The sequence below is a fragment of the Clostridium moniliforme genome (assembly GCF_017873235.1).
GTDB lineage: Bacteria > Bacillota > Clostridia > Clostridiales > Clostridiaceae > Clostridium > Clostridium moniliforme.
Genome location: NZ_JAGGJZ010000006.1, coordinates 1 through 115343, shown reverse-complemented (window position 1 = coordinate 115343; position 115343 = coordinate 1). Strand labels below are relative to the sequence as shown.

Here is a 115343-nt window from a genome sequence, read left to right as displayed (position 1 = left end):
AATAAAGGTATTACTTTTAATAACACCTATTAAAGTTTATAATTTTAATTGGTATCGTTACCAAAAATACTTAAAAAGCGATAATAGTTATTAAGAGGAGGTAACAAAATGAATATAAAAGATATTGCCAAAATGGCAGGTGTAGGTGTTAGTACAGTATCCAGAGTTATAAATGATCATCCAGATGTAAAGGATGAAACAAGAGAAAAGGTTAAGAAGATAATAAAAGAAAGTAATTATATTCCAAATAATAGTGCAAGAATACTTAAGAAAAATAATACTAAAAATATTGGAGTTTTAGTAAAAGGGGTATTTAATCCATTTTTTGCTGAAATGATAAATGTTATAGGAAGTAAAATTACAGAAAAAGGCTATACTATGATATTGCAACAAAATGATTATAAAACTGAGGAAGATATTGATGGTTTAATAGCATTTGCAAAAGAAAAGAGACTTCAAGGGGTTATATGTCTTGGGGGAAACTTTTTAAATGTAAATGATGAGAGTATTAGTCCGCTAGATATTCCAGTTGTTTTAACATCAGTAAATACAATATATAAAAGTGAAGAAAATAAACATAAATTTTCGTCAATAGGAATAGATAATGTATTTGCAGCTAAGGAGTTAACAAATTATTTAATAAAAAAGGGTCATAAAAATATAGCAATTATTCTTGGTGATAAAAATGATGTTGGCATAAGCTGGCTTAGATTAGAAGGATATAAAAAGGCTATTTTTGAAAATAATCTAAAGTATTTAGAGGAAAATATATTTATTGGAAATTATGAATATGAAGGTGCATACAACGTAGCTAAAAAAATTATTAATGAAAGAAAAGATATAACAGCCATATTTGCTATTTCAGACATAATGGCTGTTGGTGCTGCAAAGGCAATAATAGATTCAGGACTTAAGGTTGGAGATGACATTTCTGTTGCAGGGTTTGACGGAATGGATATAACTAAATATTACAATCCAGAAATAACAACAGTAAAGCAACCTAATAAAAAAATGGCTATTAGCAGTGTTGATTTAATTTTTGATTTATTACTTAAAAAGAAACAGAACAAGCATATTATTTTTGAAACTAAAATAATAGAGAGAAAATCATGTAAAGACATTAAGAACATATAATTAGATAGATAAAAGTAGGAGATTATTATGAAAATTTTTAATGTTAATAACTATATAACTAAATATGTTTTTGGAAATCCTTTTAATACCGAATCTACGGTACTAAAAGGAGAAAAAGAGATTTTAAATAAAGATTTAAAGTATTTTGATATTAATGATGGAGAAAATTCATTTGTTTATAAATTAGAAGAAAATGATATTGTATATGGACTTGGAGAAAATGTAAGGGGAATAAATAAGAGAGGAAATATTTATGAAAGTTTTTGTAGTGATATATTTTCCCATACTCCGGACAAAAGAAGTCTTTATGGAGCACATAATTTTATTTTAATTTATGGAAAGGAAACCTTTGGAGTTTTTATAGATTATCCTGGGAAGGTTACCTTTGACATAGGGTATACTGATAGCAATTTATTAAATATAAATTTAGAAGACAATAATTTTAATTTATATATTATAGAAGGTAAAAACTTAAATAGTATAGTTAAAAACTTTAGAAAACTTATAGGGAAAAGTTATGTTGCACCTAAGTGGGCATTAGGATATGGACAAAGTAGATGGGGGTATAGAGACAAGGAAGATTATGAAGAACTTTTAGAAAAATTCAAAAAAGCTGAAATTCCAATAGATTGTTTATATTTAGATATTGACTATATGGATGAATTTAAAAATTTTACTGTAAATGAGGAATTATTTAAAGATTTTGATAGTTTTGCAAGTAAGGTCAAAAAAGAAGGAATTAGATTAGTTCCAATAATTGATGCAGGCTGCAAAATAGAAAAGGGCTATGATGTTTACGAAGAGGGAATAAAAAATAATTATTATTGTGTAGATAAGGACAACAAACCTTTTGTTGGAGCTGTATGGCCAGGAAAGGTACATTTTCCAGACTTTTTAAATAAGGATGCTAGGTTATGGTTTGGAAGTAAATATAAATTTTTAACTGATAAAGGTATAGAAGGTTTTTGGAATGATATGAATGAACCAGCTATTTTTTATTCAGAAAATGGACTAAAAAAAGCCTTTGAAAAAGTTACAGAAAGCAAAGATAAAAACTTAGGAATACATGATTATTTCGATTTAAGATCTGTATTTGATAATTTGCAAAATAGTATGGAAGATTACAAAAGCTTTTATCACAATGTAAATGGTAAACTAGTAAGACATGATAAAATACACAATTTATACGGTTTCAATATGACAAGAGCAGCTAGTGAAGGGCTTAATGAAATAGATAGTAATAAAAGATTTTTACTTTTTTCAAGAGCTTCCACTATAGGCATGCATAGATATGGTGGCATATGGACTGGTGATAATGCATCTTGGTGGGAACATATAAAACTTGCAATGCAAATGATGCCAAATATAAATATGTGTGGATTTATTTATACAGGTTCAGACACAGGAGGATTTGGTTCTAATGCAACAAAGGAACTTATTATAAGGTGGTCACAATTTAGTTTATTTACACCACTTTTTAGAAATCATTCTGCAACTGGAACAAGATGTCAAGAACCATATGCTTTTGGAAAAGAAGCAGAGGATATATTAAAAAATATTATAGAACTTAGATATGTTTTAATACCATATCTTTATAGTGAATATATGAAGGCTGTACTTAATGATGAATTATATTTTAAACCATTAACCTTTGATTATAATGATGAATTCTCAAAGAGAGTTGAGGATCAGTTACTTTTAGGTGATAGCATAATGATTGCTCCTATATATGAGCAAAATTCTAAAGGCAGATATGTGTATTTACCAGAAGATATGCTTTTATGGAAATGTAAAAAGTACAATGAAGGTTTAATGGAAGTTATTAAGAAAGGCAACAATTATATAGATGTAGACCTTAATGAAGTACCAATATTTATAAGAAAAAATAAGATAGTAGTAATGGCAAAGAAAGAAGCTAAAAGAGTTTTAGATATTGATGATAGTGAATTAAATTTAGTGGCATTTGTTGAGAGTAAAGCAAGTTATAGTTATTACAATGATGATGGAAAAACAAATGATTATAAATGTGGTAAAAGTGAAAATATTAATATAGTAATAGAAAAGGATAATGATGATTATAAAATATCATTAAATAGAACAGGATTAGAAAAAGTAAAGAAATTAAATATAAAAATATTTGATGTATATGGAAATTTAAAAGAAAAAGAAATAATTATATAAATTAATTAGGGGGAAGACATATGAATAGAGCAAGTGGAATAATAATGCATATTGCTTCTCTACCAGGAGAATATGGAATAGGAACCTTTGGAGAGAGTGCATATAAATTTGCAGATTTTTTAAGTAAAGCAGGACAAAAATATTGGCAGATATTACCCCTTGGACCAACTAGTTATGGAGATTCACCTTATCAATCATTTTCAGCTTTTGCAGGGAATCCATATTTTATAGATTTTGATTTATTAAATAAGGAAGGTCTTCTTAAAAAGTCTGATTATGAAAATATTGATTTTGGAAATAATAGAGAGTCAATAGATTATGGAATTTTATTTAAAGAAAAGATGAGAGTGCTAAGAATAGCTTATGAAAATTCTATAGGAAAAGATAAAGAAGAAATTGAAAAGTTTAGGGAAGAAAATAAATTATGGCTAGAAGATTATGCATTATTTATGGCAATTAAAGAAGAATTCAATTTGGTAAGCTGGCAAAAATGGGATGAAGATATAAAAACAAGAGAAAAGAATACATTAGAAAAATATAAAAAGAAGTTAGTTAAAGAAGTAGATTATTGGATATTCTTACAATACCATTTCTTTAAAGAGTGGAACAATTTAAAGAAATATGTAAAGGATTTAGGGATTGAGTTTATAGGAGATATGCCAATATATGTAGCAGAAGATAGTTCAGATGTTTGGGCTAATCCTGAGTTATTTTTATTAGATGAGAATAAAACACCTAAAAAGGTAGCGGGTTGTCCACCAGATGCTTTTTCAGCCACTGGACAATTGTGGGGAAATCCAATATATAATTGGGACTATTTAGAGAAAACAGGCTATGAGTGGTGGATAGATAGAGTTAGGGAAAGTCTTAAATTATATGATGTTGTAAGAATAGATCACTTTAGAGGCTTTGAATCTTATTGGGAGATACCTTATGGAGAAGATACTGCTGTAAATGGTAAATGGGTTAAGGGACCAGGTATAAAATTATTTGATGCTATAAAAGAAAAATTAGGTGATGTAAAAGTTATAGCGGAGGATTTAGGATACTTAACAAAGGAAGTATTAGATTTTAGAGATGAAACAGGTTTTCCAGGAATGAAGGTACTACAATTTGCCTTTGATTCAAGGGAAGAAAGTGATTATTTACCTCATAATTATACAAGAAATTGTGTAGCATATACAGGCACTCATGATAATGATACTTGCAGAGGCTGGTTTGAAACAACTGGAAGTAAAAGTGATGTTGAATATGCAAAGAAATATTTAAAGTTAACAAAAGAAGAAGGATATAATTGGGGCTTTATAAGAGGGGTTTGGAGTAGTGTAGCAGATACTGCCATTGCATTAATGCAGGACTTCTTAAATCTAGGTAATGAAGCCAGAATAAATTACCCATCTACATTAGGTGGAAATTGGATGTGGAGAGTAAAAGAAGAGGATCTAACAGAGAGATTAGCAGAAAAAATAAGAGATATAACTAAGCTATATGGAAGGATGAACAATAATGGATAAATTAGAAATAAAAGATGGAATAAAAAGATATTTAAAAGTTAAGTATGGGAAAAGTGATATTAAGGAAGCTAAGGATTTTGAAATATTTAATGCTTTATCATTAACTTTACTAGAAAGTATAGTTTGTGATTGGAATGAAACAAGTAGATTATATTCAAAAGAAAAAAATGCGTATTACTTTTCAGCTGAATATTTAATGGGAAGAGCATTAGGAAACAATCTAATAAGTCTTGGAATTTATAATGAAGTAAAGGAAGTTTTAGATGAATTAGGTTTAAGTTTAAATAAAATAGAAGAAGTAGAAGAAGATGCAGGTCTTGGTAATGGTGGACTTGGAAGACTTGCAGCATGCTTTATGGATTCAGCAGCTTCATTAGAAATGCCTTTAATGGGATATGGAATTAGATATAGTAATGGATTATTTAATCAATCTTTTGAAGATGGTTTCCAAAAGGAAACTGTTGATAGTTGGTTAAAGTATGGAGAGCCTTGGAGCATAAGAAAAGAGGATGAGGCTGTTAAAGTTAACTTTAAAGATATGATAGTTAGGGCAATTCCATATGATACTCCAATAATAGGCTATAAAAGCAAAAATATAAATACATTAAGACTTTGGAAATGTGAGCCATTAGAAGAATTTGATTATGAACTTTTTAATGAGCAAAAATATGATGAAGCATTAGAATTAAAAAATAGAGCAGAAGATATATCAAGGGTTTTATATCCAAATGATTCAAAAAAGGAAGGAAAGTTATTAAGATTAAAACAGCAATATTTCTTAGTAAGTGCTTCCCTTCAAGATATAATTAGAAAACATAAAGAAACCTTTGGGGAAATTAATGAAAACTTTGCAAAACTTCACGCTGTTCAACTAAACGATACTCATCCAGTATTAGCAATACCAGAGCTTATAAGACTTTTAATGGATAATGAAGGTTTTACCTTTAAGGAAGCTTTAAAAGTAGCTAATAAAACTTTTGCATATACAAATCATACAATTCTTGCAGAAGCATTAGAAAAATGGGATGCTAATTTAATTAAGGAACTATTCCCTAAAATATTAGAAATAATTCAAGTTATAGATGAAGAGTTTATTAAAGAGCTTAAAGAAAAGGGCTATAGTGAAAAAGATATAGAAGAATTTAGAATAATAAATAATGGTCAAGTAAGAATGGCTAATTTAGCAATACATGTAGGTTTTGCTGTAAATGGTGTTGCAAAACTTCATACAGATATATTAAAAAATACTGAACTTCATAATTGGTATGAATTATATCCTGAAAAGTTCCAAAATAAAACAAATGGAATAACTCCAAGAAGATGGCTTAGATTATGCAACAAAGAATTATCTTCACTAATAACTGAACTTTTAGGAAGTGAAGATTGGGTTAAAAATCTTGAAGAACTAAAAAAATTAGAGAACTTTATTGATGATGAAAAAGTTTTAGAAAGATTTATGGAAATTAAGCATATTAAAAAGGAACAACTAGCAAAGTATATAGAAGAAACTCAAGGAATAAAATTAGACCCAGACTCATTATTTGATATTCAAATAAAAAGACTTCATGAGTATAAGAGACAACTTCTAAATACATTTTATATTTTAGATCTTTATTATAGATTAAAAGAAAATCCTAATATGGATATACCTAAAGTAACATTTATATATGGTGCAAAGGCATTCCCAAGTTATAGAAGGGCAAAAGCTATTATTAAATTTACAAATGAAGTAGCAAATCTTATAAATAATGATGAAAGCATAAAGGGAAAAATAAAAGTTGTCTTTGTAGAGAATTATAGAGTTTCTTATGGAGAAAAACTATTCCCAGCAGCAGATATATCAAAGCAAATATCAACAGCTGGAAAAGAAGCATCAGGAACAGGTAATATGAAGTTTATGTTAAATGGAGCACCTACTTTTGGAACTAATGATGGAGCTAATGTTGAAATTGTTAAAGAAAGTGGAAAAGATAATAACTTTATATTTGGATTAGAAGTAGAAGAAATTGAAGATTTAAGAAATAAATATGCTTCAAAAGATTATTATGAAGACAACAAAAGTTTAAAGAAAGTAGTAGATACATTAATAGATGGAACTTTTAATGATGGAGCTACAGGAGATTTTAAGGATTTATATGAATCTTTAATTAAAGAAGGAGATCAATATTTCATACTTGCAGATTTTGAAAGTTTTAAAGAAAGAGAAGATGATGTATTTAAGGCATACAAAAATAAAAAAGAATGGGCTAAAAAAGCCTTTGAAAATGTATGTAATGCAGGAGTATTCTCAAGTGATAGAACAATAAAAGAATACTGCAAAGATATATGGAATATAAAGCCATGTCACAATAAATAAGGATATAAATAAAAATTCGGATATGTCTATCTAAAATAACCACTAGTTAAAAATATAATTACAAATTTAAATTAAAGATAACCTAAAAATTTAGTAACTAATATTATTAAATTTTTTAGGTTATCTTTTGTTTTGTGATTATTTGTAAGTTAAGGTTAAATTTATATATCTTTTCTATATTTATAAGTTTTTTCATCCATTGTAACGCCATTTGGTTTATAGTCTATTTTAACTACAGAAATAACTCTTTTAGCCCCTTCATTTACACAAATGTTTTGAGCTTCTTTAACTATACTTAAAAGAGTATCCATATCTCCTTCCATTGTAGTTTCCATAGGACCAACTTCATACTTAACACCTTTAGATTGTATGTATTCTATTACCTTATCCACTACTGGATAAATATCCTCTTCCTTAACAACAGGTAATATTTGAAGACTTAAATTTATATTTTCCATTAATAACTCCTCCTAAATCTATTAAAATTTTTTTAAATATATATAATTTCTTATGTAATTTAATTATATACTATTAAATTAAAATTTTATTTAAAATAAGAATATATTTACTTAAATTCAAGGAATAATATCGTTAGAAAATTAAAGGTTTTATGATATAATTAACTATTGTATATAGTTAGATATATATTTAATTAGTATATATAGAAGGAGAGCAATAAATGTCGTTTTCATCAAAAGTTAAAGGAGAAATTTGTAGATATAGTGATATAAGCAAAGAGGAGACTTTAGCAGAGATTTCAGCAATTATGAAAGTAAGTGGAACTATTGCGTTTTCTGGAGGGGGATTAGCCTTTAGAATAACTACTGAAAATCCTGCAAGTGCAAGACTTATATTTACTTTATTAAAAGAACATTTTAATATTCATTCTAAATTAATGGTTAAGAAAAGTAATTCTCTTAAAAAGAATAATATATATATGGTTGTTATAGATGAAGAAATGGGAGTTCGTGGACTTCTAGAGGAAACAGGTATATTAAAAGAGATTGATGGGGTTATGAGTTTAGATTACACTATAGATCCTAAAATGGTAGATAATGATGATACAAAAAGAGCTTATATAAGAGGAGCCTTTTTAGGTGGTGGAAGTATAAGTAATCCAGAAAAAACTTATCATTTAGAATTTGTTACTCATAGTGAAGAATATGCTAGAGATTTATGCGAACTTATAAATAGTTGTGGACTTAATTCTAAAGTTATTCAAAGAAAAAATAGTTTCATTATTTATATTAAAGAAGGGGAGCAAATAGTAGATTTATTAAATATATTAGGTGCTCATACATGTCTTCTTGAATTAGAAAATATAAGAATAAAAAAAGAAATGAGAAATAATGTAAATAGACTTGTAAATTGTGAAACTGCAAATCTTTCAAAAACAGTTAATGCTGCAGTTAGACAGGTTGAAAGTATTAAGCTTATTCAAGAAAATATTGGTCTTCAAAGATTACCAAAAAATCTTCAAGAAATAGCTGAACTTAGACTTGAATACCCAGAAGAGTCATTAAAAGAATTAGGGGAAATGTTAGAGCCACCAGTTGGAAAATCTGGAGTGAATCATAGATTAAGAAAAATTGAAAAGATTGCAGAAGAGATAAGGTCAGGTACATACTAATGGCCTTTCTCTTATATAGAGAGGAGTGTGACTATTTTGGAAAAGAAAAGATTTTGTCACTTACATCTTCATACGGAATATAGTCTTTTAGATGGTTCTGGTAAAATAAAAAAACTTGTAAAAAAGGCTAAAGAACTTGGAATGGATAGTATGGCTATTACAGACCATGGAGTTATGTATGGTTGTGTAGATTTTTATAAAGCTGCAAAAGAAGAAGGAATTAAACCTATACTTGGATGTGAAGTTTATGTAGCAAGTAAATCTATGAAAATTAAGAATATAGATAAAGATAATAGTACAAATCATTTAGTTTTATTAGTTAAAAATCAAACTGGTTATGAAAATTTAATGAAAATAGTATCAGCTGCATCTATAGATGGTTTTTATTATAAACCAAGAGTTGATCATGATTATTTAAGGGAACATAGTGAAGGTATAATTGCTTTAAGTGCTTGTCTTGGTGGAGAAGTACAAAAAGCACAACTTAATGGTGATTATGATAAAGCAAAAGAAGTTGCTCTGCTTTATAAAGATATATTTAAAGATGGATTTTATTTAGAACTCCAAAATCATGGAATGGAAGAACAAAGAAAGGTAAATGAATTAAATATAAAGTTATCAAAGGAAACAGGAATACCATTAGTTGCTACAAATGATGTTCATTACATAGAACAAAAAGATTCTAAATCACATGATATATTAATGTGCATTCAAACAGGAAAAACTGTTGATGATCCAAATAGAAGAAGATATCCTTCAGATCAATTTTATTTAAAATCTCCTGAAGAAATGTATGAAATGTTTTCTTATGTTAAGGAGGCTTTAGAAAATACAGTTAAAATTGCAGATGAATGTAACTTTGATTATGAATTTCACGTATCTAAATTACCTAAGTTTCCACTTCCAGAAGGAGAAGAAGATCCTTATATTTACTTAAGAGATACTTGTTATAAGGGACTTATTGAGAGATATTCTGTTTTTGATGATATAAAAAATGAAGAATATAATTATGACAAGATATATAGCATGAGGGAAGAAAATGAAGAAGCTAAAGTTTTAATAGATAGATTAGACTATGAACTTGGAGTAATTAATCAAATGGGCTATGTTGATTATTTCCTTATAGTTTGGGATTTTATAAGATTTTCTTATGAAAATGGAATACCAACAGGTCCAGGAAGAGGATCAGCTGCAGGTTCAATAGTTGCCTTTACATTAGGAATAACAAAAATAGATCCAATTAAGTATAGTTTACTTTTTGAAAGATTCTTAAATCCTGAAAGAGTAAGTATGCCTGATATAGATTCAGATTTTTGTTATGAAAGAAGACAGGAAGTTATTGACTATGTTGTTGAAAAGTATGGAGCGGATAATGTATCTCAAATTATAACCTTTGGAACAATGGCAGCTAGAGCCTGTATAAGAGACGTTGGTAGGGCAATGGATTATTCCTATGCAGAAGTGGATAGAATAGCAAAGATGATCCCAACAATGCTTGGAATAACTATAGAAAAGGCACTAGACTTAAATCCAGAACTTAAGACAGCTTACGACACTGAGGAAAGAGTTAAAAATCTTATAGATGTCAGTAAAGATTTAGAGGGGCTACCAAGACACTCATCAACTCATGCAGCTGGTGTTGTTATTGCATCAAAGCCATTAGTTGAATATGTTCCACTTCAAAAAAATGAAGAAATGATAGTAACTCAATTTGGAATGACAACTTTAGAGGAACTTGGACTTTTAAAAATGGACTTTTTAGGACTTCGTACATTAACAGTTATGAATGATGCCTTAAAAATGATTAAATACAATAGAAATGTTACCATAGACCTAGATAAAATAGACTTTTCTGATAAAGAAGTTTATAAAATGATTGGAGAAGGTAAAACAACTGGTGTATTTCAGTTGGAATCAGCTGGAATGGTTTCCTTTATGAAGGAGCTTAAACCTGATTCATTAGAAGACATTATTGCCGGTATTTCATTATATAGACCAGGTCCAATGGCTGAAATACCAAGGTATATAGAAAGAAAAAACAATCCCAATAAAGTTGAATATTTAACTCCAGAACTTGAAGATATATTAAATGTTACTTATGGTGTTATGGTATATCAAGAACAGGTTATGGAAATTGTTAGAAAGTTAGCTGGATATTCCATGGGAAGAAGTGACCTTGTTAGAAGAGCTATGTCTAAGAAAAAACATAAAGTTATGGAAGAAGAGCGAAAAAACTTTATTTATGGAATTGTAGATGATAATGGAAATATTGAAGTTCCTGGATGTTTAAGAAACGGAATATCTGAAGAAGTAGCAAATAAAATATATGATATGATGATGGACTTTGCATCCTATGCATTTAATAAGTCTCATGCTGCAGCTTATGGAGTTGTTGGATATCAAACAGCATATTTAATGAGATATTATCCAGTAGAGATGATTGCAGCTATGCTTAATTCTGTTATGGGAATAAATGAAAAAGTATCAGCTTACATAAAATTTGCAGAAACATTAGGAATTCAAGTTATTCCACCTGATATAAATAGAAGTTTTTCAAAGTTTACAGTTGAAGGAGATAAAATAATTTTTGGTCTTGCAGCTATTAGAAATGTTGGTCTTAATGTAGTTGATAACATTGTAAAATCAAGAGAAGAAAAGGGCGAGTTTACTTCAATAATGGATTTTTTAAGTAAGTTAGATCTTACAACAATAAATAAAAGAGCTGTTGAAAGTTTAATAAAGGCAGGTGCGCTAGATTCATTTGGAATTTTTAGATCAAAACTTTTAGCAGTTTATGAAAAGATTATGGATGGAGTATCAGGAGAAAGAAAAAGAAATATTGATGGTCAAATAAGTCTTTTTGCAATTGAAGAGGACATTAGTATGCCAGAGATTACTTATCCAGATATAAAGGAATTTAATAAGAAATATCTTTTATCTATGGAAAAAGAAATGACAGGTATGTATTTATCAGGACATCCATTAGATGAATATGAAAAAAGCTTAAAAATGCAAACTACAACAACTATAAATACTATATTTGATGTTCATAAAGCTTTAGAAGAAAATATATCAAAGGGAATAAATATAAATGATATATCAACTGAAATGCCAATTAAAGATAATGATAGAGTTGTACTTGGTGGAATACTTACAGAAGTAAATCAAAAAGTTACAAGAAATAATACTATTATGGCATTTTTAAAACTTGAAGATTTAAGTGGGGAAATAGAAGTAATAGTTTTTCCAAGAACATTAGATAAAGTTCGTGAAAGTATATCAGAAGATGGACTTGTAACTATAACAGGAAGAATTAGTTTAAAGGAAGATGAGCCACCAAAACTTATTTGTGAAAAAGTTGAAGGCTTAGAAAAAGTTGATTCAAATAAAGTTTATATAAGAGTAGAAAATGATGAGTCTATGAAAAAAATAAATTTTGAACTTAAACATGGATTTTCTGAGTATAAGGGAGATTCAGCTGTATATTTATTCAATTCAGAAAGAAAAAGAAGTTATAGATTATCTAAGGATGCTTGGGTAAATTTAAATACTGAAATAATAAAAGAACTTAAAGATAAATATGGAGAAGAGAATATAAAGGTAGTTTCTTCCTAAAAGTTTTAAAGATATGATGTTATTTTTATGCATCATATCTTTTTTTGTTAAAATAGTTCAAAAATACTGAAAATTTAGTATTTAGTCTTGAAATTTTATATAAATAAGTAGATAATTGTACTATAAGAAATAAAAAAATATTTAATAAAAATCTATAAATATTCAATTTATAGATTGTTTAAATGATAAAAAAATAAAACAAACTATTTAAAAATGAGAAATAGTTAAAATAAGTTTGAAATATTAAAAGAAACATAAATGAAAATTTTTACAATAATGAATTCCTAAAAAATTAAAATTTATATATAAAATTTAATTACATAGGGTATAATAATTATGTAGAATTGTTTAGAATATTGTGGTTATTTTATAAATTAAAAAATATATTTAAATAAATAAAAGTATATAAAAAGTGAAGAATTTACATTGATAAAATTCAACAATTTATGTACAATTATAAACGGTCATATAAAAGTGGGAAGGCTTATTGCCAATGGGACAAATTGTGCCCTACAGGTAAAAAGGAGGAGTAATCATGAAAAAGATAGCTATTTTAACTAGTGGTGGAGATGCACCAGGAATGAACGCTGCAATTAGAGCGGTAACTAGAACTGCATTAGCAGCAGGATTAGAGGTAATGGGAGTTCAAAGAGGATATAGCGGATTAATAAATGGAGAATTATTCACTATGGATAGATCATCTGTTGCAGATATAATCCAAAGAGGTGGAACAATACTAAGAACAGCTAGATGTCCAGAGTTTAAGCAAGAAGAAGTAAGAAAAAAAGCAGTTAAGATATTAAAAGCTTATGGTGTAGATGCTTTAGTTGTAATTGGAGGAGATGGATCATTTACAGGAGCTAAACTTCTTTCAAAATTAGGAGTTAAGACTGTAGGATTACCAGGAACTATAGATAATGACTTAGCATATACAGATTACACTATAGGATTTGATACAGCATTAAACACAGTACTAGATGCAATTAACAAAATAAGAGATACTTCAACATCTCATGAAAGAGTTTCAATAGTTGAAGTTATGGGAAGAAATTGTGGAGATATAGCTTTATATGCAGGATTAGCAGGTGGAGCAGAAGCAATAATAACTCCAGAAAAAGGATTTGACAAAAACAACTTATGCAAAACTATCCTAGAAGGAAAACAAAATGGAAAAATGCACAATCTTATTCTTTTAGCTGAGGGTGTAGGTGGAGCATTTGAACTTGCAGAAGAAGTTGAAGAAGTTACAGGAATTGAAACTAGAGCAACTGTTTTAGGACATATCCAAAGAGGTGGAAGTCCAAGTGCTTTTGATAGAGTATTATCTTCAAAGATGGGTGCAAAGGCTGTAGAAGTATTATTAGAAGGTAAAACTTCAAGAGTTATAGGTACTGTTGGAAATAAGATAGTAGACATGGATATAGATGAAGCATTAGCTATGGAAAGCAAATTTGATGAAGAAACTTACAAGATAGCAGAAACATTATCAAAATAATTATTAGCTATAAATAAATTTTTATATATAGATTTTGGGTTAATTAAAAAACGAGGGAGTGTTATTTGAATGAAAAAGACTAAGATGATTTGTACAATTGGTCCAGCAAGTGAAAGTGAAGAAGTATTATCAAAGATAATTTTATCAGGAATGAATGCTTCAAGACATAATTTCTCACATGGAGATCATGAAGAACATGCTGGAAGAATAAACTTAGTTAAGAAATTAGCTAAGAAATACAACAAGGAAATTGCAATTGTTTTAGATACAAAGGGACCAGAAATAAGAACTGGTAAATTTGAACCAAGTAAAGTTGAACTTCAAAAGGGATCAGACTTTACTATATACGTTAAAGAAGAAGTAATTGGAGATACAACTAAGTGTTCAGTTACTTATGATGGACTTGCTAATGATGTTAAACCAGGAAACACTATATTAATAGATGATGGTTTAGTTGGATTAGAAGTTAAGTCAGTAGAAGGAAATAAAATTCACTGTGAAGTTAAAAACACTGGATTAGTTGGAACTCATAAGGGAGTTAATGTTCCAGGAGTATCAATTAAATTACCAGCTTTAACTGAAAAAGACGAAGCAGACTTAATATTCGGATGTAAAATGGGAGTAACTATGATTGCTGCATCATTCGTAAGAAAAGCTGAAGACGTAAAAGCTATAAGAAAAGTTTTAGATGAAAATGGTGGAGAAGAAATACTTATCTGTCCTAAGATAGAAAACCAAGAAGGTGTTGATAACATCGATTCAATAATCGAAGTATCAGATGCTATAATGGTAGCTAGAGGAGACCTTGGAGTTGAAATTCCAATAGAAAACGTACCAGCTGTTCAAAAGATGATAATACAAAAGTGTAACAAAGCTGGAAAACCAGTTGTTACTGCAACTCAAATGTTAGATTCAATGATCAGAAATCCAAGACCAACAAGAGCTGAAGTATCAGACGTAGCTAATGCTATCTTAGATGGAACAGATGCAATAATGTTATCAGGAGAAAGTGCTAACGGAAGTTATCCAGTTGAAGCTGTTAGAACAATGGCTAAAATCGCTGAAGAAGCTGAAAAGCAATTAAAATATGAAGTTGCTGTATCAAAGGCAACTAAACATGTTCCTGCAATTTCAGGAGTAATTAGTAGAGCTGCATGTAATGCTGCAAATGAATTATTAGCATCAGCAATTGTTGCATCAACACAAAGTGGAGCAACTGCTAAGAGAATATCACAATGCAGACCAGAATGCCCAATCATAGCTATAACTCCAGAAGAAAAGGTTGCTAAGAAATTAGCATTCTCATGGGGTGTATATCCAATAGTTTCTGATAGATTAGAATCAACTGATGAAATGATGGAAAAATCAATTGAAATAGCTGAAAAGAATGAATTAATCAAGAAGGGTGATACAGTAGTTATAGCTGCTGGAGTACCTGTAGAAAAGGTTGGAACAACTAACTTAATGAAGATAACTGTTGTAGAATAGTTTAAAATAAAATAACCTTTAGAATTTATTTCTAAGGGTTATTTTTTATTTTAAAAAATATTGATAAAAATAAAAAAGTATTGTATATTAGTAAATATATATGTTAATATTATAAGATATACGTTTAAAATTAATGATTATATTGGCAACTGATTCTATTGCACCCTTAGTGGTGCTATTTTTTTATCCTATTTTAAACTAATATTTGATTTTTAGGTAAATTTTATAAGAAATAAAGAAAAATATATTTTTTATTTTAATTAAAAAATATATTTTTGTAATATAATTTCTAATTATATTTATTAGGACTATAATAATATATAGAAGGACAAAAAAATAAACACTCTAAATAATAAAGTGTTTATGATAAATATATAAATAATTTGGCGGGAGTATGTGGGAATCGAACCCACCTATGATAGTATTAGTACCACAACTAGGTGTTGAAGACCTGTAAAGACACCAGTCCTTATCTACCCCCATGAAACATAATAATTATAATTCAAAATTTTCAAAAAATCAATCTAATTTATGGTAAAATAATAAAAAAATACAAAATAAGCCAAGGGAAATTAGTGGAATAATATATTTTATTAAGATTTACCTATAAAAATTAACTAAAGGGTATAAAAAATAAATTTAAATAGAGGGTGGTTATATGAATAGAGAAATATTAAGAGCATTACCAAAAATGGATTTACTTTTAGAAAGTGAAGAAATATTAAGTATATATGATAAATTCTCAAGGAAAGAGATAGTGGAATCTCTAAGAAATTCTTTAGATTTTTATAGAGATGCGATAATAAATGGCAATAGGGAAGATGTAGTAGTTAAGGAAGAAATAATAAAAAAGGCAAAAGAAATTTTAAATAATAAAAGGGACTCATCATTAAAATCAGTTGTAAATGGTACTGGTATAGTTATACATACTAACTTAGGACGTTCTCTTTTAAGTGATAATGCTATAAAAAATATTATAAAAGTAGCAAAGACTTATAATAATTTAGAATATGATATTGAACTTGGAAGACGTGGTTCAAGATATGATCATGTTGAAAGCATTCTAAAGGAACTTACTGGAGCAGAGGGTGCTGTTATAGTTAATAATAATGCAGCAGCTGTTATGATTGTATTAAATGAGCTAGTAAAGGATAAAGAAGCAATAGTATCTAGGGGAGAACTTATTGAAATTGGAGGTTCTTTTAGAATACCAGAGGTAATGAAAATGTCAGGAGCTACTCTTATAGAAGTTGGAACAACAAATAGAACTCATATATCTGATTATGAAAGTGCTATAAACGAAAATACTGGAGCATTATTAAAGGTACATAGTTCTAATTTTAAAATAGTTGGATTTACTAAAGAAGTAGAGTCAGAAGAACTTAGTAAATTAGGTAAAAAATTAAATATTCCTGTAATTGAAGACTTAGGTAGTGGAGCTCTTATAGATTTAAGTAAATATGGTATAGATGAAGAAAAAACAGTAAAAGCAACAGTTGAAGCTGGTGTTGATCTAGTTACTTTTTCAGGGGACAAGCTTCTAGGAGGTCCACAGGCTGGAATTATAGTTGGAAAGAAAAAATATATAGATCGAATTAAGAAAAATCAACTTTTAAGAGCTTTAAGAGTTGACAAGTTTACATTAAGTGCTTTAGAAGGAACTTTACTTTATTATTTAGATGAAGAAAAAGCACTTAAAGAAGTACCAACTTTAAATATGATATCCTTAAGTAAAGAGGATATTAAAGAAAAGGGAAAGGAATTATTAGCTTGTTTAGAAGGAGTTAATAATTCATTAGAAATAAATTTAGAAGAAGAAAAGGATTTTATAGGTGGAGGAACATTACCAACTTATAAATTAGATGGGTACGCCATTTCTATTAAGAGTAGTTTAATTAGTGATGATGAGTTAGAAAAATATTTAAGAAGTTATAAAACTCCAATTATAACAAGAATAAATAAAGGAAAGGTTTTAATTCATGTAAGAACATTAGTAAATGATGATTTTAACATAATTAAAAATGCATTAGCTGATTTAAAGGATATAAAACATCAATAGGAAAAGGAGAATTTGTATGAAGCATATAGTTATAGGGACATCAGGACATATAGATCATGGGAAAACAGCTTTAGTAAAGGCACTTACTGGATTTGATATGGATACTTTAGAAGAAGAAAAAAGAAGAGGAATAACTATAAATAATGGTTATACATACTTTTCTCTTTCAGATGGAAGAAAAGCTGGAATAATAGATGTTCCAGGACATGAAAAGTTTATAAAAAATATGGTAGCTGGTGTTACTTCTGTTGATTTAGTATTATTTGTTATTGCGGCAGATGATGGAATAATGCCACAAACAGTAGAACATTTTAATATATTAAACACTCTTGATGTAAAAAATGGAGTTATAGTATTAACTAAAATAGATTTAGTAGATGATGAATGGTTAGAATTTATTAAAGATGAAGTGAAAAATTTTGTTAAAGGATCATTTTTGGAAAATGTACCTATAGTTCCTGTATCTTCTAAAACTTTAGTTGGAATAGATACACTTAAAAAAACTATTGAAGAGTGCGTTAATAATACTGAAGAGAAGGATAAGGAAGCACTTTTTAGAATGCCTATAGATAGAGTATTTACTGTAAAAGGTTTTGGAAGTGTAGTTACAGGAAGTATAATAGGCGGAAGAGTAAAGTTAGGTGATGAGGTAGAACTTTATCCAGGAAATAAAGTAGGTAGAATAAGAGGAATACAAGTTCATGGAGAAGAAAGGAAGTTTGCAGAAGCTGGGGAAAGGTGTGCTATAAATTTAAGTGGAGTTGATAAAGAATTTTTAGAAAGAGGATTAATTATTGGTGAAGTTTCAAAAGAAATTAGCACATATATTATAGATTGCAAAATAAAAATTCCTAAATATTGTGAAAAGGTAGTTAGAAATAGAGATAGAATAAGAGTTCACCATGGAACTAGAGAAGTTATTGGTAGAATTATAATACTACAAAAGGATGAACTAAAAGGTGGAGATTGTGAGTATTGTCAAATAAGATTAGAAAAAGAAATATGTTGTAAAGACAAAGATAGAATAGTTTTAAGAACATATTCTCCAATGATAACTTTAGGGGGAGGATTTATACTAAACTCATTAGCTCAAAAAGCAAAAAGATATGATTCAAATTATATAAAAGATTTAAAAGCTAGGGAAAGTGATTCATTAGAAGATAAAATAGAGCTTTCAATAAGTAAGGAAGATGGATTAAAATCTTTAAAAGATTTATTAAATGAATTTAATGAAGATGAGAATGAGATAAAGGCTTCCTTAAATAAGTTAATAGATAATAAAAAAATAATATCCCTTAATGAAGGATTTATTCATAATAAAGTATTTACCAAAAAGGCAGAAGAATTAAATAAAATATTAGAAAATTATCATAAAGAAGAACCTTTAAAAGTTGGAATGAAAAAAGAAGAATGCAAAAACAAATTATTTAGTAAAAAACTAAAGAAAGAGGTTTTTGATGAATTTATAAATTCAATGCTTGAAAAAGGATTAATAGATAGCAATGAAAATTACGTATTTAAGAGAGGATTTAAACCTAAATTAAATAAAAGAGAAGAACAAATAAAAGAAATATTATTAAATACTTATTTAGAAAATGGATTTACAACACCTAAGCTTAAAGATGTAATTAAAGATGATAAAGAAAAAGTTATTTACAATAAAATATTTAAATATTTAAAGGATAATGGAGATTTAGTATCTATAGATGAAAATATTATATTTCACAAAGATTATGTATTAAAAGGAAAAAACTTAGTTAAAGAGTATTTAAGTAAAAAAGGTGTTGCTACTATAGGGGAAATAAAAGATAGCTTAAATATACAAAGAAAATATTTAGTTCCATTTTTAGAATACTTAGATAAAGAAAAAGTAACTAAAAGAGTTAAAGAAGGAAGAGTACTCTTTTAATTTATGAATAATCACACTAAGCCTTTGGAAATAATATAAAAAGGGAGTGTGATTTAATGAATAAATTAGGATGTACAGCTTATAATTGTGTTAATAATGAAGGTGGATTATGTGGTGCTGAATATATATTAATAGACGGAGAGGGAGCGTATACATCAGATCAAACTTATTGTACTAACTTTAAAGTAGATACATTAGTAAATGAAATAAAAGCTGTAGGAAATACAGATTTTATTGGAGAGATAATGCAAATAATGAGTGGAAATGATGAAATAAAGATGAGTCCGAATGTAGCTTGTAATGCAAGAAGCTGTTTCTATAATGGAAATGGAAAATGTGAAGCATTAAATTTAATGATAGTTTCAAATAATTCAAAGGAAAACTTTAAAACACAATGTGAAACTTTCGTAGAATCATATTAAAATAACCTTAAAAATCTTTTAATACTATAGATTATTATAGCTAAAAAAGGATAAAATCATAATATATAGTAAAACATAACTATAAGATAATAATTTATAAAATGAGGTGGAGCAATATGAAATGTTTAGTATGCTGTAACAAGAAAAAAGCTACCAAATTACTAGGATTAAGCGCTGCTGTACTTATAGGAATTGGTGGAGTTATATTAATTTCATCAAAAATAAAAAATTGTTAAATACATTAGTTAATATTTAAATTTATAGACTGCTGACTATATCAGTAGTCTTTTTTTTAATATATGATATAATTAATCGATATTACATCATAAGAAAAGGTGAGATAAATGGTTGTAAAGAATAATGAATATATTTTAGATATAATAGATCAAGGTTACGAAGGAGAAGGTATTGCAAAAATAGAAGGATACCCAATTTTTATAGAAGGTGCCTTAAAGAATGAAAAAGTAAAAGTAAAAATAGTAAAGGTTAAGAAAAACTTTGCTTATGGAAAACTTATAGAAGTACTAGAAAAATCAGAAGGAAGAGTGGAACCTAAGTGTAAATATTTTAAAAGATGTGGAGGATGTACTCTTCAACACATGGATTATAAAACACAACTTAACTTTAAATGGGAAAGAGTTAAAGATTGTATAAAAAAGATAGGTGGGCTTTCAGAAGACTTAGTTAAATATCCTTTAGGAAAGGAGTATAATCCATATAATTATAGAAATAAGGTTCAACTACCTGTTGGAATGGTTAATGGAAAAATATCCATTGGATTTTATGCTTCAAGAAGTCATAATATTATAGATATTGAAAAATGTATAATACAAACAAAAGAAGCTGATGAAATAATAAAGATATTTAAAGATTGGATAGAAGAATATAAAATAAAGCCAGCCTTTGTAGATGGAAAGTTTGATAAACAAGGATTTTTAAGACATATAATGGTAAGAAAGGGCTTTAAAACTGGAGAAGTTATGGTTGTATTAGTTGCAACTAGAAAAGAATTAAAAAATTTAAGCCCATTAATAGAAAAATTAGAATTAAAAATAAAAGGATTAAAGAGTATAGTACTTAATGTAAATTCTAAAGATACAAATGTAATACTTACTCCAGAGTGCTATACATTATGGGGAGATGACTATATACAAGATTATATAGGAGACTTTAAGTTTAATATATCACCTCTTTCATTTTTCCAAGTTAATCCTACACAAACAGAGGTTTTATATGGAAAGGCTTTAGAATATGCAGGACTTACTGGAGATGAAACAGTTTTTGATGCCTATTGTGGTACAGGAACAATAACACTTTTCTTATCACAAAAGGCTAAGAAGGTTTATGGAGTTGAAATAATAGAACCTGCAATAGTTAACGCAAGGGAAAATGCAAAGATGAATAATGTTAAAAATGCTGAGTTCTTTGTAGGAAAATCTGAAGAGGTTATTCCAAAGCTTATTGATGATGGAGTAAAGGCTGATGTTATTGTAGTAGATCCACCAAGAAAGGGATGTGATATTAAACTTCTTAAGGCTATTTCTAGAGTTAAACCTAAGAGGGTGGTTTATGTTTCTTGTGATCCAAGTACTTTGGCTAGGGACCTTAAAATATTAGAGAATGAGGGTTTTGAAACTGTAATGGTACAGCCAGTTGATATGTTCCCAGAGACTAGTCATGTGGAGAATGTAGCTTTACTTAACTTAAAATAAATTTTATGAAAAATATTAGTGCAGTAGATCGATTTTTTAAAGGAATGCTTTCTAGGCATTGTAAATTAACAGATTAGAAGTGATAAGGATTATATTTCCAATGCATTACTTAAGGTTTACTGCAAAAGAATATTAAATATGGTAGAATATTAATATAAAGGATGGCTTAAATAAGCTATTCTTTAATATAAGATTTTTGGGGTTTTATCTTAACTATAAGGAATGTAAATTTTTTAAAGTGCATAAAAACTAAATCCCCCGCCTTAGGTTTTATCTTAACTATAAGGAATGTAAATAAAAAAGAAGAACCAAAAAAACCATTATTTTTATAGGTTTTATCTTAACTATAAGGAATGTAAATTTTACTTAAAGATAATGCAAATTTACTTACACTTTTGTTTTATCTTAACTATAAGGAATGTAAATATTATTTTAAAAATAAATGAAAGAGAATTAATACAATGTTTTATCTTAACTATAAGGAATGTAAATTCAAATGCTATTATTTCATTTGTACTTCCATCATCTAGTTTTATCTTAACTATAAGGAATGTAAATTTAACAGGAACAGCAGTAGCAACAACAGCTACAGGTTTTATCTTAACTATAAGGAATGTAAATTTAGAAATTTTCTGCTTTTTAGGTTTTCTTTTATAGTGTTTTATCTTAACTATAAGGAATGTAAATAACAAACCTTTTGAAAGTATATCCTCATTAATAGGGGTTTTATCTTAACTATAAGGAATGTAAATAATATAGAATTTAACAATGGTTTATTTACATCATCAACGTTTTATCTTAACTATAAGGAATGTAAATGAAACTTTAACTATCGTAGTGGCAATACTTTATGCAAGTTTTATCTTAACTATAAGGAATGTAAATTCGCCTAAAGTTTTTTCCATTTCTTCATCTGCTCTACGTTTTATCTTAACTATAAGGAATGTAAATATGATGTTCATAACACAGCTTTATAAGATTTAATTTACGTTTTATCTTAACTATAAGGAATGTAAATATGGTTAGAGAAGGAGCTAAAGGAAATATTACTAGAGTTTTATCTTAACTATAAGGAATGTAAATTCAACTAAATAAGAGCTATATTCTCCTTCCACTTTTGTTTTATCTTAACTATAAGGAATGTAAATACTACTTTAATCTGTAAGTAAATATCATCACGATAAAGTTTTATCTTAACTATAAGGAATGTAAATTCATCTTAACATGGTAATTATGTTTATCTTTGTCCTCGTTTTATCTTAACTATAAGGAATGTAAATTAGGTTGAATATCACAATCAAAAGAATCTGATTTAAGTTTTATCTTAACTATAAGGAATGTAAATTGTGTGGCAATATTATTAATTATAATAGGAATAATAGTTTTATCTTAACTATAAGGAATGTAAATCCTATTATAGGCTTGGAAACTATCTAACATAAGCCTGTTTTATCTTAACTATAAGGAATGTAAATGGAGCAGACATAGACAAGGATGAAATCTACAATGAGGTTTTATCTTAACTATAAGGAATGTAAATTTGGCTTGTTGACATCTATATGCTAAATCCATATAATGTTTTATCTTAACTATAAGGAATGTAAATCAGGATCACAATAAAGATACAGTTGAACTTGCTAATAGTTTTATCTTAACTATAAGGAATGTAAATTTTAACACTAAGGGAATGTATTACAACGAATTATTAGTTTTATCTTAACTATAAGGAATGTAAATTTAATGCACTTTGAGCTATTCCAGTTTCTTTCGATTTGTTTTATCTTAACTATAAGGAATGTAAATTTATCTCTATCTTTAATATGTTCTCTTTTCTTTCTCCGTTTTATCTTAACTATAAGGAATGTAAATGGAACTGTAGACTTTTCTATCGCTACTAATTATGGGTTTTATCTTAACTATAATGAATATAAATTTTAGAGATATATTAAATACTATAATTTCTCTTAAACATAAGTGATATAAATGTGATAAAATTATTATAGACATAATTTTATTATGTTAGTTTTATCTTAACTGTGAGGAATGTAAATGTGATTTTTTAAATTTATAAAATAAAACATATTTATCTTAACTATAAGGAAATTTAAAGTGCTGATTTAAATATTTCAGCACTTTATTTTTTAAAAGTGGTATTATTTTAAATGAAATATGAGGAAATATAAGATATATTATTATAAAACTAATAATAAACAATAATAAACAAATTTAAACAGAAATTAGAATTTTTAAATTATAATAATTTGAAATATAATAAAAATACACCGGTGATATTTTATATTGAAAGGAAGTGGTTATATGATCTCTATTGAAAAGAAAAAGAAAATAATAGAAAAATTTAAAAATAATGATAATAAAAATATATCTAAAGTTGCTAGGCATTTTAATGTTTCTAGATCTTTTGCATGGAAATTATTAAAAGAAAATAAATTGATATAATATAATTAATAGATTTAACTATTAATTTAGTTGCATAATAAAAGCTCATTATTATGCAACTAACTAAATTTATCATAATTAACATTTGTATAATATTATATTTTGAGTAAAAATTTAAAAAATAATTATAAAAAAAATAATTATGGACCAAATATGTCACTAATTAAGATTAAAATTTAATTATAAAGTAAATTGACAAAATTTCAAAAAAGTAAAAAAATTTAATTATATAGTATAGGAGGTGCGTGATGAAAATTTCTATTACAGGAAGAATGAAAGGAAATAAGATTCAAATTGGTTATAGGATGTTTATATTAAGTATGATAAAAAAAATCCTATCAGATTTTGATGAGAAATATTTTAATAGTATTTTTTTTCATGATGGTAAAAAGTCTAAAAAGATAAAGCCATTTACTTTTAGTACATTTTTTAGAGATTATAAAATAAAAGAAAAATATATAGAGGTGAATGGAGAAGTAAAGATAATAATATCTTCAGCTGATATGAAACTTATGATGATTCTTTTTAATGGTTTTATGAATATGAAGAATTATGGAGACTTTATAAAACTTTCCGTTAATGTTGAAAAGGAAAGGAAAATAAATAAAGATGAAGCAATATTTAAAACGTTATCACCAATTTATATTAAAGATAAAGATGGAAAAGATTTAGATATTGAAGATGAAAATTATAATAAAGTATTTAACTATTATGCAGATATAATATTAAGATCATATAGAGGATATGGATTAAATAAAACTTTAGAATTTATACCTTTAAATATGAAAAAAATAGTAGCCAAAGAACAAATTAAAGGATTTAAAGAAAAAACAGGAAAAGAATATATTTATATAAAAGCTTATTCTGGAATTTTTAAGCTTATTGGAAACACTGAAGATTTAAATCTTTTAAAGGAATTAGGTGTTGGTGCAAGAAGAAGTGGATTTGGGAATATTGACTTATTTTAAGAGGAGGTGTATTACTATATGAAAAATATTACAAATGAAGATAAATTTGATTATTCTATAGAAGCCTATGATTGGAGATATAGTGCTGCTATTGTTGGACTTATAAAATATTTTAATTATCTTCATGGAAAAGGAATTGAAGATAATCAAAATTTATATGAAATAGATGATGATGTTTTAAAATATAATAGTAAAGCAATAACAGAAGAAAATTATTTATTATTTGTAGAAAAATTTTTTTCAAAAGAAATGCATCATGTAAATGTAGAATCAATATTATCTAAAGATGAAATTACTGAAGAAGAAGAAAAAACAGTAAATGAAAAATTAAAAGCAAATAGTGCAATGAAAAGTATATTCAAGGGAATTAAGTATTCAGAGGGAAATAAAGGGGTTATTCTAGATTTAATAAATAAAAATAGATTGGAACTTATAAAAAAGACATATGAAAAAGGACTTAAATTGTATAAAAAATTTAACAATGAAAATTCTTTATTTTCAAAAGAAGGTAAGTCTTGCAGAATTCTTAATTATTATGTTGATATGGCGAAGAAAGGAAAGAGTCTAGGATATTTTTGGGATATCAATACATTCAGTTATCAAGATGATGAAGTATTCGATTTCATACCTTTTGCATTTTCTAAATCATATGAGGCATTTTTTATAAATAATAATTACTCAATAAAAGAATTATTAAAAAGTAATTCATTAATAGAAAATAGTGATAATCCAAGGAATACATTATTTGGTGAACTTAAAAATTCTAGTGAATACATTGATTTTGATGTAGAAGTTATTATTAAAAATCAAGAAGAAACATATTATAAAACTCTTTTTCTTAGAAAAGAAACAATAGAAATATTAAGTAAAATAAAAGATTATAATGGAATAAAAGTAGTTTATAAAGATAAAAACCCAAAAAGTCCTGATTATTTAGAAAATGATATCATTGATTGTATATTAAATAAGATAAAGTTAGATTCAATAATAGAAATGTTATTAAAGTCAACTAAATACAATTATTCATACAATATAAAGATACTTATAGATATAAATAAGTTAATATATGGAGGGGATATAATGAATCAAAAAATGATAGGAGCTTTTGCTGCTGCTAAATCTGTAAATAAAGCGTTAGAAGCAAATAAAATAAATAGCTACAAGCAAAAGTTAATAAGTTCTATAACTTTTAAAAATTATGATAGATTTTGTGAAATACTACTTCAACTATCATCTTATTCTGGAATAGTATTTAATTTTGCTTATGATTTATTTGATGATTTTGAGGAAAATAAAAACTTAGCATATACATTTATAAATTCACTTGGAAATAATGAAAGCAATAAAGAAGGAGGAGAAAATAATGAGTAAAAAGTCTTTAACACTTACAGTTATAGCAAATATGACTTCAAACTATGGGGAAGGGCTTGGAAATATATCTTCAGTACAAAAAGTTTTTAGAAATGGGAAAATATATGCAACTAGAAGTAGAGAAAGTCTTAAAAATGGAATAATGGTTCAAAGTGGGCTTTATGATGATTTAGAAACTATTATAGATAAAAAGGTAAATCAAAAAGCTGTATCAAAGGATTTAAATGTTACAAATTGTAGAGCATTAGAAGGCGGATATATGAATACAGTCAATAATACTTATGTTAGAAATAGTTCATTTTATTTAACAGATGCAGTAGCTTGTAATGAATTTGTTAATGAATATAGATTTCACAACAACTTATATATGGCAACAAACTATGCTAAAAAGAATGGTATAAATCTACAAGCAAAGGCAGGAGAAGCTGGACTTATGCCTTATCAATATGAATATGATAAATCATTAAAACAATATAGTATGACTATTGATTTAGAAATGATAGGGAGAGATGAAAATTTCGATTCAGAAGAAGCAAGTAATGAAGAAAAGGCAACAAGAGTGAAAATGCTTTTAAATGCTGTAGAAAATTTATCATTAGTTGTAAAAGGAAATCTTGATAATTCAGAACCAATATTTATAGTTGGTGGACTTGTAAATAGAAAGACTCATTATTTTGAAAATGTAGTTAGTGTAAAAAATAATAAGTTAGAAGTAACAGAAGATTTAAAAGATAGAATAAATAATGGATGTTATGTTGGATTATTAGAAGGAGAAAATTTAGCAAATGAAGGTGAAATTAAAGAAAAATTAAGTCCTTTAAGTATAAGAAAATTTTTTGCTACGTTAGAAGAAGAAGTAAATAATTATTACGGTATTTAATTATGGAAGCTTTAAGAATAGTTTTAAAACAAAATAGTGCTAACTATAAAAAAGAAGAAACTTCTTTAAATAAGATGACATATCCATTACCACCATTTTCAACAGTTATTGGAGCTATTCATAATGCATGTAATTATAAAAGATACAAGCCTATGGATATAAGTATTCAAGGAAATTACGAATCATTAACTTTAGAGCCATATACAGATTATTGTTTTTTAAATACGGTTATGGATGATAGAGGAATACTTGTAAAATTCAAAAATTCAAACAGTTTATCAATGTCTTATGAAAAAGTTGCAAAAGCATTAAAGGCTCAAGGAAATAGCTTTAGAAAAGGAACAACAATACAAGTATATAATGAACATCTCTTACAAGAATTTAGAGATTTAAAAGATTTATCTGAAAAGATAGGTGGAGCATTAAAAAAAGAAAAAGATAATAAATTAAAATTAATAAAAGATGAAAAGAAAAATTTATCTGAAAAGAAAAAAGAACTTAAAGGGGATAAGACTGCATTAGAAGAGATTAAGAAAATGGAAGTAGAGCTTAAACTTAAAGAAAAATATATAAAAGATGAATTTGAAAATTTTAAAGAAGAAAATTATACAAAACCATATTCAAGATTTGCTAGTTTAACAACTTCATTAAAATATTATGAAACTTTAAATAATGTAAATCTAATTATTCATATAAGAAGTGACAAAGAAACGTTACTTGATATAGAAAAAAATATTTATAACTTAAAATCAATTGGTAGAAGTGAAGATTTTGTTGATATACAAGAGGTCAAAATGGTTGAACTTCTTAAAGAGGTTGAAGATCAAGATGAAATAATAAATTACAATACAGCCTATGTTGATTTTAATTTAGTAAAAGAAGAAGTAATTGAATCTATAAAAGTTAGTGATAGTAAATGCTGTTCTGGAACTAAGTATTATTTGAATAAAGACTATAAAATAATTGATAATAAGAGGGTTTTTAATAAAAAAAAGGTATTATTTATTTCAAAATATATGGTAGGAAAGGCAGCAGAAAATGTTTATTTTGATATAGATGATAATAATAAATATATAGTGAATTTCATATAAATTGGAGGTTTTAAAATGGATTTAAGTATTTATAGTGCTAAACCAGATAAATCAATAAGAGAACATACAGATGATTTATTAAACAATATTGAGTATTTAAAGGAGCTTGGGTATATAAAAGATGAAAAAATACTAAATCTTACGAAAATAGCTTGCGAGTATCATGATTTTGGAAAAGTAAATAGAGAATTTCAGTATAGGATAAAACATGGAACAGATTTTAATACTGAAAAGGAGATAGCTCATAATCTGCTATCTCTTTATTTTATAAATCCAAAAGATTTTGATAGTAAGGAAGACTATTATAAGGTATGTTTTGCAGTATTATTTCATCACTATTATTATGATGATAATTTAAAAACATTAATAGATGAAAAAGAGTTAATAGAAGATTTATTAAGTGATTTTGAAACATATAAATTAAAACCAATTACACCAAAAAGAATTGGTAAAATAAGAGGAGATAATGAAGCTATATTAGTTAAAGGTTTTGTCAATAAGTGTGATTTTAGTGCAAGTGGAGGAACAAAAATAGAATATAAGAATGATTTCTTAAATATGAGCTTAGAGAATCTTTTATCTATTTGGAAAGCTAAGAATAAAAATGCAAGTTGGAATGAACTTCAAGAGTTTTGTAAAAATAATTCAAATGAAAATATTATTGTTGTAGCACAAACTGGAATGGGAAAAACTGAAGCTGGTTTACATTGGATTGGAGATAACAAAGGATTTTTTATTTTACCATTAAAAACTGCAATAAATGCTATTTATAAAAGAATTTCAGAGAATATTGTTACTGATGAAATAGAACATAAAGTGGCATTAATTCATTCAGATACACTTTCTTATTACAATGAGCATAGTGATAAAAATATAGATATATTAACTTATAAAAAAGAAGGAAAGCAATTAGCGATTCCACTTAATATAGCAACTTTAGATCAAATATTTGACTTTGTTTTAAAATATAAAGGATATGAAATGAAAGCTGCAACATTGTCATATTCAAAGGTTGTTATAGATGAAATACAAATGTATAGTGCAGATTTATTAGCTTATTTAATTTATGGAGTGAAAAGTATAATTAACTTAGGTGGAAAAGTTGCAATTTTAACAGCAACATTAGCTCCTTTTATAAAAGATTTATTAATTGGAGAAGGTAATGAATTTAATTTTAAGGAAGAAACTTTTGTTAATGATTTAAAAAGACACAATATAAAAACTTACGAATCAAAAATAAATAGTGAAATAATTTATAATAAATATAAAGAAAATAAGGAAAGTGGAGTAAGTAATAAAATATTAGTAGTCTGTAATACAATAAAAAAGGCACAAGAGTTATATAAAGAATTAAGTGAAAAAGGTATAGAGAATTTAGAGATTTTTCATAGTAAATTTATAAAAAAAGATAGAGCTAGTAAAGAAAATGAAATTTTAAAATTTGGAAAAACAGATTTTAAAGGAGATGGAATATGGATTTCAACACAAATTGTAGAGGCAAGTTTGGATATTGATTTTGATTATTTATTTACAGAGTTATCTGATATTAATGGATTATTTCAAAGGTTAGGAAGATGTAACAGAAAAGGAGAAAAATCAGTAGAAAAGCATAACTGTTTTGTATTTTTAGAAGTTGATGATAATATACTAACAAAAGGAAATACAGGCTTTATAGATAGAAAAATATATGAATTATCAAAAGAAGCTTTAAAAAATAAAGATGGAATATTATCAGAAAAGGAAAAGGTTAAAATTATAAATAGAACCTTAACAACTAAAAATATAAAAGGCAGTAAATATTATGAAGAATATAATGAATTTGCAGATTGGATAAAAGATATTAAACCATATGAAATAGATAAAAAAGATGCAAAGCTTAGAAATATAGTATCTTTTGATATAATGCCAAAATCAATTTATGAAGAAAATATTGAAGTAATAAATAACAACTTAAAAAGATTAAAAGACATTCAGATAATATTACAGGAAATGAAGTCTGAAACAATAAATAAAGGTGTAGAAAAATTAGAATACGAAAATAAATTAAGATTAGAGAAAATTAAAATTAGAGATATGCTTAAAAGTTATACTGTATCAGTGGGAAAATATGATTTGGAGACTTTAGGAAGATCAGCATTATATAAAGAAATAGAAATAAGTAAATATGAAAAAATTCCAGTTGTAAGTTGTGAATACGGTAAATTAGGTTTTATGAGAAGTAAAGAAAATAATATATATGATAATTTTTTATAATAAAGAATTATTTTATAAGTGTTTTAGGTGGATTAAAATAGCTTAAATTAAATGTATTAGAAAATACGCTAAATCTAAAGGTAGTAAATTTATATAACCAAGATATTACAGCTAAAAAATATTTTGTTAAAGGAGTAGTTTATGAGTAATTTAGAAAATATTCTAAAAATGCTTTTTGAATTAAAAAAAGGAAATATAGTTAAGAAAAAGGATTTAGCAAATAAATTAGCTGTTACAGAAAAACAAGTATTAAGATATAAAAATGCAATAAGTGAATTATTTACAATAGAGTCTATTCCAGGACCAAATGGGGGTTATAAAATGATAGATTTATATTTCCCTTTTAAGGAATTGCTTACAAAAGAAGAAATAATTCTTTTAAAAATGCATATAAATTCATGTCAATATAATGATATAGAAAGTGAAAAACTAAAAAGAGCATTAGAAAAAATAAATTACACAATTTTAAAAGATACAGATAATATTTCAGCACAAATGATACCTTATTCAAAGATTAATGTAAGTAATAAGGATATTTTAACTATTAAAAAAATTTTTTATGAAGCTATATTAAATCATCAGCAAATAATAATAGAATATACTGGAAATTATGGAGCAAATACAAAAAGAACAATAGAACCTTATAAATTAATTATATTTAAAGGAGAATGGTATATAGCTTCAAAATGTTTATTAAGAAATGATATAAGATTTTTTAAATTAATAAGAATAAAAAATTATATAGTAACAAGTAAAAGATTTAAAATTGATAATGATGTAGATAAATTAATAACTGAATATAGGAAAAATAGTATAGGTATTTTTGGCGGGAAAGAATATGATATAGAACTAGAAATTACCCCTCCAATTGCTAATACTATAAAAGAGAGAATATGGGTTGATAATCAGATAATAGAAGAATTAAATAATGGAAAAATATTATTTAAAGCAAGGATGAATATTGATCCAGAAATAATTTCATGGATTTTTTCTATGAAAAGCTCAGTTAAAATTATAAAACCTGAAATACTTAAAAAAGAAGTTAAATGTGAACTTAAAAAAATGATTGAAAACTTATAAAACTAATATTATATAAAAATTCATTACCAATTATGTCCTTGATTGATGATAACATTCAATCAAGGATTATTTTATGGGAGTGATTAGTATGGAATTTAAATTTGATGAACTAAAAGTTCAAGGAACAAAGTTTAATTATTATTTCATATGCAAAAGAAAACTATGGTTATTTTCAAAAGGAATATCTATGGAAAATCAAAATGGTAGAGTATTACAAGGTAATGTTGTTCATGAGAGTTCTTATAGAAATAAAGAAAATAAAAAAGAAAAGCTTATTGATAATATGATAAAAATTGATATTATGGATAAGAAAAAAATAAGTGAGGTAAAAATAACTAGCAAAATGAAAGAATCAGATAAAATGCAACTATTATATTATCTATATTATTTAAAAAATATGGGAATAGAAAGAAAAGGAACTTTAAATTACGTAAAAGAAAGAAAAGTTGAAGAAATAGAACTTACAGATGAAGATATAAAACATATAGAAAGTGCCTTAATTGATATAAACCATATATTAAATCTTGAATATCCACCTAAAGTTAAAAAATATCCTTATTGTAAAAAATGTGCTTATTATGAATATTGTTATGTGAAGGAGGTTTAAAATATGGGAAGAGATTATTATGTTTTTAGTAGTGGAAATCTTAAGAGAAAAGAAAATACTGTATATTTTATAGATTCAGAAGACAATAAGAAAGCTATACCAATTGAAGAAATAGAGAGAATGCATTTATTTGGAGAAATAGATTTAAATACAAAATTTTTAAATTATATATCAAGATATGGAGTAATTATAAATATATATAATTATTATGGATTTTATAGTGGTACATATTACTCAAGAAAAAAGAATGTTTCTGGATTGCTTTTAGTTAAACAAGGACTTGCATACTCTAATAAAAAGAAGAGATTAAAAATAGCAAAATCTTTTATAGATGCAGCTTTTCATCATATTTTAAGAAATTTAAGAAGACATAGTGAAGTTCCAAAAGAACTAATAGAAAATATAGAAATAGAAAGGGAAAATGTAAATAATTCAAATGATATAACAGAACTTATGGGTGCTGAGGGAAGAGGAAGAAAAATTTATTATGAGGCTTTAAATTATTTTTTAAAAGAAGAATTTAAATTTAATAAAAGAGAAAAAAGACCTCCTAAAGATCCTATAAATGCATTAATATCTTTTGGAAATAGTCTTATGTATACAACTGTTCTTGGAGAAATTTATAAAACACAATTAGATCCAACAATTAGTTATCTCCATGAGCCTTCAACAAAAAGATTTTCATTAAGTTTAGATATAGCAGAAATATTTAAACCTCTAATTATTGATCCAATTATATTTAAATTAATTAATAAAAATATGATAACTTTAAAAGACTTTATTATTGAAGATGAACTTTGTTATTTAAATGATATGGGAAAGAAAAAGTTTATAAGAGAATATGAAAATAAATTAATGACAACTATAAAACATAGAACTTTAAATAGAAAGGTTTCATATAGAACATTAATAAAACTTGAGTGTTATAAATTAATAAAATATTTTATTGAAAATGAAGAGTATAAAGGATTAAAGGCATGGTGGTAATATGTTTGTTGTAATTACTTATGACGTTGGAGAAAAGAGAGTAAATAAAGTAAGAAAGAAATTAAAAATGTATCTTACATGGACACAAAATTCAGTTTTTGAAGGCAGTATAACTGGAGCAAAACTTAGAAAATGTTTATCAGAAATTGATTTAATATTAGATGTAAAATACGATTCTATATATATTTATAAGGTGAAGAATAATAAAAATATAAATAAGTATGTTATAGGTAGTGAAAAAAATTATGATGAATTATTTCTATAAATTTTGCAGTAGATTAAATAATAATAAAAATATATTATAAGCTAGATGTACCAATAGGTTAGATATAAAATAAAAAGATATTAAAATAAATTACTAACGATTTACTGCAAAAGCATTATAAATATAGTAAAATATTAATATAAGGATGGCTTAGTTAAGCCATTTTAGCATTAATATTTTATGGGGTTTTATCTTAACTATATGGAATGTAAATTTTAGATTAAATTTAACTTCATCTAAATAGTATAAAGTTTTATCTTAACTATATGGAATGTAAATTATTGATGAATCAAAAGAACAGGGTTTAAATGATCTTGTTTTATCTTAACTATATGGAATGTAAATTTTACTAATCTTTATGATTATGAAAGTTTTATCTTAACTATATGGAATGTAAATTTCATTCTACTATCACTTAAACTTTTTTCCATATATGTTTTATCTTAACTATATGGAATGTAAATAAATTATTAGCATTAGTATTTATATATATATTATTAGTTTTATCTTAACTATATGGAATGTAAATTTATAATATTATCTTTTTCTGTTTCGTCTGCGTTTTGTTTTATCTTAACTATATGGAATGTAAATGTACTGCTTATTACCAACTAATGACATTACATGATGGTTTTATCTTAACTATATGGAATTTAAATGATTTAAAGGTCGGAGATATATGGATACAACAATTAAGTTTTATCTTAACTATATGGAATGTAAATTTTTATTTGTGTTCTTCAGTAAAATTTGTATACTAATTAGTAAAATAAAGAGAAATAAAAACTTAATAAAAGAGATTAGATTATTTAAAGCTGATTTATATATTTAATAAATTCAGCTTTTATATTAATAAAATAATGTGAAAATTTTAGTTAATGAAATAAATAATATGTATCTAATACAATTAAATAAATTTTATAAAAATATTCGATTAAAACAACTAATTTCGTTATAATCGAATATTTTTTTTACTTAATCAATATATTTGATATTTAGGAAATATATTCAATTATAGTGGAATGATGTAGAAATTTGTCATGCGAAATGTATTGTATTCCCAATTTTAACGTAGTAAACTTATTACTGTAATAATTGGCAATTATTTTAATACATAATTTTACTTATAGGGGGAGAAAGATGACTTATTTTGTTGATTTTATAAAGAATCTCACTAAAAAAAGTAATATAGGTGTACTTATATATTTAATATTAAATACATTAATAGTTGTTGCTTTATTTAGTGAAGGATTTAATAACATTAAAGGAATATTTGTCGGCATAATAGTATATGCAATTTCATTAGTAGTTGCATTATCACCAGTAGGTGAGTGGGTATTACGTTTACAAACAGGTTGTAAGAAAATTAAAAGGAAAGAATTTGTAAATAGATTAGAGCCATTATTTAATGAAGTTTATGCTAAAGCTAAAGAGTTAAGTCCTTCAATTCCAGATGATGTTCAATTGTTTATGAGTAATGATGAATCACCAAATGCTTTTGCTACTGGAAGAAAAACAATATGTTTAACAAAAGGTTTTTTGAGATATTCAGATGAAGAAATTAAAGCTACTTTTGCACATGAGTTAGGACATTTAGCACATAAAGATACTGATTTAATACTTATGATAACTATTGGTAACTTTATTGTTACAGCAATGTTTATCATATATAGAGTAATTATTAATATAGTAGGAATCGTTTTAGGTGCTGCAAGTGAAGGTATTGGAAGTATAATATATAACATATTTATTGATTTAATTCTAGTTGCAATAATGTGGATTTGGACAAAGATAGGCACAATGTTAGTTATGCATTCAAGTAGACAAAATGAATATTTAGCAGATGAGTTTGCATTTAATTGTGGATATGGAGATAGTTTAGCAGCTGTCCTTGATACATTTAATGGGTCTAGTCAAAAAGGATTATGGGCAAATCTTGCTTCAAGTCATCCAGATTCAGATGATAGAATTGCAAGACTTCAAGAATTAGGATCATCATATGTAAGAGAATAATTTAGCTTGTAAAGTAGACCAGTTTTCAAATGAGAACTGGTCTATTGTTTTAGTTATATTTTTATATGAATTTAAATTATTTAAGAATAGAGGAAATATATGAGTGAAAACAATAAATTAAATTACACAATTGACTTATCCCAAAATACTGATTTAGTTTTAGAAGAAGGGCTTTTACTTGCTGATAAATTTATAAATAAAAATTACCTTATTAATTTAAATAATAATGATGTATTACAAATTGATGAAGAGATGAAAAGAACAAATTTCTTAAGGTTATATAAAATAACTAAGTTAGTTTATGATCCAAAAGAAAATGTTAATGATAAATTAATAAGCGTATATAGTGCACTTCAAAATTTAGAAAGTACAGCAATCTTAATTATTCAAAGTAATAAAGAAAAAGTTGAATTCTTCCTTGGAATACGTTCAATTGATAACGCTGCAACTTGTGGAAAAATATTAGAAAAAAGTATTAAGGGTAATTATCCAGGAAGTAAAATAGAGGGAATGAAAAATTCTCAAATAGAATTTTTATTAAATGATGTAGTTACATCAAATTTTGAAAATACTGAGAAAAGTATAGCAACTGTATCTATTGTGCCTTCAGGAAGAGATGAAGATAAAGATAGATTTGTTCAAGGTATTGAAAAGTTTATAGATACAATGAATGGGGAAGAATATACAGCTATATTTATAGCATCACCATTAAACAAAGAAGTTCTAGAGAAAAGAAAAAGAGGATTTGAAGAACTTTATTCAACATTATCTTCTTTTAGTAAAGTTACGCTAGCTTATGGAGAGAATTATAGCAAGGCCGTTACTCAGGGGATGTTTGAAAATTTTTCTTCATCAATAAGTAACAGTATATCAAATACTAATAGCTATTCTACTAGTGAATCAAGCTCTTTTTCAACATCTACTTCACGGGGAAGTTCCTTTAGTTTTGGTGGAGTTGGAACAAATAAAAGTAAATCTGAAAGTACTACAAAAGGATATAGTTCAAGTAATTCATGGTCAAAATCTGTTACAGAAGGATCAGCAGAAACTAAAGGAAGTGGTACAAATAGTTCAGATACATTAACACAGGGGGATTCAAGAAACTTAACTGTAAATTTTGATAATAAATCTATACAAAATCTTATGAAAAAAATTGATGAGCACTTGGAAAGAATAAAGCTTTGTGAGTCCTTTGGTTTGTGGGAGTGTTCATGTTATTTTGTATCACAAGACATACAAACAGCTGTTGTTGCAGCAAATACATATAAGGCTTTAATGGCAGGTAATCAATCTGGAGTTGAAAATTCTTTTGTTAACCTTTGGAGTATAAAAGATGGAGAGAATACAAAAAAAGTTTTGGGATATTTAAAATATTGTATGCATCCTAAAATTAAGATACCTAGTGTATTAGATTTACCTGAACAATATGTTACACCTACAAGTTTAATAAGTGGAAATGAATTACCTATAATTATGGGATTACCACAAAAATCAATAACAGGAGTAACTGTTATTGAAATGGCTGAGTTTGGAAGAAATGTTTTTTACAATAATAATCTTTGTAGTGATAGAAAAATTAAACTTGGAAAAGTAATGCATATGGGATTAGTTGAAAATAATGATGTACTTTTAGATCTAAATAGTTTTTCATCACATTGCTTTATTACAGGATCAACAGGATCAGGTAAGTCAAATACATCATATAAATTATTGGAAGAGTTTTTAAAGAAAAATATAAAATTTCTTGTTATTGAGCCAGCAAAAGGAGAATATAAGAAAGCTTTTGCATCCGTAGATGGGATTAACATTTTTTGTACAAATCCAAGATATCATAAAATGTTAAAACTAAATCCATTTAAATTTAATGAAAAAATTCATATTCTTGAACACTTGGATAGACTTATAGAAATATTTAATGCTTGTTGGCCAATGTATGCTGCTATGCCAGCAATACTAAAGGAAGCAATTGAGAAAACATATATAAGTTGTGGATGGGATTTGATAAATTCAATTCATATAGATAATGGAAAACATAAATATCCTACTTTTAATGATGTACTTACAATTTTACCTAATATAATAAATGAATCTAGTTATTCTTCAGATACAAAAGGAGATTATACTGGTGCATTAGCTACAAGAATAAGTTCACTTACTAATGGGATAACAGGTCAAATTTTTTGTGATAGTTATGATATAGAAGATTCTATTTTATTTGATGAGAATACAATTGTTGATTTAAGTAGAGTTGGTTCTTCGGAAACTAAATCATTAATTATGGGTATTTTAATAATGAAATTAAATGAGTATAGAGTTTCTACTTCTGAAGGGGAAAATCTTCAATTAAAGCACATAACAGTAATTGAGGAAGCACATAATCTTTTAAAGAGAACATCAACAGAACAAAGTCAAGAAGGTTCTAACTTACAAGGAAAATCTGTTGAAATGATAAGTAATTCTATTGCAGAGATGAGAACATATGGGGAAGGATTTATAATTATTGATCAATCACCAACAGCAGTAGATGTATCTGCAATAAAAAATACAAATACAAAAATTATTATGAGATTGCCAGATCAAAATGATTGTATAGCCGTTGGTAAAGCTGCCGCATTAAATGAAAGTCAGACAAATGAAATAGCTAAATTAAGTACTGGATCTGCTGTTGTAATTCAAAATAATTGGCTAGAACCTGTATTAACTCAAATTGATAAATGTAGTAATGAATATAATGGAAAAGAATTATATGTAACTCAAAATCAAATTATTAAGTTAAGGGGTGCAATAGTTAAAGAACTATATAGTCAGTTTATTAATAGTAAATACAATTTAGATAAAATCATAAAGATAATAGATAGATGTGATATAACTAATGATAAAAAGAATGAATACATACTATTTATAAAAAATATATACTCTATATTACCATTTAATATAAGTGTTAAGTATTTTTCAGAAGTGATTACAAATCTAATTGGATGTAAGAATTTATTTGATATCATACCTATAAGTTTAAAAAAGGTTGATTTAATTGATAAAGATCAATTATCTAGTGATGAAATAAATATTATAAATAACTGGTATGATAAATTCTTCAAGTATTTAGAAAATTATGCAGAGTTTAATGATGATAATATTAAGCGAGAGTTATCAAAGTATTTAATATACTATAGGGCTTCTGAATTAAATGACAATAAATTTTTATTAGTATATGAAGTAGTTTTTAATTAAAAAGAATAGGTGGGAATATAATCGTGAATGAAATAGAAATTTCAATAAATCCTTATGATAGTATTACAAGGATAAATATAAATAATAGACCAATTTCACCTTATAGTGAATTAGCAAAGTACTTAAAGGAACCATTTTATACTTGGTGTGATAAAATTCTTGGAGCTATTTCAAGAGAATTAAATGATGAATTTAACATTACTGTTATATCAAGGTGGGCAGAAGCTTATTTGTTAAAGGGTTTAGCTAAAGATTATAAAGAGTGTATAAAGTTTAAACATAAAAATTTAATTATTGATATGCCTATAACTGATAGATTTAAAAAGTTATCAAATATATATAAATCAAATAAAATAGATTTAAATGGTAAGGTTTTTCCTATAAATATATTTGTATCTAATAATTTTATAGACGATGTTATAAATAATCATTTTAGAAAAAGTAATATTTTTAAGGAAGAACAATCTAATGTTTTTAAAGTTTTAGATTATCCTGTATGTGATATTAATTTTAATGTAAAAGAATATAAAAAAGAATCATTTAAGGATGTAACAGATGATATTAACTTTATAATTGCCAAAAGTAATGAAGATGCAAAGTTAATATATGAAGATATAAAAAATGATAATGTTTTTACTTTTATATTAGTTGTTAATGATGATTTTGGAGTGTATAAATTTAACAATGTATTTATTTGTGAATATGAGAATAATGGACTGATAAATACATTATTAGAATTGGTAGAATTAAGATGGATTACTCCTTTTTATAATAATTTACTTAGTAATATTAAAGAGAAAATACATAGTGATAATATTGATTCTTTAATAGAATTAAAAATATTAAGTAGCTCAGACTATTTTTTATCTGTTAGTTTTAATAAACAAATGGAAGTTAATACATTTGCTCCATTAATAATAAAAAGTTATCCAGAAAATGTTGAGTTACCTAAATTAAATTTTAAATTTAGTAAAGAAAACATAGTATCTTGTGATGGCAAAAATATTTTAGCATTAGCGGTTGGTGAGGTTGATGTTGAGGTATATATACAAGGTAGCTTGGAGCCAATTTCAAAATTTCATATAAGTGTTATACAAACAAATAAAATTAAAAAAATAGAACTTGATAAAGAAAGCTATGTAATGGGAATTAAAGATATATTAAAGTTATCTTATAAGTTTTGGCCTGAAAATGCAGATAATCAATCAGAATTAAAATGGACAAGTACAGATACTACTGTAGCTAGTGTTGATGAAAATGGAAATGTTGTAGCTCTTAATCCTGGTACATGTTATATCAAAATTTCTACAGAGGATATTTCAGAATCTTGCTTAATAAGTGTAAAAGAAAAGATATCAAATATTAATATATCTAAGCAAGATATAAATCTTTATATTGGAGAAACTACAGAGTTAAATGTTGAATTTTCTCCAAAAGATGTTATAAATAATGAAATATTATGGGAAACAAGTGATAAAAATGTAGCTATTTTTGAAAATGGAATAATTAAAGCAACTGGTATTGGAAAATCAATTATAACTTTTTATACACCTGATAGAAGTGTAAGTAGTTCATGCAATGTTTCTGTTAAGAGTACTTTTGAAAAGAAAAAATATAGAAATGTTTCATTAACAGCATCAGTTATTGTATTTATTCTTTCAATAGCATTATCAGGAATAAATACAATTAATATAGTTACACCATTAATAGGAATAATATTAGGTCTTATAGCTATTAAGCATAATAAAAAGGATAAAGGTACTGCTATACTATTTATTTTACTTAACTTAGGTATGTTTGCAGCTATATTTTTTGATTTATTTAAGTTATATTAGAGAATAATATTTTGAGGGGGAAATATGAATGGAAATAGAAAACCATAATAATATTGAGAGAAATGAAGAACAAAACATTGAGAAAAATGAAATGAATTTAAGAAATCAAGAACAGTTTGATAGAAAAATAAATGATATAGAAAATGATTTAATGCCTTCAAGTTCTTCTGAAAATAAAGAAAAAGACGATTTACATAAAGAACAAGAGGGTCTAAAAAAAAATGAGAGTAAAGACAGCAGAGAAAAAGAGATTAAAGAAATTAAAACTAAAGAGGAAAATAAGCAAACGACTGAAGAAAAACTTAATAATATAGAAAAGTCACTTAATCCAAAAGAAAATGATAAGTCAAACGAAGATTTAGAGATGAGATTAAAGCAAATACAGGATAGAAAATCATCAGAAGATTATGATAGATTGTTGCCTAGCGAAAAAGAAGCAAATGATAAAGAAGAAAATGAATTAAAAGAAAAATTAAAATCTTACAAAGAAATGGAAGAAGAAAAAGATACAAAAAATGGTTCTAAGGATTTAAAAGAGGTTAAAGTAGATTTAGAAAAAAAATTACAAGAAAGATTAGGGAAAAGATTAGAGCAAATACAAGATAGAAAATCATCAGAAGATTATAATAGATTACTACCAAGTGAAAGAGAAGCAAATGATAAATATGAAGACGAAGTAAAAGAAAAATTAGAATCTTATGAAGAACCAGAAAAAAATATTAGTGATAAATTAGGATTAATTAAAGATGATATTTACAACAAACGTGATAGTGAAGGAAAAGTTTCTAAAGAGGATATAAATGAATTTGTAAATAAAATGCAGGAAACATATGATTCAGCATCTAAAGAGGAAAGAGGAAACAATTTAGTTCCAAAGAAATCAGAATATCTAAATAATCCTCCAATGTCTGGAAATGATGAAACAGGACAAAGGTATGATGATCCTAATTATAAATGGCCAGAAAATAATGGATTTGAAGGAAAACCAAATGAGATAACACCAAAAGAAGGAGATCAATTTGACAGATTAGGTAATGAAAAAGGTAGGTTTGTAGCTTCTATAGAAAATGGTGAAGTTCAACCTAAAGAAGATAGAGGGTTGCCATATTATTTTAAAGAAGATAATATATCAGATGAACCATCTTATCATAAATATGAAGTAACTAGAGATTTTGATAAATTAAAGGATGCAATTGACAATTATAATAATCCAAATTTAACACAAGATGAAAATAGAGAAATGATAGAAATTTTTAATTATGAATATGATGGGAATACAAGAAAAAGTGATACATATACTCATGAGCCAGGTAAAACATATGATGGTAAAATTGCTGATGCATTTGAAAATAATGATGGTGGCGGAAGACAATGGGAGTTACCTATGTCGGTTGAATCTTTAAAAGAATTAGAAATGATTAAAAAAATAAAGGAGAATTAAGATTATGAATAGGACAGAATTTTATGAAATTGTAAAAAAAGAGAAACTTGATAAATATCCTGTGGGAGATTCTAAAAATGTAGCTATTACACCTTATGTTGTAGGTTGTGTATGTATTGATGGTGATTGGTGTGTATACGAAAATGATGAAAGAGGTTCAACAAATATTATTTCTAAATATGAAAGTGAAGAAGAGGGACTTAAAGAACTACTTAGGATACTTAGAATGAAAAAAAGAAAAGATGAATTAATGAGAAAAATAAGAAGATAAATTTTATACAATAAAATATTAGAAATCTGAAAGAAATTAAAATATACAAAAAGTTCATATTAAATACAGATTACATTGGTATAATAAGTTATGTTAGAAAACAAATGGACTATTTAAATTAGTCTATTAAATTAACAAATAAAAAGAAAGGGTGATAAACAATGAAAAATAAAATGAAAAAAACAGGAGCTGCAAGTATTGTTTTATATGTAATTGCAGTAATAATAATATTTTATATGATTTGGACTTTTATTAATTGTCATCAATATATTCAAACAATGATAGCACAAGGCGGATTAACACTTAGTGGTAATGGATTTAATATAGTAAGTTATTATATGACAAACTGTGCACAATATGGAGTATTTGCAATTGTTTTAATTGTATTAGGAGTTATCCTACAAAAATTAAATACTATACAAGCAATAGTATCTTCTGAAACTAATAAATCAAAAGAAGATTCAAATGATAAATAATTCATTAAGAATACAACTAAAGAAATAGATATATTTTATGGTTATAGGAAATTTTGTGTAAAAACAAATTTTCCTATAACCATTTTTATAAGCAATTATATATCTTTTAAGCTAGTGCATCCCATAATGTTAATTCAACTGGTTTTGTATTTAAAATTTCAAGTTGTTCTTTAGTTAAGAATTTTTTGTTTATAACTACATCATAAACATGTTCATCAAACCATTTATCATCCATAACAAAATATCCTTTTTCTCCAACCTTTTCTCCCCAGCTATTTTGAACTTTCCATCTAGTTGGTTTTTCATCAACTAAATCTACACCAACCATTGTCATAGCATGAGATACTGTAGCTTCAGCACAAGATAAACGTTCAGCTTTTGACATATGAAGGTCTATATCGAACAAATCTTCATATTTAAATAAATCTGCACCCAATAAACCTTCATCACGACTCATTTGTTTTAATACATCACAAGCAAACCATGTTGGTTCTTCTTCTTTTAATTGATTTATAAGTAAATTCTTAAAAGTATCTAAATCTAAATTTAAAAATAATACATCTCGGCCACCAATAATATTATTTTCCATAGGAATTGAGTAAAGTTTATTAAATTCTCTATCAGGAGCATTTAGAATAACAACATAATCATCTAAATTCTTTCTTATATATTTTTTAGCAAATTCTTTTGGAGTTAAATTTAAATCTTGGTGATAAACTTTATCATCATCTTTGTATTCAAAATCAAATTTTTCAGGTGGTTCTCCAAAGGAATATACACATATACGATATACTTCATTTAACATTTTTTCTATAGTATTTGATATTTCTTCTTCTTTTGCTCCTTTATGTATAAGATCACGTAATACTAGAGCATCTTTACGTAATTTGCAATTTAATACTTCATTGAAGTTAGTTGTATCGTTACTTACTTCTGTTTCTGGCATTGCATATTTTGGAATTAATCCATATTTTTCAATTAAAGCTGGTGCATTATCCCATTGTCCACCATCACCATTACAAATTTTTAGTAGAGTATTAACTGTTCTACTATCTAAAGGTTCATTTGCAGTTTGAACTATAAAGTTATAAAAAGAATTAGATTTTTCAAGCCTGTCCCAAAATGATAAATAATTTTGAGAAAATTCAAAGTCTTTAACTTTATGATCTTTTGAAAATTCATACCTTAATGTATTTAATGTTGAGAAAAGCCAGCATCTTCCACTATGTTTTTGATTACAGACTTCTCCAGTATCTATATCTATTGAAAAGTTTCTATTTAAATTTTTAGCTATTACTTCTGAATCTTCACTTGCCTTATTAATTCCATTATTCATAACGGCTCTTTTTAAGACTTCAGAGTTTGGAAGATCTTTTAAATTTTTTTGGTAGTTTGTAATATTTTCTTTAGTAATTTCTTTAATCATAACATGCACCTCTTTAATAAAATTTATTTACAATATATTTCAATAAATATAAAAAATAGTTAGCTATACTTTAATAATATACCTTAAAAAAAATTTGTAAATGAATATATTATAAATGTTAACGTTATAAAATGAGTATTTTATAACATATAATATAATTATTAAGCAATATTCTTAAAAAAACTTAATAAATTATGTTTAATATTGAAAATCTAGTAATTAATTTAAAAAAGTTTTCTGGAATTAAATTCATATTAGGTTTACAATTAAAAGAAAAGAGCGAAATAAACTTTTAAATATTTAAATAATATAATATTTTGGTACATACTTTATGATAACGTTTAAGTATAGGCAGAAATTAATTCTATAAATAATACTAATTAGTTAAGCTATAATTTTTAGCTAAGCTTTTGTTTGAAAATTAACGAAAATAAATTAAAAAAATTTTTATTATATTTATTTTTAATAAAATTTTAAAAAATAAAAGGAGGATTATTTATGAATTTACTTTCTAAGGTAACTAGCTTTAATACTTTTTTCTGGGGGTATATACTTGTATTTTTACTTTGTGGTACAGGAATTTTTTTTAGTTTTAGATTAAAGTTTGTCCAGATTAGAAAATTTAAAAAATGTTTTTCTGATACTTTCGGTAAAATTACATTACATGGTGAAAAAGCTGGTAATGAAGGAATGAGTTCCTTCCAGTCATTGGCTACGGCTATTGCAGCACAAGTTGGAACAGGAAATCTAGCTGGTGCAGCAACTGCAATTACTATGGGAGGTCCTGGAGCAATTTTTTGGATGTGGCTTAGTGCTTTCTTTGGAATGTCAACAATTTTTGCTGAAGCTTCATTAGCTCAAAAATATAAGACTAAGGTAAATGGAGAAGTTACAGGAGGTCCTGCTTATTACATTAAAGCTGCTTTTAAAGGTAATTTTGGTAAGATATTAGCAGCTTGTTTCTCAGTATTTATAATTCTTGCACTTGGTTTTATGGGTAACATGGTTCAAAGTAATTCTATAGGTGTTGCCTTTAAAAATTCTTTTAATATAAATCCTTTAATCATTGGAATTATCGTTGCAATATTAGCTGCTTTCATATTTTTTGGTGGTAGAGCTAAAATAGCTTCAGTTACTGAAAAAATAGTTCCTATAATGGCATTATTTTATATAGTGGGAAGCGTTCTTATAATTATTTTAAATGCTTCAAATATTTTACCTGCATTCAAATCTATTTTTGTAGGCGCTTTTAATCCAGCAGCTGCTACTGGAGGAGTTATAGGTGCAACTATTAAACAAGCAGTTAGGTATGGTGTATCTAGAGGATTATTTTCAAATGAAGCAGGTATGGGTTCAACTCCACATGCACATGCAATTGCTAAAGTTAAACATCCTTGTGACCAAGGAATTGTAGCTATGATGGGTGTTTTTATAGATACTTTTATAATACTTACTTTAACAGCTTTAGTAATATTAACAACTGGTGTATTAAATGGAAAAACAACTGGTATAGAATTAACACAAGTAGCTTTTAATGCTGGATTTGGACATTTTGGTCATATATTTATAGCTATATGCCTATTCTTCTTTGCATTTTCAACTATAGTAGGATGGTATTTCTTTGGAGAAATTAATATTAAATATTTATTTGGAGAAAAAGCAAAAAAATACTATACTTTTGCAGTTTTATTTTTCATAGTTTTAGGATCCTGTTTAAAGGTTGATTTAGTTTGGGAACTTGCTGATACTTTTAATGGATTTATGGTTATACCTAACTTACTTGCATTACTTGCATTAAATAAGGTAGTAGTTAAATTGCTTAAAGATTATGAAAAAGATGATACTGATCTTTTAGATAAATAATAGTTAATTTAAGAAATAGAAACAAAATTAAAAGTTATATGAGTTCTATTAATAATGTTTAATCATTTTTGATTAAACATTATTTTTTTTATGACTTTATACAAATTAAAATTATCTTCTTTTCATGTAAAAATATAAATTAATATATATTTTACTGATTATGAAAAATATTACATTAAGAAAAAAGTTAACTTTAAAAATTAAAAAATATTTAATTAAAATATGAAATAAATATTTTTAAAATTATTAATAAATAAATTAAAGAAAAATTTTTCGGGAAAAATAAATAAAATATTATGTAACTATTAAAATAAAATTTAAATATGTATACTTATTTATTAAAAAAATCAATTTGTAATAAATATGCACAATTAAGTTTTAGAAATTTTTGAAATCGTTTCCTAAAGATTTAAAATTATATTATAAAGAAATTAATCGATTAAATTTTTTATGAATTAAATAATACTAATTTTAAAAATAACAAATTATTTTGTTTAAGACTAAGGGGATGAAGTAATGGAACAGAAGAAAAAAATTAAAATGCCAAACACATATACTTTATTATTTTTAATTATAGTTGTTATAGCTATTCTTACATGGATTATTCCAGGAGGAAAATATCAAACAACTTCAAATGGTAAAGTAATAGCAGGAACATATGAAGTTATTAAATCAAACCCACAAGGGATTTGGGATGTATTTATGGCGCCTATTAATGGTTTGCTTGGAACTAAAATAACTCCAGGAGCAATAGATGTGTCATTCTTTATATTAATGTTTGGAGGATTTTTAGGGGTAGTATCTAAAACTGGTGCTATTAATTCTGGACTTGGAGTTATAACAGAAAAAAATAAGGATAATGAAACAAAAATAATAGCTATTCTTATGATTTTATGTGCAATTGGAGGAACTGTACATGGATTAGGAGAAGAAACAATAGCATATTTAATTATTATTTTACCAGTTATGTTAGCTATGGGATTAGATTCTATGGTAGCTGTTAGTATTGTACTTATTGGTTCTCAGGTTGGATGTCTTGCTTCTATTGTCAATCCTTTTGCAACAGGAATTGCTTCACAAATTCTTGGAATTACTCCAGGGGAAGGAATTGTTTGGAGAATAGTAATGTTTGTTGTACTTGTTGGTATAAGCATTTTATATGTTGTAAATTATGCTAAAAAGATAAAAAAAGATGAGAAGAAGTCATATCAATTTTATAGATATAAAGAAGATTTAAATGAATTTCCTTTAAATGTTGGAGAAGAAATAATTATTACTCCAAAACAAAAGAAGGTATTAATAGTAGTTACATTAACTTTCGTTATAATGATTATATCTTTAATTCCTTGGTCAGATCTTAATCCTAATTGGACATTTTTTATAAATCTAAATAATTGGTTAATTGGGATTCCTTTTATAGGTAAATTACTTGGTACATCTATGGTTCCATTAGGTAAATGGTATTTTAGAGAAATTACTATGCTTATGCTTTTTATGAGTATAATAGTTGGATTTGTATATAAAATTGATAGTGATGAACTAATTAAATTAATTATAAAAGGATCATCAGATTTATTAGGTGTTGCATTTATAGTAGCTGTAGCAAGAGGAATTCAAGTCGTTATGAATGATGGACATATAACAGCAACTATATTACACTTTGGAGAAATGCATTTAAGTGGTCTATCAGCTCCAGCTTTTTCAATTCTTAGTTTTATATTTTATATTCCTATGTCACTTTTAATTCCATCCTCATCAGGACTTGCAGCAGCTACTATGGGAATTATGGGACCTTTAGGATCATTTTCACATGTTCCATCAAGCTTATTAGTTACATCTTTCCAATCAGCTTCAGGTTTTGCAAATATTTTTGTACCAACATCTGTAATAGTTATGGGAAATTTAGCTGTTGCACATATAAAATATGGAACATGGTTAAAGTTTGTGTGGAAATTATTGGCCATTTTGTTTATAGCATGTTGTATAATTTTGTGGCTAGCCTCAATTATTTAATTAAAATATTATAAAGATTTAAACCTATAAAATAAAAATTTATAGTTATGATATTTTAAGTTTTTATAAGTAGACTGAATTAGAAAATATAAAAGTATGCGTTTTATATTTTATTAATTTAGTCTACTTTTTTTTATCTATTTTATATTTATTAAAACAAAATTAAAAAAGTATTTCATAATATTTGGTTATTTATTCATTTTTATATTAACTTTTATTGATAAAATAGAAGATATCAAAAGGTAATTTTTATTTAATTAATTCTTAATAACAAATAAGAAAGGAGGTAAAGTAAATGAAACAAAATGAGGATAAAATCAAAAATAAAATTATAGTTATAGTAATAGCTTATTTAATTTATGTATTATCACTAGTATTAAATAATACCTTTTTTATAAACTTAATGTTCTCTATTATATTTTTTATATTATTATATTATTTTGTTAGTTCCATTAAAAATGTTAAAGAATATAAATTAATTTGGATAGCACTATTTTCTTGTTTTTGTGTTTATAGCATTAGTTATATTGCATGTATAATATATGAAAATTTTTATGATATAAATCTAAAAATTTTAGATGAATCTCAATATATTTATATGTTTGTTGGAATTCTAATTACTTTTTCAGTAATTAGATATTTTATAAAAAATATAGAAACCTTAGAATCGATACAATTAATAATAGATATATCAACAATAACAATAATAATGACTAGCTTTTTTTGGATAGTTATTTGTGATATAGAATTTAAGTATATAATTTCAGACATTGATTCTATTATAGCACTAATATATATAACAATGGATATTATTTCATTAGTAATTATTTATATAATTTATAGGACTATGGATGAATTAATAAAGAAAAAATCTATAATGTTAATAACAATAGGAATACTATTTTATACTGTGGCAGACTTATTATATACATATGATATTATAAACGATGTATATATATTGGATATTTTTCAAAACATCTTTGATATAATTCCATTTATATTTTTTTCAATAGGAAGTTTATATAATAGCACTGAAGAAAGAAACAAAAAAACAGAAAAGCTATCTTTATCATATAATTCAATATTAAATAAAAAAAACAAGTGGATTGTATTTATTCCAATGGTTATTTTATTGATTATAGGAAGATTAGGACTTTCATGGATAATATTTTTTGTAATAGTAATATTTTTACATAAATTTTTAAGTTATTATGTTACAATTTCAAACTATAACAAACATATGTTAGATAAAGAAATAGAAATGAATGTATTACTAGAAAAACGAGTAGAAGAAAGAACTAAAGAACTATCCATAGCTAATAAAAAGCTTAGAGCATTATCTCAAAGTGATGTTCTTTCTAATCTTTTTAACAGAAGGTATTTTATAGAAAGATTAGAAGATATGATTTTATTAAAAAAAGAGGATGAAAAAGTAGCAGTATTATGTATGGACTTGAATAGATTTAAATTTATAAATGATTCTTATGGACATGATATAGGAGATAAAACATTAATAGAATTATCAAATAGATTTAGTTCCCTACTTGCTGATAATATTATAGTTGCTAGAATAGGTGGAGATGAATTTACTTTTGCAATAGTAGGTAAATTTACTAAAAAGGAAATTGAAGATTTTGCTATAAAAATAATAAATTTATGTGAAGAACCTATAATAATTGGAAATCATAAGCTACATGTTTCTATTAATATTGGAATTGATATATCTAAAGATAAATGTGATATAAATTTATTATTAAAAAATGCTGATATTGCTATGTATCATACAAAAGAAAATATTGGATTAATGTACTCATTTTATGATGAAAAATTAAAAAATAAAGTTAAAAGAAAAAGTGATATAGAGCAACTTTTAAGAAATATAAATTTTGATGAAGAGTTTTCAATATGCTATCAACCACAATTTGAATTAACCACGAAAAAAATTATTGGTTTGGAGGCACTTATAAGATGGAATAATCCATTGATAGGATTTGTATCTCCATTAGAATTTATAAATATTGCAGAAGAATGTGGTATGATCATAAAAATAGGATATTGGGTAATGAAAAATGCAATTAAGCAGGTTAGTTATTGGAATAAGAAATATAATACGAAGTTAACAATTGGAATTAATGTATCTCCAAAGCAAATGAATAATATTGACTTTTTAGATAATTTGAAAGAATTAATTATTGACAATAATATAGATCCTAAATTAATAGATGTAGAGATTACTGAAAATATTAAAGTTAATGAAGAAAAAATAATTTTAAATACATTAAAAGAGTTAAATAAAATTGGAGTTTCAGTATCTATAGATGACTTTGGTACGGGGTATTCTTCTTTAAGCTATATAAAGAAATTTAGTATTAATAAATTAAAAATAGATAAGATACTTGTAGATAATATTCCATCAAATAATGGAGATCTTCAAGTAATTAAGGCAATAATAATGATGGCAAAGGGGTTAGGTGTCAAAACAATTGCTGAAGGTGTTGAAGATGAGAAACAACTTAATATATTGAGAAAGTTAGGGTGTGATGAAATTCAAGGATATATATGGAGCAAACCATTAAAACCTTGTGAATTTGAAAAAAAATATTTAAGTAGTAAGTAGAATAAACCTTTGTAAGTAACATATAAAATGCAAAATAATAAGTCTTTAATTTAATATAATTTTAGGCTTATTATTTTTTTTATTAGTAATATATGTGCAAATAAATATAATGAAATAATATTTTTATATTTATAATAATATTATTTTTAGTTATATTGACAAAAAAATAAATAAGTGGTATATAATAATTAAAGGTAATTAGCACTCACTAGTAAGGAGTGCTAACAAAAAATAATTTTTTAGGAGGAGATAGTATGTTTGATATGATACCATTTGAAAAAAACAATTTGAGTAGAAGAGACGAACTTTTTTCATCCCTTTTAAAAAATTTCTTTGATGACAATTCTTTAGCATCAATGGATTTACAAGGAAGCTTTAAAGTAGATTTAAAGGAAACAGATAAAGATTACTTAGTTGAAGCTGAATTGCCTGGAGTTAATAAGAAAGATATAAATGTGGATATTGATAATAATTATTTAGTTATCAATGCAAAAAGAGATGAAAGTGTAGAAGAAAATAAAGAAAACTATGTAAGACGTGAAAGACATTATGGTGAATTTAAAAGAAGCTTTTATATAGATAATGTAGATCAAGATAAAATAAGTGCTTCTTTTGAAAATGGAGTTTTAAAAGTTACACTTCCAAAGTTAGTAAAAGATAATAGTAATAAAAGAAAAATAGATATTAAATAAAAAGTATTTTAATGATCTTTTTAGATTTAGGTGCGTCCTTTTTTAGGATAGCACCTTTTATACCTATTATTAATAATAAAAAATTTAATTAACATACATAATATGATTAATAATTATAGCTGCTAGATATTTGAGTTTTAGCAGTAATTAATAATAAATTTGGTATTCATTTTGAAGGGAGAGATTTTAATTGGAAAAGAAAAAATTTAAGGCGGAGTCTAAAAGGGTACTAGACCTTATGATTAATTCAATTTATACAAATAGGGAGATTTTCTTAAGAGAACTTATTTCTAATGCTAGTGATGCAATAGATAAAATATATTATAAAGCTTTATCAGATGATTCTTTAAGTTTTGATAAAGATAATTATTTTATAAAAATAGTTTTTGATAAGGATAACAGAACATTAAAAATTTGTGATACTGGTATAGGAATGACAAAGGAAGAACTTGAAAATAACCTTGGTATAATAGCACAAAGTGGATCTTTACAATTTAAAAAAGATAATGAATCAAAGGACGAACATGATATAATTGGTCAATTTGGTGTTGGATTTTATTCAGCTTTTTTAGTTGCAGATAAAGTTACTGTTATAAGTAAAGCACTTGGAAGTAATGAAGCTTATAAATGGGAATCAGAAGGAGCAGATGGATATACTATTGAACCTTGTGAAAAGGATTCTGTAGGTACAGAAATTATCCTTAAAATAAAAGAAAATACTGAAGAAGAAGATTATGATCAATATTTAGAAGAATATAAATTAAGAGCAATGATTAAAAAATACTCTGATTTTATTAGATATCCAATAAAAATGGAAGTAACAAAAACAAGAGTAAAAGAAGATAGCAAGGATAAAGAAGAAAAAGATAAAGAAGAAAAAGATAAAGAATATGAAGAGTATAAAGAAGAAGAAGTTATAAATAGTATGACTCCTATATGGAAAAAGAATAAAAGTGAGCTTACAGATGAGGATTACAACAATTTCTATCAAGAAAAACATTTTGGATTTGATAAGCCATTAAAACATGTTCATATAAGTGTTGATGGAGTTGTAAGTTATAATGCTATATTATATATTCCTGAAAGAATGCCATATGATTTCTATACTAAAGAATATGAAAAAGGTTTAGAGTTATATTCAAATGGCGTTTTAATTATGGAAAAGTGTAGTGATTTACTTCCAGATTATTTTGGATTTGTTAAAGGGGTAGTTGATTCTCCAGATTTATCACTTAACATATCAAGAGAAATTCTTCAACATGATAGACAATTAAGACGTATTGCTAAAAATATAAAAAATAAAATCAAAAACGAATTAAAAAATATGCTTAAAAATGATAGAGAAACTTATGAAAAGTTCTATGAAGCCTTTGGTAGACAATTAAAATATGGAGTTTATAGTGATTTTGGAGTTAATAAAGAAGACTTACAAGATTTATTAATGTTCTATTCATCAAAGGAAAAGAAAATGGTAACTTTAGATGAATATGTTGATAGAATGAAAGAAGATCAAAAATATATTTATTATGCTGTTGGAGAATCAATAGATAGAATAGAAAAGCTTCCACAAACAGAACTTGTTTTAGATAAAGGATATGAAATATTATACTTTACAGAAGATGTAGATGAGTTTGCTATAAAAGTTATGATGTCTTATAAAGAAAAGGAATTTAAATCAGTATCTAGCAGTGATTTAGGTATAGAAAATGATGAAAATAAAGAAGAATCAGAAAGTGATGTTAAAGAGAATAAAGAAATTTTTGATGCTATGAAGGAAGTTTTAAAAGATAAAATTAAGGAAGTTAAGGCATCAAAGAGATTAAAAAATCATCCAGTATGCTTATCAAATGGTGGAGATATAACTATCGAAATGGAAAAGATATTAAATGCTATGCCTAATAATGAAAAAATAAAGGCAGATAAGATTCTAGAAATAAATATAAATCATGATGTATTTAAGGCACTAAAAGAATCTTATGAAAATGATAAGGATAAATTTAATTTATATACAAGTTTATTATATAATGAAGCATTACTTATAGAAGGATTAACTATAAGTGATCCTGTAGAATTTACAAATGATATATGTAAGTTAATGAAATAAAAAGAATTTTATATATTATTAAAGTATCTTGAGAATTTCTTTAAAAGGTTTGAAATTTGGAGTACTTTATATTTATTAAAGATATAAAGTAAAGTTATTGATAATTAATAACTAAAAAATAAATAAATTTAAGGACAGCTAATCATTAGCTGTCCTTAAATTTTAGTTCAATAAAGAATACTAATAAAAAATATATTAAATTAAAATAATGTACATTCTAATTAGCTAAAAAGTTAATAAATTTCTCCTATAATAGTTATAAATGTTTTAATAGAAATTAAATAGTATAGCTTAGGAGATGATAGTGTGGAAGATGTACATGAAGACTTAAGCGAAAATAAAAAATTTAAAATATTAATGTGTACAGTAGCTATGACATTTATGACGTGCTTAGATAGTAGTATTGTAAATGTTGCATTACCTTTAATAGCTTATGATTTACATTCTACTATGGCAGGAGTTCAATGGATTGTTACTAGCTATTTAATTACAATTGCAGTTTTAATATTATTATGTGGAAGAATTGGAGATATAAAAGGAAAGTGCAAAGTATTTAAAATAGGTGTTTTGATATTTACAATTGGATCTATTTTAAGTGGATTATCAAAGTCATTACCATTGCTTATATGTTCAAGAGTAATTCAAGGAACAGGAGCTTCTTGCACTATGGCAGTTGGTATGGGCATAATAAGCAAAACATATTCAAATAATGGAAGAGCAAAGGCTATGGGAATATCTTCTAGTGCAGTTGCATTAGGAACAATGATTGGACCAGCACTTGGTGGTATGATTGCAGCAATAAGATGGGATCTTATATTTTGGATTAATGTACCAATAGGAATAATAGCCTTTATAAGTTCAACAAAGGTTTTACCTAAAAATGACAATAGCACTGATGAAAAAATAGACTTTAGAGGAACTATAGTTTTTGCAGTATTTATAGTTTCACTTATATTATCAGTAACAGAAGGTGAGTTTTTAGGATATACAAATAAAATAATTTTACTTGGATTTTTGATTTCAATTTTATCGTTTTTAGTATTTATATATCTTCAAAAGACAGTTAAATCTCCAGTTTTAGATTTAACTTTATTCAAAAATAAATTATTTATAATAAGTGTAGGTTGTGGCTTTTTTACTTTTGTTGCAGTAAGTTGTCAAACAATATTATTACCATTTTATCTACAAGATTCATTAAATATAAGTCCTTTCTATTCAGGATTATTTCTTATAATATATCCCCTAGTATTAGGTATTACTTCACCAATAAGTGGAGATTTAGCTGATAAATTAAATCCAGAATTAATATCAACAATAGGAACTATATTTTTAGCTTTAGGATTTTTACTTATGGGAATAATAAATGAAGGTACACCTCTTTGGTATGTAGGTGTTTATAATGCAATTATGGGGATTGGAAATGGTATGTTTAAATCTTCAAATAATTCACTTGTTATGGCAAGGATACCAAAAGAAAAACTTGGGATTGCAGGTAGCGTAAATTCATTATTTAGAAATGTAGGAATGACTTTTGGATTTACATTAGCAACAACTCTTTTATATGACAGAATGAGTAAAATGTTAGGATATAAAGTTTCAAATTATATAGTTGGAAAAAATTATGTATTTATTTCAGCTATGACTTCTGTATTTAAAGTAGCAGCAATTATGTGTTTTATATCAGTAATTTTAAGTATTATAAGATATAAAAAATATAAAAATAATCAGCTTTAGATTTTAAAGCTGATTATTTTTTTATGTTATAAAATCCATTTAAATCTTCAATTTCATCAGGCCATTTTATATTATCTAATACCCAGTGATTTTCATTTCTTTTAAATTTCCAAAATTGTTCGTACTTTGTACTTTTCCATCTGTTACCTTCAATAATTTCATTTGTTTTTTCATTTATTGTATAATCTATCATTGAACATTTTATATTAACCCAAAGCATATCTTTAAGATCATTTTCTGAATCTAGTGCACCAACTGGAGTAATACTTAATAGTTTAATATCTTTTAATATATTTTTTTCTCCCCTAATTTTCATCCATTCTGTTTTGCATTTATGCAATTTATAAATATCATTACTCATATAATCTTTTGCTATATCTTGATCTCTTTCTGTCCAAGCTTCCTGTACAAGATAAAAAGCTCTTGTAATATCTTTTTCAAGATTGTCATAATCCCAACCAGAATCATTTTTTTTAAATTCACTTATAGCTGACAAACATTTATATTTTTTACTTTGTAATTTTGCCTTATATTTTAACCTTGCAATTCCACCACCGAATGTTAAAAAAGCAAATATTAAAAATAATATGTCTGATAGATTAAGTTTATTACTACTTTCATAACCACCACCATAATATCCTGAAGAGGTATATCTTATAGAACTACCTGGAAAGTTTGATTCACCATAATATGAGTGGCTACTGCTAGAAGAACTTGATGATGAACTACTATGACTGCTACTGCTACTACTGTGTCCTCCACCGCCGCCATGACCACCACCTGCTATAGCAAAGGCTGAAGTAGTTGGTAAAATAATTAAAGATAAAAATAATATGAATAGAAAGTTTGTTAAATGTCTTTTCAATATAGTTTTCCCCCTTATATTATTGGTTTATATTATATAACTTAAAAAAATTTAAGTTAAAGCTTTTTGAAATAATTAACAATTATTTCATATATAAAAAATATTTAATTTTAGATTGAATATTTATTTTAATTGTTCTATATTATATATAACAGATAGAATAATTTATTAATTAAAAAATAATTAATAAGGAGAGATAAATGTGTTTCTAGTATTAGAATTTGATAATGAAGTGCCAATATATCTTCAAATAAGAAATAAAATTATTGAAGGGATAGCAAAGAATGAAATAAAGGAAGGGGATAAACTTCCATCAGTAAGAGAATTAGCATCAGGAGTAGAAGTTAACCTTCACACTGTAAATAAAGCATATAATTTATTAAAGGAGGAGGGATTTGTAACTGTAGATAGAAGAAAGGGAGTTATAGTAAATATTAAAAGAGCAAAGGATGACATAGAGTTTAAAGAGAAATATAAAATAAAACTTAATGAAATAGCAGCAGATGGAACTGCAAAGGGTATGAATAGAGAAGAAATAATTTCTTTATTAAATAAAGTTTTAGATTGTTATGAAGGAGGTAAATAATAATGTTTGATATTAGTTATTTGATTATAATGTCTTTAGTAATTTTTATTCAATTTTATACAGCTACAATACTTTCTATAAGAGGGAAAAAACAATTACTATTAGGTTGTGTAGTAACAGAAGAAATGAAAAATAATGAGAAAATTAAAAAGTTATTGAAAAGATATGTTACAAGTAATTTTATGATTTCAATAATTGCAGAGATTGGGATTATATTAAGTTATTTTATTTTAAGTACACCAATAAGTATAGTTTCAATTTTCTTTGCAATATTTGGAACAATGATCTCCTTTGGAATTTATAATGAAAAACTTAAAGGAATAAAGAGAGAACTTGGGGGACTAAAGGATAAAAAACAAGTTGTTGTATATGAACTTGAAGATTATAAATATAATAAAAAAATATTATTTTCTTATTTAGTTATATCAATTCCAGCAATTTTAATAAATTTATATTTATGTATAACTAGGTACAGTATGCTACCAAACAAATTTCCAAGTAACTTTGATTTTAGGGGAAATATTATTGGATATTCTAATAAAAATTTCTTTACAGTATTTGGTGTTATTTTAAGTATGATTATATTAGTTTGTGTATTCATATTTGTTGATTATTTAATTCAAAAACAAAAGCTTAAGATAGACCCAAGAAATCCAGAAAAATCAAGGGAAGGAAACTTAAGATATAGGAATATTTTATCAAAGATGATGTTTTTTACTGGAACAATTAGTATAGCTATGCTAGTAATAGGAAATCTTCAAGTCCTTCAGATAATATCTATGAATAGTATTCTAACTGGAATTATAGGTATTCTTACAGTATTATTATTTATAATTCTTGTAATATTTATAATTAAAGCCTATAAAATAAGAAATGACTACAAAATAGAAAATAATGATGTAGTTTCAAAAGATGATGATGATAAATGGATATTTGGATTTATATATTACAATAAAGATGATCCACGTGTTAATGTTGAAAAAAGATTTGGTATTGGATATACAGCAAATGCAGCAACAAAAATAGGAATGGCAATATATATAATGATTGGAATAGTATTGATTGTAGCATTAGTTCTGGCTTTTACTCAAACTTAAATTAATATAAAGGAATTATATAAATAAAATTATTTGTATAATTCCTTTATTTTTTCTTGATAACTAAATATATTATTGTATAAATAAAAATTAGGAGCTATATTAAAATAACTTTTTAATAAAACTTGTAAACAGTATTAGAGAATATCTATTAGTTTTAGAAATATGATTTCAAGTTTTATTATTAAGTTTTGATATAACTCCTTTTAAATTTATCTATTTTTTAGAACATTTTCTATAAATTCTTCATTAGATATAGAAACTGGTTTATTTGCTCTTAAAAGTTCAATTTCATATTTGTAAGGTGGAACAGATTTTTTCTTTTCTCCTGGAATAGTAATGTAAGGAGTTTCTAAAATCTTTGAAACATTTAAGAAGTCTTTATGCCAAACAACATATCTTAAAGCTTCAAATCCAATATTACCAATACCAATATTTTCATGACGATCCTTTTTAGCTCCAGGAACATTTTTACTGTCATTTAAATGAAATACTGCAATTTTGTCTTTTCCAATAAGTTTGTCAAAGTTATTAATAACTCCATCAAAATCATTAATAATGTCATATCCACTATCACTAGTATGACAAGTATCAAAGCAAACTCTAAGTTTATCATTGTAAGTTACACCATCAAAAATTCTAGCAATTTCTTCAAAGGTTCTTCCAATTTCAGTACCTTTTCCAGCCATAGTTTCAAGGGATATATTACATTTAGTATCTTTAGTTAATACTTCATTAAGCCCCTTAATAATTTGATTAATTCCAGCATCTACACCAGCACCAACGTGAGCACCAGGGTGAAGGACTAAAGTTTTACTTCCCATAGCTTCAGTTCTTTCAAGTTCAAGTGCCAAAAATTCAACTGCAAGGTTAAAGGTTTCAGGTTTTACGGTATTTCCTAAATTTATAATATAAGGTGCATGAATAACTATATCATTAATTCCATGCTCCTTCATATAACTCCAGCCTTCATCTATTCTAAGTTCACTAATATCTTTACGTCTAGTATTTTGTGGAGCACCAGTATATACCATAAAAGTATTTGCTCCATAAGAAACGGCTTCTTTTGCTGAGCCTAGAAACATTTCTTTTCCACTCATTCCAACGTGGCATCCTAATTTTATCATACGATTTAATCCTTTCATATTAAAATAAAATTTATAAATATATTTTACTATTATTAATTATAATATTACAGTAAAAATTTTTAAAGAATACAAATTGTTATATAAAAGTGATTATAAAGGAAATAAAAAACTGTAGATAAATTTTTATAAATTTATCTACAGATTCTTCAGTTATTTAAACTATTTTTAGGCTATTTTATTTTCTATTTTTTTAGAAAGTAATTGAGATTTTTTCAATTCTTCTGCAACATAATTAGTTAAATCTACAACTCTAGCAGAATATCCCCATTCATTGTCATACCATGCAGCAATTTTAATCATATTTCCATCAATGACCATAGTTGAAAGAGAATCTACTATAGTAGATCTGTCGTCGCCTTTATAGTCTACAGAAACAAGAGGTTCTTCAGAATATCCTAATATTCCTTTTAATTCATTTTTTGATGCATCTTCAAAAGCTTTATTTATTTCTTCTTTTGTAACTGTTTTATTAATTTCACAAACTAAATCTGTAATAGATACAGTTGGAGTTGGAACTCTTAATGCAAAACCATTTAATTTACCTTTAAGATTTGGTAAAACTTTTGCTACAGCTTTTGCAGCACCAGTAGTAGTAGGTATTATTGATTCACCAGCAGCTCTAGCTCTTCTTAAATCTTTATGAGTTTTATCTAATATTTTTTGGTCATTAGTATATGAATGAATAGTTGTAATTAATCCTTTTTTTATTCCAAACCTTTCATCAATAACTTTAACTACTGGAGCTAAACAGTTAGTTGTACATGAAGCATTAGAAATTATATTATGATTACTATTATCATAATTATTTTCATTAACACCCATAACTATTGTTATATCATCAGCACCTTCTTTAGCTGGTGCTGTTAAAATAACTTTTTTTGCTCCAGAATTTATGTGTTCATTAAGTTCAGCTCTTGTTTTAAATTTACCTGTAGATTCAATAACTATATCTACACCAAGTTTATTCCAAGGGATGTCTTTAGGTTCATTTTTATGTAAAATCTTTATTTCTTTATTATTTATAATTATACTATCTTGTTTAACCTTTACATCACCATTAAATCTTCCAAAACAAGAATCGTATTTAAAAAGATGAGCTAAAGTTTCTGAATTTGCTCTAGCATTTATAGCAACTATTTCAATGTTATCACTTAATGTTTCTTGAGCAATTCTAAGAACAGTTCTTCCTATTCTTCCAAAACCATTAATACCTACTTTTATTTTCATTTATGTACCACCTCATTTTAATAATATATAGTATACTTTATATAAATGTAATATAGTATACTATTTTTAGAAAATATCATATATTATTTATAATACTTTATGATAAAAATGTCAAATAATATATATTAAATCATATATAGTATACTTTATATTATGAAAAATTTATTTTTCATATATAAAAGGCACAATAATATAAAATTATTTATATTATTGTGCCTTTAATTATATTTATTATTTTTAGAAGAGGCTAATTTTGTTTTTCTTCATCCTTTTTGCTAAATGATCTATTATATTTTTTAGTAAATAAAACTAATAATAGTATCATAGCAATTGTGTAAAGTACACCAGCTATATAATAAGCCTTTGAGTAACCTGAATTGTTCACTAATAAAGAATTTTTAGTATATATTCCTGCAAATATTCCAACTATTGAATTTACAAGAAGAAGAAGTGAACTAAAAGTTGGTTTTAAGTTTTTAGGTACAAATGTAAGAGGTAATGATTGTTGTATTGGATTTGAAGCATTTGCAAATCCTGATCTTAAGAATAATATTGCACCAATTATCAAAGCTACATTAGAAGTAAACATTGCACCATTTGCCATTAATAGCATTAGAGGAACACAACCTAAAAGTGTAATAACAATAGTAACTATAGAACCTAATTTTTTTTCTAAATAAGGTGCTACTAAGAATCCTAAAACCATAGCTATTGTTTGTAATGTGATTATTGTAGATACAGTTCCTCTACTAATGTGTAGGAAGTTATTTAAGTAAATAGGGAAGTATGGTGTTACAAGTAAAGCACCAAATCTTATTATACTAAATATTACAATCCACATTATTATATATTTATTGAAGAATATTTTAATATCAAATTTATTACTAGCTTTTCTTTCTTTAAGTTCTTCTTCTGTTTCTCTATAATCTTCAACTTTTTCTTTCAAGAAAAATAAGCAAATTAAAGCTAATAAAGTAAATATAATTGCAATCCATAAAACAAATGTATAAGATGATGTATATGCATTTAATTGAAAAGAATTCATCTCATTTTGATGTTCTGATAAAATAGCTGCATTATCATAACTTAAATCTAATAATTTACTAAATTTCCAAACAACAATTTTACCATCAAAAAATGTTAAAAGAGATTGGCTGATTAAATTAGCATACATAACTTTTGAGAACATAGAAACTCTTTTATCACTAGGAGTATAAGAAGTAAACATAAGTGGATAAATAAAATCAAATAGTGCAGCCCCTATAGTAACTAATATATTTGCAATCATAATAATTATAGTATTTCTAGAATATATGCAAGATAATAGTGCTATTATTAGAATTATAGGTGCAGATAGAATTACTTTTTTATAACCAAGTTTATGAATTAATAAAAGAATTCCTGCAATTATAAGAGTAGCAATTGAAGTATATGTTGGAAGAGCTTTAACAACATCTGGTACAGTTAGGTTTAAGTAAGAAATAAATGCATCGTTTGTTATACCTGTTACAGCCCCCATAAAAATATAACTAAGTATAAAAATTACACAATTATACTTCCAACGTTTATCCCAAGTAGGATCATTACTCGTAAAAAAATCAATTAAGTTCCCATTAGATGAAGAACTTAAATTTTTTTCACTTGATGATTTCTTTGAGTTTTTAATATTATTCATAAGTATTCCTCCCTTGTATGTATAAGAACCAAATTATATTAATAATTTTTTATGTTTTTAATATCATTAATAAGTATTCATCCTTCTTTTTCTGTTAAGAATTAAGTTAATACATGCGAGAGTCAAAAGATAAATTAAGAAGGTTAATTATTATATAAATTAATTTTACAACAAAAATTAAACGTTATCATAAATTTAGGATAACGTTTAAAATTATTTAAAATTGATAATAAAATAAAAATATTGTTTACTAAAAATATAAATTTATAAAAAAGAGAACCTTATTAAGAATGCATAATTTAAAATGTATTACTTAATAAAGTTCCCATATATACTAAATTAATTGTAAATTAATTAGTCTCTTCATTAGTAGGTTTTTTAATACCTAAAGTTAAACATAATAATAGTAATGCAATTACGGCACCAACTATTATAAACATGAAAGCTCCATTCCATCCAAAGTGATCTGCTATAAATCCTATAACTAAGTCAGCCATAAGTTCACCTAGAAGGTATGCACAAAGACCTGATAGACCAACAGCAGAACCAACAGCAAAGTTTGGAACAATATCAATTAAGCTCATACCAATTAATAATTGTGGTCCATATATGAAACAACCTATTACAGCAACTGAAACCATAGTTACCATATAACTTGCAGTTGTCCAATAAGCAATTACTGCAAATATAACACCAATCATACATATTATACTAAGTGGAGCACGCTTACCTTTAAATAAAACATCTGAAAGCCATCCAAGTAATATAGAAGCTGGAATTGCAGCATATTCAAATAAGAACATTGCCCAGTTTGAGTCAGCAACTGAGAATCCTTTATCTTGTTGAAGATATATTGGAATCCAGTTAACAACACCTTGTCTTATTAAATATACGAATATATTAGCTAAGCATAGGTACCAAACATATTTATTTTTTAAAACATATTTTACTATTATTTCTTTTGAAGTTAAGTTTACTGGTTCATCAACTTTAACTTCTGGATAATCATTTCTATATTCTTCAATTGGAGGTAATCCAACTGATTCAGGAGTATCTGCTCCTATAATAAACACAAAAATAGCAATTACAATACAAATAGCAGCTGGTAAGAAGAATATACTTTGAAAGTTATTTGATCCAAACATAATTAATGCTAAAGTAGCTATAGGAGCTATAAGTCCACCACCAACATTATGTGATGTATTCCATATTCCCATTTTTAGTCCTCTTTCATTTTGTGAGAACCATTTTCCGATTATTATAGAACATGGTGGGGCACCCATTGCTTGGAATAATCCGTTAATAATCATAAGTATTAAGAAAAGCCAAACTCCAGTTGTAAATCCCATAAAAATACTAATTATTGAAGATGCTAAAAGTCCAAATCCTAAGAAATATTTAACGTTTGATCTATCAGCTAAACTTCCTAAAACAAACTTACCTAAACCATAAGCTACAGCAAGTCCAGTACTTATTAAACCAATATCTGTTTTAGTAAAGTGATAATTATTAATTAAAAATGGTGATGCTATTGCAAAGTTTTTTCTTACTAAGTAATACCCTGCATAACCAACAAACATCATAAGAAACATACGAGTACGATAAGCCCTGTAGGCTGAAGGTATTTTATCTTTTGGCAGCCTTTCAATAGCAGGTGCCGGTTTAAAAAAATTAAACATCCTAAGTCCTCCTAAAATACAAATATATCTGATTACGTTTTCTATAATTTTTTTACATTAATATAATAAAATAATTAATATACAAGAAAATCTCCGAAGTGTTTCATAAATGTAACATTTCAGAGATTTTAAAATATTTTGTATTTTTTAATTTTAGTTATTATTGAAAATATTCATAATATTATTTCTTTCTAAAGCTGCTTTTTTAAAACTATATCCCTCATATATGTTTTGAGTAATATCATTAGTTTTTTTTGTTGATATAGCTTTAGAAACTACAGAAAGATTATTTGCCGTATTATCAGAAAGTATAAAATCTATAAAAGCTTCAGCTACTTTTTTATTTGAGCAATTATTAATTTCAGCTATAGAATCTACATTCCAGCCAGTATTTTTAGGTGTAATACTCATAATGTTAGGATTAGATTTTTTATAAATAAGCTGATCTCCTAAGAAATCTACTGTAACAGCATATTCTCCAGATGAAACTCTTTGAATTGAATTAAATCCACTAACAGTATAAGATGATATATTATTTTTCAATTTTTTTATAAAGTCTTTATATCCAGATTTTCCTAATTGTTGATAAAGACAAGCTAAAAATGTATATCCAGTACCAGAAGTTTCTGGATTTGGCATTATTATTTTTCCTTTATATTCAGGTGATAGCAAGTCTTCAAAACTCTCAGGTAGCTTAATTCTTTTTGAAGCAAAATGTTTATTCCAGATAGACTTATTAATACCTATAGCTAATGTATCTAATTGAAAACCTGTCCAATAACCTTGAGAATCTTTATATTTTGATGGAATATCATAGGAATTAGGTGATTTATATTTAGCTAAGGCATTTTTGGATTTTAGAAGTTCATAAGCATCACAAGTACCTCCTATAAATATATCTCCATTTGGACTATTTTTTTCGTCTAATATTCTTTTAACAGCTTCTTCGGTAGGAAGCTTTATATACTCATAAGTACATCCAGTTTCTTTTTTAAATTTTTCTAATAAACTCTTTGCTTCTTCTTCTCTTAAAGCAACATAAACTGTTAGATGTTTACCTTTAAGATTTGGGTATTCAGTCCCTTTCTTTCTAGGAGATAAATAATAAATTAATGGTATTAAAATAATAATTAAAATACCAAGTATAAATGTTTTTTTATGTAAAACTATTTTCATTAAGATCACCTTTTATATAAATATTTTTACCATTTTCATCTCCTAAGTATTGAAGAACTAAATAATTTTTATAAACAATAAGATATATTGTATTATTTGCTATGGAATTATTATTGCCATCAATAAAAATATTAAAAACAAATTTAGGATTCTCATTTAAATTAATATTTAAAAAATCCTTGTTATCTTCCATAGTTTTAAAGTTTTTCAAAGAAGATAATAATTTTTCTTTTTCTTTTTTATTTAAAGTATGAGATTTATGGTTTTTTATACAAACTATTTTTGAATTTGAATTATTAATTATCTTTAATACATGGTGATAATTATATAAACAATTAAATAGTGTATTTCTTAACGTATTAATATAGTATGAATTGTTGTAATAAGTTTTATTTTTTAGTGTTAAAGCATTATTTACAGTAAAATTTTCTGTATTACCATTTGAATAATAGATTTTACCAGAAAGAGTTACAACATTATCATTTTTTATAGGTTTATTATTTTTTGAGCTAGATGAAGATATATTAGAGAAATATCTTAATATATCATTCATTAATAAGTTGTTATTAATTTTTACATCACCTAAATATTTATTATGAATTAATATTTTACTTGGCACTTTAATCGTAAAAGAATTTTTTGTAGATTCAAAATTATCAATAACTTTTAAATTATTATATACAATTCTTGTAGAGTAAAAGTAAAATATTAAACATGAAATTATAAATATAAAATATAATAGTAATATATTCTTTAAATTCTTACTCATAAAAAGTTCCTTTCAAGATTATATATATTATTCTTTTTGTTTAAAGAAAGTAATTTTTATAGTAGTACCTTCATCCAATGTACTTTGAATTTTAAAATCTCCATTTTGGCTAGCCAGTATATTTTTACATATGTTTAGACCTAATCCATTTCCCTGTGTACTTTTTATATTTGAAGTGTCAAATCCAATACCATCATCAGAAATAGAAATTTCTATTCTGTCTCCATAAACTTTTGATACAATTTCTATATTTTCACATCCACTATATTTTATAGCATTATCAATAACATTTATAAAGATTTGCTTTGTTTTATCATAATCACCATAGATAAATATATTATCGTATTTTTTTATTACTTTTATATGATAGTTATAAAGTTTTATATGTAATATATTTAAACATTCATCAATTAAATCTTTAAGGTTTATATAAGTAGCATAAATTGCAAAGTTTTCGTTATTAGATTTTGCCAAAATTAAAATTTCATCTACTAATGTTAATAATCGACGTCCTTCTTTTTCAATTAAAGAAGAACTTTTTATTATTTTTTCTTCATCCTTTAATTGTGGAATTATTTCAGAAAAGCCGATTATTGCAGTAAGAGGAGTTTTAAATTCATGAGATATATTATCAAAGAATTTTTTTTGCTTAACCTTAGCTTCCTTAAGTTCACTTATATATTTTTCAATATTTTCACTCATTAAATTAAAAGTATTTGCTAAATCTTCAATTTCATCACCACTATTAATTTGAACCTTTTCACCAAAATTTCCTTTAGAAATTTTCTTTGATTTTTCTTTTAGTGTTAAAATTGGGGTTACAATTTCTTTTGAAAAGGCAAGTATTAAAATTACTCCTATGAAAATAGCAATAATTCCAACAATTATCATTATAGTTAAGGTATTATTTAATATTGAAACAGAAGAGGAATTTTTTAATATTAATCTAAAAACTCCACAGTTAGTATTATTATAAAATACAGGAGTTGATAAAAATATATAAGGAACACCATCTATTTTTTTTATAATGTAAGATTGAGAACCATCAAGGGCTTTATCAATATCTTTGTTGTATAAACTAATCTGATTTTTGTCTGAATCATAGGTTATTTGACCTGAATTACTTATTGTTTGAACTCTAATATTAAACCTATTACTTAAATTAGTTGCAATAAATGGAGAGATAGATTTGAAAACTTCTTCCTTGTTAGGATTTTTATTAGCTTCTAGTAAGTTTTCAATATATCCTCCCATAGTGTTACTTTCTTTTAGTAGATATTCAAGAGAGTTATCTAATAAGTTTTTAGAAAGAGTATTAAAATTAACAATATATATAAAGGTTATAATTGGAACTAAAATAGCTATATATGTTAATATGATTTTCTGTTTAAGGGTTAATTTAATTTTCAACATCTATTTTGTATCCTGCTTTATAAAGAGTTTTTATATAACCTTGACAAGGACCTAGTTTTTTTCTAAGTCTTTGAACTAATATATCAACTGCTCTAGTAGTTCCTTGAAAATCATATCCCCAAACTTTATTTAGAAGTTCCTCTCTACTAAAAACTCTGCTTTTATTTTTGCATAAGCATTTTAAAACTTCAAATTCTTTAAATGTTAAATCTATGTATTTTGAGTCTACTAAAACTTTTCTTTCATTAATTAATATTTTTATTTTACCTAATGAAATAGAGTTATTTGAATTTTCATTATGTTTATTAATTCTTTTTGAAATTACTTTAATTCTAAGAAGTAGTTCAGTACTATTAAATGGTTTAGTTATATAATCTTCAGCACCTAATTGAAGTCCTAAAAGTTTATCATTAATATCGCCTTTAGCTGTAAGCATTACAATTGGTATATCTGAAATAAGTTTAATTTTATTTATAAGTTCAAATCCACTAATATCAGGTAACATTGCATCCAAAATTATTATATCAGGTTTTTCTTTTATAATTGATTCTATAGCATCATTTCCGCAAGTTGCAGTATTTACTTTGTAATTGTGAAGTTCTAGATTCATTTTTATAAGTTGTAATATGCTTATTTCATCGTCAACTACTAAAATATTCAAATCTTTCTCTCCTTTTAAAATTAATTTGTTGTTTAAATTACTAAATCATTATACAGAAATTGATTTGTTTTTACAATTGACTAATAAATTAAAAAACTAATAAAATGTTAATAAAAATATAAAAAATTTAATTTATATTATAAAAATAAAAAAATATATATAATTGTTCAAAAATAATGGTAAAAATTAAAAAAATAGTATAAAATAGAAAAATATGAATATGGACATATATTTAATATTTTAGATATAGTTTTAACTATATTGTAATATTTAACTAATGCTTTTGTAATTTATGAATATAGCAAAAAAAATAAAATGTTTATATAAAAATAAAACTAAATATTAAAAAGGGGATAAAAATAATTATGTGTGGATTTTTACAACTATTTAAGGAACATTTAACTGATAAAGATGTTAGCATTTGTAGAAAATGTGCAGAAAGTATTATACATAGGGGACCAAATGATACTAAGCAAGTTCTACATGAAAATGCATTATTTGTATTTAATAGATTAAGTATTATAGATATAGAAAATGGAGCACAACCTTTTACTTATAAAGAAAAATATACAATTGTTTTTAATGGTGAGATATATAACTATAAAGAACTTAGAGAAGAATTAATTAAAAAGGGATATGAATTTGAAACACATTCTGAAATTGAAGTAATAGCAACTCTTTATGATTGTATGGGAAAAGAGTTAGTTAATAAATTAAGAGGGATGTTTGCAATTGTTATTTATGATAAAGAAAGAGAAAAAATAACTGCTCTAAGAGATAATTTTGGTATAAAACCATTATATTATATGAAAAAAGATGGAGGACTTTATTTTTCATCAGAATTAAAAGCACTTCATGAAATAAATGAAAACTTAACTTATAGAAGTGACGTAATTGGTCAATATGCAACCTTCCAATATATACCTTCAAATGATAGTATCTTTAAAGAAATAAAAATACTTCCACCAGGTCATTTATTAGAAAAAGATTTAAATGGTGACATAAAGATAGAAAGATATTTTAATGTGGAATTTAATGAAAAAAATCATGATAAAGAAGAATTAAAGGCTCAAATAAAAGCTGTAATGAGAGATACAGTAAGTAAGCATTTAGAAAGTGATGTACCTGTTGCAACTTTCTTATCAAGTGGAATAGATTCATCAATAATAACTAAGCTTGCAAGTGAAATAAATCCAAACATAGTATCTTATACAATAGGTTTTGATGTTGATGGTTATGATGAAACAACTAGTGCTAAAAGATTTGCAGATGATATAGGAATAAAAAATGTAAGTATAAGATTAAATTATAAGGACTATGTTAAGGAGTTACCTAAAATAGTTTATCATATGGATAGTCCAATAGGGGACCCTTCAATTATTCCTTTATATCATATTTGTAAGGAAGTTAGTAAAGATTATAAAGTAATTTTATCTGGAGAAGGTTCAGATGAATTTTTTGGTGGGTATAATATTTATACTGAAGATGAATCATTAAAAATGTTTAATTATATGCCAAGTGGAATGAAAAGTTTATTAAAATCAATGGCAGGGGCAATACCTGATACAGTTAGAGGGAAAAGTTTTATTGTAAGAGGGACAACCTCTCTAGAAAAAAGATATGTAGGTAATGCTAACATATTTAATGAAAGAGAAAAAGCTAAAGTGTTTAAAAATTATAGTTCATCAAGAAATGACTTAGAACTAACAGAAAACTTATTTAAAGATGTTAAGAATTATGATAATGTAATAAAAAGACAATATATTGATATAAATACATGGCTTGTTGGAGACATATTAACTAAGGCAGATAGAATGTCTATGGCAAACTCTTTGGAGATTAGAGTTCCATTTGTTGATAAGGAAGTATTTAAATTAGCATCAACTCTTACAAAGGATGAAAAGATTCAAAAATTCACTACAAAATATGCTTTAAGAGAAGCTTTTAAAGATGAATTACCTGATTATTTATATTCAAAGAGAAAATTAGGATATCCAGTTCCAATGAGAGTTTGGCTTAAAAATGAACTTTATAATTGGGCATTTAATATAATAGATAACAACCCAGTTAAAGAGATAAATAAAGAAGAAGTTTTAACTATGCTAAAGGATCACAAAGCAGGAAAAGGTGATTATAGCAGAAAAGTTTGGAGCATAATAGTCTTTATAATATGGTACAGATTATATGTAGATAAAACATTAAATAAAGATGATATTTTTGAAATATAGTCTATTATTTTATATTTTGTTAATTCAAGTTTATAAAGAACGTGTGAGTTAAATTAAACCTATTAATTATGTACAATATTAATAAATAATGTATTAATGTTTAAAAATATAGCTATTTTTGAATAATAAATTAACCTTTTATATATAAGTTGACAATAGATTTTTGCTTTAATATAATGAAGTTGTTAAAGGTATTTTTTATATTTAATTAAATATTCTCGGTAGGTGAGGCTACCATAGGGATACGGGTTGCTACCGCGAAATAGTGGAGACACTATTAGAAGGTCAGCAGAGTGCGTCGATTTCTTAAGGCGTATTCTAACGCAATTTCATTGCCCTACGGAGTTGAAGCTTGAACGGGGTTAGGTTATATGATGAAATTTATATATCCTCGTTTAAGTTTGTGCTTAAATGAGGATTTTTTTATTTTTAGATTTAGAGAAATTAGTGAGGTGAATGCGAGTGGAAGCTGGAGGTAGTTTTATGGGAATAGATGGGCACCTGAGAGAGTCTATATTTTTAAAGGTAAAATTAAAAATTAATCTTAAATTACAGCCAGTTTCAAGGCTTGTTTGATTTGCCTAAAAATATAGAGTTTTAAAGAAGCCTGTTTGCTACATAATGCAATATTAGTAGTATGCAGGTTTTACTTTGCCCAAAATTCTCATATTCTATTGAAAAATGAGGAGGGTTAAAAATGAAAAAAAGTGTTTTAAAAAATAAAGCAGAAAAAGAATTAAAAAGAACAGAAATAAATAACAAGTTAATCAAATTTGGATTACTTAAAAAGGAAGAGTTATTTGAAAAACTAGAAACAAAAGTTGAAGGAATAACAAAAGAAGAATCAGAAAGAAGAATAGAAAATTACGGATATAATGAAATAAGTTATAGTGACGGAATAACATGGTACAAAAGACTTTTTGATGCATTTATAAATCCATTTTCAGTAGTACTAATAATACTTGCAATAGTATCATTTTTTACAGACTATGTAATTCCAGCACCAGGTCAAAAGGATTTAACTACAGTAATTATAATTACAATAATGGTAACTTTAAGTGGAGTTCTTCGTTTTGTACAAGAAGGAAGGTCAAGTAAAGCTGGGGAAAAACTTAAGGCAATGATTACAACTACAGCAACAGTTATACGTGATGGCGAAGTTTCTGAAATACCAATGAATGAGATTGTACAAGGAGATATAATAAAACTTAATGCTGGGGACATGATTCCTGCTGATGTAAGAATTCTTTTTGCTAAAGACTTATTTGTAAGTGAATCAGCAATGACTGGAGAATCAGAAGCAGTTGAAAAGTTTGGAGATTTACCAAAAGAAATAATAAATAAAGATATAAAAAGCCATTTTGAATTAAGTAACTTAGCTTTTATGGGAACAAATGTTATAAGTGGTACAGCAGAAGCTGTTGTATTATCAGTTGGTAATGATACAGTTCTTGGAAATATGGCAGATACAATAACTCAAAAAAGAGAAATGACAAGCTTTGATAAAGGCGTTAACTCTGTAAGCTGGGTTTTAATAAGATTTATGTTAATTATGGTTCCAGTAGTTTTCTTTGTAAATGGATTTACAAAGGGAAGTTGGTTAGAAGCATTTTTATTTGCACTATCAGTTGCAGTAGGATTAACTCCAGAAATGCTGCCAATGATTGTTACAACAAACCTTGCAAAAGGTGCAGTTAAAATGTCAAAGTATAAAACTATAGTTAAAAATTTAAATTCAATACAAAACTTTGGTGCTATGGATGTACTTTGTACAGATAAAACAGGAACTCTTACTGAAGATAAAATAATATTAGAAAATCATTTAGATGTTCATGGTAATGAAGATTTAAGAGTATTAATGTATGGATTTTTAAATAGTTATTTTCAAACAGGACTTAAAAATTTATTAGATGTTGCTGTACTTGAATATGGAAAAAAAGAAGGCTTTGAAGATTTAGATAAAAAATATGAAAAAGTAGATGAAATTCCATTTGATTTTTCTCGTCGTAGAATGTCAGTTGTATTAAAGGATGAAGTTGGAAAAACACAAGTTATAACAAAGGGTGCAGTAGAAGAAATGCTTGAAATATCATCCTTTGCAGAATATAACGGAGAAATAGTTACTTTAACTGATGAACTTAAAAAAGAAATATTAAAAACAGTTTCAAATCTTAATGCAAATGGTATGAGAGTAATTGGAGTTTCTAAAAAGGACAATCCATCACCAGCTGAAAGTTTTTCTGTTAAAGATGAAAGTAACATGGTTCTTATAGGATATATAAGCTTTTTAGATCCACCAAAGGAATCATCAGCTGATGCAATAAGAGCATTACATGATTATGGAGTAGAAGTTAAAGTTTTAACTGGAGATAATGAAAAGGTAACAAAGTACGTATGTAAACAAGTTGGAATAGATTCAAGTAAGATTCTTTTAGGATCAGAAATTGAAGATATGAGTGATGATGATTTAAAAGAGGCTGTTAAACACACAAATATATTTGCAAAATTATCACCAAATCAAAAGGCAAGAGTTGTTTCAACATTAAAGAGTAATGATCACGTTGTAGGATTTATGGGAGATGGAATTAATGATGCTCCTGCTATGAAAAAATCTGATGTTGGTATTTCAGTTGATACAGCAGTTGATATTGCAAAAGAATCAGCAGATATTATATTATTAGAAAAAGATTTAATGGTACTTGCAAGAGGTGTAGTTGAGGGACGTAAAACTTTTGCAAATATTATTAAGTATATAAAGATGACTGCAAGTTCTAATTTTGGAAACATGTTTAGCGTATTAATAGCAAGTGCATTTTTACCATTTTTACCAATGCTACCAATTCAAATTTTAATACTAAATCTTATATATGATATTTCATGTATTTCAATTCCATGGGATAATGTAGATAAAGAATATTTAATGAAACCACGTAAGTGGGATGCATCATCAATTGGAAGTTTTATGGTATGGTTTGGACCAACAAGTTCTATATTTGATGTAACAACTTATATATTATTGTATTTCATTATATGTCCAGCAGTATGTGGAGGACATTATGGAGATCCAGGTGTTAACAAATTATTATTTGTAGGATTATTTAATGCAGGATGGTTTGTTGAATCATTATGGACACAAACATTAGTAATTCATATGATAAGAACACCAAAGATTCCATTTATACAAAGTAGAGCATCAAAATCAGTATTTTTATTTACTGGACTTGCAATATTAGTTGGAACAGTAATTCCATATACACCACTTGGAAGAATGGTTGATATGAATCAAATGCCAATTATATACTTTTTATATTTAACATTAACAATTTGTTCTTACATATTCTTAGTTACAATTGTAAAGAAAGTATATATAAAAAAATATGGTAAGTTATTATAGAGATATATTAAGTATTAAATAGTTATTTATAAAAAGCAGATTCAAATTTGAATCTGCTTTTTATAAATATAATAATATAAATTTAAATTTTTATTTTATTGATGTTTTAATATAAATCTATTTTTGACTTTAAACAAAAGTTAATAAATTGCTTTATAACTGGAGTTATAAAAGCAGATTTTTTTTGAATTAGATAAATTTTTCTCTCTCACTTTTTAGAGCTACCTGGTAAAGAAAAAGTTTTTATATTTTCAACATGTGCAGTTGCAGACTTAGGGACGATTGCTATTCCTAAATTTGCTTCTACTAGTCCAATAATACTTGCAATTTCTAAACCATCATAAGAAGATAAAGTTATATTAGCAGAAGATAGAGCATTTTCAATTAAATCTCTTGAGTATGTTTTCTTTGCAAAATGAAAAAATGTTTCACCAGAAATATCATTAAAATCAATATGATCTTTTTTGGCCAAAGGATTACTATTAGAAATTAAAAATACAAGTTCTTCTGTAAAAAGAGGACTGTATATTAAATCAGGATCTTTTTTTACAACTGGAGAAATACCAATATCAGTAGTTCCCCTAATTAAATCATCATTTATTACTTTACTATCAGATTCTTTTAAATATAATTGATTATTAGGATAAACTGATTTATAAGCTTTTAATACCTTAGGAATATATTGTAAGCCTAATGTAGGAACAAAAGAAACTATTATTTCTCCTTTATCTGGATTAGCTATATTATTTAAATGTTTTTTAGATTTTTCTAATTTGTTAACTAGGTCAATTGCCGTATCTAAAAAAATTTCTCCAAATTTATTAAGTTGCACATTTCTATTAATTCTATCAAAAAGAGGAACACCTAATTCACTTTCTAAATTTGAAATTGATCTACTTAATGCAGATTGTGATAATGAAAGCTTTTCAGCAGCCTTTGTTATATGTTGAATTTTAGCAGTAACTATAAAATATTTTAGCTGGTTAAAATCCATGTTAGCATCTCCTTTTAATGTATAAAAATCATTATAATATTCGAATTTATGATTTGTTTCTCTATATTTTAAATTATACAATAAAAAAAGATGAAAAATAAAATGAAAAAAGATAAGGTGTTGTTTATTATGAAAAAGGGATGCTTATTTATTATTGTCGCAACTATATTATTTAGTTCAATGGAGATTAGTATTAAATTATCTGGATCAATGTTTAATCCAGTACAAATTAATTTTTTAAGATTTTTTATTGGTGGAATAATATTATTACCAATAGCAATTTCAAGACTTAAAAAAGGAAATATTTTTCTTATAAAAAGGGATATACCATTTTTTGCTCTTACAGGATTTTTATGCATAATAATTAGTATGACTTTTTTTCAACTTGCAATAGTTTATACTAAGGCTTCAATTGTAGCTATTTTATTTAGTTGTAATCCAGTAATACTTCTTATATTTACAGCTATATTTCTTAAAGAAAAGCTATCAACTTCTATAATTATTTCAATATTTATAAGTTTATTAGGAATAGTTTTTATTATTAATCCATTTAGCCTTTCCAAGCCATTAGGAATAATACTTGCATTGATGTCAGCAATTAGCTTTGCAGCATATAGTGTTGTTTGTCGTTATGGAACAAAAAAATATTTTTATGATGGTATAGTTCTTACTGGTTTTACATTCATAATAGGAAGTTTAGAATTACTTGGATTAATTTTAATATCTCATATTAAAGGTGTATCAAGATTTTTAATTAGTATTAATTTAAATGAGTTTGCTAATATTCCAGTATTAAAAGGAATAAATACTGGTTCATTACCTATGCTTTTATATTTAGGAATAGGAGTAACAGGTATTGGATTTTGTTGTTACTTTTTAGCAATGGAAGAGGTTGGAGTTTCTCTTTCATCACTTATTTTCTTTATAAAGCCAGCATTAGCACCAATATTTGCACTTATTATACTTAATGAGGTTATTCATTTAAATACTATTGTTGGTATATTAATAATTTTGGTTGGTTCTGTAATAACATTTATGGCTAATTTAAAATCATTAAGAAATAATAAAATTACTGATATGATTATTGAAAATGATAAACAGTTAAGAATATGACTTTTAGTCAATAAAGTAAACTTATTATTAACTATTATGGTAAATTATTGATAAATAATAATAAAAGAAATATAATGGAATATATTGGGGGAATTTAATTTTATTAAAATATTCTCTAATACTTATTCCTAAGCTTTGTATTACTCAATATTATTTATTGAAGAGGTGATTTTATGGATATTAAAGATACCATAGAGAAAAGTACAAAAGAGGCTATTATAAAGGCTGGAATTCAATTATTAGAAAAGAATCCAGAAGAGAATGTTGATAAAATATTTAGTGTAATACGTAAAGGTATAAGAGATGAGTATTCAAAGCAAGGAATTGATGATATACAAAAATATTATGAAGAAGTACCATCAATACATGATTTTATTCAAGACATTCTTATACATACAAATAAAAATTGCTTAAGCAAATTTTTTGCAAATTTTGTTGGCAATGCTACTTGGTATGGTGTGCCAAAGAGAGCTAAAATGGGGAAAATATATGATACTAAAGTACCTTATACAATATTAATAAGTCCATCAATGAGATGTAATTTAAGGTGTACAGGTTGTTATGCTGCAAATTATAGCAAGAAGGATGATATTCCTTTTGAAGAAGTTGATAGATTAGTAAAAGAAGCTAGAGATCTTGGAATTTATTATATTATAGTGCTTGGAGGAGAACCATTCTTTAATGAATATATGTTAGATATATATGAAAAATATAATGATATGTATTTTACTCCATTTACAAATGGAACTTTATTTGATGAAAAGTTAGCAGATAGACTTGCAAAGCTAGGTAATGTTATGCCTATGTTTTCATTAGAAGGATTTAAAGAAGAAACTGATGGCCGAAGAGGTGATGGCGTTTTTGATTGTGTTATGAAGGGAATGGATTTATTAAGAGAAAAGGGAATACCTTTTGGAGTTTCTTCAGCTACAGGAAGAATGAATATAGATACAGTTACTTCAGATAAATTTATAGATATGATAATTGAAAAAGGTGCTAGAATGATTTGGTACTTTATGTTTATGCCAGTTGGTGATGATCCTATTAAAGACATGGACTTTATGTTAACTCCAGAGCAAAGATTAGAACTTGGAAGAAGAGCTAGAAAAATAAGAAAAACTAAAAAGATATTTACAATAGATTTCTTTAATGATGCACCTTATGTTGGTGGCTGTATTGCAGGAAAGTTCTATTGTCATATAAATTCAAAAGAGGATGTAGAACCTTGCATATTCTCACATTTTTCAACTGACAATGTAAAGGGAAGGCCTCTTATAGAAGTGTTCCAAACTCCTTATTTTAAAGAATTAAGGAAGAGGCAACCATATAATAAAAACTTGTTAAGACCTTGTCCAATGGTTGATAATCCAAAAGAAATAAGAGAAATAGTTAAGGTTACAGGAGCAAAACCTACACATCCTAGTGCTAATTTAATGGTTACTGATAAAGAGTTTATGGATAAGTTAGATAAATTATCAGAAGACTTTAGTAAGCCGGCAGCAGAAGAATTCCAAAAGGAATTTAATGGAACAGGTAATTATGAGTTTGCAAAAGGCTAAATATCAATATAAAATTTAATTTTAATATAATTAGGGAATTATCTAATAATTATAAAATTTATTATTAGGTAATTCTTTTATTTTGTTTAATTAAAAATAAATTTTGTAAAAAATAAATAATAATAAAGAAATATAAAATTAACATTTAATTAAAATATAATCAATTTAATTGCTCTTTATTGAAGAAATTTTCTTATAGAGTATACTAATAAGTAGCATAATAATTACAGATAATACGGAGGAAGATATGAATAGTTTTGAATTGTATAAGGATATTATAAACTTATATAGGGAAGCAGATTTAGAATGTAATGTTAAACTAGATTATGTACTTAAGAAAATTAATACAAAAGGAACGATTATTACAGTTAAAGAAACAATTAGAGAATTAGATCAAGGTGAATTAAAAACTTTAGCTAAATGTGGAAGATTGGATTTATCAATAGAAAATTTAGTATTAGATGAAAGGTATAGACACTTATTTACTGAGGAAGATATAGAAATATGTAAAGAAAGATTAAATAAATATAATAATATAGAAATTGAAGAGGAAGAATAGGAAAATAGGCATTTACAATAAATATTTATTGTAAATGCCTATTTTTTATAAAATTATATTTTAAAATTTCCTTAAGGTGTAATAATTTATTACAAATATGAATAAACTGTAAAATATATATTGAAATTGTAAATAAAATAATATATTATTTTAAACAAGATATAGATTAATTAAAAAAACAAGAAAAACTAAGGGCTTTTAATTAAGTATTAGTAAGATAGGAGTGAAAGTAACTAATGATTAAGTTGATTGGAATTTTAATCGTAATACTGGGCTTTGTATTTAAAATAGAAACTTTATTTACAGTATTAGTAGCAGGACTTGCAACAGGGCTTGTTGCAGGAATGGACTTAAACGAAATTCTAACTATACTTGGAGAATCTTTTGTAGCTAATAGAGCAGTTTCTTTATTCGTTTTAACTTTACCTGTAATCGGTATACTAGAAAGATATGGTTTGAGACAGAGGGCTATATATTTAATAAAAAGATTAGGAAAACTTACAACTGGAGGAGTATTAAGTGTTTATACATTAATTAGAGAATTGATGGGGGCTCTTTCAATAAGAATAAGTGGACATCCTCAGTTTGTTAGACCATTAGTTAATCCAATGGCTCAAGCTGCAGCAAATACTAAATATGGAGAAATAGATGAAAGTGATGAAGAAAAGATAAAAGCTTTATCAGCATCATCTGAAAATATTGGAAATTTCTTTGGACAAAATCTTTTTGCAGGAAGTTCAGGAGTACTATTAATATCAAGTACTTTAACAGAATTTGGTTATAACGTTACAGCTTTAGGTATTGCAAAGGCCAGTTTTATTATGGCAATAGTAGCATTTATAATTTCTTTACTCCAAAATTATATTTATGATAAGAAATTAGAGAAGAAGTATAATAAATAATTTTGAAGAATAGGAGGAAATTTTATGCAAGAATTTATAAATGTATCTTTAGAGATTTTTTATATAACAATGGGATTACTTATGCTAGTTATATCATATAAAGCATATAAAACTATAGATTCAAACAAAAAATATTTTACTGCATTATTTTGGATTATGATGGCTATACCTTTTATTTTAGGTAAAGTATTGCCTTCAAATGTAATAGGTGGAATACTTATATTATCAAGTTTATTAACTCTTTCAAAGCAAGTTGTTTTTGCAAAATATGATGTTGCAACTGAAGAAGAAGGATTAAAAGCTTCACAAAAATTCAAAAATAAGATTTTTATACCTTCATTAGTTTTGGCAATAGCATCAGTTATAGTTGCAATGGCTCTTACTAAGTATAAAAATTCATCACAATTTGCTATTGGGATAGGTGCAATAGTTGCTATAATAGTTGCATTTTTAATTACTAAAGCAAAACCTAAAGAGGCAATAAATGATGGAGCACGACTTTTTAATCAAATGGGACCAACTAGTATGTTACCGCAATTGTTAGTTGCACTTGGAGCATTATTTACAAAGGCTGGAGTTGGAGATGTTATATCAAATCAAATTTCTGGCATAGTACCACAAGACAGTAGATTTTTAGGAGTAGTAGCTTATGTACTTGGAATGGCACTATTTACAATGGTTATGGGAAATGGTTTTGCAGCTTTTTCAGTAATTACAGCAGGAATTGGAGTTCCATTTGTACTTGCACAAGGAGGTAATCCTGTAATAGTTGGAGCTTTAGCTCTTACAGCTGGATATTGTGGAACACTTTTAACTCCAATGGCAGCAAACTTTAACATAGTACCATCAGCCTTATTAGATTGTAAAAATCAATATGAAGTAATAAAACATCAAGCACCAACAGCTATAATCTTATTAGTTATTCATATATTTGCAATGTATTTCTTAGCGTTTTAATAAATTATTTAATATAAATATACAAAAACAAAAGAGGGAGGAATTTACAAATGAAAGTATTATTAACAGGCTTTGATCCTTTTGGAGGAGAAAAAATAAATCCAGCTGAGGAAGCTGTTATGAGAGTTTCAGAAAACATAAATGGAGCGGAAGTTATAAAACTTATAATACCAACTGTTTATGAAAAATCCTTAAATGTAATTGAAAAAGCTATTTTAGAGAATAGACCGGATGTAGTAATATCAATAGGACAAGCTGGAGGAAGATTTGAAATTACTCCAGAAAGGGTAGCAATAAATATTAATGATTTTAGAATTAAAGATAATGAAGGTAATCAGCCAGTGGATGAAGTTATAAGAAAAGACGGAGAAGGAGCTTATTTTTCAAGTTTACCAGTAAAAGGAATTGTTAAACACTTAAATGAGAATGGAATTCCAAGTACATTATCAAATACAGCAGGAACTTTTGTATGCAATCATGTAATGTATGGGGTTTTATATATGATTGATAAAAAGTATCCAAATATTAAAGGGGGATTTATTCACATTCCATATGCAACATCTCAAGTAATTGATAAGAAAAACACACCATTTATGTCTATTGAGGAGATTGTTAAGGGGATAGAACTAGCTATAGAAGCCTGCACTATATACGGTGAAGATATAAAGACAGTAGGTGGAGAAATATGTTAGTTAATAAGGTATTTGTGTATGGAAGTCTTAGAAGTGGGATGTTCAACTATGATAAGTTATTAAAGGGTAAGGTTAAAGGGTTAAAATTAGGAAAGATTAATGGAGAATTATTCCATATAGAAAATAAAGGGTATCCTGCAGTTGTTTGTGGGAATAAAGAAATTGTTGGGGAATTAATGGAATTTAAAGATTTTAATAGAACATTAAGTGAATTAGATGAGCTTGAGGGTTATATTTATGGAGATAAAAATTCAGAATATATAAGGGAAGAAATAGAGGTTTCTTTAGAAGATGGGACTAAAGAAAAAGCATATTTTTATAAATACAATAAATTTTCAAAGAGAAATGAGAGAGATAATTTAATATTGGTTAATAGTGGGGATTGGTTAAATAGATAATTTATAAATAGAAGCAGCTTAATAAAATGGGGATATTAAGTTGCTTTTTCTAATAAAAAGATAAAATCTACTTGAAAATGTTTTCTTAGATAAATATAATTAAATTAGGTAATTAATAACAATAAATTAAAGTTATGTAATATAGAGTATATTTTTATATAACTTTTTTAACGGGGGAAGAAAAATGATATTAGACAGATTAGAAAATTTAGAAATGTATTGTAATAATGAAATTATGAAAAAGGCATGTGAATTTTTAAAAACTCATGATTTTTCAAATGATGAAAAAGGGGCACATAAAATAGATGGAGAAGATTTTTTTTATGCAATATCAGAATATACTACTAAAGATATTGCAGAAGGAAAATGGGAATCACATAAAAGATATATAGATATTCAGTATATGGTAAAAGGACAAGAAAAAATAGGATATGGATATTTTAATAATATGGAAATTGTAAAATACAATGAAGAAGGAGATTTCTGTAGCTTAAAAGGTGAAGGAGAATGTGAAGTTTTATTAAAAGAAGGAACATTTGCATTATTCTATCCACAAGATGCTCATATGCCAGGATTAAAAGTTAATGAAAAAGAAGATATAAGAAAAATAGTATTAAAAATACCAGTATAATTAAAAATGTAGTTTTTATTTAAATATATTAAGGAGCTATATCTATTATAGATAAGCTCCTTTTATTTTAATTGGGTTAAAATATAATAAATTATAAAAGTAAATAAAAATGCTTTTTTTTATATGATATTATTAAGTAAAAAATAAAAAAATAAGATTGTTTATGTCTGGGGTGAGAAAGTATTGAAAATATTGTTTACATATTTATTTAAAAATATATGGGAAAAGAAATTAAGAAGTATATTAATATTAATGGCAGTTGCAATAACTACTGCAATGACATTTGCATCCTTTGGAACTTCAGATAACTTTAAGGAAATGGTAACTAATAAAAATAAAGCAGAGTTTGGGAATGCAAATATAATAATAACTTCAAAGGAAAGTTCTAATGATCCTTTTATAGATAAGAAAAAATTAAATAAAAATTTTAAAGATAATGAAAAGGTTTATATATATAATGGAGTTGGCTTATTTAAGGATAAGGGGAAGTCATTAAAGGTTAATATATTAGCAGTAGATAATATAAAAAATCTTCAAAGGATAAATCCTATTGATTTTTATGAAAAAGATAAAAATGAAGATAATATAAGTAAAAATAAAGTTATAATTTCAGAAAAATTTATTAAAGATTTTAATTTAAAAAAGGGAAATGATTTTAAAGTAAAAAGTGAAGGAAAAAATTTAAAATTAAAAATAGAAGAGGTGTCCCTTCCATCAGGATTTTTTACAGAGAAACCAGGAGAAATTACAATTGTAATGAGTAACAGTGGTTTATCTAAAATGTTAGATAGGAAAGAATTATTAACTTCAGCATTAATTAAAACAAATGAAAGTGCAAAGAACTTAAGGAAAGGTAATTTAAAAGATTATTTAATAAAAGAAACTTTAAGTAAAGATTCACTAGATAATATGGTTAAACAATTTACAATACCATTTTACGTAATGCTTTCAGTTGTAATATTAATGGCTGCATTTATAATTTACTCATCCTTTAAGGTTACTATAATAGAAAGAATGGGAGTTATAGGAACATTTAGAAGTGTTGGAGCAACTAAGTTAGAAACAGATTTTCTTATAATACTTGAAAGTTTAATATATGGAGTAATTGGATGCTTAATTGGAACAGGACTTGGATTCCCAATATTATATTTACTATCTGATAGTGCTAATCAATTTAAGGATTTTGGAATAAATACAACAGTAAATTTTGACTTAAAAAATTTAATAATATCATACTGTATATCACTAGCATTATGTTTAATAAGTTCTCTTATTCCAATATTAAGTGTTTCAAAGTTTTCTGTAAAAGAAATAATATTAGGGGAGTATTCAGTAAGTAATAAGGAACATCCTCTATTATGGATTGTTGGATTTATACTTATAATTTGGCCATTTATTTATATAAATAAATTTGAGAATACTGGAAGTTTTTTAATAAGTATCAGCTGTGCTTTTTCAGTATTAATTGGAATGGTTATGATTATACCTATAATATTTAAAGTTTTATCAAAAGTATTACAGGGTATTTATAAATTACTATTTGGAAATATTGGAGTTTTAGCTTTAAAAAATATTGCTACTTCAAAAAACTTAATGAATAATGGTGTTTTAATATGTACTGCTTTAGCTGCAGTTACTGCTATATATGTAGCCTCATATAGTGTAAAGAGTTTAATAACAAATTCTTATTCTGGAGAGGATTATGAGGTTTCTATATCAGGTCTTTCAAAAACTAATTATGAAAATATTTTAAGTGAATTAAAAGATCTAAAGGGAAAAGAAGTTAAAAGCTATGAGAAGATATATAGTGAACATAATGTGGAAATTAAAGGTAATAAAACTCATATAGGAGTGCTTAAAGGGTTTAATCCTAAAAAATATAATGAGTACTTTAGTGGTGAAAAAATATTTAATAGTAATTCAGATTCTAATAAGGAAATTTTGAGTAAGTTAAGTGATGGGAAATATATCATTTTAGCTGATATATATAATAAAAAATATAAATTTAAAAGTGGTGACAAAATAAATATTATAATTGATAGTAAAAGTTATGAATACAAGATAGCTGGATTTTTAGCATCTCCAATAAGTGCTAATAAAAGAAATTGTTTAATTAGTGAAAAAAACTTTAAGAAAGATTTTAATAGAAGGGTTCCAAATGAGATTTTAGTTAAAGGAAATAAAATTTCACAATCTGCACTAGATAAAAAATTAAAGAAAAAACTTGAAGATTACGGTGTAGCAATAAAAACAAAAAAACAATTAGAAGATACAGAACTTAAAAATAATGGAGGACTTATGAGTTCTTTAGAAAGTTTTTCAATAATGGCACTAGTAATAGGTTCTCTTGGAATAATGAACAACTTAATGGTAAGTTTTATGCAAAGGAGAAAGGAACTTGCAGTATTAGCATCAGTTGGAATGAGTAAATTACAAAGAAACGGTATGATATTTATTGAAGGAATGACAATAGGGATTTTTGGTAGCATACTTGGAGTTATTATAGGGGTAGCTATATGTAGATTTGTACCAGAGATAACCTTATCTTTAGATAGTTATTTAAAAATAATAATTCCATATAAGGAACTTATAGGTTTATGCTTATTTGGAATTATACTTATGCTTTTTGCATCCCTTGCACCAGTGTTTAAAGCTTCAAAAATATCAGTAGTTAAAGAAATAAAGTATGAGTAAAAGGGTGAAGTTTATGGAGAGGATAATTGAAACTAAAAATTTGTGTAAAAGTTTTAAAGTCGGCAATGAAAAAATTGACATATTAAAAAATATAAATTTAGAGGTAAAAAAAGGTGAATTCGTATCAATAATGGGCCCATCTGGATGTGGGAAGAGTACATTATTATATTTACTTGGAGGATTAGATTCTCCAAGTAGTGGAGAAGTACTTTTAAATGGTAAAAATCTTAGTAAGCTTAATGATAGAGAAATGAGTAAACTTAGAAGACGGGATTTTGGATTTGTATTTCAATTTTATAATTTAGTTCAAAATCTTACTGTTGAAGATAATATTCTTCTTCCAATAGCATTAGATGGTGGAAGGTTAAAGGATCATAAAAAGGATTTGGATGAAATTTTAGATATAATAGAGTTATCTCATAAAAGAAAAGTAACTCCAAGGGAGCTTTCAGGTGGACAGCAACAAAGAGTTGCAATAGCTAGAGCTTTAATAAATAAACCAGAAATAATTTTGGCAGATGAGCCTATAGGAAATTTAGATTCAAAAACAGGAACTGAAATAATGAAATTATTTCAAAAAATAAATGTGGAAAGAGGAATGTCTATAGTAAATGTTACTCACTCAAAGGAGTCAGCGGATTACGGAACTCATATTATTCTTTTAAAAGATGGTGAAGTAGTTTCTAAGGAATTAATATAAATCCTAGATTTTTATATTAAGTACAAAAAGTAATTGTTAATAATTTTAGTTGATTTAGTATATAAATTTTTAGCTAACTAGTTAATATTGTTTTATATTAATAAAATACAGGTAAATAAGGTAGAAAAACTCTTTTAAGTTACTTATTTTTGTAATGTATAGTAGTTCACTTATAAATTTATTTTAGTATAGAATTCTTACAAAACTGTAAGCTTAATGAAAAGTAATTCAATATGATGAAATTAATTAACATAGTAGAATAAACACATAAGATAAGTAATTGTTAGGAGGAAATTTTAATGAACAATATTTTAGAAGTTAAAAATATAGAAAAATATTATGGAAATAAAGATAATGTAACAAAAGCTATTGATGGAATAAGCTTTGATGTAAAAAAGGGAGAATTTGTAGGAATAATGGGAGCTTCAGGAAGTGGTAAAACAACTCTTTTAAATTGTATTTCTACAATAGATAATGTAACAACAGGACAAATTATTTTAGAAGGTGAAGACGAAACAAAATTAAAAGGAAAGAAATTAGAAAAGTTTAGAAGAGATAAATTAGGATTTATATTTCAAGACTATAATCTTTTAGATACTCTAACTGTTTATGAAAATATAGCATTAGCCTTAACAATACAAGATAGAAAAGCTAAGGAAGTAGATAAATTAGTTAAGGAAATAGCAAAAAAACTTGGAATTTATGAAATACTAAATAAATATCCATATCAAGTATCAGGAGGTCAAAAACAAAGAGTTGCCTCTGCAAGGGCTATAGTTACAAATCCTTCTTTAGTTTTAGCAGATGAACCAACAGGTGCTTTAGATTCTAAATCAGCAAGACAACTTTTAGAAAGTTTTGAAAAAATAAATAAAGAGTTAGAGGCTACTATATTAATGGTAACTCACGATCCATTTACAGCTAGCTATGCAGATAGAATTTTATTTATAAAAGATGGAAGGATATTTAATGAAGTTTTAAAGGGAAATGATTCTAGAAAAGATTTCTTCAATAAAATAATTGAAGTTGTAACTCTTCTAGGAGGTGAAACAAAAGATGTATTCTAATATAGCATTAAATAATGTTAGAAAGAGTTTTAAGGATTATACAATCTATTTCTTAACTTTAACTTTTGCAGTTGCAATATTTTATAGTTTTAATACTCTTGGTAATCAAAATTCAATGGTAGCTATAAATGCAAGCACAAAAGATTATATGAAAACACTATCACAAATTATGGGTATAATATCTATTTTTGTTTCTGTCATTTTATGTGGATTAATACTTTATGCAAATAATTTCTTAATAAAAAGAAGAAAAAAAGAACTTGGAATTTATATGTACCTTGGTATGAGTAAAAGAAAAATTTCAAAAATATTAGTTTTTGAAGAACTTATTATTGGTATATTTTCATTAATTGCAGGATTAATTTTAGGAATTGTTTTATCTCAAGGGCTATCATTAATTACAGCAAAATTATTTGAAGTAAGCCTTGATAAATATAAGTTCATAGTATCAATGGATTCAGTTATAAAAACAGCAATTTATTTTGGAATAATATTTTTACTTGTAATGATATTTAATACAATAGTTATTTCAAGATATAAATTAATAGATCTTTTAACTGCCCATAAGAAAAATGAAAAAATAAAAATAAAAAATCCTATAATTTCAGGAGTTATATTTTTATTTTCTATTGTAATGATAGGTTATGCATATTACTTAGTACTTAAAACAGGTTTAGACATTATTAACTTAAAGTTTAAAATGTCAATAGTCCTTGGAATTGTTGGAACAATATTATTTTTCTATGGATTAACTAGCTTTTTAATTTTAATAATTCAAAAAAATAAAAAAATATATTTAAGAAAACTTAATATATTTACATTAAGACAAATGAATAGCAAAATAAATACAAACTTTATTTCAATGGCAGTTATATGTTTAATGTTATTTTTAACAATAAGCATACTTTCAGTTGGTGTAAGTTTTAAAAGACAAAATATAGATAGTACAACACCCTTTGATGCCACAGTTACAATGTATGCAGAGAAAAGTAGTAAAACTTTAGAGAATGTTTTAAAAGAAAATAAATTTAATCTTCCTAATGGATATAAGGCAAGTTATGTAACAGTATATAAATTAAAAAATACAACAAAAGATACTTTATATAAATATGGAGATACAAAAGTTAGAAATAATGTAGATAAAGGATTTAATTCTAACTTATCTGCTGTAAGTATTTCAGATTACAATAAGGTAAGAAAATTAAAGGGAGAAAAACCTTTAAATTTAAAGGCCAATGAAGTGGCAATTCAATGTAATATGTCTATATTAAAGCCAACTCTTGAAAAACTTATAAAAGAAAGTGGAAAAATAAAAATTGATGGAAAAGAGTATAAGATTTATGATGAAAAAATTATAGATAAATCATTACAAACATCAATGGTTTCAGGAGATTTTGAGTTTATTATTCCAGATGATTTAATAAAGGGATTATCTCCAGAACAATATATTTTAAATATTAATTATGGAAATGATAAAAAAGCATCAGAAGATTATATTACAAACTTCTTTGAAAATAATATTAAAAAAACAAAAGATGTATTTTTGATGTTATTAACTAAAAATGAAGTAATGGAATCAATGAAGGGAACAACAGTAATGATACTTTATGTTGTACTTTACCTTGGAATAATATTCTTAATATCAAGTGCAGCAGTACTTGCACTTCAACAACTATCAGAAGCTAGTGATAGCGCAGACAGATATAATTCATTAAGAAGAATAGGTGCTCCAAACAGTATGATTAATAAATCAATATTTATTCAAACTTTAGCATACTTCATGTTACCACTTGTTTTGGGAATAGTTCATTCAATTGTTGGAATTTGTGTAGCTAGTGATTTTATAGAACTATTTGGAAGAGGAAGTATAGTAGAATCTTCATTAATAACTATGGGAGCAATAATTATTATATATGGTGGATATTTTATTACAACATATATAAGTTATAAGAATATAGTTAAGAAAATATAAAATAATTACAAAAAATAATAAGCTTGACAGAAAGTTAAGCTTATTATTTTGTTTTATAGTATATAATAATCTAAAAGGGAGGGATTTTATGTTTAAAATTTCAATTGTAGAAGATAATGAGATTATAAGAGAAGAATTAAAAAAATTACTTTCAAAGTATGGTTATAATGCTTATGCTCCAACAGATTTTGAAAATATAACTTGTGATATATTAGAAGCTAATCCGAATTTAATATTATTAGATATAAATTTACCATATTTTGATGGATATCATATATGTAGAGAAATTAGAAAAAAATCAAGTATACCAATAATAATTGTTACAAGTAGAGATAGTGATATGGATGAAATTATGAGTATGAATTTAGGCGCAGATGATTTTATAACAAAACCTTATAATACTCAAATATTATTAGCCCGTATTGAAGCAATTTTAAGGAGAACTTATGGAAAATCAGAAAAAAGCAGTAAGTTAACTTATAAAAATTTTGAAGTTGACTTATCAAAGGGAACATTAACATCAGGAGAAAATACAATAGAAATAACAAAAAATGAAATGAAGATTTTATCTTATCTTATGGATAGAAAAGGTGAAATTGTAAGTAGAGAAGATTTAATGGAGCACTTATGGAATTCAGATTATTATGTTGATGATAATACTTTATCTGTTAATATAACTAGAATAAGAAAGAAGCTTCAAGAAATTGGAGTAGAAAATGTAATAGAAACTAGAAGAGGATTAGGGTATATAATGCCATGAAGTTTTTAGATTATTTAAAAGACAAAGGACTTATTTTAATTTTAAATATTTTTATATTTAGTATAGTTGCATTATTTATGATTTTGTTTAATTTTGGAAGTGGAATAATTTTTGTTTTATTTTTTATTTGGTTTTCACCTTTAATTTCTTATATAATTTTTGAATTTTTCAAAGAAAAGAAATTTTTTGATGATATAACTGAAGTAACAAAAAAATTAGATAGAAAATTTTTGCTTCCAGAAGTTATTAATAAGCCTAATTTTTTAGAAGGAAAAATAATGTATGATGTTTTAAAAGATACAAACAAAGATATGCATGAACATGTTAAACATTATAAGGAAAAACAAAGAGAATATAGAGAATATATTGAGATGTGGGTTCATGAAATAAAAACTCCAATTGCATCATCTAAGTTAATTATAGATAATAATAAAAATGAATTAACTCAAAATATAAGTAAAGAACTTAAAAAGATAGATGAAATGGTTGAGCAGGTATTATATTATTCAAAAAGTGATGAAGCTAACAAAGATTACATAGTAAAAGAATTTTCCATTAAAAAAGCTATAAATAATGTTATAAAGAAAAATTCAAGAGATTTTATAGAAAAAAGAATTTTATTAGATATTAAAGAAGTTGACCTCTATGTATTTAGTGATATAAAGTGGGTTGAATTTATAATAAATCAAATTATAATTAATTCCTTAAAATATACAAATAAAGGTGGAAGAATTTTTATACATACTAAAAAAGAAAAAAATAAAATTATTTTAATTATAGAAGATAATGGAGTTGGAATAATAGAAGAAGAAATTAATAAGGTATTTTTAAAAGGTTTTACAGGAGAGAATGGTAGAATATTTGGTAAATCAACAGGAATAGGTCTTTATTTATGTAAAACATTATGTGATAAGCTAGGCTTAAGTTTAGATTTACAATCAAGAAAGAATGAAGGAACAAGGGTAAGTATTATTTTTCCTCTTGGACAAAATACCAATTTTTATTAGAATAAGTTTAGATAGCATTTAAGGAGGAGTATATGAGAAAGATATTTGACTTTTTATTTAGTAGAATGGCTATAGTTGGTTTCCTATTATTTGTTCAATTACTTGTTTTAATATTTGCAATATGGAAGCTTAGTGAATCTTTCGTTTATTTGTATGTATTCTTTTTTGTAATAAGTGTACTAGTAGTGATTTACATTGTAAGTAGAACAGATAACCCATCTTATAAGTTAGCTTGGGCTATACCAGTTTTATTATTCCCTATTTTTGGAGGTTTGTTTTATTTAATATTTGGTGGAAAAAAAATGAACAACAGGTTCAAAAGAAAAGTTAAAAGAGTATATAATCAGTCAAAAGAATTAGCAGTTCAAGATGAAAGTATAATAAGGGAATTAGAGGAAATAGACAAATATATAGCTAATGAGGCAAGATATACTAGTAAATACGCTATGGCACCAGTATATAAAAATACAACAACAGAATATCTTTCACCTGGTGAAAAATTTTTTGAAAGACTGTTACAAGAGTTAAAAAAGGCCAAAAAGTTTATATTTATGGAATATTTCATAATTAATGAAGGAAAAATGTGGGATGAAATCTTAAGTATTTTAGAAGAAAAAGCAAAAGAAGGGGTAGATGTAAGACTTATATATGATGATATGGGATGCCTAAAGACATTACCTTATAAATATAATGAGAATCTTAAAAGGAAAGGAATTAAGTGCCAAGTATTTAATCCTTTTGTACCATTTCTTTCTATAATATTAAATAATAGAGATCATAGAAAGATAACTATAATAGATGGACACACAGCATTTACTGGAGGAACAAATCTAGCAGATGAATATATAAATGAGATAGTTAGATTTGGTCATTGGAAGGATGCTTCTATAATGATTAAAGGGGAAGCTGTTTGGAATTTAACTGTAATGTTTCTTCAACTATGGAGCTTTAATAGTGGTAAAAAAGTTAATTATGAGGATTATAAGTATACTAAAGAGGATAAATTAACCTTTAAAAGTGATGGATATGTCCAACCATATGGAGATAGTCCATTAGATGATGAAATTGTTGGAGAAAATGTTTATTTAAATATAATAAGTAAAGCAAAGGATTATGTTTATATAAGTACACCTTATCTTATAATAGACAATGAACTTGTAACAGCACTAACATTAGCGGCTAAAGGTGGAGTGGATGTAAAAATAATAACTCCACATATAGAAGATAAATGGTATGCACATATAGTTACAAGGGCATATTATCCACAACTTATAAAAGCTGGAGTAAAAATATATGAATATACTCCAGGTTTTATACACTCAAAAACTGTTGTATCAGATGATAAAGTAGGAACAGTTGGAACCATAAATTTTGACTATAGAAGTTTATATCTTCATTTTGAATGTGGAGTTTGGTTGTATAAAACAAAATCAGTTATGGAAATAAAAGAAGATTATTTAAAAATATTGGATGTGTGTACTAAAATAACTTTAGAAGATTGTAAACATGTTAAAGTTTATAATAGAATACTAACAGCTATATTTAGAGTATTTGCACCACTTATGTAGTGTAAGGAGATTATTGTAAAAATAATAACTAAAAGGATAATTTATAATACCTTAAACAAGTTATATTATTTTGCAATATTTCCTTTATTTTTAGTTTAATAACATAGAAACCCTTAATTTACAAGAAGTTCACATAAAAATAAGATACATATTATATAATTAAACTTTAGAAAATACTATTAAGGGAGAAATGATATGGTTTTAATATTAACTTTTATATTATTTATGACAATATTTCTTTTAGTTATAGACTTTTTTTCAATACTGTTTAGAATGACTGGAATGCCTATTACAAAAGCAAAATTTCAAGTTATATCATTGCTATCAAGTACAGGGTTTACAACTAGGGAAAGTGAAATGATAGTACAACATCCAACAAGAAGAAAACTTGCAAGCTGGCTTATGGTTATAAGTTATGTTAGCACTGCAACTTTTATATCATTTTTTGTAACTATGCTTTCAGATACAGTAACAAGTATAGGATTTTTTGCAGTTATACTATTTTTTATTGCAGTAGCATTTTACATACATAAATCTTCTCTTCTTGAAAAAATTGAATCAGGAATAGAAAGTAAGGTTTTAAAATCTAAATTATGGGACAAACTAAACAATATACACTTTACTTTAATAACTAATAATAAAGGATATGGAATATATGAAATTTATTTATCTAAGGATGCACATATAATAGGAAAGAGTATAATAGAAAGTGGTCTTAAAGATATGGAAATAGAAGTCTTAAATATTGATAAAGGTGGAGAATTCATAAAGTTCCCTACTCCTGACTATGTATTTGAAGTTTTTGATACTATAACAGTTTATGGTAATCTTAAAAATATAAGAGAAGAGTTTAAATATGTATCTAAGTAATACTTATTTATGTTGAAATATAGAAGAATATAAAATATAATCGTATAATGGTTAAAGAAGTGTATTTATAATAATATTTTATTTGGTTTAGAAAGGAAGTTATGATATTGGAGAAATTATCAATAATAATACCTATGTATAATGAAGAAGAATCTCTTCCTTACTTATATGAGAGACTTGTTGGACTTGGAAAGAAAATTCCTAATTATGAATTGGAATTTTTATTTGTTAATGATGGAAGCAAAGATAGTTCTTTAGATATAGTAAAATCATATAGAAAGACAGACCCTAGAGTATGCTATGTAAATCTTTCAAGAAACTTTGGAAAAGAAGTTGCAATGGGAGCAGCCTTTGATTATGTAACTGGAGATGTTGTAGCTATAATTGATGCTGACTTACAAGATCCTCCAGAGCTGATTGTTGATATGCTTAAGTATTATGAAGAAGGATATGATGATGTCTATGCTAAAAGGAGAAGTAGAAAAGGAGAAACTTGGCTTAAAAAGTTTACTTCTAAAAAGTTCTATCAAGTTCTTCAATCTGTTTCAAAAGTACCAATCCAAGAAGATACTGGAGATTTTAGACTTTTAAGTAGAAGAGCAATAGAAGCTTTAAGAGCTTTTCCTGAAAAACAAAGATATACAAAAGGTATGTTTAGTTTAATTGGATTTAAAAAGAAAGCTATAGAGTTTGATAGAGATCCAAGAATTGCTGGAGAAACAAAGTGGAACTACTTAAAACTTATAGATTTAGCAATAGAAGGTATAACATCATTTACAACAGCTCCATTAAGACTTGCTACAATTTTTGGAGTAATAATTGCATTTTTTTCTTTTGTATATATGATATACATAATTATAAAAACATTAATTTTAGGTATTGATGTTCCAGGATATTCAAGTCTTATATGTGTAATGCTTTTAATGGGAGGAATACAGCTTATATTCTTAGGAGTTATTGGAGAATATCTTGGAAGAATATTTATTGAAGTAAAGAATAGACCATTATATTTTATTGACGATTATGAAGGTCCAAAATACGAAAAAAGAGAAGAAACAATAAATGAATTTAAATTAAAAGATAAAAAATAAAGGTTAGAGTATTAAAAAATACTCTAACCTTTATTTTTTATTACTTAACAAATTATATATTTATATTAATATGATATTTTAATACAGTAAATTAAAATTAGCTGAATAATTAATATAATAGGAATACCAACTTTAAACTTAAAATGTTTTGTTTTATGTCTAAAGAAATTCATTGCAATAAAACTTCCAATGCTTCCTCCTATTAAAGCAATAAAAATTAGTGTATTTTCTGGAATTCTCCATTTATGTTTTTTTGCTTTTTCTTTATCTATTAACATAGAAAAAAATCCTATTAAATTTATAATTATGAAATATATCTTAAATAAATAACTCAAATTTAAATCACTCCTTGAGAAGTATTTTACTATATTTAATATTTATTTAAAATAATATGAAAATAAAATATAAAAGTATATAGCAATTTTTAGAATAATAATACTCTAAATAAAGAATACTAAAAAGGAAAAATGAAAGAGGTGTGTTTTTATGAAATTGTTATATATAATTGTTAATTCAAAGCCAGAAGCAGAATCATCAAGTAGAAAGGTTTCAAGAAGATTAGTAGATAAAATATTAAATAATAATCCAGACTGTATTCTAGAAGAAATTAATTTATATGATGATCATATTCCAAGATTAGAATATAAATATTTTAAGGATAGAAATTGTATAGTAGACGAAGAAGGATATAATAAATTAGATGAAAAGGATAAAAAAGAAGTTGATAGAATTAATCAGTTATGTGATCAATTTAAGTCAGCAGATATTTACGTAATTGCAGCACCTATGTGGAGCTTATCATTTCCAGCTCCATTAAAGGAATATATAGATTGTATTATTCAAAATGGAAAAACTATGATTTTAAATGAAGATAAAATAAAAGGTACATTAGATGATAAAGAAAGAAAAATGATTTATGTTCAATCATCAGGTGGACCTATACCTTGGATTCTTAGAGGAAAAATAAATCAAGGCGTTGAGTATGTGGAAGATATAATGAAGTTTTTAGGAATAAAAAAGTTTAAGGAATTATTAATTGACGGAATAGGTTTTGATAGGGACTCAAAAATAGAAGCAGAGGAGAAAGCAATAAAGAAGATAGATAACATTATAGATGATTTAGAAGAATAATAAAATATAAATTCATTTCTAAAAAATTAAAGTAAAATTAATGTTAATAACATACAACTAATACAATCGTATCAATAATAGTTGGTATAATTAAATAAAAGGGGGAGGAAAGTTATATGAAAAGATTAACGGCAATAATATTATCCTTAGGAATTATATTTGCTTTAATTGGATGTGGAAATGAAGAAGTAAAGGAAAAAACTAATAAAAACATTCCAGAAAATACTGTTAATGCTTTTTTTGCAGATTTTAAAAAAGGAAATTTTGAAAAAGCTAAAGGTTATTTATTAGTTAACAAGGATATAAAGGCTAAAGGATATAATAACTTTACTAATGGTGAAAAAGAGGCAATAAAATATTGGATTGAAAAGACTGGTTATGAAATAAAATCTTCTGAAGAAAATGGAGATGAAGGAAAGGTTATAGTTAAAATATCTGCATTAGATGGAGAAAAGATATACAAAGGATATGTAGAAAATTTAAAAGAATTAAGAATAAAGGCATCATCTGAAAAAGATAAAGATAAGAAGGAAGAGTACTTCAATGAATATGATAAAAAGTTAATTGAGTTTATAAAAAGTAAAAACAATGAAATTGTAACAAATAAAGTTGATATTAATTTAAAGAAACAAGATGACAAATGGTTTATCATAGGAAATAAAGATTTAGTTAAGGCTCTTTATGGAGGACTTAATCCTGAAAAACTAAATTTTTAGATTAAAGGAAAAGAGGATACTAAAGAATGAAGAAAATTATATTACCACTAATTGCTATATTTATGATGGTATCTTTAGTTGGGTGTGGAAGTAAAACAAAGGCTGAAAATAGTGTTAAAGATTTTTTTAATTCATATGAAAAAATGGATTTAAATAAGGCTGATGAATATGTTGAAGATGGTGGTTTATTAAAAAAATCAATACTTAAATTTGAAAGTTATAATCAAAATAGACAGGAAGCTTTAAAATATTGGAGTGGCAAAATATCATATAAAATATTAAGTTCAAAAGAAGATGGAAAAGAAGTAGATGTAGAAACAGAAGTAACAGCTCTTAATGGAACTTATATTTATAATAATTATATGCAAGATGTTCAATCTCTTAATTTTAATGAAAATGCTTTAAATGGTAATGGATTAAATGGAGATGATATAGGAAATAACTTTGATAAAGCATTTATAAGTGCTTTGGAAAATCAATCAACTCCTATGATTACTACTAAAGTGGTAATAAAATTAAAAAATGAAGATGGTAAATGGAAGATTCAAAATGATAAAGAAGTACTACAAGCTATCTTAGGAGGATTAAATCCAGAACAAATATTAGATTAATAAAAAAAATCATTCTAATAATTAATTATTAGAATGATTTTTTTTATTGACATTATTATCGTTATATCGTAATATTACGATATAACGATAATAGATAAATTAGAAGGTGAACTTGTGAATAATAATTATAAAGAATTAGAAAATAAAGCAGAAATTTTAAAAGCTTTAGCTCATCCAGTTAGATTATGTATAGTTAGAGGATTAATGGAAAAGGAAAATTGTAACGTAAATTTTATGCAAGAATGTTTAGATATGCCTCAGTCAACAATTTCTCAACATCTTCAAAAACTTAGAAGTGTTGGAATAATAGAAGGGGAAAGACACGGATTAGAAGTTATTTATAAAATTAAAAATAAAGAAATAGCTGAAATGGTAAAAATATTGCTTGATATATAAAAATATTTTGAGGAGGAAAAGTTTATGGGTAGGAAAAAAGTTTTAATTGTTGGTGGAGTTGCAGCAGGAGCATCAACAGCTGCAAGACTTAGAAGATTAGATGAAAATGCAGAAATAATAATTTTTGAAAAGGGAGAGTATATTTCTTTTGCAAATTGTGGATTACCATACCATATAGGAAATGTTATTAAAGATAGAGAAAATTTAATACTTCAAAGTCCAGAAAAAATGAAGGCGAGATTTGAAATTGATGTAAGAATAAATAGTGAAGTTACTTCAATAGATACTTTAAATAAAAAAGTAAAAGTTAATTCTAAAAATAATGGAGTATATGAAGAAGAATATGATTATTTAGTATTATCACCTGGGGCAAAACCAATAGAACCTAATTTAGAAGGAAAAGATAGTAAAAGAATACATACATTAAGAAATATTAATGATATGGATGGAATAAAAAAAGAAGTGGATAATGAAAATATTAAAAATGTTATTGTAATTGGCGGAGGATTTATAGGAATTGAAATAGCAGAAAATTTAGTTCATAGAGGAATTAATGTAACTTTAGTGGAGGCAGCACCACATATTCTAGCTCCCTTTGATTCAGAAATATCAGAACTATTAGAAATGGAAATGAATGATAATGGTGTTTCTATTATTTTAAATGATATGGTTAAAGGATTTAAGGATAAGGAAAATAGTATAGATGTTATATTAAGTAGTGGAAAAGAAATAAATGGAGATATTGTTATATCTGCTATAGGTGTTACTCCTGATACTAAATTTTTAAGAGATAGTGGAATTGAACTTGGTGAAAGAGGTCATATTATAGTAGATAGTCATATGAGAACTAATAAAGATGGAGTATTTGCAGCAGGTGATGCAGTAGCAGTTACAGACTTAGTAAATGGAAAAACTGCATATATTCCATTAGCTGGACCTGCAAATAGGCAAGGAAGAATAATAGCTAATAACATTTTAGGTATTGATTCAGTTTATAAAGGAACTCTTGGAACTTCAATAATAAAGGTATTTGATTTAGTAGGGGCAGCAACAGGAAATAATGAAAGAACTTTAAATAGACTTGGAATTAAATACAAAAAGGTTTATCTTTATCCAATGACTCATGCAGGATATTATCCAGGAGCTAAACCATTATCAATAAAGGTATTATATGATTTAGAAGGTAAGGTTTTAGGAGCTCAAGTAGTTGGAGTTGAAGGTGTAGATAAATTTATTGATGTAATGGCAACTGTAATTAAGTTAAAGGGAACTATGGAAGATTTAAGAGATTTAGAACTTGCTTATGCACCACCATTTTTATCAGCTAAGTCACCAGAAAATATGGCAGGATTTATTGCAGAGAATGAAAGTAATGGATTAACTGATTTAATATTTGTAGAGGACTTAGAAAAATTTGATAAAGATAAACAAATATTATTGGATGTAAGAGAAGATATTGAAGTAGATAATGGAATTATAGAAGGTGCAATTCATATTCCACTTAATAATTTAAGAGATAGATTAGAAGAACTTGATAAGAATAAAGAAATATTGGTTTATTGTGCTGTTGGACTTAGAGGGTGGATTGGAGAGAGAATATTAAAACAACATGGTTTTAAAGCAAAAAATTTATCTGGTGGATATAAAGCTTATAAAACTTATGGATACAAGGCTAAGGAACTAAGTAAAGAAAATATAGATAACAAAGAAAATATAAATAGTTTAGAAGCTGCTGTAGATATGATGAAAGATAGAAAAGTTAGAGAACTTAATGCAGAGGGACTTTGCTGTCCAGGACCATTAATGCAAGTTAAAATGACTATGGATATGATGGAAGAGGGTGAAGTTCTTAATGTAACTGCATCAGATCCAGGATTCTTTAAGGATATAGAAGCATGGGCTAAAAAAACAAAAAATACTTTAGTAAGTGTTAATAAAGATAAGGGAATAATTAAGGCTTCACTTATAAAAGGAATTAATAAAAGTGAAATGGAAAATTCCTTAGAAAAGACAAATTCACAGGTTAATGAGAAAAATGGACAAACAATAGTTGTATTTAGTGGAGATTTAGATAAGGCAATAGCTTCATTTATAATAGCAAATGGAGCAGCTGCAATGGGAAAGAAAGTAACTATGTTTTTCACTTTTTGGGGATTAAATATTTTAAGAAAAGAAGAAAAAATTAATGTAAATAAAAATGTCATTGAAAAAGCTTTTGGAAAGATGATGCCAAGAGGAAGTAAAAAACTTGGTTTATCTAAAATGAATATGTTTGGAATGGGTTCAAAAATGATTAGAGAAATAATGAAGAAAAAGAATATTCAATCATTAGAAGAACTTATAGAAGCTGCAATAGATAATGGAGTTGAAATTGTTGCATGTACAATGTCTATGGATGTAATGGGAATTAAGGAAGAGGAATTAATAGATGGAGTAAAGCTTGGAGGAGTAGGTTACTACTTAGGAGAAGCTGAGGATTCTAATTCAAATCTATTTATATAAGATAATATAATATAAATAATTAATAATAAAATTTAAAAAAATAGAGAGTATATTAGTGTAATAAAACTAATATACTCTTTATTTTTTATATAATTAAATGTTAATAATAGTTTAAAATATATTTTATCTTTATAAAAATTTTGTATTAAAGTTTTTATATTAGAAAACAATATAAATAAAGGAGGTGTTTTATATTTATGGACGTAAATAAAAAGTATTCTAATAGTATAATTTTTAAGATTTTTAAATACGTAAATAATGCAGTTGTATCATTTAATGATAAAATGGGAAAAGAACCCGAGGGAGTAATTTCAAAATTTGATATTACTTATGATTTATTTGATAATAAATGTAAACTTGATATACATAAGCCTAAATATATAAAATCAAAGCTTCCTATATTAATATATTATCATGGAGGAGGTTTTGCTGTAGGTGATAAAAAAATATACAATAATTTTTGTAAAACACTTTCTAGTAAAGGATTCATAGTTTTTAATGTAAATTATGTATTAACAGAAGTTAGACCTCATCCATCATCTATAATAGATTGTATAAAAGGAGCTAATTGGGTATATAAGTATGGAGAGGTTTATGGTGGAGATACAAATAATATCTTTATTGTAGGAGATTCTTCAGGAGGTCATATAGCAGGGTTAATTGGTGCATTATGTTCCAACAATGATATGTATAATAATTATAATAAAAAATATAATATAAAAATTTATTTTAAAGATAGTGTAAGGGCATTAGGTATTTTATGTGGATTAAATGATTTTAGTTCTTGTTATAATTTAAAATTACCATTTATAAAAATGTTAGCCAAAATGCTTTATAATTGCGAGGATGTTGTTAATTCTAATAAGATTGAAGAAATTTCAGTTATTAAAAATATGACAAAAGATTTCCCTAAAACATTTATAACAACTACAGAAAATGATCCTCTTTATTGTGAAAGTTTACTTATTGAAAATGAACTTATTAAAAAAAGAATTAAATATAAAATGCTTTCCTTTGATAAAAGCCATAAAAAATTATGGCATATATATCAATTGAATCAGGCACTTCCTGAATCAAAAATATGTATAAATGAAATGATAGAATTTTTTAAAAATAATATGGTAACTAGATAAGAGGAGATTTATTTAAATCTCCTCTTTTGAAGTAATGAGTTTTATGATTATGATTGAATTTTTACTGTTGGTAAATTACGTAAGTTGTTAGATTCATTATCATCAGGTAGGCTTCTTAAATATTCTTCCCCTTTAGAGGAGACACTAACTCTAACACCTTTAATGTCACCGTTTTTAGCCATTTCAATAGCTGCAAATTTATCTACTTGGTGACCATTTTCTAATTCATAACCAACTATTCTACTTCCGTGTTTAACTACTTTGGTTATTTCATGGGCATCAGATTTAGGAGAATTTGATTCTTTATTAATATTTTGAGGTAAGTTACCAATCATATTATCATTCATACTAATGCACCTCCATTTGATACATTAATAGTTTAAGTAATTCAAAATAATTTATTCAAAATAAATTATTAAAAAATTTTATTATAATAGTATGGTTTAGAAAGTATTGATTTTAAAACATATACTATAAAAATATATCTAATACATTTCCATCACAATTAGTAGTTGGATAATTTAGCATATTAAAAATTGTAGTTCCTTCATCTACTAAATTCATTTCTCCTATATAATTATTTTTTTTAATATTTTCTCCTTTTATAATAAACATAGTTTTGTAACTAGGGTCATTAGGTAAATATCCATGAGTTGCAATATCATATTTTCCAAAGGTTTTTTCAATAATATCTCCTTCAATTGAATTTATGAAATAATAGCCATCATTTGCTTCAACCATAAAATCACATTGATTAGAAGCTCCAAGTGAAGCAGCTTTTTCTTTAGTATATATAGATTTAATGCAATTATTGTGATTATCAGAAAATTCTTTAATCAAGGAATAAATAGAATCCTTAGAAATATTATTATTTATATAAATATAAGCTGAGCCATCGCAATAATTACAATAAACATCCCAAGAAATTATTTTATTTTCCTTATTAACTTTTATATATCCTTTTTCGATAAAAAGCTTATTTAGCTTAATTACATAGCCTGCATCTTTAAAACTATGGTCTCCAAGGGCTATTAATGTACTAGAATCATATATATTATTATCTTCTAAAAATTTAATTATTTTAGAAAGCTTATCATCTTGACATTTTAAAGCCATCATAACTTCAGGAGACTTAGTACCAAACTCATGTTTATGACTATCCACATCTGTAAAATGGACTAATATAAAATCAGCTAAATCATTTTTTAAAACATACATTAAGCTTTCAAAAGTGAAATTATCTAAATTAGGTTGTTTAATTCCATTTCTAAGATTCCCAAACATTTTATTTACCTTTAATTGAAAAAACAATGTTCCGTTTAGTGCAGAAGTTATAATTTGATTTTGCCAAGGTCTGTTTGGAAATATTTCAGGTAAATTTAAGCTAAGTGTTTTAGATTTAGCTGTAACTGGCCAAAGTAATGAGCAAGTTCTAAGGCCTTTTTCTCTAGCAACATCATATATAGTTTTACCTTTTATATATTTTTGACTCCAAAACCAATCTGGACTTTTTCTATTAGGCTGAATTTTTATATTATTTATTACCCCATGATTTAACGGGTATTTTCCAGTAACAATAGAACAATGGGCAGGATAAGTTAAAGATGGATAGATTGATTTAACCGAATCGGAATAGGAACTATCATTTATAAGCTTTTTAAAACTAGGCAATTCTTTTATATATTTAAAATCATTTGTATCAACAGCATCAAATGACATTATAATAAATTTCTTTTTCAAAAAAATAAACCTCCTTTAAGGTAAAATATTATATTAATATTCTACTATTAAAGGAGGAAGATAGATATTATTAATTTAAAAACTTTTAAAATAATAATATTTTTAAAAGTTATATTAAAAAATTACTTTAAACTAACTATAATAATATTTTTTATAAATTATATTTTTAATTTTGAAACTGTTTTAAACATATTTAATTCTTTTTCAGAAGAAACTTCTTCTAACGATTCATTCCAGTTTTTATCAAATTTAATTTTAAATATTTCTACATGATTAGGTGAATTAACTGGAGCTAGTGCTACATATTCAGAACCACATATCAATAATTGTTCTAAAATAGCATAATCAATTTTATTATTATTCTCATCTAGAAATGTCATTATTTTTTCATTTGCCAAATTTATCACTCCTTATCTTATAATAATATTATTTAATTAAAATGATTTTTTATGCTAAAAATAAGATTATTTTTTTATTAAAAATAGTAAGAAATAAACAACGATAACCATTAAATGGAAAAGTAATGCACAATAGTTAAAAGCTTATAACATAGGGTGTTAAAGGGTCTTGTGTTAATAGTGTGGATAAAATAGAGCAAAATGTGGATAACTTTAGTGTAATTATCAAAATATTTAAAAAACTTTTTATGCACAATATGTGGAATCTTATTAAAAAAAATATCAATATAATGGATGTTGTAGAAATAACTATTATCTATTAAAATTTATTATATAAAAATAATCTGTAGCAATAAAAGTTTTCCACATAATCAACATTATTGTTGATAATATGTGCACAAAGTCAAATGACTGGAAATTAATTCACAAAGGGAGAATAATTATGAAATACAATAAAGAGATTTTAGAAGCTAAATTTATTAGTAGACCAAATAGATTTAATGCAGTAGTAAATTTAAATGGAAAAGAAATTGTGGTACATGTACCTAATACAGGTAGATGTAAAGAACTATTAATCGAAGGAGTTAAAGTATTATTAAGAAAAGAAGATAATCCAGCTAGAAAAACAGCCTATGATTTAGTTGCTGTCTATAAAAAAGATATGCTTATAAGTATTGATTCACAAATACCCAACAAAGTTGTTTTTGAAGCACTTAAAAATAAAAAGATAAAAAAATTATCAAAATATAATAATATTTTAAAAGAAAAAACTTTTGGCAATAGTAGATTTGATTTTAAATTAGAAAATGATAATGGAGAGGAATATTATTTAGAAGTTAAAGGGGTAACATTAGAGGATTCAGGTCATGCACAGTTTCCTGATGCACCAACTGAAAGAGGAAGAAAGCATCTTTTAGAACTTATTGATGTTAAAAAAAGTGGAATAGGAGCAGGGATTTTATTTTTATTACAAATGGATAATATGAAGGATTTTTCACCTAATGATGAGAGAGATGAAAAATTTGGAATGGCACTTAGAGAAGCTAGAGATAATGGGGTAGATATATTTGTTTATGAATGTATTGTTTTAAAAGATGGAATAACATTAAATAAAGAGGTAGAAGTTAATTTTTAAAAATACACTTCTAAAAAACTTAAGTGTATTTTATAATATAAACAATTGATGTTGTTTATAAGAGGGAGAAATGTATGAAATATAAATTTTGTCCAAAGTGTGGAAGAAAACTAGAAATGTTTAATTGCTGGGATGAAGGAGAGGTACCGTATTGTCCTAAAGATGATATATTATATTTTGATACACCAAGACCTTGTATTGTAGTTGGTGTTATTAAGGGTGATGAGATTCTTTTGTTAAAGCAAAGTTACATATACAAAAATTCTAAAGTATTAATATCTGGCTATGTAGATCAAGATGAATGTGCAGAGGAAACTGTTTATAGAGAAGTTCTTGAGGAAACAGGAATAAAGGTTAAAAATATAAAATATTTAGGTTCTGATTTTGTAAAAGGAAAGGAACTACTAATGATAACCTTTATGGCAGATTATAGTGAAGGTGAAATAAATAAATCTGATGAAGTTGAAGGTATTGGATGGGTTAAAATAAATAAAGCTTTATCAGAAATGAAAGAGGATAAAATAGGTAGTAAGGTTGTTGAAAAAATTATTAAATTAAGAGAATAATTAAGAGATGATTGTGCAAATTAAATATAAAGTACAATCATCTCTTTTTATATAAAAAATTAATTCAAAAGTGTAATTAAAGTTTTTATATAAGAATTTATGAATTTTCAATCCTTTCAAGTTCAATATAAAGTATATTATCGTCATATTTTACTTTAGCAGTATCAACCATCATTCCAACTAAAGAAAGTTCACAATCGAATTCACTTTCTCCACCAAGTTGCCAATAGTATTGTTCTACTTCATGTTGGCGAGGTATATTTAATGTTTCAATTAGATTATCATAATCCCTTTTAGGAAAGTTATAAATAAGTGCATTAATTTTTATTGTAGACTTATTATTAATAGTTTTTATATTTACACTTATATCATCAGAATGAAAATGATAGCAAAATGCCATTAATTCATTTATTATTCTAAGATTTTTTTCAGTTTTAAATTTCATCAGTACGAACCTCTTTCTTAAATGTAGTTATAGTTGGTATTAAAATCATAGCTACAAATCCACCTGCTAAACCATTATTATAAAGATTTAATCCTCCATGTAAATAACCTACATTTGTAACTAATGTAACATGAAGCATTCCAGCAATTATTCCAATTTTCCAACCAAACTTTCCAGAAATGGGAGCTAAGCAAGTACTAAAAAGTATTGCAAGTAAAACTCCAGGGTCTGAAAGTTTATATACGCTAAAAATGGCAGCAATAGTTGCTCCTAACATAATAGGAATTATATTTTTTAAATGTTTTCCAAAACATCCAAATCCTATTATAGTAAATATTCCTCCAATAGTTGGTCCATTTATATTTCCACCTATGAGCAATAGATATAATGTTGAAAATATTCCTAGTATCCCCATATTTATATAAGCAGTGTTTCCAAATAGTAAATAAAAATCAGATACAAGTTTTCCAGATTGCTTTTTTATTTTATTTAAATTATTTTTTGTATCTTTTCCAAAGTAAATACCAACGCAAATCAAATATACACATATTATTAAAATAAATATTAGAAAAAATTTATTATGATCAGTATTCCATATTAGTTGAGTTTTAAAATCTACGCCTAAAGCTCTAAATATAGACATTAAAATAGTTGCAAGTAGTCCACATGCAAAGCCTATGTTATATAAATTATAGCCAGCATGGGATGATATACAATGAGTTGCTATTGGAGTTAATATAAATCCTATAATAATTCCAATCAGCGACCCTAAAAATAGTCCTAGAAATAAATTGTCTGAAACAAAACTAAGTTGACTTACAGTTGGTGCAAGAGTAGTAGATAATAGCATAACTAATGAGTAGTTTAATAGCGGTTGCTTTTGATATCTTGAGAATAAATAAACACCAAACATAACAGGCCATATGTTAAATATATTTTTTCCAAAAAAAGAAAAGCCAGTCATAAGCCATAAAGCCATAATAGTGGATCCATTTGGTTTTATACCTACAATAACTAGTATAAATATACTTATAATACTTGTTAATGCAGCGTTTATTAAAGTAGCACCAATACCTCCAATTTCAATATAATCAGTAATTAATATATCAGGAGTTAAAATTATATTCTTCAAACCAATAAATATTTCATGGGGTGAATTAACAATAAAGGCTGTAACTATAAAAAATAAATAAATAACCAATAAAATTTTATATGGTAAGAAGAGCTTTTTCTTTTCAATCACAGTCTTTTCACCTCTTTATTAAAATTCATAGTTTTTTAATATTATATTATATAAATTACATTTTTAGCTATAAAATAATTAAAGATATTTATAAATATTTTGTTTTCACAAAGTAAAGTTGGAGCTATAATATAGTGTAAAAGCAAATAAACTTATGGAGGGATAATTATGAAAAAGGATAACGAAAAATATGTACCAGAAATTTTAGGTACTTTAAGAAATCATATAATTGAAGCACCAGCTGTAATAAGAAAATGTAGTGGAATAAAAATCTTTGGAAAAAGAATTAAATCTATAATGTTTTCTACAGATGTTGCAATGATAAAAAATACAAATGCAGATGCTATAATGGCGGTATATCCTTTTACCCCCCAGCCGAAAATAACTGAAGCCATAGTAACAGCTGCAGATGTTCCAGTATTTTGTGGAGTAGGTGGAGGAATAACTCAAGGAAGAAGAGTAGTTAACCTTGCACTAGATGCAGAATTTAAAGGAGCTATTGGAATTGTTGTAAATGCACCAACAGCTAATAGTATAATTAGAAGAATAAGAAAAACTATAGATATACCAGTTGTAGTTACAATTGTTTCAGAAGATGCAAATATAGAAGAAAGATTAAATGCAGGTGCAACAATAATAAATGTATCAGGTGGAAAAAATACAGTTAATATAATAAGAAAAATAAGAAAGGACTATCCATTAATTCCTATAATAGCAACAGGTGGAAGAAGTGAAGAAAGTATACTTGAAACTATAGAGGCGGGAGCTAATGCAATAAGTTATACACCACCATCATCTGCTGAGATATTAGGAGATATAATGAATTCTTATAGAGAAAGAAAAATATAATATAAAATATATATTAAATTCATATTAATTTTTTATATATTTTACAAATATTAAATATTAAAAGTATTGTTTTTTTTATAAAATATGTTATCATAAATAATAAAATTTAATATAATAATAAAAAGGAAACGAACCTAGGGTAGAGGCGCCGAAATTAAGAGTAATCTTTTGGAGTTTTGCAAACTAAGATAAAAGATGAAAGGAAAATTGGCCGAAGTTGAATTATAAGCAAATATAATTCAGCTGGGGATGTGTATAATATATGCATCACTGTCACATAACGTGGAGAGCTACAAGGAGAAAAAGTTACATATGATTATTAACCTTTGCAAATTTTTGTAATGGTAATGTTGTTGTAAGTAATTTACCTTAAATCACACGCTATTACCCGTCACAGATTATTCTGTGGCGTTTTGTTTTACTTAAATAGAGTGGAGGAATCATAATGAAACTATTTGGTAATATGAAAATCGAAGAAAACACATTGGTAATTGGTGGAGTAAAAACAACAAAACTAGCAGAGGAGTTTGGAACTCCTTTATATGTTATGGATGAGGAATTATTAAGAAATAACTGTAGAAAATATTTTAGTTTATTTAAATGTTATGAAAATGGAAATAAGGTTGCATATGCAGGAAAATCTTTTTTGACTCTTTCCATGTGTAAATTAGTAGAAGAAGAAGGTCTTTATTTAGATGTTGTATCAGGTGGAGAACTTTATACTGCTTATAAAGCTAATTTTCCTCTTGAAAGAGTATTATTTCATGGAAATAATAAAACTTTAGAAGAAATTAATATGGGAGTAAAATTAGGTGTTGGAACTTTTGTAGTTGATAATTTATTTGAAATAGAACAATTAAATCAAATATCAAAAAAAGAAGGAAGAATTCAAAATATATATTTAAGAATTACACCAGGAATAGAAGCACATACTCATGAGTATATAAAAACTGGACAGATTGACTCTAAGTTTGGATTTGCACCAGTTGGTGATAATATAATAAATGCTATTAAAAGAGCAATAAAATTAGAAAACGTAAATTTATGTGGACTTCATTGTCATATAGGATCACAAATATTTGAGATAACTCCTTATGAAGATGCAGCTGAGATAATGCTTAAATTAATTAAAAGAATAAAAGATGAAACTGGATATTTAATTAAAGAATTAGATTTAGGTGGTGGATTTGGAATTTATTATAGCAATGAAGATAAACCAAAAGAAACAGAAGAATATTGTAATGCTATATTAAATAAAGTTGATGAAGTATGCAAAAAAATCAACTTAGAAAAACCTATTCTTGTAATAGAACCAGGAAGATCAATTTCAGGTAATGCAGGGATAACATTATATACAATTGGTTCAATAAAAGATATTCCATCAATAAGAAAATATGTATCAGTAGATGGTGGTATGACAGATAATATAAGACCTGCTTTGTATAATGCTAGATATGAATGCATAGTAGCAAATAGAGTAATATATGATTCAAAGGAAAAGGTAACAATATCAGGAAAATGTTGTGAATCAGGAGATATATTATTAAAGGCAATAAAAATACCATCAGTTTTAAGTGGAGATTTGCTTGCAGTTATGTCTACTGGAGCTTATGGATATTCAATGTCTAATAATTATAATAAAATACCAAAGGCTGCTGTTGTTATGGTTAGCAACGGTGAAAGTAGAATTATATGTAAAAGGGAAAGCTATGATGATATAATAAAGAATGAAGTAATTTAAATTCAAAATAAATAAGGGGTTATAAAGGGAAAATTATGAGAAATAATTTAATAAAAGATTGGGTAATTTCTATTTTTATAGCTATTATACTTGCTATATTAATAAACAAGTTTCTAATATTTAATGTTGAGGTGCCAACAGGTTCTATGAAGCCAACTATAAATGAGGGAGATATGTTTTTAGCCACTAGAATATACAATTTAGATAATCTAAAAAGGGGAGACATTTTGGTTTTTTATAATAAAGAAGAAAATGAAAATATGATAAAGAGACTTATAGGTCTTCCAAAAGATGAAATAAGTATACAAGGCAAAAAGTTATATGTAAACGGCAAACTTATAAATGAAGAGTATTTGAAGTATAATGATGATTATTTTGGAGAATTTAAAGTACCAGAAAATAAATATTTTTTCCTAGGAGATAATAGAGAAACTTCTTTAGATGCTAGGTATTGGAAAAATCCTTATATAGATGCAAAGGATATAAAGGGAAAAGCTCAGTTAAGAGTATATCCATTTAATAATTTTGGAAGTATAAAATAAAAAAAGGCAATTATATTTTTATATAATTGCCTTTTTTTATATAACTAAATTAATGAAGCTAAAATAGAAAATAGTATTATTAAAATTGTAATAGCAATACTTTCAGATTTATCCATAAATTTTAAAAATCCCATTTTTAATATTCCAAAAGCAACTGGAATTAAAACAATAAGTGGATAAAAATTTTTTGAAAGAGGATAAATTAAATTAATTAAGTAAGATATTATACAAATTGCTGATGAAAAATAAAGAGATTTAGCAAGAATTTTACTTATACTTTTTATATCTACACTTTGTTTTTCCTCTTTACTAGCAGTATTATAACCTGAAATTAACCAATAACATTTAAATTTATGAATAGCTAATCCTAGTATTGTAAATATTAATGCAAAAGCAATTAATTCATTACCCATAAAAAAACTCCTTAAATAGTATTTACAATATTATACAACTAATAAATGATAAATACAACTTTAAAATAAGGTATTTTATATTATATAATATACATATTAAAATTATATATGTTATAATATAATAATGAAGTTTAAAATAAGGAGGAGAAAATTAAAAATATATTGTATCTATTACAAAACCTTAATTAAGTTTTAATAAAATTAAATAGGTCCAGAGAATTTTTACAATAAAATATGATATAATTAATGATAATATCAAGTTTTAGAAAGGTTAAAAATGGAGATAATATTTATGAAAGAAATATATATAGTGGATAGAAAAGAAGATAAATATTACATTTTGGAATCTCCTGATGGTGAGATGATAAATGTTAATAAAGATGAAATCCAAATGTCACTAAAAGAGGGAGACGTATTGTATAAAAAAAATAATAAATATTATTATGATGAAGATGAAACCCAAAGACGAAAAAAGGATATTAGAGAATTAATGAACGAAATGTGGGTGGAATAATGACTGAGAATAATGAAGAGCTAAATGAAAAAAAATCAGATAAAAATGATATAAAAATAACTGATTATACCATGAAAAGATCTGATAGGGGCAAAAGAAAAGCAAAAGTTAAAAAACAAAATTTTTTTTATGATTGGATTATACCAGTATTTATAGCAGTAGTAATTGCTATACTAATAAATAAATTTTTAATTTATAAAGTATATATTCCAAGTTCCTCAATGGTTCCAACATTGAATGTTGGAGATAGGCTTTTAGTAACTAGAGTTTATAATCCAGATAAACTTAAAAGAGGAGATATTGTTGTATTTGATTCTGATGAACTTAATGAAACTGTTATAAAGAGACTTATAGGACTTCCAGGAGATACAATAAAAATTGATGGAACTTCTGTATATGTTAATGGTAAAAAGTTAGATGAACCTTATGTAAAATATCCAATGGATTCTTATGGAATATATAAGGTACCAAAAGGTAAATATTTCTTTTTAGGTGATAATAGAGCTAACTCAAATGATTCTCGTTTCTGGAAAAATCCTTATATTAGTGGTGACAAGATAAGAGGAGAAGCACAAGTTAGGATTTATCCTTTTAATAGTATGGGATTTTTAAATTAAGGACTTATACAAAAGAAAGAGGTGGATAAAATATGGAACAACAAAATAAAAAAAGAAATAAGGCAGGTATTATTTATTTTATAATTGCCTTAGCTATAATAATGTCATTTAACTATATTAGAGAAACTTCTATGAATAAAGAAATTAGTTATACTCAATTTCAACAAATGGTAAAAGATAAGCAAATATCAAAGGTTATAATAACTAATGACAATTTAATAATAACACCAAATGACAAAAACAAATTTAAAGATAAAACTTTATATACTGCAAATATACCAAATAACAATTTACTTAAAGAATTAAATGCAGCTGGAATTGATGTTACAGGTCAAAACCCTAAACAATCACCAATTCTAGATTTACTATTAGTTTATGGATTACCAATCATTGCAATGTTCTTTATTTGGAAATTATTATTCTCAAAAATGGCAGGCAAAATGGGCGGTGGAATGATGTCCATGGGTAAAAATAATGCTAAAGTTTATATGGAAGATGAGATTGGAGTAACATTTAAAGATGTTGCAGGTCAAGAAGAAGCTAAAGAATCTCTTGAAGAAGTTATTGACTTTTTAAATGATCCAAGTAAATATACAGAAATAGGAGCTAAGTTACCAAAAGGAGCACTTTTAGTTGGACCTCCAGGAACAGGTAAAACATTAATTGCAAAAGCTGTAGCTGGTGAGGCAAAGGTTCCATTTTTCTCAATTTCAGGATCAAGTTTCGTTGAAATGTTTGTTGGTGCTGGTGCAAAGAGAGTTAGAGAATTATTTAAAGATGCTCAAGAGAAAGCACCTTGTATAATATTTATAGATGAAATAGATGCTGTTGGTAAGAGTAGGGATAATCAACTTCAAAGTAATGATGAAAGAGAACAAACTCTTAACCAATTACTTTCTGAAATGGATGGTTTTGATTCATCAAAAGGTATAGTAATACTTGGAGCTACAAATAGACCAGAAATTCTTGATAAAGCCTTATTAAGACCAGGTAGATTTGATAGAAGAGTAATAGTTGATAGACCAGATTTTCCAGGAAGAGAAGCTATATTAAAAGTTCATGCAAAAGACATTAAACTTGGCTCAGATGTAGATTTTGAAGAGATAGCAAAGAGTACTCCAGGAGCTGTAGGAGCTGATCTTGCAAACATAATAAATGAAGCAGCACTTAGAGCAGTTAGAGAAGGAAGAAAAGAAGTTATTCAAGATGACTTAAGAGAAGCTGTTGAAGATATAATAGCAGGTAAGGAAAAGAAAGATAGAATACTTTCACCTAAAGAAAAGAAAGCTGTTGCATTCCATGAAGTTGGTCATGCTTTAGTTGCAGCACTTTTAGATGGAGCAGACCCAGTTCATAAAATTACAATAGTACCAAGAACTATGGGTGCATTAGGATATACTATGCAGTTACCAGAAGAGGAAAAGTATTTAATTTCTAAAGAAGAATTAATAAATCAAATTACAGTAATGCTTGGAGGAAGATCAGCTGAAGAGGAAGTATTTAATTTAGTTTCAACTGGTGCTTCAAATGATATAGAAAGAGCAACACAGTCTGCAAGAAGTATGGTTACTATGTATGGTATGACAGATGAGTTTGATATGATGGCACTTGAATCAGTACAAAATAGATATTTAGATGGAAGATCTGTTAGAAATTGCAGTGAAGAAACTTCAACTTTAATAGATAAAGAAGTTTTAAAGATTATAAGAGAATGCCATTTAAAAGCAAGAAGACTTCTAAATGAAAATAGAGATCTTTTAGATGAGATTGCAGGTGTACTTCTTGAAAAGGAAACTATTTTTGGAGACGAATTTATGGATATAGTATATAAAAAGTATCCAGAAATGAAAAAGAAAAAAGAAGAAGAAGATAAAATAAAAGAAGAAGCTAGAAGAGAAGCAAAGATGCTTGCTGAAAGTAGGAAAGAAAATAAAGCAAATATAAGAACAATGAATACTTTAAATGAAGTTTCTAATAATGGTGAAGATGAAACAGCTATTACTAAAACTGTTGATTCTAAAATTGAAAATGAAAAAGAGAAAAATGAGAGTGAAAATGAGAGTTCTTCAAGTATGGAGAGTGAAGATAACCAATAAATTTAAATCAAGAGGAGATGTAGATACTTGAATAATAACCTAGATTTCCTAATGGAAGAACAACATTTAGATCAAACTTTAAATATAATAAATGAAGAAATATTAAGTTATATAGATAAAAGAAAATATATAACAGACTATATAGTAGAATATAGAAAAAAAGTTATAGAAGAATATAGAGATGATGAAGATAAAGTATTAGATTATTTTGATCATGAAGCTTATGTAAAAGAAGAAGCTTTTAAAAGTATTGATAAAAAGCTTAAAGAATATACAATTTTAAAAGAGTCACCTTACTTTGGAAAGATAGACTTTCTTGAAGAAGATAGTAATCCAGAAGAACTTTATATAGGAAGATTTGGATTAACAAAAGAAGGAGCATATGAACCAGTTATTGTAGACTGGCGTGCTCCTATTGCTTCTTTATTTTATAAAGGAAGTCTTGGTAGGTCATCTTATGAATCACCAGTTGGAGAAATTAAAGCAGACATTTTAGCTAGAAGACAGTTAATAGTAAAAAAAGGAGAGCTAAAGGGTATTTTTGATTCAGCAGTTGATGTAAAAGATGATATACTTCAAATGGTTTTAACAAGCAATTCTTCTGAAAAGCTTAAAGATATCGTAATGACAATTCAAGAAGAACAGGATGAAATTATAAGAGCTCCAAAAGATAAGGTTGTTGTTGTAAATGGAGTAGCAGGTTCTGGTAAAACAACCATAGCTCTTCATAGAGTATCTTATTTATTATATAATTTTAGAAAACAATTTGGAGATAAAGTTCTTATACTTGGACCAAATGATATTTTTATGGACTATATTGCAGGAGTATTACCTTCATTAGGAGAAGATGGAATAGATAATATGACCTTTGAAGCCTTTGCGAAAAGAGAAATAGGATTAAAAGAAGATACTATAGAGTTTTCTTATTACATTGAAGAAGCAATGAAGGGAAATGAAAAAGCACTTAAAGAGTATAAAGAAAAAAGCTCTCGTGAATTTGTTAATAAATTAGATGACTTAATTAAGAATATGGATGCTAATTATTTCAGTCCAGAAGCAGTTATATTCTTTGGAGAAGAAATAGTGTCCAAAAAAGAAATAGATAGCTTATTTAATGAGTACTATTCTTATATGCCTTTATTTAGAAGAAGTGAAAAAATTAAAAGAATACTTACTTCAAAAATAAAAGATAAAAGAGATGAACTTGTTTGGAAACTAAACAAAGAAATAGAAAAAAAATTAAGTGAATTAAATGAAGATGAAATTATTTTCGAAAAGAATAATTTAGATTTTCAAAGAAGAATTAAAATAAGAGAAATAATAAGAGAAGTAATGAATTCAAGGGATAGAATTGATGAATGGATTTCTCATGAAAGTATTTTAAGTATTTATAAAAAGGCTACTAATACAAATGTATTAGGTTATATGGACCTTGCTGGTATTCTTTATTTAATGATTAAGCTAAATGGTAAACAAACTAAAAAAGAATATAAACATATTGTAATAGATGAAGCTCAAGATTATAATTATTTACAATTTATTGTATTAAAAGAATTAACAGGTTGTAGTAGCTTAACAATAGTAGGAGATAGTAATCAAAGACTTATAGATACAAAAGAAAAGCCTGCAATGCTTAATTTAGATGAAATTTTCGGTGACAAGGCAATGGAATTTTCATTAAATAAAAGTTATAGATCAACTCAAGAAATAATGGAGTATGCAAGTCAGTTTTTAAATGAAGAGAGAATTATCCCATTAGTAAGAAATGGAGAAGAAGTTCTTTTAGAAGAAACTGAAAATATTCAAGAAACTATAGATACTATAACTTCAATAATAGAGGATTATGAAGAAGAAGGACTTGAAAGTATAGCTGTTATTACTAAGAAGAAGGAAGACCTTAAAGAGATTTCTCATAACTTAAAAGAGAAGGTCAAAATACTTACTTTTGATAGAAATGATATACTTTATAAAGGTGGTAAAGTTTTAATTCCAGCATATTTTGCAAAGGGGTTAGAATTTGATGGGGTAATAATATTAGAGGATGAGGAAGAAATTCCTAATCTTGTTAAATACATTATGGCAACTAGAGCACTTCATAGGTTATCAGTAATAAAACAAAAATAAAAGTTAAAATAAAAAGGACTAACTTAAGAATTATTTTAAGTTGGTCCTTTTTTTATTATTTTTTAAACTGTTCAAAATCTAAAATTATATCATTATAAATTTTATTTACAGCATCAAAATCCATATTATCTACATAAATTTTTTCTAATTTGTCATGAAGAAGTTTAGCTTGAGTTATTAATGAAAGTCCTTTATTTAATAAAATATCAAATTCACATTTATCAAAATCTAATTCATCTTTATATCTATTTAATTTGTTTTTATAACAGAGAGAGGACATATCAAATAAAGTTCCATTAAAGTTAAGTTTTGAAATTTCATTTTCTGTAAATATTCCTAAGTCAGCTTCTGGGATTATTATATGTTCAATTTCATTTGGAAGTAATGGATGATGATAATATTCAACATATAAGCCAGAATTTGTGGCAGATTTTCCAATAGATTTTAATATTTCACTTTTATATAGACCAGGTTCTCCTTTAAGAACAAATAAGTTTTTAGTAAGATTAGATAAATCTTTACCAAAGGAGACTATACCATTTGGAGTAAAAGCAGTTGCAAAAAGATGTCTTTCATCACCAATATTAGATTTTGTTTCTTTCTGTAGAACCATTCCTTTAAAAGTACTTTCAAATTTAGATAATAAGTTTTTATTTATGCAACTTTTATTAATATTTGCCCAATCTAAATATATTTTACTTGCAGAATTAAAAAATATATAGGCTCTTTTAAAACAATTACTTATTTCATTACTTAGTTCAATTATTTTATTTTTATGAGGCACTAAATTTTTATGATTAAGGGCATTTGCTAGGTCTATTATTTTATCAACTGCCCCAGGAGTTATAGGGTCTGTCATGTGAGGAGATGTACCATCTAATATTGCAACCTTTAAATCTTTAATTAAAATTCCATCAAGAGATTGGTCGTCAGAAGAACAGTGGTATTCTTCTACTGTATAAGAATTAGTTGAGAAATAAAAAGATAATTTTTTCATTAAGGATGATTTACCAGTTCCAGGACCTCCCTTTAAACAAATTATTCTATTTGCATCTTCTTGTGAAATAATATATTTAAAAAGAGAGTAGAAACCTTCAGAGGTATTATTACCAAGAAACATATGTCTAATTTTTATCTTATTCATAATGCACCTTCTTTTACCTAATTTAATAATAGAAATAATACATTATATATAAGATTATATATTTTTGTTACTATATATTAGTAGTATGATTATATGCATAAAATTTGCATAAATATTTATAAGTTTTTTAAAACAGTATGAAATATTAAAAGCAATAAATATTAATATATAAATAAATATACATTAATATATAATTTACTTATTTAGCTAAGATAAATATATAAGCAGATGAAGATAAGAAAAGTTGTTCAAATAATATTAAATAAAGTATATTTATTTAAGATAAATAAGAGATAAAAATAAATATGCATTTTTTGTAAAAAAAATCCTTTGTAGTTATTTAAAAGAAGATATATAATAATTTAAAACAAAATAAAAGTTAACTTAATGTATTAAAGAAATCTAATATTTAAGTTAGCCATTATTTATTAATTTCATTTAACTTAAGGAGGAATAAAAAATGGCAGTTAATTTAAAAGGAAGAAGTTTTTTAACATTAAAGGATTTTACACCAGAAGAAATTAGATATCTTTTAGACCTTTCTCGTGACTTAAAGGCAAAAAAGAGAGCAGGAATATTAGGAGATTCTTTAAAAGGAAAAAATGTTGTATTATTATTTGAAAAAACATCAACAAGAACAAGATG

Annotated in this window: 91 protein-coding genes, 1 tRNA gene, 1 pseudogene, 2 CRISPR repeat arrays and 2 riboswitches (1 of these 97 running past the window's edge); of the genes and pseudogenes, 72 read left to right on the top strand and 21 right to left on the bottom strand. The window is 25.7% G+C overall.

Going from position 1 to position 115343, the window contains the following annotated elements:
• The 5 genes from J2Z53_RS09805 to J2Z53_RS09785 form a co-directional block, all read left to right on the top strand.
• A protein-coding gene (locus tag J2Z53_RS09805) for a glycoside hydrolase family 13 protein (RefSeq protein WP_209797316.1) crosses the window boundary here: on the top strand, window positions 1–2 show a 2-nt sliver of it. Its footprint begins 1720 nt before the window's first position; only 2 of the gene's 1722 nt are visible here; its start codon lies off the left edge, out of view; only part of the stop codon is in view: it crosses the left edge, with 2 bases visible at window positions 1–2.
• 106 nt (window positions 3–108) lie between these two features.
• Complete coding sequence (locus J2Z53_RS09800; RefSeq protein ID WP_209797315.1) at window positions 109–1134, top strand: LacI family DNA-binding transcriptional regulator; 1026 nt, start codon at window positions 109–111, stop codon at window positions 1132–1134.
• A 27-nt stretch (window positions 1135–1161) separates the two neighbouring features.
• Window positions 1162–3315 (top strand): TIM-barrel domain-containing protein, encoded by a 2154-nt coding sequence (locus J2Z53_RS09795; protein ID WP_209797314.1) that lies wholly within the window; start codon window positions 1162–1164, stop codon window positions 3313–3315.
• 20 nt (window positions 3316–3335) lie between these two features.
• On the top strand, window positions 3336–4829 hold the full coding sequence (malQ, locus tag J2Z53_RS09790; RefSeq protein ID WP_209797313.1) for a 4-alpha-glucanotransferase: 1494 nt from the start codon (window positions 3336–3338) through the stop codon (window positions 4827–4829).
• Window positions 4822–7185, top strand: a complete 2364-nt coding sequence (locus J2Z53_RS09785) for a glycogen/starch/alpha-glucan phosphorylase (protein ID WP_209797312.1) — start codon at window positions 4822–4824, stop codon at window positions 7183–7185. Before malQ ends, J2Z53_RS09785 begins: the two co-directional genes overlap by 8 nt.
• Window positions 7186–7346: 161 nt before the next feature.
• Here the strand turns inward: J2Z53_RS09785 and J2Z53_RS09780 are convergent, their stop codons facing one another.
• Window positions 7347–7643 carry a thiamine-binding protein gene (locus J2Z53_RS09780; RefSeq protein WP_209797311.1) on the bottom strand — a complete coding sequence of 99 codons (297 nt, stop codon included), beginning with the start codon at window positions 7641–7643 and terminating at the stop codon, window positions 7347–7349.
• Window positions 7644–7864: 221 nt separating this feature from the next.
• On the opposite strand from J2Z53_RS09780, the gene whiA reads away from it, so the two are divergent.
• The 4 genes from whiA (at window position 7865) to pyk (ending at window position 15413) form a co-directional block, all read left to right on the top strand.
• Window positions 7865–8815, top strand: a complete 951-nt coding sequence (gene whiA / locus J2Z53_RS09775) for a DNA-binding protein WhiA (RefSeq protein WP_209797310.1) — start codon at window positions 7865–7867, stop codon at window positions 8813–8815.
• A 36-nt stretch (window positions 8816–8851) separates the two neighbouring features.
• Window positions 8852–12430, top strand: a complete 3579-nt coding sequence (locus J2Z53_RS09770) for a DNA polymerase III subunit alpha (protein WP_209797309.1) — start codon at window positions 8852–8854, stop codon at window positions 12428–12430.
• 535 nt (window positions 12431–12965) lie between these two features.
• Window positions 12966–13925 (top strand): 6-phosphofructokinase, encoded by a 960-nt coding sequence (gene pfkA, locus J2Z53_RS09765; protein ID WP_209797308.1) that lies wholly within the window; start codon window positions 12966–12968, stop codon window positions 13923–13925.
• A gap of 69 nt (window positions 13926–13994) precedes the next feature.
• Entirely contained in the window at window positions 13995–15413 is a 1419-nt protein-coding gene (gene pyk / locus J2Z53_RS09760) for a pyruvate kinase (protein WP_209797307.1), read from the top strand.
• Between the two features lie 384 nt (window positions 15414–15797).
• Here the strand turns inward: pyk and J2Z53_RS09755 are convergent.
• Window positions 15798–15894: transfer RNA gene (locus J2Z53_RS09755), tRNA-Sec, on the bottom strand.
• A 177-nt stretch (window positions 15895–16071) separates the two neighbouring features.
• Here J2Z53_RS09755 and selA point away from each other — a divergent pair.
• The 20 genes from selA (at window position 16072) to J2Z53_RS09655 (ending at window position 42741) form a co-directional block, all read left to right on the top strand.
• Window positions 16072–17472 carry an L-seryl-tRNA(Sec) selenium transferase gene (selA, locus tag J2Z53_RS09750; RefSeq protein WP_209797306.1) on the top strand — a complete coding sequence of 467 codons (1401 nt, stop codon included), beginning with the start codon at window positions 16072–16074 and terminating at the stop codon, window positions 17470–17472.
• 16 nt (window positions 17473–17488) lie between these two features.
• The gene (gene selB / locus J2Z53_RS09745) at window positions 17489–19381 is read left to right on the top strand and encodes a selenocysteine-specific translation elongation factor (RefSeq protein ID WP_209797305.1); all 1893 of its coding nucleotides are present in this window, start codon (window positions 17489–17491) and stop codon (window positions 19379–19381) included.
• 56 nt (window positions 19382–19437) lie between these two features.
• Window positions 19438–19803, top strand: a complete 366-nt coding sequence (locus J2Z53_RS09740; RefSeq protein ID WP_209797304.1) for a DUF1540 domain-containing protein — start codon at window positions 19438–19440, stop codon at window positions 19801–19803.
• 344 nt (window positions 19804–20147) lie between these two features.
• Complete coding sequence (gene rlmD / locus J2Z53_RS09735; RefSeq protein ID WP_209797303.1) at window positions 20148–21515, top strand: 23S rRNA (uracil(1939)-C(5))-methyltransferase RlmD; 1368 nt, start codon at window positions 20148–20150, stop codon at window positions 21513–21515.
• 201 nt (window positions 21516–21716) lie between these two features.
• A CRISPR array of direct repeats spans window positions 21717–23448; the repeat unit is 29 nt; unit sequence GTTTTATCTTAACTATAAGGAATGTAAAT.
• A 383-nt stretch (window positions 23449–23831) separates the two neighbouring features.
• Complete coding sequence (locus J2Z53_RS09730) at window positions 23832–23972, top strand: hypothetical protein (protein ID WP_209797302.1); 141 nt, start codon at window positions 23832–23834, stop codon at window positions 23970–23972.
• A gap of 248 nt (window positions 23973–24220) precedes the next feature.
• Window positions 24221–24940, top strand: a complete 720-nt coding sequence (gene cas6, locus J2Z53_RS09725) for a CRISPR-associated endoribonuclease Cas6 (RefSeq protein WP_209797301.1) — start codon at window positions 24221–24223, stop codon at window positions 24938–24940.
• 18 nt (window positions 24941–24958) lie between these two features.
• Window positions 24959–26311, top strand: a complete 1353-nt coding sequence (gene cas8a1, locus J2Z53_RS09720; RefSeq protein WP_209797300.1) for a type I CRISPR-associated protein Cas8a1/Csx8 — start codon at window positions 24959–24961, stop codon at window positions 26309–26311.
• Window positions 26304–27191 carry a type I-B CRISPR-associated protein Cas7/Cst2/DevR gene (gene cas7i, locus J2Z53_RS09715; RefSeq protein WP_209797299.1) on the top strand — a complete coding sequence of 296 codons (888 nt, stop codon included), beginning with the start codon at window positions 26304–26306 and terminating at the stop codon, window positions 27189–27191. Before cas8a1 ends, cas7i begins: the two co-directional genes overlap by 8 nt.
• A 2-nt stretch (window positions 27192–27193) precedes the next feature.
• On the top strand, window positions 27194–28282 hold the full coding sequence (gene cas5 / locus J2Z53_RS09710; RefSeq protein WP_209797298.1) for a CRISPR-associated protein Cas5: 1089 nt from the start codon (window positions 27194–27196) through the stop codon (window positions 28280–28282).
• Between the two features lie 15 nt (window positions 28283–28297).
• Window positions 28298–30535, top strand: coding sequence for a CRISPR-associated helicase Cas3' (gene cas3 / locus J2Z53_RS09705; RefSeq protein ID WP_209797297.1), 2238 nt, complete (start codon window positions 28298–28300; stop codon window positions 30533–30535).
• A 141-nt stretch (window positions 30536–30676) separates the two neighbouring features.
• Window positions 30677–31615 (top strand): helix-turn-helix transcriptional regulator, encoded by a 939-nt coding sequence (locus J2Z53_RS09700; protein WP_209797296.1) that lies wholly within the window; start codon window positions 30677–30679, stop codon window positions 31613–31615.
• Between the two features lie 88 nt (window positions 31616–31703).
• The gene (gene cas4 / locus J2Z53_RS09695) at window positions 31704–32222 is read left to right on the top strand and encodes a CRISPR-associated protein Cas4 (protein WP_209797295.1); all 519 of its coding nucleotides are present in this window, start codon (window positions 31704–31706) and stop codon (window positions 32220–32222) included.
• Window positions 32223–32225: 3 nt separating this feature from the next.
• Window positions 32226–33209: a type I-B CRISPR-associated endonuclease Cas1b gene (gene cas1b, locus J2Z53_RS09690; RefSeq protein WP_209797294.1), complete on the top strand. Its 984-nt coding sequence runs from the start codon at window positions 32226–32228 to the stop codon at window positions 33207–33209.
• 1 nt (window position 33210) lies between these two features.
• Complete coding sequence (cas2, locus tag J2Z53_RS09685) at window positions 33211–33474, top strand: CRISPR-associated endonuclease Cas2 (protein ID WP_209797293.1); 264 nt, start codon at window positions 33211–33213, stop codon at window positions 33472–33474.
• A gap of 185 nt (window positions 33475–33659) precedes the next feature.
• Window positions 33660–34199: a CRISPR direct-repeat array (repeat unit 29 nt; unit sequence GTTTTATCTTAACTATATGGAATGTAAAT).
• Between the two features lie 415 nt (window positions 34200–34614).
• On the top strand, window positions 34615–35487 hold the full coding sequence (locus J2Z53_RS09680) for a zinc metalloprotease HtpX (RefSeq protein WP_209797292.1): 873 nt from the start codon (window positions 34615–34617) through the stop codon (window positions 35485–35487).
• Window positions 35488–35586: 99 nt separating this feature from the next.
• Window positions 35587–38718 (top strand): ATP-binding protein, encoded by a 3132-nt coding sequence (locus J2Z53_RS09675; protein ID WP_209797291.1) that lies wholly within the window; start codon window positions 35587–35589, stop codon window positions 38716–38718.
• A 23-nt stretch (window positions 38719–38741) separates the two neighbouring features.
• Window positions 38742–40553 (top strand): Ig-like domain-containing protein, encoded by a 1812-nt coding sequence (locus tag J2Z53_RS12965; RefSeq protein WP_209797290.1) that lies wholly within the window; start codon window positions 38742–38744, stop codon window positions 40551–40553.
• A 28-nt stretch (window positions 40554–40581) separates the two neighbouring features.
• Window positions 40582–41994: a hypothetical protein gene (locus J2Z53_RS09665; protein ID WP_209797289.1), complete on the top strand. Its 1413-nt coding sequence runs from the start codon at window positions 40582–40584 to the stop codon at window positions 41992–41994.
• A 4-nt stretch (window positions 41995–41998) separates the two neighbouring features.
• Window positions 41999–42265: a hypothetical protein gene (locus tag J2Z53_RS09660; RefSeq protein ID WP_209797288.1), complete on the top strand. Its 267-nt coding sequence runs from the start codon at window positions 41999–42001 to the stop codon at window positions 42263–42265.
• A gap of 161 nt (window positions 42266–42426) precedes the next feature.
• Window positions 42427–42741 carry a hypothetical protein gene (locus J2Z53_RS09655; protein ID WP_209797287.1) on the top strand — a complete coding sequence of 105 codons (315 nt, stop codon included), beginning with the start codon at window positions 42427–42429 and terminating at the stop codon, window positions 42739–42741.
• Between the two features lie 106 nt (window positions 42742–42847).
• Here J2Z53_RS09655 and J2Z53_RS09650 read toward each other — a convergent pair whose 3' ends face one another.
• Window positions 42848–44167 carry a C1 family peptidase gene (locus J2Z53_RS09650; protein ID WP_209797286.1) on the bottom strand — a complete coding sequence of 440 codons (1320 nt, stop codon included), beginning with the start codon at window positions 44165–44167 and terminating at the stop codon, window positions 42848–42850.
• Window positions 44168–44665: 498 nt separating this feature from the next.
• Here J2Z53_RS09650 and J2Z53_RS09645 point away from each other — a divergent pair, with 498 nt between their 5' ends.
• The 6 genes from J2Z53_RS09645 (at window position 44666) to J2Z53_RS09620 (ending at window position 55190) form a co-directional block, all read left to right on the top strand.
• Window positions 44666–46030: an alanine/glycine:cation symporter family protein gene (locus tag J2Z53_RS09645; RefSeq protein WP_209797285.1), complete on the top strand. Its 1365-nt coding sequence runs from the start codon at window positions 44666–44668 to the stop codon at window positions 46028–46030.
• A gap of 516 nt (window positions 46031–46546) precedes the next feature.
• The gene (locus J2Z53_RS09640; RefSeq protein WP_209797284.1) at window positions 46547–48043 is read left to right on the top strand and encodes a YfcC family protein; all 1497 of its coding nucleotides are present in this window, start codon (window positions 46547–46549) and stop codon (window positions 48041–48043) included.
• Between the two features lie 295 nt (window positions 48044–48338).
• On the top strand, window positions 48339–50660 hold the full coding sequence (locus J2Z53_RS09635) for a putative bifunctional diguanylate cyclase/phosphodiesterase (protein WP_209797283.1): 2322 nt from the start codon (window positions 48339–48341) through the stop codon (window positions 50658–50660).
• A gap of 254 nt (window positions 50661–50914) precedes the next feature.
• Window positions 50915–51352 (top strand): heat shock protein Hsp18, encoded by a 438-nt coding sequence (gene hsp18 / locus J2Z53_RS09630; RefSeq protein WP_209797282.1) that lies wholly within the window; start codon window positions 50915–50917, stop codon window positions 51350–51352.
• 190 nt (window positions 51353–51542) lie between these two features.
• Window positions 51543–53456 (top strand): molecular chaperone HtpG, encoded by a 1914-nt coding sequence (gene htpG, locus J2Z53_RS09625; RefSeq protein WP_209797281.1) that lies wholly within the window; start codon window positions 51543–51545, stop codon window positions 53454–53456.
• A gap of 306 nt (window positions 53457–53762) precedes the next feature.
• Window positions 53763–55190, top strand: a complete 1428-nt coding sequence (locus tag J2Z53_RS09620) for an MFS transporter (RefSeq protein WP_327786718.1) — start codon at window positions 53763–53765, stop codon at window positions 55188–55190.
• 13 nt (window positions 55191–55203) lie between these two features.
• On the opposite strand, the gene J2Z53_RS09615 is transcribed toward J2Z53_RS09620, so the two are convergent.
• A complete protein-coding gene (locus tag J2Z53_RS09615; protein ID WP_209797280.1) occupies window positions 55204–56055 on the bottom strand; it encodes a Tim44 domain-containing protein in 852 nt (283 codons plus the stop codon).
• A 202-nt stretch (window positions 56056–56257) separates the two neighbouring features.
• On the opposite strand from J2Z53_RS09615, the gene J2Z53_RS09610 reads away from it, so the two are divergent.
• Together J2Z53_RS09610 and J2Z53_RS09605 are read left to right on the top strand one after the other, a co-directional pair.
• Window positions 56258–56641, top strand: a complete 384-nt coding sequence (locus tag J2Z53_RS09610; protein WP_209797279.1) for a GntR family transcriptional regulator — start codon at window positions 56258–56260, stop codon at window positions 56639–56641.
• 2 nt (window positions 56642–56643) lie between these two features.
• On the top strand, window positions 56644–57738 hold the full coding sequence (locus J2Z53_RS09605; RefSeq protein WP_209797278.1) for a DUF5808 domain-containing protein: 1095 nt from the start codon (window positions 56644–56646) through the stop codon (window positions 57736–57738).
• Between the two features lie 212 nt (window positions 57739–57950).
• On the opposite strand, the gene J2Z53_RS09600 is transcribed toward J2Z53_RS09605, so the two are convergent.
• The 8 genes from J2Z53_RS09600 to J2Z53_RS09565 form a co-directional block, all read right to left on the bottom strand.
• Window positions 57951–58883 (bottom strand): deoxyribonuclease IV, encoded by a 933-nt coding sequence (locus tag J2Z53_RS09600; protein WP_456237041.1) that lies wholly within the window; start codon window positions 58881–58883, stop codon window positions 57951–57953.
• Between the two features lie 168 nt (window positions 58884–59051).
• Window positions 59052–60113 (bottom strand): type I glyceraldehyde-3-phosphate dehydrogenase, encoded by a 1062-nt coding sequence (gene gap / locus J2Z53_RS09595; RefSeq protein ID WP_209797277.1) that lies wholly within the window; start codon window positions 60111–60113, stop codon window positions 59052–59054.
• 247 nt (window positions 60114–60360) lie between these two features.
• Window positions 60361–61788 (bottom strand): MFS transporter, encoded by a 1428-nt coding sequence (locus J2Z53_RS09590; protein ID WP_209797276.1) that lies wholly within the window; start codon window positions 61786–61788, stop codon window positions 60361–60363.
• Window positions 61789–62138: 350 nt separating this feature from the next.
• The gene (gene pgtP / locus J2Z53_RS09585) at window positions 62139–63467 is read right to left on the bottom strand and encodes an MFS transporter (RefSeq protein WP_209797275.1); all 1329 of its coding nucleotides are present in this window, start codon (window positions 63465–63467) and stop codon (window positions 62139–62141) included.
• Window positions 63468–63620: 153 nt separating this feature from the next.
• The gene (locus J2Z53_RS09580; protein WP_209797274.1) at window positions 63621–64643 is read right to left on the bottom strand and encodes an ABC transporter substrate-binding protein; all 1023 of its coding nucleotides are present in this window, start codon (window positions 64641–64643) and stop codon (window positions 63621–63623) included.
• A complete protein-coding gene (locus tag J2Z53_RS09575; RefSeq protein WP_209797273.1) occupies window positions 64624–65412 on the bottom strand; it encodes a DUF3919 family protein in 789 nt (262 codons plus the stop codon). The genes J2Z53_RS09580 and J2Z53_RS09575 overlap by 20 nt, the downstream gene beginning before the upstream one ends.
• A gap of 27 nt (window positions 65413–65439) precedes the next feature.
• Window positions 65440–66825 (bottom strand): HAMP domain-containing sensor histidine kinase, encoded by a 1386-nt coding sequence (locus J2Z53_RS09570; RefSeq protein WP_209797272.1) that lies wholly within the window; start codon window positions 66823–66825, stop codon window positions 65440–65442.
• Window positions 66812–67486, bottom strand: a complete 675-nt coding sequence (locus J2Z53_RS09565; RefSeq protein WP_209797271.1) for a response regulator transcription factor — start codon at window positions 67484–67486, stop codon at window positions 66812–66814. Before J2Z53_RS09565 ends, J2Z53_RS09570 begins: the two co-directional genes overlap by 14 nt.
• A gap of 365 nt (window positions 67487–67851) precedes the next feature.
• Between J2Z53_RS09565 and asnB the strand changes: the two genes are divergently transcribed.
• Both asnB and mgtA read left to right on the top strand, forming a co-directional pair.
• Window positions 67852–69714: an asparagine synthase (glutamine-hydrolyzing) gene (gene asnB / locus J2Z53_RS09560; protein WP_209797270.1), complete on the top strand. Its 1863-nt coding sequence runs from the start codon at window positions 67852–67854 to the stop codon at window positions 69712–69714.
• A 210-nt stretch (window positions 69715–69924) separates the two neighbouring features.
• Window positions 69925–70082, top strand: a riboswitch (M-box (ykoK) riboswitch).
• A gap of 329 nt (window positions 70083–70411) precedes the next feature.
• On the top strand, window positions 70412–73108 hold the full coding sequence (mgtA, locus tag J2Z53_RS09555) for a magnesium-translocating P-type ATPase (RefSeq protein ID WP_209797269.1): 2697 nt from the start codon (window positions 70412–70414) through the stop codon (window positions 73106–73108).
• A 208-nt stretch (window positions 73109–73316) separates the two neighbouring features.
• Here the strand turns inward: mgtA and J2Z53_RS09550 are convergent, their stop codons facing one another.
• On the bottom strand, window positions 73317–74102 hold the full coding sequence (locus tag J2Z53_RS09550; protein ID WP_209797268.1) for a LysR family transcriptional regulator: 786 nt from the start codon (window positions 74100–74102) through the stop codon (window positions 73317–73319).
• Between the two features lie 129 nt (window positions 74103–74231).
• On the opposite strand from J2Z53_RS09550, the gene J2Z53_RS09545 reads away from it, so the two are divergent.
• The 17 genes from J2Z53_RS09545 (at window position 74232) to J2Z53_RS09465 (ending at window position 92642) form a co-directional block, all read left to right on the top strand.
• Entirely contained in the window at window positions 74232–75215 is a 984-nt protein-coding gene (locus tag J2Z53_RS09545; protein WP_209797267.1) for a DMT family transporter, read from the top strand.
• A gap of 173 nt (window positions 75216–75388) precedes the next feature.
• Window positions 75389–76774 (top strand): radical SAM protein, encoded by a 1386-nt coding sequence (locus J2Z53_RS09540; RefSeq protein WP_209797266.1) that lies wholly within the window; start codon window positions 75389–75391, stop codon window positions 76772–76774.
• A 247-nt stretch (window positions 76775–77021) separates the two neighbouring features.
• A complete protein-coding gene (locus J2Z53_RS09535) occupies window positions 77022–77333 on the top strand; it encodes a hypothetical protein (RefSeq protein WP_209797265.1) in 312 nt (103 codons plus the stop codon).
• A 239-nt stretch (window positions 77334–77572) separates the two neighbouring features.
• Window positions 77573–78235: a DUF969 domain-containing protein gene (locus tag J2Z53_RS09530; RefSeq protein WP_407927660.1), complete on the top strand. Its 663-nt coding sequence runs from the start codon at window positions 77573–77575 to the stop codon at window positions 78233–78235.
• A 24-nt stretch (window positions 78236–78259) separates the two neighbouring features.
• The gene (locus tag J2Z53_RS09525) at window positions 78260–79192 is read left to right on the top strand and encodes a DUF979 domain-containing protein (protein WP_209797263.1); all 933 of its coding nucleotides are present in this window, start codon (window positions 78260–78262) and stop codon (window positions 79190–79192) included.
• A 50-nt stretch (window positions 79193–79242) separates the two neighbouring features.
• Window positions 79243–79884, top strand: a complete 642-nt coding sequence (gene pcp, locus J2Z53_RS09520; RefSeq protein ID WP_209797262.1) for a pyroglutamyl-peptidase I — start codon at window positions 79243–79245, stop codon at window positions 79882–79884.
• Complete coding sequence (locus J2Z53_RS09515; protein WP_209797261.1) at window positions 79878–80282, top strand: gamma-glutamylcyclotransferase family protein; 405 nt, start codon at window positions 79878–79880, stop codon at window positions 80280–80282. Before pcp ends, J2Z53_RS09515 begins: the two co-directional genes overlap by 7 nt.
• 184 nt (window positions 80283–80466) lie before the next feature.
• On the top strand, window positions 80467–80913 hold the full coding sequence (locus J2Z53_RS09510; RefSeq protein ID WP_209797260.1) for a YhcH/YjgK/YiaL family protein: 447 nt from the start codon (window positions 80467–80469) through the stop codon (window positions 80911–80913).
• 183 nt (window positions 80914–81096) lie between these two features.
• Entirely contained in the window at window positions 81097–83607 is a 2511-nt protein-coding gene (locus J2Z53_RS09505) for an ABC transporter permease (RefSeq protein ID WP_209797259.1), read from the top strand.
• Between the two features lie 13 nt (window positions 83608–83620).
• Window positions 83621–84307: an ABC transporter ATP-binding protein gene (locus J2Z53_RS09500; RefSeq protein WP_209797258.1), complete on the top strand. Its 687-nt coding sequence runs from the start codon at window positions 83621–83623 to the stop codon at window positions 84305–84307.
• A gap of 299 nt (window positions 84308–84606) precedes the next feature.
• Entirely contained in the window at window positions 84607–85374 is a 768-nt protein-coding gene (locus J2Z53_RS09495; RefSeq protein WP_209797257.1) for an ABC transporter ATP-binding protein, read from the top strand.
• On the top strand, window positions 85364–87346 hold the full coding sequence (locus J2Z53_RS09490) for an ABC transporter permease (RefSeq protein WP_209797256.1): 1983 nt from the start codon (window positions 85364–85366) through the stop codon (window positions 87344–87346). The genes J2Z53_RS09495 and J2Z53_RS09490 overlap by 11 nt, the downstream gene beginning before the upstream one ends.
• An 88-nt stretch (window positions 87347–87434) precedes the next feature.
• Entirely contained in the window at window positions 87435–88106 is a 672-nt protein-coding gene (locus J2Z53_RS09485) for a response regulator transcription factor (protein WP_209797255.1), read from the top strand.
• Window positions 88103–89113 carry a sensor histidine kinase gene (locus tag J2Z53_RS09480; RefSeq protein ID WP_209797254.1) on the top strand — a complete coding sequence of 337 codons (1011 nt, stop codon included), beginning with the start codon at window positions 88103–88105 and terminating at the stop codon, window positions 89111–89113. Before J2Z53_RS09485 ends, J2Z53_RS09480 begins: the two co-directional genes overlap by 4 nt.
• Window positions 89114–89145: 32 nt before the next feature.
• Complete coding sequence (cls, locus tag J2Z53_RS09475; RefSeq protein WP_209797253.1) at window positions 89146–90681, top strand: cardiolipin synthase; 1536 nt, start codon at window positions 89146–89148, stop codon at window positions 90679–90681.
• Between the two features lie 195 nt (window positions 90682–90876).
• Complete coding sequence (locus J2Z53_RS09470) at window positions 90877–91551, top strand: cation:proton antiporter regulatory subunit (RefSeq protein ID WP_209797252.1); 675 nt, start codon at window positions 90877–90879, stop codon at window positions 91549–91551.
• 107 nt (window positions 91552–91658) lie between these two features.
• The gene (locus J2Z53_RS09465) at window positions 91659–92642 is read left to right on the top strand and encodes a glycosyltransferase family 2 protein (protein ID WP_407927659.1); all 984 of its coding nucleotides are present in this window, start codon (window positions 91659–91661) and stop codon (window positions 92640–92642) included.
• Window positions 92643–92707: 65 nt separating this feature from the next.
• Here J2Z53_RS09465 and J2Z53_RS09460 read toward each other — a convergent pair whose 3' ends face one another.
• On the bottom strand, window positions 92708–92977 hold the full coding sequence (locus J2Z53_RS09460) for a DUF1294 domain-containing protein (protein ID WP_209797250.1): 270 nt from the start codon (window positions 92975–92977) through the stop codon (window positions 92708–92710).
• A gap of 151 nt (window positions 92978–93128) precedes the next feature.
• Between J2Z53_RS09460 and J2Z53_RS09455 the strand changes: the two genes are divergently transcribed.
• The 6 genes from J2Z53_RS09455 (at window position 93129) to J2Z53_RS09430 (ending at window position 99131) form a co-directional block, all read left to right on the top strand.
• Window positions 93129–93773: an FMN-dependent NADH-azoreductase gene (locus tag J2Z53_RS09455; protein ID WP_209797249.1), complete on the top strand. Its 645-nt coding sequence runs from the start codon at window positions 93129–93131 to the stop codon at window positions 93771–93773.
• A 116-nt stretch (window positions 93774–93889) separates the two neighbouring features.
• A complete protein-coding gene (locus tag J2Z53_RS09450) occupies window positions 93890–94489 on the top strand; it encodes a DUF4878 domain-containing protein (RefSeq protein ID WP_209797248.1) in 600 nt (199 codons plus the stop codon).
• A gap of 26 nt (window positions 94490–94515) precedes the next feature.
• On the top strand, window positions 94516–95100 hold the full coding sequence (locus J2Z53_RS09445; protein ID WP_209797247.1) for a DUF4878 domain-containing protein: 585 nt from the start codon (window positions 94516–94518) through the stop codon (window positions 95098–95100).
• 114 nt (window positions 95101–95214) lie between these two features.
• Window positions 95215–95496 (top strand): ArsR/SmtB family transcription factor, encoded by a 282-nt coding sequence (locus tag J2Z53_RS09440; protein ID WP_209797246.1) that lies wholly within the window; start codon window positions 95215–95217, stop codon window positions 95494–95496.
• A 24-nt stretch (window positions 95497–95520) separates the two neighbouring features.
• Window positions 95521–97998 (top strand): DsrE/DsrF/DrsH-like family protein, encoded by a 2478-nt coding sequence (locus J2Z53_RS09435; RefSeq protein ID WP_209797245.1) that lies wholly within the window; start codon window positions 95521–95523, stop codon window positions 97996–97998.
• Window positions 97999–98195: 197 nt separating this feature from the next.
• A complete protein-coding gene (locus J2Z53_RS09430; protein ID WP_209797244.1) occupies window positions 98196–99131 on the top strand; it encodes an alpha/beta hydrolase in 936 nt (311 codons plus the stop codon).
• 47 nt (window positions 99132–99178) lie between these two features.
• Here J2Z53_RS09430 and J2Z53_RS09425 read toward each other — a convergent pair whose 3' ends face one another.
• The 3 genes from J2Z53_RS09425 to J2Z53_RS09415 all read right to left on the bottom strand — a co-directional run bounded on the left by J2Z53_RS09425 (window position 99179) and on the right by J2Z53_RS09415 (window position 101269).
• Window positions 99179–99478 carry a DUF3892 domain-containing protein gene (locus tag J2Z53_RS09425; RefSeq protein WP_209797243.1) on the bottom strand — a complete coding sequence of 100 codons (300 nt, stop codon included), beginning with the start codon at window positions 99476–99478 and terminating at the stop codon, window positions 99179–99181.
• A 124-nt stretch (window positions 99479–99602) separates the two neighbouring features.
• Window positions 99603–100871, bottom strand: a complete 1269-nt coding sequence (locus J2Z53_RS09420; RefSeq protein WP_234925828.1) for an alkaline phosphatase family protein — start codon at window positions 100869–100871, stop codon at window positions 99603–99605.
• A 158-nt stretch (window positions 100872–101029) separates the two neighbouring features.
• The gene (locus J2Z53_RS09415; RefSeq protein ID WP_209797242.1) at window positions 101030–101269 is read right to left on the bottom strand and encodes a DUF1292 domain-containing protein; all 240 of its coding nucleotides are present in this window, start codon (window positions 101267–101269) and stop codon (window positions 101030–101032) included.
• A 442-nt stretch (window positions 101270–101711) separates the two neighbouring features.
• Here J2Z53_RS09415 and sfsA point away from each other — a divergent pair, with 442 nt between their 5' ends.
• Window positions 101712–102404 carry a DNA/RNA nuclease SfsA gene (sfsA, locus tag J2Z53_RS09410; protein WP_209797241.1) on the top strand — a complete coding sequence of 231 codons (693 nt, stop codon included), beginning with the start codon at window positions 101712–101714 and terminating at the stop codon, window positions 102402–102404.
• 74 nt (window positions 102405–102478) lie between these two features.
• The gene (locus J2Z53_RS09405) at window positions 102479–102970 is read left to right on the top strand and encodes an NAD(+) diphosphatase (protein ID WP_209797240.1); all 492 of its coding nucleotides are present in this window, start codon (window positions 102479–102481) and stop codon (window positions 102968–102970) included.
• Window positions 102971–103067: 97 nt separating this feature from the next.
• On the opposite strand, the gene J2Z53_RS09400 is transcribed toward J2Z53_RS09405, so the two are convergent.
• Window positions 103068–103415: a hypothetical protein gene (locus J2Z53_RS09400; RefSeq protein ID WP_209797239.1), complete on the bottom strand. Its 348-nt coding sequence runs from the start codon at window positions 103413–103415 to the stop codon at window positions 103068–103070.
• Window positions 103405–104658, bottom strand: coding sequence for a DUF1576 domain-containing protein (locus tag J2Z53_RS09395; RefSeq protein ID WP_209797238.1), 1254 nt, complete (start codon window positions 104656–104658; stop codon window positions 103405–103407). The genes J2Z53_RS09400 and J2Z53_RS09395 overlap by 11 nt, the downstream gene beginning before the upstream one ends.
• Window positions 104659–104826: 168 nt before the next feature.
• On the opposite strand from J2Z53_RS09395, the gene J2Z53_RS09390 reads away from it, so the two are divergent.
• The 3 genes from J2Z53_RS09390 (at window position 104827) to lepB (J2Z53_RS09380) (ending at window position 107790) form a co-directional block, all read left to right on the top strand.
• Window positions 104827–105507 (top strand): beta/alpha barrel domain-containing protein, encoded by a 681-nt coding sequence (locus tag J2Z53_RS09390; protein ID WP_209797237.1) that lies wholly within the window; start codon window positions 104827–104829, stop codon window positions 105505–105507.
• Between the two features lie 132 nt (window positions 105508–105639).
• A riboswitch (Lysine riboswitch) is annotated at window positions 105640–105808 on the top strand.
• A gap of 144 nt (window positions 105809–105952) precedes the next feature.
• Complete coding sequence (gene lysA / locus J2Z53_RS09385) at window positions 105953–107248, top strand: diaminopimelate decarboxylase (protein WP_209797236.1); 1296 nt, start codon at window positions 105953–105955, stop codon at window positions 107246–107248.
• Between the two features lie 35 nt (window positions 107249–107283).
• Window positions 107284–107790 carry a signal peptidase I gene (lepB, locus tag J2Z53_RS09380; protein ID WP_209797235.1) on the top strand — a complete coding sequence of 169 codons (507 nt, stop codon included), beginning with the start codon at window positions 107284–107286 and terminating at the stop codon, window positions 107788–107790.
• Between the two features lie 44 nt (window positions 107791–107834).
• Here the strand turns inward: lepB (J2Z53_RS09380) and J2Z53_RS09375 are convergent, their stop codons facing one another.
• The gene (locus J2Z53_RS09375) at window positions 107835–108203 is read right to left on the bottom strand and encodes a DUF3784 domain-containing protein (RefSeq protein WP_209797234.1); all 369 of its coding nucleotides are present in this window, start codon (window positions 108201–108203) and stop codon (window positions 107835–107837) included.
• Window positions 108204–108495: 292 nt separating this feature from the next.
• Here J2Z53_RS09375 and J2Z53_RS09370 point away from each other — a divergent pair, with 292 nt between their 5' ends.
• The 4 genes from J2Z53_RS09370 to J2Z53_RS09355 are packed head-to-tail and all read left to right on the top strand — an operon-like array spanning window position 108496 to window position 113554.
• Window positions 108496–108717, top strand: coding sequence for a DUF3006 domain-containing protein (locus J2Z53_RS09370; protein WP_209797233.1), 222 nt, complete (start codon window positions 108496–108498; stop codon window positions 108715–108717).
• Window positions 108717–109334, top strand: a complete 618-nt coding sequence (lepB, locus tag J2Z53_RS09365) for a signal peptidase I (protein ID WP_407927658.1) — start codon at window positions 108717–108719, stop codon at window positions 109332–109334. Before J2Z53_RS09370 ends, lepB (J2Z53_RS09365) begins: the two co-directional genes overlap by 1 nt.
• Before the next feature lie 32 nt (window positions 109335–109366).
• A complete protein-coding gene (ftsH, locus tag J2Z53_RS09360; RefSeq protein WP_209797232.1) occupies window positions 109367–111430 on the top strand; it encodes an ATP-dependent zinc metalloprotease FtsH in 2064 nt (687 codons plus the stop codon).
• A 27-nt stretch (window positions 111431–111457) separates the two neighbouring features.
• Entirely contained in the window at window positions 111458–113554 is a 2097-nt protein-coding gene (locus J2Z53_RS09355; protein WP_209797231.1) for a HelD family protein, read from the top strand.
• 55 nt (window positions 113555–113609) lie between these two features.
• Here the strand turns inward: J2Z53_RS09355 and J2Z53_RS09350 are convergent, their stop codons facing one another.
• Window positions 113610–114698, bottom strand: coding sequence for an ATPase (locus J2Z53_RS09350; protein ID WP_234925826.1), 1089 nt, complete (start codon window positions 114696–114698; stop codon window positions 113610–113612).
• 460 nt (window positions 114699–115158) lie between these two features.
• On the opposite strand from J2Z53_RS09350, the pseudogene J2Z53_RS09345 reads away from it, so the two are divergent.
• A pseudogene (locus tag J2Z53_RS09345) lies at window positions 115159–115343 on the top strand (ornithine carbamoyltransferase); the annotation flags it as partial.

Coding starts and splice junctions, on each gene's coding strand:
- J2Z53_RS09575 (WP_209797273.1), bottom strand. CDS start 65,412: ATGAGTAAGAATTTAAAGAATATATTACTATTATATTTTATATTTATA.
- J2Z53_RS09450 (WP_209797248.1), top strand. CDS start 93,890: ATGAAAAGATTAACGGCAATAATATTATCCTTAGGAATTATATTTGCT.
- J2Z53_RS09435 (WP_209797245.1), top strand. CDS start 95,521: ATGGGTAGGAAAAAAGTTTTAATTGTTGGTGGAGTTGCAGCAGGAGCA.
- J2Z53_RS09700 (WP_209797296.1), top strand. CDS start 30,677: ATGAGTAATTTAGAAAATATTCTAAAAATGCTTTTTGAATTAAAAAAA.
- J2Z53_RS09650 (WP_209797286.1), bottom strand. CDS start 44,167: ATGATTAAAGAAATTACTAAAGAAAATATTACAAACTACCAAAAAAAT.
- cas6 (WP_209797301.1), top strand. CDS start 24,221: ATGAAAATTTCTATTACAGGAAGAATGAAAGGAAATAAGATTCAAATT.
- sfsA (WP_209797241.1), top strand. CDS start 101,712: ATGAAATACAATAAAGAGATTTTAGAAGCTAAATTTATTAGTAGACCA.
- selB (WP_209797305.1), top strand. CDS start 17,489: ATGAAGCATATAGTTATAGGGACATCAGGACATATAGATCATGGGAAA.
- J2Z53_RS09680 (WP_209797292.1), top strand. CDS start 34,615: ATGACTTATTTTGTTGATTTTATAAAGAATCTCACTAAAAAAAGTAAT.
- cas5 (WP_209797298.1), top strand. CDS start 27,194: ATGGAAGCTTTAAGAATAGTTTTAAAACAAAATAGTGCTAACTATAAA.
- J2Z53_RS09445 (WP_209797247.1), top strand. CDS start 94,516: ATGAAGAAAATTATATTACCACTAATTGCTATATTTATGATGGTATCT.
- J2Z53_RS09660 (WP_209797288.1), top strand. CDS start 41,999: ATGAATAGGACAGAATTTTATGAAATTGTAAAAAAAGAGAAACTTGAT.
- J2Z53_RS09375 (WP_209797234.1), bottom strand. CDS start 108,203: ATGGGTAATGAATTAATTGCTTTTGCATTAATATTTACAATACTAGGA.
- J2Z53_RS09485 (WP_209797255.1), top strand. CDS start 87,435: ATGTTTAAAATTTCAATTGTAGAAGATAATGAGATTATAAGAGAAGAA.
- malQ (WP_209797313.1), top strand. CDS start 3,336: ATGAATAGAGCAAGTGGAATAATAATGCATATTGCTTCTCTACCAGGA.
- J2Z53_RS09590 (WP_209797276.1), bottom strand. CDS start 61,788: ATGAATAATATTAAAAACTCAAAGAAATCATCAAGTGAAAAAAATTTA.
- J2Z53_RS09645 (WP_209797285.1), top strand. CDS start 44,666: ATGAATTTACTTTCTAAGGTAACTAGCTTTAATACTTTTTTCTGGGGG.
- pcp (WP_209797262.1), top strand. CDS start 79,243: ATGAAAGTATTATTAACAGGCTTTGATCCTTTTGGAGGAGAAAAAATA.
- J2Z53_RS09455 (WP_209797249.1), top strand. CDS start 93,129: ATGAAATTGTTATATATAATTGTTAATTCAAAGCCAGAAGCAGAATCA.
- J2Z53_RS09525 (WP_209797263.1), top strand. CDS start 78,260: ATGCAAGAATTTATAAATGTATCTTTAGAGATTTTTTATATAACAATG.
- J2Z53_RS09470 (WP_209797252.1), top strand. CDS start 90,877: ATGGTTTTAATATTAACTTTTATATTATTTATGACAATATTTCTTTTA.
- asnB (WP_209797270.1), top strand. CDS start 67,852: ATGTGTGGATTTTTACAACTATTTAAGGAACATTTAACTGATAAAGAT.
- J2Z53_RS09795 (WP_209797314.1), top strand. CDS start 1,162: ATGAAAATTTTTAATGTTAATAACTATATAACTAAATATGTTTTTGGA.
- lepB (WP_209797235.1), top strand. CDS start 107,284: ATGAGAAATAATTTAATAAAAGATTGGGTAATTTCTATTTTTATAGCT.
- J2Z53_RS09370 (WP_209797233.1), top strand. CDS start 108,496: ATGAAAGAAATATATATAGTGGATAGAAAAGAAGATAAATATTACATT.
- cas7i (WP_209797299.1), top strand. CDS start 26,304: ATGAGTAAAAAGTCTTTAACACTTACAGTTATAGCAAATATGACTTCA.
- cls (WP_209797253.1), top strand. CDS start 89,146: ATGAGAAAGATATTTGACTTTTTATTTAGTAGAATGGCTATAGTTGGT.
- J2Z53_RS09405 (WP_209797240.1), top strand. CDS start 102,479: ATGAAATATAAATTTTGTCCAAAGTGTGGAAGAAAACTAGAAATGTTT.
- gap (WP_209797277.1), bottom strand. CDS start 60,113: ATGAAAATAAAAGTAGGTATTAATGGTTTTGGAAGAATAGGAAGAACT.
- J2Z53_RS09665 (WP_209797289.1), top strand. CDS start 40,582: ATGGAAATAGAAAACCATAATAATATTGAGAGAAATGAAGAACAAAAC.
- J2Z53_RS09675 (WP_209797291.1), top strand. CDS start 35,587: ATGAGTGAAAACAATAAATTAAATTACACAATTGACTTATCCCAAAAT.
- J2Z53_RS09545 (WP_209797267.1), top strand. CDS start 74,232: ATGAAAAAGGGATGCTTATTTATTATTGTCGCAACTATATTATTTAGT.
- J2Z53_RS09785 (WP_209797312.1), top strand. CDS start 4,822: ATGGATAAATTAGAAATAAAAGATGGAATAAAAAGATATTTAAAAGTT.
- J2Z53_RS09480 (WP_209797254.1), top strand. CDS start 88,103: ATGAAGTTTTTAGATTATTTAAAAGACAAAGGACTTATTTTAATTTTA.
- J2Z53_RS09510 (WP_209797260.1), top strand. CDS start 80,467: ATGATATTAGACAGATTAGAAAATTTAGAAATGTATTGTAATAATGAA.
- J2Z53_RS09515 (WP_209797261.1), top strand. CDS start 79,878: ATGTTAGTTAATAAGGTATTTGTGTATGGAAGTCTTAGAAGTGGGATG.
- J2Z53_RS09430 (WP_209797244.1), top strand. CDS start 98,196: ATGGACGTAAATAAAAAGTATTCTAATAGTATAATTTTTAAGATTTTT.
- rlmD (WP_209797303.1), top strand. CDS start 20,148: ATGGTTGTAAAGAATAATGAATATATTTTAGATATAATAGATCAAGGT.
- selA (WP_209797306.1), top strand. CDS start 16,072: ATGAATAGAGAAATATTAAGAGCATTACCAAAAATGGATTTACTTTTA.
- J2Z53_RS09400 (WP_209797239.1), bottom strand. CDS start 103,415: ATGAAATTTAAAACTGAAAAAAATCTTAGAATAATAAATGAATTAATG.
- hsp18 (WP_209797282.1), top strand. CDS start 50,915: ATGTTTGATATGATACCATTTGAAAAAAACAATTTGAGTAGAAGAGAC.
- J2Z53_RS09655 (WP_209797287.1), top strand. CDS start 42,427: ATGAAAAATAAAATGAAAAAAACAGGAGCTGCAAGTATTGTTTTATAT.
- whiA (WP_209797310.1), top strand. CDS start 7,865: ATGTCGTTTTCATCAAAAGTTAAAGGAGAAATTTGTAGATATAGTGAT.
- J2Z53_RS09740 (WP_209797304.1), top strand. CDS start 19,438: ATGAATAAATTAGGATGTACAGCTTATAATTGTGTTAATAATGAAGGT.
- cas2 (WP_209797293.1), top strand. CDS start 33,211: ATGTTTGTTGTAATTACTTATGACGTTGGAGAAAAGAGAGTAAATAAA.
- pgtP (WP_209797275.1), bottom strand. CDS start 63,467: ATGTTTAATTTTTTTAAACCGGCACCTGCTATTGAAAGGCTGCCAAAA.
- cas4 (WP_209797295.1), top strand. CDS start 31,704: ATGGAATTTAAATTTGATGAACTAAAAGTTCAAGGAACAAAGTTTAAT.
- J2Z53_RS09490 (WP_209797256.1), top strand. CDS start 85,364: ATGTATTCTAATATAGCATTAAATAATGTTAGAAAGAGTTTTAAGGAT.
- J2Z53_RS09535 (WP_209797265.1), top strand. CDS start 77,022: ATGAATAGTTTTGAATTGTATAAGGATATTATAAACTTATATAGGGAA.
- J2Z53_RS09495 (WP_209797257.1), top strand. CDS start 84,607: ATGAACAATATTTTAGAAGTTAAAAATATAGAAAAATATTATGGAAAT.
- mgtA (WP_209797269.1), top strand. CDS start 70,412: ATGAAAAAAAGTGTTTTAAAAAATAAAGCAGAAAAAGAATTAAAAAGA.
- J2Z53_RS09570 (WP_209797272.1), bottom strand. CDS start 66,825: ATGTTGAAAATTAAATTAACCCTTAAACAGAAAATCATATTAACATAT.
- J2Z53_RS09500 (WP_209797258.1), top strand. CDS start 83,621: ATGGAGAGGATAATTGAAACTAAAAATTTGTGTAAAAGTTTTAAAGTC.
- pyk (WP_209797307.1), top strand. CDS start 13,995: ATGAAAAAGACTAAGATGATTTGTACAATTGGTCCAGCAAGTGAAAGT.
- J2Z53_RS09425 (WP_209797243.1), bottom strand. CDS start 99,478: ATGAATGATAATATGATTGGTAACTTACCTCAAAATATTAATAAAGAA.
- pfkA (WP_209797308.1), top strand. CDS start 12,966: ATGAAAAAGATAGCTATTTTAACTAGTGGTGGAGATGCACCAGGAATG.
- J2Z53_RS09390 (WP_209797237.1), top strand. CDS start 104,827: ATGAAAAAGGATAACGAAAAATATGTACCAGAAATTTTAGGTACTTTA.
- lepB (WP_407927658.1), top strand. CDS start 108,717: ATGACTGAGAATAATGAAGAGCTAAATGAAAAAAAATCAGATAAAAAT.
- J2Z53_RS09605 (WP_209797278.1), top strand. CDS start 56,644: ATGTTTGATATTAGTTATTTGATTATAATGTCTTTAGTAATTTTTATT.
- J2Z53_RS09640 (WP_209797284.1), top strand. CDS start 46,547: ATGGAACAGAAGAAAAAAATTAAAATGCCAAACACATATACTTTATTA.
- lysA (WP_209797236.1), top strand. CDS start 105,953: ATGAAACTATTTGGTAATATGAAAATCGAAGAAAACACATTGGTAATT.
- J2Z53_RS09780 (WP_209797311.1), bottom strand. CDS start 7,643: ATGGAAAATATAAATTTAAGTCTTCAAATATTACCTGTTGTTAAGGAA.
- cas3 (WP_209797297.1), top strand. CDS start 28,298: ATGGATTTAAGTATTTATAGTGCTAAACCAGATAAATCAATAAGAGAA.
- J2Z53_RS09635 (WP_209797283.1), top strand. CDS start 48,339: ATGAAACAAAATGAGGATAAAATCAAAAATAAAATTATAGTTATAGTA.
- J2Z53_RS09540 (WP_209797266.1), top strand. CDS start 75,389: ATGGATATTAAAGATACCATAGAGAAAAGTACAAAAGAGGCTATTATA.
- J2Z53_RS09350 (WP_234925826.1), bottom strand. CDS start 114,698: ATGAATAAGATAAAAATTAGACATATGTTTCTTGGTAATAATACCTCT.
- cas8a1 (WP_209797300.1), top strand. CDS start 24,959: ATGAAAAATATTACAAATGAAGATAAATTTGATTATTCTATAGAAGCC.
- J2Z53_RS09550 (WP_209797268.1), bottom strand. CDS start 74,102: ATGGATTTTAACCAGCTAAAATATTTTATAGTTACTGCTAAAATTCAA.
- J2Z53_RS09730 (WP_209797302.1), top strand. CDS start 23,832: ATGATCTCTATTGAAAAGAAAAAGAAAATAATAGAAAAATTTAAAAAT.
- cas1b (WP_209797294.1), top strand. CDS start 32,226: ATGGGAAGAGATTATTATGTTTTTAGTAGTGGAAATCTTAAGAGAAAA.
- ftsH (WP_209797232.1), top strand. CDS start 109,367: ATGGAACAACAAAATAAAAAAAGAAATAAGGCAGGTATTATTTATTTT.
- J2Z53_RS09600 (WP_456237041.1), bottom strand. CDS start 58,883: ATGAAAGGATTAAATCGTATGATAAAATTAGGATGCCACGTTGGAATG.
- J2Z53_RS09580 (WP_209797274.1), bottom strand. CDS start 64,643: ATGAAAATAGTTTTACATAAAAAAACATTTATACTTGGTATTTTAATT.
- J2Z53_RS09800 (WP_209797315.1), top strand. CDS start 109: ATGAATATAAAAGATATTGCCAAAATGGCAGGTGTAGGTGTTAGTACA.